The following is a 113,474-nucleotide window of genomic DNA, read 5'->3' on the forward strand; positions in this document are numbered from 1 at the left end:
ATGGAGAGGGTGAGTGCAATAGCCAGCCAGACCCTCCAGGTTCTGATCGAGAACTTCAAGATATTTGACTCCACGGGCAATGACGTTTCAAGGGATTACGCTGAAATGATGGCAAATGGGGGGAGAAAAGAGTTCACATGAATTTTTAATTTTTGAGAGGTGGATGGATATGATCTCGTGGAGTGATAAGTTTAGCGTTGGGGTTAAAACGATAGATGAGCAGCACAGGAAGCTTGTGGAGATGCTTAATGAGCTTCACGGGGCGATGAAGATTGGAAAGGGAAAGGAGGCCCTGTCGAACATTCTGGAGTCGATGTTTGACTACGCAAAGGAGCACTTTGCGACGGAGGAACGCTACATGGAGAAGTACAGTTTTCCGGGAACTGTGAAACACAAAAGCGAGCATAAGGAGTTTGTTGACGCAGCTACGGATTTCTACACCCGGTATCTGGGTGGGTCTGCAACTTCAATAGAGGTTTACAACTTTCTGCAGAAGTGGCTGGTCAACCATATACTAAATACGGACAAAAAACTGGGCAAATTTCTTTGTGAGGTGAGATGATGCAGGCGGAAGGACAGGTTTTGAAGGGTGATGAAACAGTTCAGGTGATAGTCTTCAACCTCGGAGACGAGAGGTACGGGGTGGACATCTCTCAGGTTAGGGAGATTATCAGGCCGACGCAGATAACCCGAATTCCCAATGCCCCCGATTTTGTGGAGGGTGTGATAAACCTGAGAGGGCAGATAACCACCATAATCAATCTGAGAAAGCGGTTTGGGATGGAACCGAAGCCGATAGACAACAACACTCGCATCATAGTCGTTGAGTTCGAGAATGCGGTGATCGGCATGATGGTGGATACGGTAAACGAGGTGAAGTACCTTTCTACTTCGGACATCGAGGCTCTGCCCAACATAATCACGGCCAGAGAGGAAGCAAAGTTCCTCAAGGGGGTGGGAAAGCTTCCGGACGGTCTGCTGATAATGATAGACCTGAACAAGGTGTTGAGTGAAGATGAGGTGGAGAGGCTGAGGTGAGCTTGAGGTAGCCTATGAGCGAGAATAAGGAGCTCAGGATACCGGTGGAGTATTTCGACAATGGCTGGAAAAAAGGGGAGGCGACAATCTCAAAAACTGCGATATCCTTTGCCGGACTGACAATTCCATTCAAAGAAATCCAGGATCTCGAAAAACTGAATTTTGAGGGTAAGGAGGCGATAAGGATAAAGAAGGACGGAAACTACTATCTCCATTTCGGAAACAGACAGGATCAGATTTTCAGATATCTGGCATTCAACCTGAAATCGGACAGATTTGCCGTTTATTTCCTCTCCCCCGCAACACGTGGGGGTGTGGTTGTGAGCGATAGCAAGTGGGACAAGGGGTATCTGAGCATAACCGATGAGGCGCTGTGGTTTCTGTCAACTTCAAGACAAATTCGAATTTCGATTGAAAATCTGGGCTCCGTTGGGAAGGACGTGAGAACGGTGGGTAAAAAGCAGAGGGTTGTTCTCGTCATCACGCATGTGGAGAACGGCGAGGTAATCACGAGCTTCGTTCTCTGTCCTGAAACCACCATGGACATGCTTCAGGAGTATATAAAGAACATAATCGACAGACACAAGCCGAATGAGGATCTTTCAGAAATAGAGGAGCAGATTCTGACGATGGTGTATACCGGGGTGGATTCAGTGAGTGTTGAATCCATTCTGGGAATAACCACAGAAGAACTTAACAAGCTGTACGACAGGCTCGTGAATTTGGGTCTGGCGAGGGTTGTGAAGATACGAAAGGAAATTGAGCTCACACCCAGAGGTGTGGCTCTTGTTAGCGATATTATGAAAAAAGCTGCGAGGTGAGGATGTATGCCAAAAGTGTTGATTGTGGATGATACGGCTTTTATGAGGAAACTTCTGAGAAATATACTGTTTTCCGGCGGTTTTGACATCGCCGGGGAGGCTGAAAATGGAAAACAGGCAGTGGAGATGTACAAACAGCTCAAGCCCGACATCGTCACCATGGACATCGTAATGCCTGAAATGAATGGCATCGAAGCGCTGAAGGCTATAAAGAAAATGGACCCAAATGCGAAGGTTGTGATGTGCACGGCTGTTGGGCAGGAGCAGATGGTTAAGGCAGCGATAAAACTCGGAGCGAAAGGATACATCGTCAAGCCCTTCCAGGCTCCGAAGGTTATTGAGGAGCTGAAAAAGGTATCCGGAATGAGTTAATGATTATGAGAGTGCTTGTGGTTGACGATTCGGCGCTCGTGAGAATGGCGGTCAGCGACATACTGAGTAAAGCAGGAATGGAAGTAGTTGACACGGCTAAAAATGGGAAGGAGGCTGTAGAGAAGACGCTAAAGCTAAAACCGGATGTCATAACTCTGGATATCAACATGCCCGTTATGGACGGCCTTACAGCACTTAAAATCATAATGGAGAAAAGGCCAACACCTGTGGTGATGCTGAGCTCTTTAACAAAAGAGGGTGCCAGAGAGACTCTGGAAGCTCTGAAGATCGGTGCGGTGGATTTCGTAACAAAGCCCGATGGCGCCCTGGTTGATCTTTCATCAGTTGCACAGGATCTTGTGAACAAGGTCAGTATGGCGGCGACAACCTCTCTCAACGTCCTGAGACTTCAGAATCTCAAGAAGATAAAGGGTGAGGTGGTCAGGGGTAACTGGAAGGGCAGGACCAAGGATGTGTGCGTTCTTATTGGCTCTTCAACAGGTGGACCTTCTGCGCTGGAAATGATAATTCCCAGACTACCTGCAGACATTCCTTCTCCGGTCTTCGTTGTTCAGCACATGCCTCCTGGATTCACGAAGCAGCTTGCTGAGAGGCTCAATTCCATGTCAGAGGTTGAGGTGAAAGAGGCTGAGAACAATGAGAGGGTGAAGGACGGAGTCGTCTACATAGCTCCCGGTGGATACCACATGAAGGTGAGGAGGGCTGCCAATGTGGTCCGCATAAAAATCGTCGACGGAGAGCCCGTAAATGCGGTGAAACCGTCCGTTGATGTCACGGCCGATTCCGTGGTGCAGGCTTACGGTGGAAACGTTGTTGGGGCAATACTTACCGGAATGGGGGAGGATGGGGCATATGGGATGAGGCTGATAAAGGAGAAGGGTGGACTAACTGTGGCGAGCAGTGAGGATACATGTGTTGTGTTCGGTATGCCAAAGGCCGCAATAGAGATAGGGGGCATAGTGTCGGTGAAGCCGGTTTTTGAGATAGCAGAAGAGATCGTTCGATTTTTGGAGGTGAAGCTGAATGAGTGATGATATGGACGATTACAAGCAGGAATTTATCCAGGAGGCGAGAGAGTACCTCGAAATTATGAATCAGAACTTTATAAAGGTCGAAAAAGGTGATATCGATGCCATCAACGAGATTTTCAGAATGGCGCACACGATCAAGGGGATGGCAGGATTCATGGGCTACAGGAATCTTGAGGAGCTCTGTCACAGGCTTGAAAGTGCAATGGGGAAGGTGAGAGATGGGGAAATTGAGGTAAGTGGTGAGCTCATAGACGTAATGCTCAAGGCTGTTGATGCAATTGAAGAGATGATTGACAGAATAGAGGAGGAGGATAACGATAACGTTGATGTTGAGACCATTATTGACGCTATTGGTAAGTTTCTGGAGATTAAGGAGGAAAGGTCGGATGTTGCTGTGAATCGTGGAGAGAATCTTGAGAAGGCAAATCTCAGGGTTGACGTCTATCTCAGCGAAGACTGCATAATGAAAAGCGTAAGAGCGGCGCTGGTTGTGGAATCCCTAAGTGAGATTGCCGAAGTTATCGGGACCATACCGGATGAAGGTGATATGGAAAAGGAGCAATTTGACGGTCACTTTACTGTTTTCCTCAAGGCTGCAGATTCCAAAGCCGTTGAGGATGCCGTCAGCAAAATTGCAGAGATAGACAGGTTTGAGGTCGCACCAATTGAAAGTGAAAGGGCTGATAAAGCCCGAAAAGAAGAGAAGAAGCCGGAAGTCCAGAAAGAAGAACGGGAAGAGGTCAGGATCGGGGATACAATTAAAAAGAAGAATAAAAAGCTTGAGAGCATCAGGGTGAATATTTCTCAGCTTGACACCATCATGAATCTCGTTGGTGAGCTCGTCATCAGCAAAGGCAGGCTTCTGCAGATTGCGAGTGAATACAACATTCCAGAACTGAAGGAGGCGGTTGCGATAATGGATAAGTCCATCACGAGCCTTCAGGACGAAATAATGCAGATAAGAATGGTGAAGGTTGAGAGGGTTTTCAACAAGTTTCCGAGAATGGTTAGAGATCTGGCAAGAAAGCTTGGAAAGAAAGTTGATTTTGTTATGGAAGGGCTTGATACCGAACTCGACAGGACAGTTCTTGACGAGATCAGCGATCCTCTCGTCCATCTTGTGAGAAATGCGGTCGACCACGGAATCGAGTCTCCTGAGGAGAGGAAAGCGGCAGGAAAGGACGAGGTCGGAAAAATAAAACTCTCCGCATGGAGGGAGAAAAATAACATAATTATCGAGCTTGAAGATGACGGAAGGGGACTGGATGTTGAGAAGATCAGGCAGAAGGCTGTTGAGAGGGGATTGATCACTCAGGCAGAAGCCGATGCGATGAGTGAAGATGAGCTGAAGATGCTGATATTCTCGCCGGGATTCTCGACGAAGGATGCTGCAACAGAGGTCTCTGGAAGGGGAGTCGGAATGGATGTTGTCAAGACAACTGTTGAAAGGCTTGGAGGTAGTGTCAGGATAAGCTCGCAGAAGGGGAAGGGTACAAAGGTCAGGATACACCTACCACCCACGGTTGCGATTGTAAAGTCTCTGCTGGTTAAGGTTGCAAATGAGACCTATGCAATTCCGATTTCAAGTGTTGTTGAGGCTCTGTATGTAAATGAGGATAACTGGAAGGTTATCCACGGGAATCCATTTTTGATTGTTCGTGGAAAGCTTGTACCGGCTTTCAAGCTCAGAGAGCTTTTTAATGTTGTGAACGGCAGCCCTGAAAGGGAGGTTGGAATAATTGTGGAAAAGGAGGGTGAAAAATATGCCCTGATAGCAGATACCATTGCTGAACAGCAGGAGATTGTTATAAAGCCTTTAACTGGATATCTGGCCAAAATAAAGGGGTTTAGTGGTGTAACGATCCTTGGAGACGGCAGAGTTGTGCCCATACTGGATATATCCAGCCTGTTGGGAGGTGATAGGCTTGCATAGTATTGAGGATCTTGGAGAAATGGAGCTTGATGCTCTTAAGGAGCTGGGTAATATTGGTGTTGGGAAAGCTGCAACGTCCCTCTCCCAAATGCTTGGAAGGACAATTGAGATGAGTGTGCCCGAAGCCACGATCGTCAGAATCCAGGACCTTCACAAAGTGATCAACGCTGAGGAGATGGTTGCAGGAGTGGTTACAGGACTTGAGGATATTGAAAACGGACATTCCGGATTTCTGTACATTACCTTCCCGGAGAAATCATCCAGAAAGCTCGTGGAGATACTGCTCGGAGATGTCAGCGATGAGGAGATGGTGGACTCGACCTTAATGGAGATAGGCAACATTCTGTCCTCTGCATTCTGCGATGCAACCGCTGAAATGCTGGGTGTGATGCTGATTCCAACACCACCGAGCTTTGGAAGGGACTTTGCGATTGCGGTGATAGATGCGATAGTTTCGCAGCTTGCGGATAAAAGTGACTACGTCGTGCTGTTCGAAACGAAGCTTGAGGAAAGCGAGAAGGAGATAGAAATTCTCGTTATGCTCATTCCGAATGAAAAATTCGTGAGCTACATTCTCCAGCTTCTTGGAATGGTGGAATGATGGGCAATGAGATCCTTGTTGGCATCGGCGAGTTCAGGGTTGCAAAGGGGGCAGTGCTGAAAACAGTCGGTCTTGGATCGTGTATTGGCATTGCTCTGTACGATCCGAAGCTCAGGCTGGGTTCTCTGGCCCACGTCATGCTGCCCCAGTCCAACAACGGAACAAAGAGAAGTGCAAAGTACGCAGATCATGCTGTGGAGATGATGATGGAAGCGATGGAAAGGCTGGGGAGTGATAGAAAAAGGGTTGTGGCGAAGATGGCTGGAGGTGCGCAGATATTCAAGCACATGACAATGGATATGCTGAGGATAGGTGACAGAAATGTGGACGCCATCAAAACGATCCTGAAAGACTACGGCATAAGGGTGGTATCTGAAGATATAGGAGGTAACGAGGGAAGAACTGTCTATTTTTTCACCGGCGATGGAAGAATGCTGGTCAAGTACAGCAAGGGTGGTGAGCTGTGGATCTAGCCTTCAGAACCCTCGTGGATTACGTCAGCAGAGAATCCGGAATAGACCTTCACCAGTACAGGGAGAGCTACCTGAAGAGGAGAATAGAGCTTAGGATGAAGATGCTGGGAGTGAGGGATTTTGGAGAGTATCTCAGGCTGATAAAGGCAGATGGGGAAGATGAGGTGAAAAAGCTGATCAACACGATCACGATCAACGTTACAGAGTTTATGAGAGACAGAACACCTTTTGAGTACCTCATGAAAGTCATACTGCCCGAAATAGCAAGCAGAAAGAGGAGGGTTAACAGCAACATTGTCCGATTCTGGAGTGCCGGTTGTTCGTGTGGGGAAGAGCCGTACAGTCTGGCAATATGTGCACTCGAGGCTCTTGGAGATGGCTGGATGATCTCAATCTATGCCACGGATATTGATGATGCCTGCCTTGAGATGGCGAGGGAGGGATTTTACAAACCGACCCAGCTCAAAAATCTGAGCAGGGCGCTCATCAACAAATACTTCGATAGGGAGGGTGATGGTTACAGGGTCAAGAGTTTTCTGAAAAGGTATGTCAGATTCAAAAAACACGATCTTACAACTGACGAGCCTGTATCGAGGTATCTTGATGTCGTTTTCTGCAGAAACGTGATGATTTATTTCAGCGAGAATCAGAAGGCAAAGGCTGTCAACGATTTTTACAACGCTCTGATTGCCGGAGGTTATCTTGTGATAGGCAAAAGCGAAACGCTGCCGGCGGGTTTCAAGAGCAGGTTTGAATGTGTAAATTTGAGAGAGAAGGTCTATCGAAAAATTACAGACAGTACCTGAGATAGTCTTTGACGTGAATGGCCGGATAACCACTCTTTTTTAATCTCGCTGCAACTTCCTCATCGGCTGTAACGTACATCTCTCCCATTGATATTGCGAGGACCACGCATGTTGCGGTTGACAGGTCAATTTTCAGCTTTTTTGAAATTTCTCCTGCCATAAATATCTGTTCGGTGCTGATTTTAACGGAGATGTAACCCAGAAGTTTATCCACGAGGGAGATCAGTTTCTGTAGAACCTTCTGGTCCGTTACCTCTCTGGAAATTCTCTCGAAGATCTCGTATCTGGCATTTTCAGGTATCCTCACAGTGAGTTCGCCGTTAACTGCCTTTTCCCTGAGCTTCATAGATTCAATGCTGTTGCCGAGCAACCACTCAATGAAGACAGATGAGTCGATAATCATGGTCTCACCTTCCCAGCAAAGTTCTGATCTCGTCTATCTCCGACCAGATACTCTTTATTTTCTCCTGCCTCACCTTTTCCTCGATTTTGCTCCTCAGATACTCGCTCCAGTTGGTATTTATATTTTCCATCTCAAACTTTAGCCATTCTGGAATTCTAAAAGAAACGATTGCGTTCTTTCTTTCACTTCCCATATCATAATTTTCTTTTTGTTTTTTAAAATATTTTGGCTTGTTTATTATTTTTTATATAACAGAATGTAATACGATAATGTTTACAGTCCGTTAAATTAATATGTTTCATAGTGTACTAAATAGAAATGGGTATTGAGGCAGAGCTCGATGGAAAGATCGAAGCATACAGGTCAGCCACTCATCATGGGGCATTGAAGATCATGTTCATTCTGGCCAGTGAAGAGGCAGGTTTTACGGAGATCATGTTCAGATCCAGACTGAGTCCAAGCGTGCTCAACAAACTGCTGAAGTCTCTTGTAAGATACGGAATGATCAAAAAAGATGATGGTAAGTATACCCTAACAAGAAAAGGAGAGCTGATTCTGGAGAGGCTGCTGGAAATCGTGGAGCTCCTTTAATTGCGGAAGTGTAATTGCTTTTATGAAGAAATATTTTATATATTACTTTCAATAACGAAATCTGCAATTGATATCCGAGTTCAGTAGCGGGGGTGGTGGGCGTGGGTTCAGAGGTTTTTGAAGTCGAGCAGGTGAGTAGTGAGACACGGAGTATCGAGCAGATAGAGTATGCGCTGAAGGAGCTGATTGCAGGCAACTGGACTGTGAGGCTGGAGAGAGCGGAGGATGAGAGGTACAGCCAGATCTTTGAGCTAATAAACACTCTGGCAGCAGATCTGGGATCGCTTTTTGGAGAGATGGTAAAGGCAATGAAAGAAACTGAAGAGATGGCAAAGGAGAATATGGAAGCCATCAGCCAGCTCAATGCCGGGATGCAGCAGATTTCATCAGCTTCACAGCAGATCGCAACCGGGGCAGAGAATCTCTCAAGACTTGCGAACAGTTCTCACGCTCTTGTCAGGGAAACGATGAATCTTTTTGAACTTCTAAATGACAACATAGCGGAATCCAGCAAGTATGCAAACAGCGCAATGGAGTATGCAGAACAGGCGAGAGAAAGCGGGGAGGTTGCACTTGGGAAACTGAAAGAAATGATCCACGAAATAGAGCTTGCAGGCAGCATCGTCGAGGAGCTTAACAACACCGTCAAGAACATAGGAAAGGTTACGGAGAGAATCAAATCCATTGCAGACCAGACCAATCTCCTCGCCCTTAATGCAGCAATTGAGGCTGCAAGGGCAGGAGAGCATGGCAGAGGGTTTGCCGTTGTTGCGGACGAGGTCAGAAAGCTTGCCGAGGAGAGCAGAAAGAGCACGGAGGAGATTGCAGAGATCGTGAGGAGTGTTCAGGAGGGGACCAGCAAGGTTATCGAGGCTGTCAGGAAAGCCAAAATGGAATCCGATGAGGGTGGAGACAAAATTAATGCAGCCCTCAAAATGGCCGAGGAGATAGGAAATATGGTTGGAGTGATAGGCGAAAAACTGCAAGAGGTGGCGAAGGAGTCCAGGAGGGGGGTGGAGAAGCTTGAGAGTCTGGTAAAGAACATTGAAGAGGTCGCATCAACTGCAGAAGAAGCCGCAGCAGCAAGTGAGGAATCCTCTGCGGCCATAGAGGAGCAGACCGCAGCCGTGCAGCAGATAGCCAACGGCTCCGAGAGATTGCTGCAAATTGCGCAGGACAATATGGAGGTTCTGATGCAGAGATTCAGAAATCTCACCTAAGGTGGTTCCAGTTTAAATGTCCAGGTTTTGTCAAAAGTAATGCAGCTTTCCTGCATTTTTTCAGGCATTTATACTGAGAACTCCAGTTCTTTTAAAATTTCAAAAATCATCCTTCCCTTTTCAGTCAGGCTGTACATATCCGACTTTTTTTCAACTATTGCGTACTCCATCAAAGTTTTTAAATGTCTGCTCAGAACTCCGGGATTCAACCTGGTTTCCAGCATCAGGTGGGTAAATTTAAGCGAGTTGATTTCAAGGCAGGATAGAATTTCAGTTACACCAGATCGGGCCAGGATTTTCAAGATGTCTTCTTTTTTATACACGACCCGAGGGTTGGTTACATTTTCAGCACCCACTCTCTCACCCTGATTAAGATTACCAGTACTATCATTAATTGTTAAAAAGTTTTTCGCAATACGAGAAATTAATTATCCAAATTTTGAAATGAAATATGAAAAAGGGATGACAACTTTGTATTTTTTTATCGACTTTTTTAATGAAATTCATTTCTTTCATTGATGTGCTGAAATTTTATGTTAGAAATTATATTGTATTACGAAAATTTTATACGTTTTGTATAACGTGCATTTGTTATGAGTAGCGTAGTTGAAAGCTCCGAATTTGGAATGGGGGACGAGATATTTAGGGAGCTTGCCAACGCCATTTCCAGATTAAAGGCCGGAGATTTCAACGTGAAACTACCAGCAGAGAAATACAGTGGAAAGGTAGCAGCAACGTTTGAGGAATTCAACTCCTTCATCGATGACATGAGGGCTCTATTTGCTGAGATACTCAGGGTGTCTGAAGAGGCGGCGAAGGGAAATCTGAGTGTCAGGGCAAACGTTAGGGCATACGGGGAATACGAAAAACTTGTGGAGAACATAAACAGGCTGATAGATGCTATTGTTGTACCTATAAGAGAGGGTATAGAGGTCGTCAAAAGCTATGCTGAGGGAGATTTAACGAGAAGGGTTAGAAAAGACGTGGAAATGTACGGCGAGTTTGCAGCATTTGCCGAATCTTTAAACGAGCTTGGAGAAAGTATGAACAGATTTGTAAAGGACATGAGGCAGATCGGTGAGGAAAATACGGTAGGAATGCGGGAGATCAAAGAGGCGATAAGTCAAATAAACGCTGGCATGGAACAAATAAGTGCGGCATCTCAGCAAATGGCTCAGGGAGCAGCAAATCTATCGAGAATCGCAAACGAGACAGCAGTGGAAGCGAGAAACGTGGTGGAAAACATAAAAAGACTGACTGAAAATGCTAAAATTTCGTCGGAATTTACAAAAAAAGTTGTAGAGAACATTCAATCATCCGAAAGTGAGGGTAGAGATGCGCAACGAAGCATAGAAGCGATTGTAAATGAAATCAGCAGTGTCGCTAAAATTGTAAGTGAGCTTGATGTTGCTGTTAAAAATATCGATAAAGTTACTGAAAAGATCAAATCCATTGCAGACCAGACCAATCTCCTCGCCCTTAATGCGGCAATTGAGGCTGCAAGGGCAGGAGAGCATGGCAGAGGGTTTGCCGTTGTTGCGGACGAGGTCAGAAAGCTTGCCGAGGAGAGCAGAAAGAGCACACAGGAGATTAACGAGATTGTGTCAACGGTTCTGTCTGAAACTCAGAAAGTTACAGAAGCAACGAAAAATGCCCATGAACTCTCAGAGAGCAGTTCGAGGGGTATATTGGCTGCTTTATCAAAGAATACAGAGATCAGAAAGATGGTAGAAGAAATACAGGAGAAACTGATGGAAATAGTACAGGAGGCAGATGAGGGATTCCGCAGAGTAGAGCAGATCGCAAGAAACATTGATGAAGTGGCCTCAACTGCAGAAGAGTCTGCAGCATCAGCAGAAGAGACTTCTGCGGCTATAGAGGAGCAAACTGCAGCAGTGCAGCAAATAACGGCCAGTGTCGAGCAAACATCTGCTTCTGCTGAACGGACAGTCGGGTTTATCGATGACATGTACACAACGAAGTAGGTGAAATATGAGAGAGAGCCTGAATCGTCCAGTGCAACACTACAGGTTGTAATCTTCAGCCTCGGCAACGAAAGATACGGAGTTGAGACCTCACAGGTTAAGGAGATCATCAGGGTGGAGGAAATCACATCAATACCAAACGCTCCGGACTTCATAGAGGGTGTGATAAACCTGAGAGGGCAGATAACCACCATAATCAATCTGAGAAAGCGGTTTGGAATGAAACCAAAGCCGATAGACAACGACACGAGAATAATAGTTTTCGAGCACAACGGAAGCACAATAGGAATGATGGTCGACACCGTCACAGAGGTCAGATACCTGTCAAAAGAGCACATAGATGAGCTTCCAAGCATAGTAACGGCAGGGGCCAGGTCAAAGTTCCTCAGAGGTGTGGGGAAACTGCCCGATGGACTGCTGATTCTGGTTGACCTGAACAGACTGCAGGAGGAGGAGTATGAACTTCTTTCATCTTAATTTTTTGGCCCTGGCAGGATATCTTTAACCGCTGGCGCTCCTTAATCATGGCATTCTTGATTTATCATTCATTCTTATCGTTAACACTACGGAAGAAGATGTAGTTCAGTTTACCGGAAACTAATTTGGGGAAACCTCCTGTCAAAAAATTAAAATATTCCGATACTCTCGATAAATCTCAGTCTTTTTGGAACTGGTGGGTGGGTTGATAGGAACTCCTGAATTGGGGAAACCTTCTGGTTCTTTAATCTTTCAATGTCCATTTTTGTTATGGGCTCGGCGACAGCATTTACGAAAGCATAGATGAACAGGGTTTTGAATTTGCTGTCTGCAATTGCATCCATGTATCTCGGATAGCTGTGGTAGAAGAGGTGTATCTTGGCCAGCCCCCTCTGCATCGCTTCCTTGCTGGTGGCTCTCACACCCTCAAAATCTGCGTAGTATTCTCTAAGCCTGCTGAAAGCCAGAACGAGTATCTGGACTATGAATGAAACGAGAACTGCAGCAAAGCCAACTGCAGCAAGCTGCATCCCTCTTCTGTCGTCTCTGAAAGATGCGTGGATCATTGCATATCCGAGGTAGAAAATGATTGAGGGGAGAAGTCCAAACAGCAGCATTACAAGGTTGTCCCTGTGCTTGTGATGCCCCAGCTCATGCCCGATAACGGCTTCCAGCTCATCACTGTCAAGCATACTGATAAGGGTATCGGATACAGCGACGTACTTCCCTGTCAGTACGTTTCCGTATGCAAAGGCATTTGGTGGCCCTCTAACTGCAACCGCCTTTGGCGGACTGACGTTGAGCCTCCTCGCAACGCTGTTAACAACCATTTGCAGGTTTTCGTCTCTCTTTGCGGAAAAGCTGAGGTTTATGATGAATGGTGAAATAATGTACATCAGCAGGTTAATCAGTATTAGGAACAGAATCAAGCCGTAAATGCTGACATAATAGCCTGCAAAACTCAGTATGGCATAAATTGTTACTGAGGATATCAGCAAAATCATCAGACCGAGGAGAACCATTGACGTGAACAGTGAGAATCTGCCTGAAACTCTGCCAGCAACTTTCGGTGCAATGGTGCTGGCCAGCAGCAGCATCAGTGCGTATCCGAGCATTGCCAGCAGCATGTAGACGGGATCGAAGAAGAATATCATGTCAGGTTTTTCTGTCTTTCTGTTAAAAACGGTTTCTCTTCAACAAAGCTTTTAAACAGATCGTCGAACATATGTTCGATGAAGTGGCTTGAAGGTCTGGTTGTGGTTGCAGCGATGACTGTACCTTTTATGGCAATAAGGAGTTATGATCTTACCACTTATATTTACTGGAGTCTTGTAGCAGCGTTGTATCTGATATACATAGCAATATCGAGGTGGTAGAGTTGAACGAGTTCCTCTATGCCTTCGCTCTCTATACCGTAATTGGCACAGCCATAGCTCTGCTGGCTATGAGGGGATTGAGGACGCAGGAAGAGTACTACATAGCGGGCAGGAATGTAAGCGGAGTGGTTTCCGCCCTGACGTACGCTGCAACCACGTACTCTGCCTTTATGATGGTGGGACTTGTGGGGCTGAGCTACGCAACCGGTGTTGGTGCACTCGGTTTCGAGCTGTTCTACCTTGTCGGCACACTTTTCCTGCTCTCCTACTATGCCCCGAGAGTATGGGAGATGGCAAGGGATCGGGGTTACATCACACCCGGAGACATGATTGCCGAGAGGTATGGAAAAGAAGTGGCGATGCTGATGTCCGTTTTGGTCACTGTTGCTCTCATTCCTTATATTTCCGTCCAGCTCATCGGTGTGAGTCTGATCCTTGACAAGACCGGGGCAATGAGCTTCGAGATGGGTGTTGCTGTGTCGGCGATTCTCGTCGCTCTGTGGGCCTTTCTTGGAGGTTTAAGGGGGGTTGCATGGACTGACGCCGTTCAGGGCGTTTTCATGCTTTTAATGGCCATCGCAGCCGTCTTCTGGGTTTACAGTTTTGGATTCTCCCAACATAACTTTTTCGTCGAGACTTCAAGGCTTGGAGATCTCCTCATCGTCCCAAACAAAATATGGACGCCGATAAGGTTCATATCACTGACGGTTCCCTGGTTTTTCTTTGCCCTCACGAACCCTCAGGTGTTCCAGCGCCTCTACATACCCAGAGACAGAAAGGCCCTTAGGAGGATGGTCATTCTTTTTGGATTTTTCGGTCTTGTTTACACCGTTCTGGTGACATTCTTGGGTATTGAGCTCAGAGTTCTGACCGAAACTGGAATGTTTCCCGGTGTCGGTGACAGGGATGCGGTAACTCCGACTCTCCTCAGCCATATGCCTACTCTGCTTGCAGTGGCGATTTCAATCAGCATTTTCGCAGCAGCCATCACCACGGCAAACTCCATCGTCCTGACCCTTTCTTCAATGATATCCAGAGATCTGCTTGGTAGCGAAAGAGTTGATGCGGGGAGGATTTTGATTGTGGTAATAACCGCAGCAATTTCGATCTTCGCTCTTACCAGACCCGGTTACATTGTGGAACTGTCAGTTCTCAGCTCTACCATTCTTCTCTGCCAGCTTCCACTGATTCTTGGTGTGTTTCATTTCAGCAAGGGTGGAAGAACAGCGGGGATGGCAACACTCCTTGCGGGATTCATGACGGCGACCCTGCTGAGCTATCTGAAGTTATCCCCGCTTGGAGTTCCAGTTTCGGTCTGGACTCTCCTTGTGTCGTTCCTGACATTCTTTGCCCTATCACGTCTTAGATGACTTCCACGCTCTGGGGTAAACTCCCCTCTCCATTACAACCCTTTCTATATCTGCTGCAACACCTTTTTTAAGCCTGAAAATCTCCTCAGCATTCATTAAAGCTTTGCCGATTGCCACAAGCTCGTTTTTCAGTGTAAATATTGCAACAGTTTTATCTTTTTCAACTGACTTTTCCACGAACGCCACGCCCCTCACAGACAGACTGGCACCGTGGCAGATCGCATCAACTGCGGTATCCTTAATCACGATCTTCGGTATGTCTGCCACCGCCATCTCCATCGGCTTTATGATTTCTCTCAGGTACTTTTCCTCTCCATCCTCCTTCCAGAAGACGTATGCATCAAGCAAGTCCTGAAGGGTGTAACACATATCCTCTCCAAATTTACCTGTTCTTGTCCTTCTGAGCTCCTGCATATGGGCTCCGGTACCGAGAACTTCTCCAATATCTCTGCAGAGCTTTCTTATGTAAGTTCCCGACTCGGTGACAACTCTGAAAAGTACATCTCTACCATCGATTTCCAGTATTTCGATATCGTAAACTTCCCTTATCCTTAGTGCCTTCTTTACTGCAGATTTTAGCGGGGGTTTCTGATATATCCTTCCAACAAAGAGTTTCATCACCCTTTCAATATCCGCCTTTCTTGCATCTCCGTGAAGTCTCATCAGGCAGATGTATTCCTTTCCAGACTCCTGAAGGAACTTAACAAGCTTCGTCGCAGTTTCAATGAAAACGGGAAGCACACCGGTAACTCTCGGATCGAGAGTTCCCGCATGTCCAGTTTTTTTAACCTCAAGAATTTTTCTGATCCAGACAACAACCTCGTGGCTGCTGGGACCCATGGGTTTGTCTATGCAGACAAATCCCTTCTTAATGTACTCCTCTATCGGTCTTTTTGCAGGATAGCAGCCGTACTCCTCACTCGTTACGGCATCGTCCTTGATGTAGAAGTTTTCAAGCTCTGACCTCACATTGAGTGAAGGGCAGCGGACTTTTTAACATTTTTCGATCAGGACATAAAAGCCATGTAGAGAGCTCCAATCATCTCGGCAAGCACCGCCACGATCAAAACCCTGATGTTTTTCTGGCTGAATGGTATAATGGCGATAAGAGCCAGAGCTGGGAGGAGAGTCATCCAGAACATTGCAAGCATTACATGGTCAACTCCGAGAGCATATTTTATTATAAAGAGAATGGTGATTGCTGCCAGAGAAACATAAAATCCAAATCTCACGATCTCTGCAAATATGCTGTCGTCTCTCATCCCATCAGCCCCGCAACACCCTTGTAGATGTTTGTTGCAGACGCAACGAAGAGTATGAACATAACACTCGTCCTGATCAGTCCCGGACTGACTCTCAGTGTTAGCTCTGTGCCGATTTTCGATCCCAGCGTCATGCCGAGCATTGCAGGAACGGCGATCTCGGGTATAATGGCTCCTTTGGACATGTAAACCCATGCGGCGATTGATGTGTTGAGCAGGATTATCAGCATACTTGTTGCCACTGCAACTCTTATTGGCAGGAGCATTACCAGATTCAGCACCGGTACATTTGCCCATCCTGCACCAAGCCCGAACATACCTGCTATTAACCCTACGAAGGCAAACATGACCAGAGCAAGTGATGTATTGCTTGCAGAATAGGAGATCTGCTTACCAAGACTTGGCTCGAAGCACTCCCCCCACATCGAAAAAGCTCTGCATATTCTGTCCTTCTCTCCAGGCTCTGGAAACTCCACTCTCTCTGTCAGGGCCATTATCAGCAGTATCAGGGCAAGAAGAACACCGAGCAGAAGAGTTATGTAGTATTTTCCCTCAGGAAACTCTCTTGAGATGTAAAGCCCCAAGTATCCACCCACAAACGCAGTAAGGTTGGATACAAGGATGAGAGGAAGAACCATTCTGAGGTTTGTAAAGCCTCTTTTAATTGACGTTGGCGAAGATGCCATCGCAGAGGTCAGAGCAACCATGACACCTCCACCTCTCACATAGTCAACATTGATGCCCGAGAATGCTGTGAGGAGTGGAACGAACATCACACCTCCGCCAACTCCCGAAAGTGGTGCGACAATTCCTATGATCAGCGAAAACAGGAATATCCACAGCTCCGCGCCCATGCTAATCCCTGCATATGAGCAAGTTTGATCTGGACCTTTTCAGCAGCACCTCACATGGATCCTTTCTGAAAAGTCCCGAGATCGACCTCTTCATGCCAACCACTATCAGGTCTGGATGCATCTCCTTTTCGAGAATCAGTACCCTGTCTGCGTACTTTCCAAAGGATACCTTGACATCTGAAACTGTAAAACCAGCATTCTCAAGTTCCTGCTTGTACTTTTCCAGTTTCTCCATGGTGTGAGAGATCAGCCTGTGATACGAGCTCAGCTCCTTCTCCTCCGAAACGAAGGGTGGAATCTCCATTTCACGTATGTACAGAATTGAAACCTCTCCCCTTAAACCGTCCTCTGCCAGTTCAAGCAATTTTTTAAATGCTGTTTTGCCTCTCTCTGTGTCATCCAGAATTAAGAGGATTTTTTGCATTTCCCCTCCCTCTACTGCAATCCCTCAACATACCCCATCAGCTCTTTCTCGGACATCCTGACGAATTTGTTGTATATCTCTCTAACCTTCTCAAGCGAGCTTATCTCCACCTTGTAAAAGTTTATCACTCCTATAAGATCTCCTTTTTCAATATTGCCGTCAAAAATCGGAAGAAATGCAGCCTCTCTAACCTTTCCACCCTCCTCGACCTTCCAGGGTGTCTCGCACACGAGGTCAACCATGACACCATCGGAGTGGCGCATCGTCTGCAGAGGGTAGACGATGGTGTTGGGCGGGACTTCAATCTCCCTTATTCTCACCTTGACAGTTTTGCCTGCCTTAAGATTTATGTTCTCATCTGCAACTAAAACCTCCCACCTTGCAATCGGACTCCTTTTGTATCCGTAAGGCCTGATTGCTACATCTTTCCGAACAATTTTGTCTCCTTCTCTGTAAACTATCCGGAAACTCTGATCATCCCTGTTCAACACCAGCGGTGCAAGCTTCCCGACTCCTACGTAGTACACGTTTACAACACCGATGAGGTCTCCCTTTTCAATTCTCCCATCCTCAAATGCGAGAAAAATTGCCTGGTGTATTTTCTTAGCTTCTTCAACCTTCGCTGGCTTTCCCAGATGCACAACATCAACGACTGTGCCAAATGGATTTCGAGTTATCGATAAAGGCACGACGACTGTGTTGGGGGGTAGTTCGATTTCTCTTATCTTCACCCTTAAAACGTCGCCTGCCCTGAATTCCACGTCTTCATCTGCAACTAAAACCTCCCAAACCCCGACATTTGTTCTTGTGTACCCAAAGACCTTTGTCCTTATCCTTTTTCTCCTTATCTCGCTGTTGTGCCTCCAGGTAATCTTCGCCTCGACGAACTCCTCCCGCAGTTCGACTTTTTTAGGCTTCAGGTTGAGGAGTTTTGATAGAAGTCCGGTTTTTATAAAAAAGACTTTGAGAACCCCTACAATATCTCCCTCCTCAATAACCCCGCTATCTACGGGCAGGAACAGAACCTTGTTAATGCACTTTTCGTCCTCGACCTTTGACGGCATTCCGCATTCAATCACGTCAAGAACCGTGCCAAGGGCATGCCTCATTATGTGCAGCGGACCCACCATCGTGTCTCCTGGCAGTGTGAAGGGATTTATCTCGACAATAACAGGCTTCCCGGCCTCCACCTTAATGCTTTCCCTCGCTATAAGTGTTTTCCATTGGGTAACGGGAGTCATCCTGTAGCCGAATGGCTTCAATTCCGTGTTGAATCTCTCTCTCCTTCCGCCTACTTTATCGACCCAGTAATTCATCCTGACCTTCACTGCTATCACCGTCTACTGAGTATGTCATGTTTATTAAGGTATATTTTAAAAATTTTGTGCTGGAAACTCGATTAGAAAAGAAGCGCCCTTTTCGAAACCTTCCTCAAGCCTGATGCAAGCTCCGTAAGTTTCAAGTAGTTTTCTCACAATATAAAGACCCAATCCGCTGCCCGATCCGGAAGTGACACCCCTTTCAAAAATTCCTTCTTTCATACCTTCAGGAATGCCAGTACCGTTATCTCTGACTCTTATGTATATTTTGTCATCCTCCCACACCTCTATCTGGATCTCACTGGCTCCACCGTGCTTTATGGCATTTCCAATGAGATTCTCGAAAACGCTGTAAATACCGTCATTAGCTCTGACCTCTGCGTCGCCTATCAGCTCGATTTTAATATCATGACCCTTTGCGACCTCTTCAACAACCTCACTTATTTTGTAGGTATCCGTAATACCATCACTGGCCAGTTCGAGGGCTTTTATTTTCCCGATAAGCTCTGTTCCTTTTTCTATACTCTCTCTGATTTTTGAGAGTAACTCTTTGTTGAAACTTTCCTCCAGAATCTCGGTGTACGAGTATATGCTGGTGAACACGTTAAGTATATCGTGCCTCATAACGCTGTTCAGAAATTTGAGATGGTTCAGGAGGTCATTAATTTTTTCCTGCATTTCTATTCTGTCTGAAACATCGGTAAAGATCAGAACATAGTGTTTCTCTTTGCCGCTACCTACCACGCTGAATCTGACCTCATTCCACTGATATCCATCCTTTTTAATGGCTTTAATCAGGAGCGGGTATGGTATTTTGTCAATACCTCCTTTCAGGGCTTTTTTAAAAGAATTGACTACCAGATCTTTACTGTCGGGATGAATGGCGGCGAAAGGATCTTTTTCGAAGTTATCCGGGTTAATCCCGGTTTTCTTGACTATTCTGTTGTTGATATATAAGAGCTTCCCACCAGAGTCGAAAATTGCAATTCCTGCTGGGAGATCATCAATTATCCTTTTCCAGTCTATCATTGACAATGGTGCATAACTGTGAAATAAAATGCTTGCGGAATGTTAAACCGGTGTTGTCTTTCCCCACTTTTCAAGTGCTCTTTTGAGCTCTGCGTGCTTCTCAGCGTAATCTTCCAGCGGAATGTTCTGGAATATGGCGTAGAGTGCCTGCCTGACTGCTCTGGCACCTGCCAGAGGGCCATCAGGGTGACCGAGAGTTCCGCCACCGACCTGTATCACAATATCGCCTCCAAGTGCCTCGATCACCGGTTTCAGGTTGCCCGGATGCAGTCCACCCGAGGAGACGGGCATTGCCGGTTTTATGTGGTAGAATTCCTGCCTCATATGGTAAACGTCCCCGTTTTCTGGCTCGAAAACATCCTTGCTGAAAACTCTGGCGTACTGTACAACCTCCCTCCTGCCACCTTCGAGCTTTCCTGCCCCTGCAGTACCAACATGAAGCTGGTCGATACCTATTATGCGGTAAAGCTTTGCCAGAACGAACATCGAGATCCCGTGAGATGGATTTCTGGTAAATGCAGCATGCATGGCCCTGTGACCGTGAATAGCAAGTCCGTAATCTCCGGCAAGGTCTCTGATGTACTCCAGAGCTCCCCACCCTGTAACAACGACATCAACCATCACGTACGGATTTCCGAGTTCCGCAACGAGCTTGAGTCTTCTCTCCATCTCGCGAATGTCGGATGTTATGTTTGCAAACCACACCTTCTTTTCTCCAGTCTCACTCTCCACCCTTTCTATTACTCTCATTATCCTGTTTGCCCTCTCCTCAAATCTGCAGTAGTCGGGACTGGTGAGGTTCTCGTCGTCCTTTATGTAGTCCATTCCCCCGCTCAGCAGATCATAGGCAAGTTTCTCCACCTCTTCGGGAGAGTATCCCACCTTTGGTTTTGGCACGGTTCCGACTATCGGCCTGTCCTTAACCCCGAATATTTTTCTGACCCCGTCTCTACCCATTCCCGGTCCTTTAAAACCTTTCAGGAACTTTTCCGGGAAATATAGGTCTTCCAGCCTCAGGCCGGCGACCCTCTTCATTCCGAAAACGTTTCCGGCAATTGATGCGAGCAATCCCGGCATGTTGTGCAGTTCGAACAGTTCAACGGGATAGGCAATCTTCACGATCCATGAATCACCCGTTCTGTGAAAATCGTAGGCTCTGGCGGAAAGATCTTTGACCCTCTTTTCATCATACCAGTTGTAGAGGGTTGTCCAGGTTCCGGTGCTGCTCTCGGCAGCAACAGCACCTGCCGCATCTTCAATGCTGAAACCTCCGGCGGGTTGAATTCTGAAAACCGCAATTACATTCTCTCTCAGATCGGGTTCATAGCTTCTGTCAACGTACTCCCCATACATCTCGAACATGATCAGTCTTCTTTACCAAACGTTTAAATCTTTTCCATTTTTGGAAATTTTCGGAGTTTTGGCCATCTGTTCTGTCTCCGGCAATTTAATTAAACTCTCCGGAAAGCGGAGATTATGCCGGATATCGTTCAGGTTGAGGTTTCCACAAAATGTCAGCTTAACTGCCTCATGTGTCCCCTTTCCGCCTTCAAAGATGTATGGACTGGAAAGAATATGGAAATGGACGTATTCCTGTCAATTCCATTCAAAAGGTTTCGCTATGCGCACCTTCAGGGATGGGGAGAACCCCTGCTTAATCCCTCTATCGGAGATATGATTGAGCTGGCATCGAAGTACTGCAGTGTTGGTTTGACCACCAACGGTCTGCTCATTGAAAAGCACATCGATACCCTGCTCAAAACAGACCTTGTTGCTGTTTCAGTTGGGGGTGGAAAGGCGTCAGTGCACGAAGATGTCAGGAAAAGCAGTCTTGAGAAGATCCTGAATGGGATAAAAACGCTATCGGAACAGCGAGTAAACAAAAGACCTAGAATCGTTATACCAACCCTTATGCTCAGAAACACCATCAAAAGCCTTCCCCAACTCATCGACCTCGCCCATCAGCACGGGGCAGATGAGGTCATAGCGAACAACTTTGATTACATCCCCACTCGTCATCATGCGAGGTTCAGGGTTTTCGGGACTAAGGCGAGTCCTGAAGTTGAGGAAGCAATCAGTGAGGCAGAAAAAAGGGCAGAAGAGCTTGGAATTGGTTTCACAGCCAGACCGAGAGTTATGGAAGAGGCTCTCGTCTGTGCGGAGAATCCCGTGAATAACTGTCTTGTGACGGTTGATGGTAAAATCGCCCCCTGTGTTTATCTGCATTTGCCAACTTCATCGGATTACATTTCGAGGTACTTTGAAGGCAGGGAGTTTCTGGTTCCGAAGGTGTACTTCGGTACGGTGCAGGATTTTGACAGAGTGTGGGGAAATCGAAACTACCGAACTTTCAGAAGGATGTTTGAAAGGAGGCTTTCCCTTCTGAGGCAGTTTTTCTCCTTCAGCCCCTCACCACTGCCTGACGTGTGCAAAACCTGCTACAAGGCATACTCAGTGTAAGCTGTACAGTGACAGGCTTTTGTTACTCACGGCAACCAGCCCATCCCCGAATTTCAGAGGCACACCGTCAACTTTGAGCCTTTCTTCAGTTTCACCATTCTCGGATAGAACAAGTATGGTATTCTTCGCACCGACGTACATCCTGTCCTCGCAGTGCAGACTCACTGCCGGGGCATCAAGGGTTTTTTCCCACAGGACTTCGCCATCCTTAGTTATACATCTCAGCAGATTTCCGGACGATAAAAGTACAAACTCCCTCCCAGCGCTGACATCCGGGTTGCTGGCATGGATTCTCCATATCTCCGTCACATTATTGTTCAGTTCAAATAATATCGCTTCATTCCTATTTAGCACGATCACACCATTTCCAAAAGCCACCAGTTTTTTCACCGGGATGCTGAAAGTCCATTTGGGCTCCCCTTTCCTGCTGAAAACGTACAGGTACCGATCAGTTCCAGCTATTATCCGGTCTTTGAGGAAAAGGAAGTCCTCCACCCTCCCGGCAACTCTTTTTTGAAATACTCTCTTCCTTTTGTGGGTGTAAACGTAAACGTACTCGTTCATGAATTCTGTACCGGCCGCCACAACGTCATTCCCGAGTTTTACGGCCGTTACATCTTCAGGTCTCCATCCCAGGCTTGCGGTCGTCGCAAACTGGTGTTCCCACAGCAGCTCTCCGTCGATTGTGTACAGGTAGAGCTTACCATCCATGAAGTTCGTTCCCACGGCTGCGAGTGATTGCCCAGCATCCAGTGCGGTTATGGCAACATCACCGTAGGGATCTCTGTAGAAGGTTGTGTGCATATCATGTCTCCATGAAAGCCCATCTAAATCGAAGCACAGGAGTCTGTTTCCTGAACTTACCAGAATGTGATCTTCAGCGATGGTTATACCGGATATTTCTCCTGTATTATACTTCCAGAGCCTGTACATGGTCTCAAAAGTTTAAAAAAGATTAAAAAATTTGGGGAAGTTCAGCCGCCCCAGCCTGCTGTTGACCAGTACCAGCCGAGCACGAAGATCGACATCAGGGCTCCGAGTATGACGTTCACTATTGCTCCTGAGGAGAATGCGATCCACGGATTCTTGCCCGTTGCAGCAAGCTCTCTGAATCTCGTTGTAAGACCAATGCTGAAGAACGTGAATATGAACGTCCATGTTCTCATTGTTTTTATCGGTGCGACGAGCAGAGGTTTCATCTGGCTTGTGTAGACATCCATCGGCACTCCGACTGTCAGGATGGTTATGAACAGAGATGCCACGAAGAAACCGAGGACGAACTTTGGAAATCTCCACCAGATCTCCATTGCTGACGGTTTCTGCCCGGTTTCCTCCACTTCCCACCTTGTTGTGGCAATGATCGCCATCACGAAGGCCCAGAGACCGATCCAGATATCTCTGCCTATAACCTTCATCAGTGTGAAGGTTCTGATGGCTATGTCATCAACATCAACGCCAAGAGACTTTGCATGAGCGATTGCCTGCGCAACGGTCTGTCCTGTTCCGAAAACAATGGCGTTTGGCGGTAAGTTGGCGAATATGCTGCCATACGCAGCAGCCGCAGCAAATCCTGCTGCATCTGCAAACTCAGACGTTCCGATCCACGCTCCCGCAACACCCGGATGGAGGACAAGAGCTCTGCTGATGAGCGGAAGTGCGAAGATCATGATTATGGCCCAGACGATGACCGTGGTGATACCCATTGCAGCATGCTCTTTTCTGGCCCTAACCGCAGCCGACATCGCAATTGATGCCGAAACACCACAGACAGCTCCTCCAGCTCCAAGTACCGATGCAAAGCGCCTGTCCATTCCCAGAACCTTCGTTCCTACGAGGTATATTGTCACGAATGTTGAAACCGCTATTACCGTCGCCTGTATGAAGGCCACTGGTCCGGCGTATATGATCAGGGTGAACGGCAGCGTCGCACCGAGCAGGACGATACCGGTCTTAATATAGTATTCCACTCTGAACCCCGCATCCATCCACCTCGGCAGTATGTTCATGTTGCCTATAACCAGACCCACGATCAGTGCGAACAGTGGCGCTTCCAGGTTGTAGTGGTGCGCTGTTTCGTTTGCTGAAAACACGGCTATCAATACAGAGAATATATACACGAAGATGAACGCAGGCACAAACTCGCTAGGTTTGAATCCCAGAATCGCACTGCTTATTGTGAACACCACCAGCCAGAAGATGAAGTTGGCGAAGTACCACCCTGCCTTTGCTGCAAAGTGCTGCCCCAGTATTGCATATCCCTCAGGTGTAAAGCTCCACTTGGGGGGATATACCGCCAGTGGTTTGAGTGTGCCTCCTGTGTAGTACAGTGCCGCCGCCAGTATGATTACGATGAAGGCCATCCACACTGCCCACCAGTCCTCTGTTTTCCAGAGAGTCTGCCATCCTCTTACCACTTCGACCCTGATCTCTTCCTCGAAACCGCATGCGGCGCATCTCCAGAGATCTTCGAGTTTTGCCATTGATTCTCCACATTTCGGACACTTTTTCTCATCACCCATTCTACCACCTCTCAACTACCTCGCTTCCAACCAACGAATCCCACATTCATAACTCGGATTTTAATAAATATTAGAATATCGTCAAAAAAAGCGTCAAATAGCGTCAGACCGCCCTCAACATCTCCTTTGCCTCATCTGTGACCTCCAGAGTCTTCAATCTTCCATCTTTAATAATTTTAATTAGCCCCTTATCTATAAGGTGTGTGATCCTTTTTTTGGCAGTATTTCTTGTTATGTTAAAATTGGACATCACATCCTTTATCGAGGGTCTGATCCCCATTCTGTTTTTGGAGTAGATGTATCTCAGCACATCGAAAATTTCGTTCGGCAGCTCAATGTCCTTGGCCTTGATTACAGCGCACTCCATCCTCAGAAGTTTCATTTCATTCTCACCTATCAAATCGCTGTCGGATACAACAACAAGAACACCCTTGTTCAGAACAAAGAAGACATCTTTCAGCTTTTGCAGAAGCTCGTATACTTCTTCAAAATTTCTTTTTAGCAAAAGGTAGTCGAGATCGAGCAGTACAGCGTTTTTCCAGCCGGGCATGTTGACTATCTCTCTGTAGATTTTCTCAGGATCCGGTTCAAGAGTTCTCTCTTTCCTTCTTTCTGCCAGCATGAGATGGTTGTCCTCATGAACACCAATCAGCTCAGGATATCTTCTGCTGATCACCTTTCCAGTGTACCCGCATTTTATCAGATCGTTTATCACATCAACGGCCAGATCGAAACTTTCGGCAAAGTAAACCCTGCCTTTTTCGACCTCATATTTGAGCATTCTTCTCTCTGCTTCTCTTTCGCTCTCCTTTTTAAGTGAAACATCTCGTGATATTACTGAGAAACCTGTGAGTTCTCTTTGCTCATCAAACAGCGGTGAGATCGTAACCTCAACATCAATAACTCTGCCATCTTTCCTGAGTCTGCGCGTTTCGAATCTCAAATCCTCCTCACCACTCCTCAATCTTCTGATTATGAACTCTGTTTCGCTTTTTATTTCGTCCGGAAGTAGTTCAGAAGAGTTCATTCCAATTGCCTCGCTTTTGGTCCATCCAAAAAGCTTCTCTGCAGTTCTGTTCCAGCTTGTGATCACACCGTCCATGTTTACTGAGTAAATTGCATCGTTGGAATTCTCAACAATATTGGCCAGATGCATGAGCTCTTTCTGAACCTCGAGAATTTCTCTGGTTCTTCTCTCCAGTTCTTCACAGGTATTTTTGAGATCAATTTCCGCCTTTTTCCTTCTGGTTATGTCTCTCATAATGGCCACGAACCCGACGAGCTCATTTGAGGAGTCGTAGATGCTTGTGAGGGTCTGATCCACGATGAGCGTGCTCCCGTCTTTTCTTATTCTCAGGGATTCTATGTCCTTTACGTGTCCCTCCAGAACGGCTTTCCTGAAGTTTCTCCTGCACTGCTCCCACTGCTCTCTCGGCAGCAGAAATGTTAGGGGTTTACCAATCGCCTCTTCAGCAGAGTATCCAAACATCATTTCTGCCCCTCTGTTCCATACCATTATCCTGCTGTCCGTGTCCAGAATCACAATGGCATCAACCGAATGCTCTAGAATTTCTCTGAAAAAGGCCAGTTCTCTTTCTATTCTCTTTCTGTGACTGATATTTCTGGCAAAACATCTGTATATACCGTTTGCCCTCTTTACAGTCACCTCAAAAGAATGGAGGGTGCCGTTGAGTCCCAGAAACTCAAACTCAAACTTATTTTCTTTTTCGAGCTTTTCGATTGGAAAGCTCTCAACAACGTCAGTTATCTTTCTTCCGGTGATTTCTTCATCCGAATAACCCATATAGTCTTTTACATTAGGACTTGTGTATGTGATCTCGTAATTTTCATTAAGCTCAAACAACCAGCCATCAATCTCCTCCACAACACTTCTAAATCTTTCTTCGCTCTCTTTGAGCGATTTTCTTTCCCGTTCAAGCTCTTCGACCATCCAGTTAAATGTTCTTGCCAGTTCTTCAAATTCGTCTCCCGTTTCGACCTTAACCCGGTCAAGCTCACCGGAGACAACCTTTCTGAATGCCTCATTCATCCTTTCGATCGGCTCGAGAATGCTGCCCGCCACGAACAGTGCTACTATTGCGATCACTATGGAAACATAGATGTAATGGGAAACGTCAATTCCACTTATTTCAACAACTGAAATTCCCAGTGCGAGGGATAAAGCGGAAATGAAAAGAAGCAGCAGTAAGAATTTACCGAACAGCCTCATACGACACCACTCCCCATTAGCAGTCCCAGTACCGCAACTCCAATACCCCACCCACCGTATGCGACGAGCAGAGGTCTGATTCCTACTCTCTGCACCCGTCTGAGGTTTACGGTATACCCGATGGCAGCAAGGGTTGTTGAGAAAACCACTGTTGCCACAGGCCTGAGAGTTTCGACAATCTCGCTGGGCAGGTAGGTTGTGGCAAAGAGGGCAACTCCCAGAAAGCTGACAACGTACCACGGGACATAAAACCGGCTTTCAGAGTACATTATTGACAGGATGAGTGCGACAAGGGCTATCATTGCAATTCTTATCCCCTTCACAGCCAGTGCCTCGTTCTCGACACCAAGAAACTGGGAGGAAATTTTGACAAGTCCGGTCTGGTGTAGCGTTGCTCCGGCGAGAACTGCATAATCTTCTGGGGTTATACCAGTAAAATGCGCAATCCCCGGATATATTATTGCTCCGGTTAGTCCAACAGCGGTTATGATCATAATTGCAGCCGAAAAATCTTCTTTTCTCGGTTTCAGTAGAGGGGAGATTATGGCTATTGCCGAAACACCACAGATACTGCTTCCACATGCAAGAAGGAGAGAAAACTGTTTGTTAATTCTGAGCAGCTTTGAAAGCCAGATAATTGAGATAAAAATTATTGATGCAACGAACAATGTTGCCACGACAACCTCCGGCTTGAATTCACCCAGATAGGGGATGTTGATATTAAGTCCGTAGAGCGTTATACCGACTGGCAGGAGAACCGCCAGAGATTTCTCGGCTGTCGACTTCTTTTTTTCATCATCCTGTATGTTTCCGGCTATTATTCCGAAAACAAGGGCGAGGAAAAGCGGCTCAAATGCCGGATCGTAGATGTTTATGATGTAAGCTACAACCCCACATGAAAATAGGAGCAAAATGATGAGTACATCAGTTTTGCTGACTGCCAGCTCTTTTGCAAGATCGGGCATTTTTATTGTGTCAAGCATCTAGCCAATAATCGAGGTTGACATATATAAATTTGTTTTGGGAGTATCTTTAAATACACTAACATTTAACCGAATTCGTGGACAGCGAAGAGTTAGAAGTCCTGAAAATGCTGGAAGAAAACAGCAGGATGAGCAACGAGGAAATAGCGGAAGTTCTGGCTTTGCCTGTTGAAAGGGTTGAGGAGATTGTGAGGAAGTTCGAGGATGAGAGAGTGGTGCTCAAATACAAGGCGATTGTTGACTGGGAAAAGGTTCAGGAGGATTTTGTTTATGCTTTAATAAACGTTAAGGTTTCTCTCACAAGAGAAAGAGGTTATGATGATATTGCCAAGAGAATAGCGAAGTTTCCCGAGGTTCATGCGGTGAGACTTGTGAGCGGTGAGTACGACTTTCAGGTTGTTGTCAGGGGAAAGAGTCTGAAAGATGTTGCGTTTTTTGTTGCAGAAAAGATTTCCACGATTCCTGAGGTTCGTGATACGTTCACACATTTTGTTCTGAGAACCTACAAAGAGGAGGGCGTAAATCTGTTTAGCGATGAGGAAGACAGGAGGCTTGCCTTTGTCCCGTAGAGTTGCGAAAAGGGTTGATGAGCTGAAACCGTCGGGAATACGGAGATTTTTCGACTTAGTTGTAGGAAGGGATGATATAATATCCCTTGGTGTGGGAGAACCCGATTTTCCTGTTTCATGGAGGATAAGGGAGGAGATGATCTACTCCTTGGAGAAGGGTTACACGTCCTACACTTCAAATCTCGGACTGCCTGAGTTGAGAGAGGGGATTGCCGAATACTACACAAGATTTGGTGTTAAAGCTCTTCCGGAACAGGTGCTGATAACTTCGGGTGTCAGCGAAGGTGTGGACCTTGCCATCAGGACTCTGATCGAGCCGGGAGACGTTGCCCTGATCCCCGAACCGTGTTACGTGAGTTACAAACCTCTGGTCGAGATCTGTGGAGGTGAGGCGGTAACGATTCCAACCATTCCTGAGTTCAAGCTCACGTACGAAATACTCATGGAATACGCCGATTCTAAGCCGAAAATTCTTATTCTCAACTACCCATCAAACCCGACGGGTGTCAGCTATACAAAGAAGGAGCTTGAAGAAATTGCAGATGCGGCAAATGAGTTGGATTTAATCATCCTGTCAGATGAAATCTATGCTGAGCTTACCTATACCGGAAAGCATGTGTCCCTTGCATCTCTCAACGGTATGGAGGATAGGGTTGTCATATTCAACGGTTTTTCAAAGGCTTTTGCAATGACCGGAATGAGGATCGGATACGTAATCGCACCACCTGACATATTTGCCGGAATGCTCAAGATACACCAGTATTGCATGCTATGCGCACCCATCACAGGTCAGATAGGGGCTGTTGAAGCTTTGAAAAGTCTCGATGAAGTGGATAGGGTGAGGGCGGAGTACATGAGAAGAAGAAATTTCGTTTACAAGAAACTCAGCGAAATTTTTGAGATTAAGAGACCGGATGGAACGTTTTATGCCTTTCCGAATATTTCTTCGACTGGAATGTCGAGTGAGGAGTTCGCTGAAGGCCTTCTGATGAAAAAGAACGTTGCTGTTGTACCCGGAAATGCGTTTGGAGAGTGTGGAGAGGGTTATGTAAGGCTGGCCTTTGCCGTTAAGTTCGACAAGCTGAAGGAGGCAATGGAGAGGATAAGGGAGTATGTTGATGAATATGGCAAGGGTAAAGGTTAAGCTGTTTGCCAACTTCAGAGAGGCTGCTGGAGTGAAGGAGATTGAGTTAGAGGGGGAGAGGGTAGAGGATGTACTGGACAGCCTTGTCGAGAGGTTTCCCCAACTCGGAGAAATGTTCTACGAGGGTGGAACGCTGAGGGATTATGTTCACATCATGGTAAATGGCAGGAACGTGAGAGGGGATCTCGGTTACTCACTGAATGATGGAGATGTTGTGGCAATCTTTCCGCCTGTGAGTGGGGGTTAGGATAAATTTTTTATTGTAATGACAACAATTATTATCGAATGGACAGCAAAGCAGTCTCTCCGCTGATCGGATTCGTTTTGCTTCTGGCGATTATTATGGGATTAATTGGTGTTATGCAGGCCCAGTTGGTTCCTGCATGGAACAGGGCTGTTGAGGCAAAACATATGGATGAATTGAGCTATGAAATCGCAGATTTAAGTGAAAGCATCTCCATAGCTGCTTCAACCGGGAACCCTGCGAAGGTTGTAGTGGATGCAGGAGTGAGATATCCAAATTATTACGTTTTGCTCTCCCCATCAAAGGGGTCCGGTACTGTGAGCAGCAAGGTTCTGAGTGTTAATATATCCGGTATTGGGAATTACACAACCTCTGCCATTGTTTTCAGGCCCAACTATTTTTACTCCCCTTCTCCAGAATTAGTATACGAGCATTCGGCGGTTTTCAAGATTGAGAGTTCCAGTTTTGTTGTGGACTCAGGTCAGAGCTCTTTTTCGAGAGATCGAATTGTAATATATCTGGTAAATGCCACCTTTCAGTCTTTTGCCACAACCGGTAATGTTAACCTCGTGGTTTATCCGATTTCGTACGGAGGAGTGCAGAGATATTCGGGTACGATAACGTTTGAGTGTTACAGCGAGAGGACGGCTGAATGGTGGAATTCGACTCTTGCTTCAATTTACGGTAGCAGCAATGTGTCAAGAACGGGCAATACTGTTGAGGTTAGGACCAGCAATGTGAGACTTTCGATAGTTTACCTTGAAGCTTATGCTACAGCTTCCGGGGAGGTAGAGGTGAATGAGAAGCCTCAACCTGCGAAAGTGCTGAAGCTGTCAGCCCCCTCTTATGTTGTCTATCAGGGAGTTACTGTTCCTCTCGGTGTCAGGGTTGTGGATGAATACTGGAACCCAGTTGAGGGTGCTGAAGTTACGGTGAGTGTTGATGGCAATATTGCTTTAAGGGCGAACACAAACGAGAGAGGGGAGCTGTGGTACTACTACCAGGCCTTTGAGGCCGGAACCCACACCATAGTGTTCTCCACAGGTGTCGGCAGCGTTACCTATACAGTTGAGGTGCTGGAAAAACCTACTTCGACCGGAATTTTCTCTGTAACTTGGGATGTGGGAGACAACTATACCCTGGATGCGTCGATTGAGGGGGTTAAGGAGTTCAGAGTGAGGGTGACATATTCCGGAACAGCAATAAGTAACGTTAACGTTGACATTGCAGCCGATAATACAAGCGTCATATCATTTATGCCGGATAGTGGTTTAACAGATTCCAATGGAGAACTGGCAGTTACAGTTATACCTCTGAAAAATGGAACTGTAAACCTAATAGCGTCAGCAGGTGGTAGTGTTGCAGTTCTCAAAATAACTGTCATAAATGCAGGTGCAGGCGTATGTCCTGCGGGGTGGATGTACTACAGAGATATCCAGATTCAGAATAACGTCAACAGAGATCTGTATAACTTTCAGGTTCTGATAACTCTCAACTCACAAAATCTGAATTACACACAGAGTGATTGCTCGGACATAGTTTTCTACAACGGCAGTCAGAGGCTTGACAGGTGGATTGTGGAGGGGACGTGTGGAACATCGAATCTGAAAATCTGGGTCAAGGTTCCTTACATCCCAAGTAATGGGGTAACCACCATCAGAATGTATTACGGCAGCCCGTTCTCCGTTCCGAACAGCATAAATACATTTGATGTTGTTGGCGAGGCGGGTGTTGTGTCGGTAGGCGGTGTGGAAAAAACTGTGAACCTGCAGAACGTCTACTCTGATCCGGTTGTGTTTGCCGTTCCGAAACTTGATCCGGGTGAGTACAGAAGTGGAACCACAGCGGCTCAGCATCACCTCATCACGTCCGTTTCTCAGGACTCTTTCACCATCAAGCAGGTGGAGTCACCTAGTGGGGATGGTACGATAACAGAGACGGACGTCTCCTATATTGTTCTTGAGAAGGGGGTCTACTACATCGGGTACGATTTGCTTGCAGAGGTAGGGAGCATGAACGGGAAGGGAACGTACACCACGGTCAGTCTGAACGCTCCCTTTAGTGGATCTCCAGCCGTGCTGGCAGATTTGCAGGGACCAGCAAAGCGAGGCAATACTCAGTATGAGGATGTTTATGCGAGGGTTAAAGGAGTTAGTTCGACAGGTTTCCAGGTCCAGATTGAGATGGATGACAACAGCTATCCTCCGAGCAGTCTTAGAGGTACTATTGCCTATGCCGCCATAGGGCAGGGTTATGATTCGCTTAACAGTCTTGAGGCCAGACAGACGTCAGATTCGATCACGGATAAGTTCTCTCAGATATTTTTCACACGCAGCTATTCAACAATTCCCTCTGTCGTAGCTCAGTTGGTAAGTGAAGATGGGTGGAACTCCGCGTACGCTGTAACGCGCAATGTGAATTCGAATGGATTTGAGGTCGCCGTTGAGGAACCGGCAGGCTGGGATGGACCTCATACTACAGAAAAAATTGCGTGGGTTGCAGCTCACCAGGACCTCATATATGGCAGGAAATACGTTGAAATTATGCCAACGGTGTCGGTAGGAGCGGAGAACTCATGCTGAACGATAAAGGAGTTGCACCATTGATAGCTTTCATTCTCCTTTTCGGTATAATTGTAGGTTATATCGCTCTGCTGCAGTCAAGTTTCGTGCCTGAGTGGAACAGGGAGGTGGAGATTAAACACTCACAAAGGATTGTGGATGAACTCAGGACCCTTGAGGTAATGTTGAGCAATTGCGAATCGGGGAAGGTTGTTGTGGATACGGGTGTTGTGTATCCGCAACGCCCTCTGCTGGTCAATCCGCCATCCGCCTTTACAACGGTTGAGGCCTACGAGTTAAATGTGACCATCAATGGAAAGTCGTATCCATCCATGGGTATTGCATTCAAGACAGGCTACCATTATCTATCATCAACTATTTTTTATTTGGAACATGCAGCTCTTCTAAAACTTCAGAACTCGCATGTGGTAGATTATGGTGGTATTTCATGGACGAAAGATAAAATAGAGATTTTGCTGCTAAACACAACCTTCAAATCCTTTTCTTCCAACAAACCGGTAACATTAGTCATCGATCCGATCTCGTATGGAGGTGAGAAGTTCTATCGCACGCTCAATCTGACCTTCGAATCTGCAAATGAAGAAACGGCATCTTGGTGGGAGGAAAAGCTGAAAAGTGAAGGGTTGAATGTAACGAGAGAAGGAAGAATTCTGAAAGTAAATGAAACCAACGTCACGGTCTCATTACTTTACGTCGGACTGTCCACCAGGACACCCAGCTTCCAACCACTTTTTCCATGCAGCATAGTCAATGTAACTGAAAGAGACCTCGAAGTCACTCAGGGTGATACTCTAACGCTCACGTCCAGAGTGGTGGACAGATTGGGAAATCCCGTTAGAAAATATCCGGTAGAGATTACGTTTCAGCCTGCAACGGCCGAAAATCCAAATCGGGAGGTATATACTGACAAAAATGGAGTTGTTTGGACGTACTTCAATGCCGTGGCCAGCGGACTAAACATCGTGCGCTTTTCAGGATGTGGCAACTCCACAGAATTTACAATAAACGTAAACCCTGCAACCGGTCAAACCTGTAATTTTGAACTGCAGTGGCTGGATGGTAGTAGCTACACGTGGAATACCAAGAAAAATGAGAGCAGAATTTTTGAGGTTGAGTTGAAATACAATGGAAATGCGGTGGAAAACGCCCTGCTCACGTTAAGTGTGGATAACCAGAGCGTCGTCAAAGTTTCTGGGTCAAATCCAGAAACAGACCAAAATGGGCGTGCCTGGATAAATCTTACTGCCACCGATTCCGGAAATGCGAAACTTCTGGCATATTACGGCGGATGCTCCGCAATTCTCAATCTTGTTGTGAACATTTCAACAAAATATCCAGTTGCTGCATTTACGTACAGTCCTTCGTATCCGTCTGTCGGTGAAACCATAACTTTCGATGCTTCATCGAGCTATGACCCTGATGGCAGCATAGTGAGCTATGAATGGGACCTTGATGGGGATGGCAGCTATGGTGACGCTGTTGGACAAACTGTGACCTACACCTTTTCAACTTGGGGCAGTCATACGGTTGGTTTGAGGGTTACGGATAACGACGGACTTACGAATACAACAAGGGTGATCGTTTACGTTGGGGATCTGGTTTACAATAACGATGCAATTGCCGATGATGGGCCCGACAGTCCAGTGTTCTATGATGCTGACGGAGGGGTGATATTCAGCGTAACAAACCGCTACCCGACAGAGGTCGTTATCGACAAAATCACAATAGATACGTCCTTTTCCTTCATAGACTACTTGGACGATTCGCTGGATTACGGAGCAAATAACAAGCCTAAGTATGCGGAAATATACGTTGATGCCACCATACCCAGCTATGTGGACTATTACGGCGGCGTGAGCATACCTGCAACTGTTGACCTCGGTGTTGACGGTAACGAGAACAGCGGAACCAATGCGGTAGTCGGTAGAAACTCCACTGCTACCTTCTACTTGTATGAGTTCTATTATTTTGGAGGCCTCTTCAATGCGAATATGCATGGTGAGGTGCTTAGTGTGACGGTTCAGTATGTTGTAGGGACCGAAACTAAAACGAAAACGTTTACGTTTACAGTCAGTTAACTGTCGACATAAAAGACAAGCGCCTTCAGTCTGAACCTAACAGGTTGAAAAGCTGTTTAGTGCGACAACAGCAGCCCCAAACCAAATCCGACTATGGCTCCGAAGTTCACAAATGGCAAACCGGGATGCGCACCACCCCTCTTCTCTACTATATAGAGCAGCAGCATGAGGCCGATAAAACCGCCAAGGAGTGAGAAAAGAGCTGTTAACTTTATAAACCCCAGTTCGGGAGAGTTCGAGAAAGCTTGGGCAGAAACCACCAGGATGTTCGGCATGACAACGTCTCCCACACCCATGTAGGCGTTACCATCCTTTTTTGGGATGATGAAGAGCATTGGAGCGTTTATAGCTGTGACAGACTCGGCAAGACTTATCATGTGTTTGGTTCTGTAGACCGAGATTATGTCATATACTGCGAGAACCGTAAGCAAAAGAATGACAGGTAGAGGTTCAAGGCTTATTCCGAAGATCGCAGTTATTCCGGCTGCGAGCATCAGAGCTGCCGCGTTTATCAGCAACCAGTGTGGCTTCTTTGCAAGAAAGACGACAATAGCAATTGAAATTAAAATGGAGAAGATTCCAACAAAGGGGGACAGAACATAGAAGATTGATATAAACGTGAGGAAGTATATCACGGCCTTTAAAATTACCGAGTACCGTACAGCGAGAAGTATGAATGCTGTAAAGGCTATTATGAGTCCGAAGTAGAGCATGGAGTTGGACACGTCTGATGGATTCTCAAAAACAACCATCCCTGCTTCTTCATACTTCGGCGTTGCGGCAAGTGCCAGTAGAGCGGATAGGATGAATATGACTCCGAAAAAATATCTCAACCTATCACCCTGAGCTTAATCGGCTGCCCTTTTGCGAGGGCAAGCCTTAAGCTCTTTCCACCCTCCTTATCTTTCCTTATCCTTATCCATCCCTTTCTGCTCACAAGAGCCGTGAAAAGGTACTCCTCTCCTGCATAGACGTCGACGGTTTTCCCCTCCAGTCCCTTCGCCTGGATCACATAGTGTTTCCCGGTCTCCTCAACCTCCGCATCAAACTCGCCACTCATTTCCTTTGGAACGACATCAATGGAAAGCTGCAGTTCCTCCTCAATTGTCTTGATTCTTTTCCCCTTTCTTCCAATAAGGGTGGATATAGCTCTTTCAGGCACCTTAACCACCGCTTTTCTGCCGGCAAGCTCCACCTCAAAGTCGTCGATGTATCGGCCTATCTTCTCTTCAAGAGCGGCTTTGAGCTTCTCATCTGACTCAATGGGCATCACCACAATCTGCTCCCCGTAGGTGTAAATTTCAAACTCGAGTTTTTTGGTTTCGAAGTCCCTGACTTCTATAACCGGTCTCGCCAAATCCGCCTCCAACATGCCCGTCGGAACCTTTACGGTGAAGCTCAGCTCGTAAACCTTGACGATCTTTCCGGCTTCGATGAAAACAACCGTATCAACAACCTGTGGGATCATCCCCAGCTCGACCCTGCCGATCATCCTCTGTATGGCGTCAACGGCCCTCGTTGCATGTGTTACCCCAATCATTCCCACACCAGCAAGCCTCATATCGGAAAATACCTGAAAGTCGGAGGTCCTCCTCAACTCGTCATAAATCGTGTAATCAGGCCTTACAAGAAGCAGAATATCGGATGTGAGTGACATGTCTCCTTCAAGCGGGGCATACTGTGTGATTTCATCACTCACCATCAAATCCCTCGGGCTCTCCATCGTCTTGACCACATAGCCGTTTTTAAGAAGGTAGTTCGCAACGCTCGCAGCGAAAGTGGATTTTCCGGCTCCGGGTGGGCCGGCGATGAGTATCCCCCTCTGCCTCTCCACGATCCTCCTCTTCAGTTCCTCACTAACTCCGTACTCGTCAATTGAAACTTGGGCTATCGGCCTTACAGCCGTTATCTCCATCCTGTCGGCGAACGGCCTTTCGGCGATTGCAATTCTCAGTTCCCTAAGCTGGACAACCGTTGCTCCCCTTCTTTCAATCTCAATGCTGCTGTCCTCATCCTGTCTTGCAGCCTCAAGTATCTCGCTGGCTATCTCGTTCAGTTCTTCGTAGCTCATCGGCCTGTCACCAAGCTTCACGAGTTTAAGGTCACCAATTTTTCCTCGCTTTGCGTAGGGCGGCACCCCCTCCCTCAGATGGACGCTTGCGGTGTCTGGTGTGAAAAAGGACATGATTTTTGTTTCTTCCGGCTTTATAACTTTCGGTCTGACGTAAATTGTGTTTATTCCCTTTGCCCTTGCAACCAGATGCTGAACCCTATCCGATGTGATCAGAACAGCGTCAAATTCAGCGGCAACCTCTCTTATGAGGTTGTCAATTTCGCCTCCTTTTGCAAGACGGATGTGTTCGAGCTTTGGTCTCTCACCGGCAAATATGACCTCAAAACCCCTGTCTTGAGCGAACTTTACTATCTTTTCCACCTCGCTCAGTCCCTGAAAGCCGGTCATCTTTCCAAAATTGGCCTGTGCTTCTAGTTCGGCGATTACGGCCTCAGGGATTATTATCGTTCCCTTAATCTCACCACTTTCCAGCATTCTGGATATCCTACCCGAAATCACAACACTTGTATCAACAGCGTACTTCATGATCCAACCTCCTGTAAAAGCATGAGTAGTTTCCCGTATGACAGGCATTACCTCTCTGCTCAACCAGGTAGAGCAGAGCATCACAATCACAATCGTATCTAACTTCAACAACCTTCTGAACGTTTCCGGAACTCTCACCCTTTTTCCACAGCTTTTTCCTGCTCCTGCTCCAGTAGTGAGCGTATCCGGTTTTCAGGGTTAATTCAACAGCCTCTCTGTTGGCGTAGGCCAGCATGAGGACCTCTTTTGTTTTTACATCTTGAGTGATGACAGGGATCAGACCTCTCTCATCGAATTTCAGTTCCATACCCCAGTTTCTGTGGAATTGTAAAAATAGTTTTTTAAAAAATTGGGTTGAAGCCTCCGGGATAGCTGCTGCAGAAAGTGAAAAATAGCGAGAATGCTTTCAGGTACTCGAGGTTCAGTCCCAGCAGCCGCATAATACATGAAAGATACCGGAGACTATCTGGTATTTTTGCATCAATTGAGTTTTTTCCAACCGTTCCACAGCCGACCTCTATCGCTCATTTTTTAAAGTTGAACGTGCAAGAATCTCTCATGATTGCTGACGTTTACATCGAACTCAAAGAGGGTGTTGCTGATCCCGAAGGTGAGGCGACGCTTAAAGCGCTGAGATTGCTTGGATTTAAGAGAGTTAAAAAGGTGTCAACTGTTAAGGTTTTTCGTCTGGATATAGAGGCAAGAAGCAAAGATGATGCGGAGAGAGAGATAGCAGAGATGTGCGAAAAGCTGCTTGCAAATCCGGTTATTCAAAGGTACAGAATTGAGTGGAGAGAGTGAGACCATGTACAAAAGGGTTGATGTCCCATTCGAGCTTTACGAGATCCAGATTCTGGAAGCGAGTGACGGGCAGCTTGAAAAGATAAGTGAAGAACTTGGACTGGCATTAAACGTAGACGAAATGAAGAGGATTAAAGAGTACTTCCGAAAGAAGGGGCGAAATCCATACGACATCGAACTTCAGAGCCTCGCCCAGGCGTGGAGCGAGCACTGCTGCTACAAAAGCTCGAAGTACTACCTCAGACAGTACCTGCTTGACGCTTCCAAGGCGGACTACGTAATCTCAGCCATAGAGGAGGATGCGGGAGTTGTTGAGTTTGATGACGAGTATGCCTACGTTACAGCTTTCGAAAGCCACAATCATCCCTCAGCCATCGAGCCCTACGGTGGGGCTGCAACCGGAGTTGGTGGAATTTTGAGAGACGTTCTTTGCATGGGCGCTCAACCAGTGGCGTTGATCGATCCACTATTTTTCGGTAACCTTGATGTGTCCCATGATAAACTTCCAAAAGGAGTCAAGCATCCGCAGTATCTGCTGGCGGGTGTTGTGGCGGGCATAAGAGACTACGGCAACAGGGTTGGCATCCCCACAGTTGCGGGGATGGTATTTTTCGATGACTCCTATCTCACGAACTGCCTTGTTAACGTTGGATGCGTTGGAATAGTGAGAAAGGACAGAATCATACACAGCAGGGCAGGTGGAGTGGGTGATATTTTCGTCCTTGTGGGGGGGAAGACGGGGAGAGATGGCATTCATGGCGTAACCTTTGCCTCTGCGGAGCTTGATGAAAAGAGCGAGGAAGAGGCGAGAGGTGCTGTACAGCTCGGAAATCCGATCATGAAGGAGCCCCTCATTCACGCCTGCCTTGAGGTCGTCGAAAAGGGGTTGCTGACCGGAATGAAGGATCTGGGTGGAGGTGGGTTGAGCTGCGTAATCGGGGAGATGGCTCTTGCCGCTGGCTACGGGGCTGAGGTTTACCTGGACAAGGTTCCGCTGAAGGAGGAGGGTATGGCTCCCTGGGAGATCTGGATTTCAGAGAGTCAGGAGAGGATGATGCTAACGGTAAGGCCGGAGCACATTGACGAGGTTCTTTACATCTTCCAGAAGTGGGATGTACCGGCAACAGTCGTTGGCAGGGTGATTGGGGAGAAGGTCACCAGGATCTTTTACATGGGATACAAAATCTACGAGATGGATACCGAGTTTGTTACTGCAGGACCGGAATACTGCCGCCCGTACACTTCAAAAAAGCCCGAAAAGGAGCTTCACGAAGAAATTGAACCTCCGGTGGATTATGTTAAGACCTTCTTGAAGATGCTCTCCCATCCAAACGTGGCGTTCAAAGAGTGGATCGTTAGACAGTACGACCATGAGGTGAGGGCATCTACCGTTCTTAAACCATTGCAGGGCAGAATGAACTTTGAGACTCACGGAGATGCTGCCGTGATAAAGCCGACAAGATCCTGGAAGGGGCTGGCGATAACCGCTGACGTCAATCCCTGGATGTGCAAAGTGGACCCCTACTGGGGTGCCGCAAGCTCCTTCGATGAGATGGTGAGAAATCTTGTTGCCGTCAACGCCGTTCCTCATTCCTTCAACGACTGTCTGAACTTCGGTAATCCAGAAAAGCCTGAAAGAATGGGGGAGTTTGTTGAGTGTGTCAGGGCCATTGGGTGGATGGCCAGGGGGACGGCAATTCCATGCGTTAGCGGGAATGTCAGCTTTTACAACGAGACACCTTACGGTGCTGTCGCACCCACTCCGTCACTTCTTGGCATCGGACTGGTGGAGGACACCAGAAAGACCGTAACGAGCGATTTCAAGGGAAATGGTGCGGTAATTCTTGTTGGAGAGACAGAAAAGGAGTTTGGCGGAAGCCTTTATTCTGTCGTGATGGGTCAGAAATGTCACAGGGTTCCCAGAACTTCTCCCGAAAGGCTGAGGGCTTACACTGATGCGATGCTTGAGTCATTCAGAAGATTTAGGGTTACGGCCTGCCATGATGTCGGCATGGGTGGTCTGGCAGTCTGCATAGCGGAGATGTGCTTTGGGAGGGGGATTGGCTTTGAGGCGGTCAGAAACCTGAGCTTCATAGAGCTGTTCTCGGAATCCAACACGAGGTGGATTTCCGAGGTGGATAAAGAAGAGGCAGAAGAGTACGTCGAGTTCTTCAGGTCTAAAGGGTTAAAGGCTGAGCTGATTGGTTACAGCGAGGGCTCTGCAATAAACTGCGGCACATTCAGCGTTGATCTGGAGAAGGCGGAAAATGCCTGGAGAACGGGGTTCTCAAGGTATCTGGTGTAGAACGAATTTAAATTTTTACGGGTTCTGCGAGCTGTGAACGAGTCCGCTCAGAATTCTCATAACCGTTTCGCCCTCCTCTTTCGATGAGGCAGTGGTGATGACATGAACCTGCTGAACTGAGGATCCGTCGATCAGCAGGGCCCTGAGATTGCCCTTATCATCGCTCCTGGTTAGCTTTAATTTCACACCTCCCCCTGCAGAGGTGGCGTTCCCCTCAATAACTCCCGGTACTATCTTTTTCACGTAAGGTGACTTGGCGAGTGAAAGTATAAGGTTTAACCCCTCCCGTCCTCCAATAATCGTGGAATGGCTGCCGTGAATTTTATCCTCCGGTGCCGTGTCTACAGTTTTAAGTCTGATCTTTGTTCTGAGAGTTTTTTCAAGCCTCGAGAAGAATTCCTTTTCATCACTGAACGTGTCGGTTGTTGATATGGAGAATGGATAGAGAAAGGGTCTGAGGAACTCGAGCGCCTCGTCTATAAGTTCTACCTCACTTCCGGAGATGTAGATGTCCTCAACCCTCCTGTCGTAGATTTTTTCGGCGATAACCTCGTATAAATTCCTTAAAGATACATCATCATCGTATCTTCTGAAACTCATCGTCTCGTTTCCGTACTTTCCCACAAGCAGGACTGTTGCCCTCAACCTGGAAACGTGAATTCCACAGCCCAAAGCATTTCTTTTTCCGCAAAACAGACAAAATTGGGTAGGGGAGCGCAGCTCCGCTCCGCAGTCACACCTCAGTCGTTGAAACATATCATGTGGCCCATCTTGTCCTTTTTTGCCTTCAGGTAGGGCAGGTTCACATCACAGGGTTCGATCTCAATGGGCTCTCTCACAACATCGAATCCGTATTTTCTGAGCTCCTCGATTTTCAAGGGGTTGTTGGTCAGAAGTCTGATGTTTTTGACCCCTAGATCCATCAAAATTTGGGCAGCAACGCCGTAGCTCCTCAAATCCGGTGGAAATCCAAGTTCTATGTTTGCATCGACGGTGTCTATTCCATCCTCCTGAAGTTTGTAGGCCATGAGCTTGTTTATCAGGCCTATTCCTCTTCCCTCATGCCCTCTCATGTATATGGCCACACCTTTATCCTCTCTGTCTATCATCTTAAGTGCATTCTCAAGCTGATCTCCGCAATCGCATCGTAGGGAGTGAAATACATCGCCTGTCAGACACTCGGAGTGGATTCTTACCAGAACGTTGCCCTCACTCACGTCTCCTCGCACAAGGGCCACTATTTCTCCAAGAGGGGTCTTGTATCCTACAGCCTTGAATATCCCGTAAAACTTTGTTGGTAACGTGGCTTCCACAACCCTCTCTACGATTTTCTCGGATCTTATCCTGAACTCGATCATGTCCTTAATCCTGAAAACCGGGATGTTGTTCTTCTCGGCAAACTTAAGGGCGTACTCCTCGCTCGCAACCCCACCTTCAGCCGTCATGAGGGGGGCGTAAACGGCGGAAGGTCTGAATCCGGCCATTCTTGCGAGGTCCACACAGGCTTCAGCCATTCCCGGCCTCTCGAGCACACCCATTTCTTTAGTTTCCTCGACAAAAATCCTGCCCGGATACTGAATTTCCCTGATCTTCCCGCTGACAAGGTCTCTGATAAACCCGGCCCTATCCTCAGCCGATATCTTGTCGAGCTTCGGGTCTATGGGAATGAGATTTCCATTCTGAAATCTGAATCTGTTGAGGCCGAGAGATAGAATTTTGCCCCACGGGAGGGCTAAACGAATCTCATCGCAGTTTTTCATCATGAAATTGATTAACTCTCCGGTAATCACTTCGGCAGGAATGCAAATAGCGCTTTTACGGTCAAGAATCATTACCGGCTTTCCGGCCTTTACATGTGCGGCAATTTCTTCCATAGGCTTCTTGGTTGAGAAAGGCATATAAATTTTGATTCAATCCTCCCTAACACCCTTTGGTTTCGTTCTGTCATCTTCTTTCCTTTCAAATCTCTTCTCTTCCAGCAGTTCCTTGTACTCACCCTCTGTCATTTCAAGCACAAAGCTTCCGATATATCCGCAGTTTTTGCAGTAATACTTGCCGGTGTATCCGCCGGTGTCCAGCTCCACATCCTTTGACTTGCAAACCGGGCAAACAAGAATCCTCTTCATATTACAACTACACTTAGGGGAATATAGATTTAGCGATCAAACTTTTAACCAACAGAGCCGTGTGTCAGATCAGGCAAACCTTATCGTCTCCAGATTAAGAGGTGCTCTGGTTTCAATTCTGTACGTCTTGTAAATGCTCGATGCGAGGTCTATGCACTTTGACTCATCTCCGTGCACTGTTGCGACCTTTTCTGGCTTTGATTGCAGGTACCTTATGTATCTGATAAGCTGGTTTCTGTCAGAGTGTCCTGAAAATCCATCCACGGTCTCGACCTCCATTTTAACTTCCACGACTTCTCTTCTTCCGTTGACCGGGAATGGAACCTCCTTCCAACCCTTCTGAACTTTTCTTCCCAGAGTTCCCTCCGCCTGATAACCCACAAAGACTATTGTATTCCTCTCATCCCCTGCCAGATGGCGGAAGTACTCCATCACCGGTCCGCCATTGAGCATACCGGAGGTGGCTATCACAACGCACGGAGATGGGTCGGTTATTACCTCTTCTCTCTTCGACGATGAGTCAACTCTGACGAAATTCTCGCTTATGAACGGGTTTATGCCGTGGTAGAAAATCAGATCCCTCAGGTGGGAATTCAGGTACTCAGGATATGCCGTATGAATTGCTGTCGCCTCGTATATCATACCGTCCAGGTATACATGGACCTCTCGCAGCTTCCCCTCTCTCATCGCCTCCTCCAGAACGATCATGACCTCCTGACTTCTTCCAACGGCAAACGTTGGAATGAGAACTTTCCCACCCCTGTCCAGGGTTCTGTTTATCACCTCGATGAGCTTTTCCTCCGCATCCCTCCTTGACGGCTGAACATCGTTCGAGCCTCCGTAGGTGGCCTCCATAATAAGGGCTTCAAGTCTCGGAAAGTTCGTGGCTGCTCTGTCGAAAAGTCTCGTCTTCTCGAATTTAAAATCACCCGTAAATGCTATGTTGTAGTGCCCCTCACCAATGTGAAAGTGGGCTATCGCAGAGCCCAGGATGTGTCCAGCGTTGTAGAATGTTAGCCGTATATCGGGGCTTATGTCCGTAACAACGCCGTAGTCGAGGGTTATTGTATGCTTCAAAGCCTCTCTGATGAGGTTGGAATTGTAAGGTACAGTCCCTCCCTCCCTCGCAGCGACCTCCAGGAAGTCAAGCTGGAGCAGCACCATGAGGTCTCTGGTGGGCGGGGTGAGGTAAATCGGACCCCTGTATCCGTACTTGTAGAGCAAAGGTATGAGTCCGCAATGGTCAAGATGGGCATGAGTTATCACAACCGCATCCAGAGCATCGAGCGGCTGGACTTCGGGAACGTAGAGATAGGGAGTACTGGATAAATTGCTGACATTCACACCGCAATCGATAAGAATCCTGCTCTCAGGAGTCTGCAGAAGATAGCAGCTCCTTCCGACCTCTCTGCTCCCACCCAGGAATGTCACTCTTACCCACTTGTCCTCCATGAGTATTCCGCGGTGTATCCTCTCTCCGATTCTTCTCAGAGTCTCGGCTCTCTCCTCTCTTACGCTGAGGAGATAGTTCCGTATGTTTTCTATTATCTTTGACTTAATTGGCGGGGTTCTGACGACTCTGGGACTCCATCCCACTGCCTTCATTATCTCTCTGAAGGTGGAGCCCTGCTTTCCAATTACAACTCCGGGTTTCTCAGCCTCAATAATTACCTCTCCATTCTCCTCATCAAAAAAGATGTTTGATATTCTGGCATCTTCGGGTACAATTCGCATTATTACCTCTTTTGCCTCCTCAGGAGGTTTCAGGGACTTGGGATCGGCCCTGATAATTATCCTCTTTCTCAAATCTTTGGCGAGCTTCTTGACTATGTCTACTTCTGCCAGTTCCTGAGGGTTCTCGACGTAGATAACCAGTTGAGGACCCTCAAACTCTATTGACTTTACCCTTACGCTTCTCGGGAGATACTCCTTTACCTTTTCTCTAATCTCGTCCAGATACTTCGACATTCTACTTCCTGAACTTTGCCAAGATTTCCTCTACTTCTTCTGGGGTAAGCTGGTAGTACTCAGACTCGGTAATTTTTACAACGTCAATTCCGTCTCCTGATGCAGAATCTCTCCTCATTGCTGAGTATATTGCCCTTATGGCGAGTTCCAGTGCATCATCCACACTCATTTCGGGTGTGAATCTGTCTTCCAGCACTCCGTATGCTGTGAGGCTTCCGCTCCCCGTTGCTACGATGTCCTTCTCTTCGATTGCACCGCCAATTGGATCAATTGAGTAAATTCCCATCCCCTCGGAATCCAGTCCGCCGATGAGGAGCTGTACAAGGTAGGGGAAGTAGCGGTAGGAGTTGAGCAGATTGGAGGTGAGGGTGGCAACTGCCCTTATAGTTGGCTTTCTTTCTCTTCTGATTTCATAGAGGTTGGTTTCAATCTTGATGATCCTTGCGAGGAACTGTGCATCTCCCACACTTCCCGCTGTGGTCATTGCCATCCTGTCTGCTATCTGGTATATTTTCTTGGCCCTTCTGCTGGCAATGAAGTTTCCCATTGTGGCTCTTTTTTCGGTGGCCATCACTACTCCGTCCTTACAAACCAGACCTATTGTTGTGGTTCCCTTATATATCTTCTCTTCTATCATGCTCATCACTTTCTTTTCGAGTTTTTTAAAACAGCCCTAAGGCAAGAGAATCTAGGAAAAAAGATTTTTAAATGTTTCGTTCTTTTGAATTTATGTTCGAAGAAGCGATAAAAGTTGGAAAGCTTCTCGCATCAGCAAAACTCATTGATGGTGCAAGTGGCAATATGAGTTTTAAAATTGGAGATACGATTTACATTACAAGGACTGGGGCAAATCTCGACGAACTGAAGAATGAACACTTTGTCAAGCTCAAGCCTGGCGAATTTACAAGGGAAGCCTCTGTTGACCAGCTAATTCATGTGAAAATTTACGAAAAGACTGACTACAGTGCAGTGCTTCACTGTCACGGAATTTTCAATGTTGTTATAGGAGGGAGGATGAGCAGAATAGAACCCGTGGATCTCGAAGGAAAGCTGTACTTTGGAGAGATAAGGGTTTTGGAAGGTCAGTTTGGGTCTCCTGAACTGGCCGAGCAGATTTCGGATGAGGTAAAGGAAAGGGGGGTGGCAGTTGTCAGAAATCATGGTATGTATGCCGCAGGAAAGAACCTGAGAGATGCGTACAACAAGGCGAGCTATCTCGAACATTCATGCGAAATAATTTACAGATCCAGACTACTGGACTTTCTGCACGAGCCTTAACATGGCGAAGGCTGGAAAAAGATTTGAATACTCTCCGTAAAGCTCTGACAGCAGCCTGCACTCCACGCCCATTTCGTCGCAAGCATCTTTAATTAAAAACTCCCCTATCCCGCACGCAAGAACCACATCAATTCTTCCGATTTTATCCCCGAGCACTTTTTTAAGCCTGTTTTTCATGGATTCTTTTGCCATAAAGGCCAGCTCTTTTACTTTTTCTTCACCAATCTCTTCGAGATCACAGCAGATGGTTCTTGCAAGCCTTCTCATGCACGAAACAACGTCTCTGTCTTTTCCATCGGGAGTCTCGCAAGTGTAGACATCCTCCCCTATATCGCCGGTGATTCTGAAGACGTCAGCAGTTATTGAGAAAAACTCAGGGCAGAGAGGCGTACCCTTAAACTCCTGGAGGACGTAAAAAACCGGTGTTCGCAAAATTCCAAAGTAAATCATCTCTCCCCTTGTCAGTCTCTCAAAATCCGTTTTTGAAGCATTTATTTTATCGGTAACAGGAATGATATCTGTTGTTGTGGAACCCATGTCCACAAAGAGGAAGTTCCTGTAACCCTCACTCATAAGAAAAACCGTTGAAGCAATCCAGTTACTCGCAGCGAAGTCTGACGGACTATCCACACTTTTTCTCAGGTTTCCATGTATGTCGAGGAAGTAGACTTCATCAAAAGCTCTGCAGCACGCATCTGCAATATACCTCACTCCATCCTCCTTGCTTTCAAAAACGTCGGAGAGTTCCGCAGTCATCACAACACCAGCTTTTTCTACTCTGTACTCTTTAGAAAGTTCTATCAATGTTGTTTCGAGCTTGTCGGCCATTTTCCACATTGGAAAATATATTATTCTCCCCCCTCCGTTAAATGCTACCTTCAAGTTGGCACCACCAACATCAATCCCCAAAAAACTCATCCAACCTCCCCTCTCCGAATGAGAAGCTCTGATAGTCCTCACCAACCGGATAATTTTTGGCCGCAACGTGGTGTGGTGGGTAGAAGTGACCTAGATGAGTCAGGACGACTTTTTCGGCGTTAACCCTTTTGGCCAGGCTCAATGCCTCCCTGGCGTTCATGTGCTTTTTGAATCTGCCCGTAGGGGCCAGCGCCTCAACAACGAGGAGATCCGGATTCTGCATTTCCTTCATGCTTTCTTCCGGTATGTGTACATTTGTATCTCCACTAACGACCACCTTGTATCCCTGCCACTCTATCTTGACCCCAACGGCGCTTACCGGAGGGTGATTGACGGTGAAGATCGTGAAGTCCATGCCACCAATCGTGAAGGGGGTATACGGTTCGACCTCGATGGTTTTGTATGTCAGAAATCTCATGAACCTGCCAATATCTTCGTGTATTTGAGGAGTGGAGTAAACCCTGACATTGTTCTGCACCCTGTAGAACTCTCCAAAACCTCCGAAGTGGTCGAAGTGGCAATGTGTCCAGATAACAGCGTCAACCTTCTCAACGCCATTGTCAAGCAGTTGCCTCCTCAGGTCTGGTGAGGTGTCTATCAAAACAGTTTTTCCACTGTTCTGCACCATTACCGAGAATCTTTTTCTCTCCCATCCTCTCTTTCTGGCATCCTCACATGTTCTGCAGTGGCAGTTCAGTACTGGCGTACCCGGAGAATCGCCTGTGCCGAGGAGAGTAACTATCATACTAGTACGAGGTCTTTAGTTTCAGTCTTTCCTTCACTTCCTGGATTGCCTCCACGAGATCGTGCTGAGAAAGCCTTTTTCTGCCCTCCAGCAAGGCCTTCAGAACAGCTTCTCTGACAACCAGCTTAATGTCCGCACCTGTGAATCCATCAGTCAGCTCGACAAGCTCATCGATGTTGAAATCGCCATCGATTCTGGCCAGAAATATCTGGAATATTTTCATTCTTATTTTCTCTGCCGGTTCAGGAAACTCAATTACCTTATCGAACCTTCTCCAAACGGCCGGATCGAGAAGACTCGGATGGTTTGTTGCTGCTATCAGAAGCACACCGTCCTCAACAAGGTTTATATCGTCGATCGATTTAAGCAGGGTGTTTACAGCCCTCTTGATGGCAGCATGCTCGTCGCTCGTCCTCATTTTTGCCACATAATCAAATTCATCAATGAAAAGTATGCACGGATTCATCTTTCTTGCTATTTCAAACACCTTCTCTATGTTTTTGGATGTCTCGCCCAGGTACTGGCTGGTTATCATGGAGAGCTTGACTTCAAGAAGCGGCAGGTAGAGTTTCTTACTCAAAGCCCTGGCAGTTGTGGTTTTTCCAGTTCCGGGCGGCCCTATAAAGAGTAGCTTACCAATATCTGAAAGCCCTATTTTTCTCAAAAACGCCCTTTCCTCTAAGGCGATTTCTATCTTTCTGACCTCTTCAAGCTGCTCTTCGCTGAGAGCCACGTCCTTAAAGTCTACCGGAATTTCTTCCGGAGACATCACTCTGACAAGGCTGAGCATCTCTTTGGCATCCTCACTCTTTTCCAGCTCCTCAATTACACTCCTCAGCCACTCCCTGTCTCCGTGTTTCGGTAAATTTGCCTTCTTTGCTTCCTCGTAAGAAACATCGAGCGAATCGTAGTTCTGATAGTAGTAGGCCAGAGCAGGATTCTTTTTGATCCTCTCAACGCCCCTCGATGCAAACCACTTTACAGCCAAATCGAAGGATGTCAGGATGTATTGTTTGGAGAATGCATTCAAATCTACAAAAGGTGGTTTCTGTTCGATTTTTCCAGCATATTTAATCACAACATCCTCTTTTATTGTGACGGGCCTTCTTATTCCCCCTCTGTTATAGAGCAGCTTTCTGATTTCCTTCGGTATGTCGTCTTCTGTAAGCTCCTCATACCTGTTAAAAATCTCTGCAGTTAGCAGAAGTTCGACAAGCCTGACAGCACTCATCTGAGACACTTCCTACACATCACTTCAGCGTGATTTAAATTTTTTGGGATGGTGCAGTGTTTGAGTTTTGCCTCCTTTCTGGATTTTCACAGCAGGGTAGCAAGGATAATTCATGAAAAATTGCGTCAGTTCATAAGAGTTATAAATGAACAAAGAGTAGGTACACCATGTCCGGAAATAAAAGAAAAAGGTGGATTACGGATTGGTGGCCAAACAGGTTGAATCTGAAGATTCTCAGGCAAAACTGCCCAACTTCCAACCCATATATGCCAGACTTTGATTACCTGAGGGAAGTTCGGAATCTTGACGTTGATGCGGTGATAAGGGACCTGAAGGATCTAATGAGGAGCTCGCAGGACTGGTGGCCAGCGGATTTCGGTCATTATGGCCCATTATTCGTCAGGCTCGCATGGCACAGCGCTGGAAGCTACCGTATTTACGATGGCAGAGGTGGGGCAAGGAATGGAAGCATTCGCTTCCCGCCGAGAATAAACTGGCCGGACAACATTGGTCTTGACAAAGCAATAAGGTTGCTGTGGCCGATAAAGAAGAAATACGGAAGAAGACTCTCTTGGGCGGATCTTATAATCCTCGCCGGAACCGTTGCTCTGGAGGATATGGGTGTGAAGGTCCTGGGTTTTTCCCTCGGAAGAGAAGACATCTTTGAGCCTGACGAGAGTCCGGACTGGGGTCCGGAGGAGGAAATGCTCACAGCAAGGCGTGTGAAGGAAGGAGAGCTGGAGAGGCCATTTGCTGCAACGGAGATGGGGCTGATCTACGTCAATCCTGAAGGACCGGGAGGAAACCCCTCTCCGACCGAGTCTGCGAAGGAAATAAGACTCGCATTCGCCAGAATGGGGATGAATGATGAGGAAACGGTTGCTTTGATTGCAGGGGGTCATGCGTTCGGGAAGTGCCATGGTGCTGCATCGGACAGATATCTCGGCCCCGATCCCAGTTCATCGCCGATAGAACAGCAGGGTCTGGGCTGGAAATTCGAATATGGTAGTGGAAAAGGTCCCGATACCTTTACATCCGGCTTCGAACTGGCATGGTCTCCAACACCAACCAAATTCGGAATCCAGTATCTGCACATCCTCTTCAAGTATGAGTGGGAGCTGACAAAAAGTCCTGCAGGAAGATATCAGTGGGTTGCCAGGGATGCTCCGGAGATCGTTCCTGATGCCCACGATCCGGACAAGAAGCACAAGCCGATGATGCTAACAGCCGATCTCGCCCTGAGGTTTGATCCGGAATACGCCAGGATAGCGAAGAGGTTTCTGGAGAATCCTGCAGAGTTCGAGAGGGCCTTTGCGAGAGCATGGTTCAAACTAACTCACAGAGACATGGGGCCGCCAGACTGTTATGTTGGCCCATACGTTCCTAAGGAAACGTTTGTCTGGCAGGATCCCTTGCCGGAGAGGGATTTTGAGCTAATTGATGAGGAGGACGTGAGAAGTCTTAAGGAAAGAATCCTGAAATCTGGATTGAGCATTTCTAAACTCGTCTACATTGCCTGGGCCTCGGCATCCACCTACAGGGATTCCGACAGAAGGGGAGGGGCCAATGGGGCCAGAATTCGGCTGTATCCTATGAACAAGTGGGAGATCAATCATCCGGATGAGCTCCCGGAGATCATATCTGTTTATGAGGGGATTCAAAGGGAGTTTAACGGGGAGCAGGAGAAAAATGGCACTGAGAAGAGGGTATCCATCGCCGATCTGATAGTTCTTGGGGGGTGTGCGGCGATTGAAAGGGCAGCCAGAATGGCAGGATATGAGATCGAGGTACCGTTCATACCTGGAAGGGTTGATGCTTCCCAGGATCAGGTTGAGGTTGAGTTCTACAGGGAGATAGAACCTTTTGCCGATGGGTTCCGAAACTACTTCAGATATCCGGAAAGAATTTCGGAAGATGATATCTGCACAACTCCGGAGTACTTTCTAGTCGATAAATCGCAGCTCCTGACACTTACCGTTCCGGAAATGACGGTTTTGCTGGGTGGTCTGAGAGTTCTCGGTGCCAACTACAGGTATGCAAACCACGGCGTACTCACAGAAACACCAGGAAGGCTGACAAACGACTTTTTCGTAAACCTTCTGGATATGGGGGTGGAATGGAGGAAGGCTGATGGGTACCGCTATCTTTTCAACGGCTATGACAGAAAGACGGGCAGGCTGAAATGGACCGCCACGAGAGTTGATCTGATTTTCGGGCATCATGACGAGCTCAGGGCTGTGGCTGAAGTTTATGCCTGTGATGATGCCGGAGAAAAGTTCGTCCGCGATTTTGTGGCTGCGTGGGTCAGGGTGATGAATCTGGACAGATTCGACTTGAAAATGGGATAATCTCCAATCATTTTTTCATTCTCTGGCGGATTCGAAATTTATTTGACTCTTTGAAGCAAGATGTAAACCAGCCATACACCAAGAAAGTTATATTATGTAACAATCCCAGACCTAAAGAGGTTGCTTATGAAAAATTGCCGTCAAAAGGTGAGGAGGATGAAGGCAGTGATAATAATGGGTTCAAAGTCTGATGTGGAATATTCAAAGAAAATAGCGGAAAAACTCGCTGAATTTGGAATTGAGAGTGTGTTGAGAGTGGCTTCTGCACATAAAACTCCCGAAAAAGTTCTGGAAATAATCAGGGAGTATGAGAAAGAGGATGTTATCTTTGTTACAGTTGCGGGCAGAAGTAATGCCCTGAGCGGTTTTGTCGACGCGAACACGGTAAAACCCGTTGTGGCCTCCCCACCCTACAGCGAGAAATTTGCGGGGATGGACATACTTTCCAGTATCAGAATGCCCTCTGGAGTTGCACCCCTGTTCGTAATGGAGGCGGAGAACACGGCATTAGGGGTGGCCAAGATAGCATCCCTCATGGATGAGAGTGTTGAACGTAAGGTAAGGGATTACCAGCAACGGAAGAAGGGAGAGATTTATAAATCCGATGAGGAACTGAGGTGATTGGATGGGCAGTGTTAAAGATCTGGTCGTGATTAAAGAACCCGGAGATAGCTTGGGAATCGGAAGGTTCATCTTTTCTGATCGATATTCCGTTTTTGATTATGGAGAGATGCCCGATAAAATAGAGGACAAGGGTAAAGCTCTGTGCATGGTTTCGGCATATTTTTTTGAGAAACTCGAGGAGATGGGAATCAAAACCCATTATGCCGGCCTTGTTGAGGACGGCAGGATCAGGAGATTTGACGAGGTTGAATCAGCAGTTAATGAAATGGAGATTAAGCTCGTCAGGGTTGTTAGACCTTCAAATGGGGATTACACAGTCTTTAAACGTCTTGGTGGCAATTTTCTAATTCCACTTGAAGTAATTTACCGGAACAGTGTTCCAGAAGGTTCATCCCTGCTCAGAAGAATTGAGAATGGAGAAGTTAGTCCGGAGGATTTTGGGCTGAGCAGAATAAAGCCTGGAGAGAAGCTTGAAAAGCCTGTTGTTGATTTCAGCACCAAACTTGAGGATGTGGACAGATATCTGAATCATAGAGAAGCGATGGAGGTATCTGGACTGGAAAGGTGGGAATTTGAAAACCTGAAAGAACTCGTTATTCGGGTTGACGAGTTGATCACGAGAGAAGTTGCCAAGGCAGGGCTTGAAAATGAGGATGGTAAGATAGAGGTTGCGTTTGATGAGAACAGACGGCTGATGATTGTAGATGCTGTTGGCACTCCGGATGAGTGCAGGTTCAGCATGGGTAAATTTGAGGTCAGCAAGGAGCTTTTAAGAAGATATTACAGGAAGACTGACTGGTATGCGAGGGTACAGGCTTGTAAAGGTAAAAAGGGCTGGAGAGAGTTGGTGGGCAGACCGCCAAATCTACCGGAAAACGTAAAAAGGGGAATTTCAGACCTTTACAGGGCGTTCTGCAATGAGGTTACCGGCAGAAAACTCTTCGATGTTCCAAAACTTAAGGAGGTTGTTGCCGGACTTGAAGAGGTGTTCGAATGAAGGCGGCACTGGCTCTTGAAGATGGGACATATGTTGAGGGAAGAGCTTTTGGTGCTGAGAGGGAGGGATTGGGGGAGATTGTTTTCTGCACCAGCATGACCGGATATGTTGAGGCCCTAACCGATCCCAGCTATAAGGGGCAAATCCTGATGATGACGTATCCGCTGATAGGGAACTACGGAGTTAGCAGAGAAGATTTTGAGAGCGATGGTGTGAAGGTTGAAGGTTTTGTTGTCAAGGAGCTATGCAAAAAACCCAGCAACTGGAGGAGCGAGAAGAGTGTGGATGAACTTCTGAAGGAGTACAATGTGCCGGGCATCGAAGGCGTTGATACCAGAATGCTGACAAGGAAAATAAGAATTTACGGCTCCATGAAAGCTGCGATTGGTGTGGGTGATGTCGAAAAAGAGGATCTAATCAGAAAGGCTGTTGAACAGCCGTTCATCGGTGATGTCGATCTCGTTGATAAGGTGTGTGTGAGAGAAGTTAAGAGAATGGAATCTGGTGGAGATCTCGAGGTTGTGCTTGTTGACTGCGGAATAAAGATGAGCATTGCGAGGCAGCTCCTGAAAAGGGGCGTCAACCTGACAATTGTCCCCTACAACTATCCAGCAAAGAAAATAATGGAAATGAATCCTGACGGTGTTTTCATATCCAATGGTCCGGGAGATCCGGCAAGGGTTAAGTCCACCATAGAGACGATAAGGAAACTGGCTGGACAGATTCCAATGGCCGGGATATGTCTTGGACATCAGCTCACTGCCCTGGCCCTTGGAGCAAAGACATTCAAGCTGAAGTTCGGGCATCACGGCAGCAATCAGCCCGTCAAGGATTTTGAAACAGGCAGGGTTTTCATATCGAGCCAGAATCACAACTTTGCAGTTGACGAAAAAACACTCCCAGCCAATGTTGAGGTCACCCAGATCAATCTGAACGACCATACGGTCGAGGGAATAATTCATAAGGATTTTCCGCTTATAACGGTTCAGTACCATCCGGAAGCCGGGCCCGGACCGCATGACACCTACTTCTTTTTTGACAGGTTTATTGACATGGTTAAAGAGTACAGGTGATACCAGATGCCGAAAAGGGAGGATTTGAAGAAGATTATGGTGATCGGCAGCGGACCAATTGTAATCGGCCAGGCTGCGGAGTTTGACTACTCCGGGAGTCAGGCGTGCAAGGCTCTGAGAGAAGAGGGCTATGAGGTCATCCTCGTAAATTCCAACCCCGCTACTATAATGACCGATCCCGATATGGCGGATAGGGTTTACATCGAACCCCTCGATGCGGAAATCGTTGCGAAAATCGTTGAGAGGGAAACTCCGGATGCCATCCTACCCACCCTCGGGGGTCAGACGGCCCTCAACCTTGCGGTGCAACTCTCTGATATGGGAGTTCTAGACAGATATGGGGTTGAGCTTATAGGTGCGAAGATAGATGCTATAAAGAAAGCAGAGGACAGGGAGCTTTTTAAAGAATCGATGAAAAGGATAGGCCTCGAAGTGCCTAGAAGTGGTGTGGCGAGTGATGTCGGTGAAGCTCTTGAAATTGCCGATGAAATTGGCTATCCTGTGGTTGTGAGGCCTGCTTTTACCCTTGGAGGCACGGGAGGAGGAATAGCCTACAACAGAGAGGAACTAAAGGAAATTGCATCTCACGGCCTTAAGATGTCGTTGATAAACCAGGTACTCATAGAAGAGGGTGTTTTGGGATGGAAGGAGTTCGAACTTGAGGTTATGAGGGACTTTGCGGACAACGTCGTAATAATATGCTCTATTGAGAACTTTGATCCGATGGGTGTGCATACCGGGGACAGCATTACCGTGGCACCTGCCCAGACTCTGACCGATGTCGAGTATCAGTATCTGAGAGATGCAGCCATCAAGATAATCAGAGAGATTGGTGTTGAGACAGGTGGGAGCAACATTCAGTTTGCCGTTCATCCGGAAAATGGAAGGGTTGTGGCAATTGAGATGAACCCGAGAGTCAGCAGATCCTCGGCTCTGGCTTCAAAGGCAACCGGCTATCCAATAGCCAAAATTGCAGCAAAACTTGCAGTCGGCTACACGCTTGATGAAATTCCAAATGACATAACGAAAGAAACTCCTGCGAGCTTTGAGCCGACCATTGACTATGTGGTTGTTAAAATCCCCAGATTTGCCTTCGACAAGTTTCCCACCGCTGACAGCATACTGGGGAGCCAGATGAAGAGTGTTGGAGAGGTAATGGCCATAGGCAGAACTTTCGAAGAGGCTCTTCAAAAGGCAATAAGGAGTCTGGAAATCGGGAGGTATGGCCTCGGATGCGACGGGAGGGACAGGGAAGTTACGCTGGATGAGATAAAGGAAAAGCTGAGAAATCCGAATGCCGGAAGGGTGTTTTACATTCGATATGCCCTGCAGAGGGGTATGACAGTTGATGAGATTTACAGGCTTACGAATATCGATCCGTGGTTCATTGAGAAAATAAAGAATCTTGTTGAGTTCGAAGAGGAGCTGAAGCAATGGGCGGAGAGATGTTCGCTTGAGGACGTTCCGGATGATGTTCTGAAAAAGGCCAAAAAACTCGGATATTCTGATAGGCAGCTGGCAACAATTTTCAACACCACTGAAAGAGAGGTAAGGAGGGTAAGGAAGAAAAGAGCGGTCAGGGCTGTTTACAAGATGGTTGATACCTGTGCTGCTGAATTTGAGGCCAAAACACCATACTACTACTCCTCGTACGAGGATGAGAATGAGGCAGTAAGAACTGACAGGCGGAAGGTCATGATTCTTGGAGCCGGACCGAACAGAATAGGCCAGGGTATTGAATTTGATTACTGCTGCGTTCATGCGGTGTTCAGTCTGAAGGAAGATGGTTATGAGACTATAATGGTCAACTGCAATCCGGAGACAGTTTCAACGGACTATGACACATCTGACAGACTTTATTTTGAACCCATAACCCATGAAGACGTGATGAACATTTACGAAAATGAAAAGCCGGAGGGCGTCATCGTTCAGTTCGGAGGTCAAACACCTCTGAACATAGCGAGAGACCTTGAAATGAGCGGTGCAAAGATCTTGGGCACTTCAGTTGACTCCATAGACATTGCAGAGGACAGGGAAAGATTTTCGGAATTGCTGGAAAGACTGGGGATTCCACAACCGGAGAATGGCATTGCCTTCAGCATCGATGAAGCGAAGAGGATTGCAGGCAGAATAGGATTTCCGGTTCTCGTGAGGCCGAGCTATGTTCTTGGTGGTAGAGCGATGGAGATAATCTACGATATGGAAACGCTTGAAAGATACATAAATGAGGCTCTGGAAGTGAGCCCGGAGAAACCGATTCTGATCGATAAATTCCTGGAGGATGCAATTGAGGTTGAGGTGGATGCACTCTGTGATGGTGAGGAAGTGGTTATTGGGGGGATAATGGAGCACATCGAGGAGGCTGGAGTTCACAGCGGAGACTCAGCATGCGTTCTTCCACCTGTTTCGCTGGATGAAAAAACGATCGATACGATTGTGGACTATACCAGAAAGCTGGCGCTGAGTCTTAATGTTGTTGGGCTGATAAACATACAGTATGCGGTTAAGGATGGGGTTGTTTACGTTCTCGAGGCAAATCCGAGGGCAAGCAGGACTGTACCATTTGTCAGCAAGGCAACGGGATTACCACTGGCCAAAATAGCTGCGAAGCTAATGATGGGGAAAAAGCTGAGGGAGCTTGGAGTGAGGGAAAATCTCAGGCTGAAGCATGTGGCTGTTAAGGAAGCGGTCTTTCCGTTCATTAAGTTGCCAGGCGTTGATCCTGTGCTTAGCCCTGAGATGAAGTCCACCGGAGAGGTTATGGGGATAGACTATGATTTTGGTCTGGCCTACTACAAGGCGGAACTTGGTGCCGGGATGAGACTCCCGCTGGAAGGAACAGTCTTCATAAGTGTGAGGGAAAGGGACAAAAACGAAAAAACCGTGGAGCTTGCGAGGAAATTCAAGAAACTCGGTTTTAGGATCATTGCGACCAAAGGAACCAGGGACTTTTTGAGAGAGCATGGTATAGACGTCGAGCTGATAGCGAAAGTCAGTCAGGGAAGACCGAACATACTTGATGCCATTGTGAACAGGCAGGTGGATCTTATAATAAACACTCCCAGTGGCAAGAGGGGCAGAACTGAGGGGTACATGATAAGAAGGGCCGCAGTGGACTATGGAGTGACACATATAACAACTCTGGCTGGTGCATACGCTGCGGTGAGGGCAATAGAGGCTGTGAAAAATAGAAAAATGGTTGTGAAGTCAATCCAGGAGTACCATGAGGAAAACAGATAGTTTTGAAGAGCTGGTAAAACTGGATCTGGAGAGATACGAGAGGGCGGGGAAGCCGGAGGCGGTGTATGCTGAGGGGAAGAGTGTAGAGGATATACTGGCTATAGCCCATAAGGTGATTAGCGAGGGCAAGTCTACATTGATAACGAGACTTACCAGAGATCAGATGGAGGCATTGAAATTTCTGGATAAGGTTGAGGTCAATGAGAGAGGAAGAATCGCTGTTGTTGGTGAAAAAAGGCAGGAAAAGATTGGAAAGGTCGCAGTGCTTTGTGCGGGCACTTCCGACACACCGGTTGCAGAGGAGGCGGTGGTTACAGCGGAGTATCTTGGCCTTGAGGCTATAAAATTTTATGATGTTGGTGTGGCTGGTTTGCACAGAATAATTGAGCCGATCAGAAGAATAAGGGAGGAGAATGTGGATAGTGTGATAGTAATAGCGGGGATGGAGGGAGCACTGCCCTCGGTCATTGCTGGAATTGTTGATGTTCCGGTAATAGCTGTACCCACATCTGTTGGGTACGGAGTAAATCTGGGAGGTATTTCGACACTCTTCGCGATGCTTCAGAGCTGCTCTTCTGGGGTTGCCGTGGTAAACATAGATAACGGCTTTGGTGCAGCAGTTTTTGCCTCCTTGATATCAAGGGTTAAGATGAAAACTTCCGGAAAACACTAATCTGCCATAGGAATATACGTTCACCTCTAAATCGGAGCAGTTCATCTCAAGTTTTATTATACTGCTGTGGAAGGTCTGGGTTTTTCCGCAACCGAAAAGATGGACTTCCGGGTTGTCGATTCCGGCCAGAATTAGCCTGTCTCCATCCACATATACTTTTCTGGGGTTCGAGTTCAAATGCAGTGCCACAATGTGGTAAGACAGTAAACCGATGGCAACAATTATGATCACTGCAATCAACACTCGCATCATTCAGGTTTTCAAACAGGTCAAAGATAAATTTTACTATTGAGGTTTGGCAATAAGACAAACGAAGTCATTTTCCGAATGCACGAGAAAGGTTTTTCTGATCTCCATAACTTTAAAACCAGCTCTTCTCAGCATTGAAATGGCTTCATCCTCAGTGTAGAAGATTGCAATTCTGTAGAAAGGGCTTTCTCTGAACGAGTACTCTTTCCCAAGACCTGAATTCTTTGGGATTATGCACACCACCATAAACCCGTCTTTTCTCAGCACCCTCTTTGCTTCGGCGAGAACCTCAGTTGGCGAGTCCAAAAAGCATAGCGTGAATATGAGGTAAACGGATTTGAAGATGTTGTTCCTGAAAGGCAGCTTTCTTCCATCAGCCAGCAGACTCTCCACATTTCTGCTTTTGGCTATTTTCAGCATTGCAAGAGATATGTCAACACCCACATCTATCCCCAGTGCAGATGCGAATCTTCCAGTACCAACACCAATTTCGAGTGATGGACTTGATGGTTTTGGAATTGTAAATAGCTCTCTCTCATATATCTCCCTGTTCCTGTCATACCATTCGTCATATCTCCGGGCATGTGATTCGAAAACGTTCACATCTTCACATCATTTCAGTTTTATTTCAGCTTTTCTCAGCGAGGTACGATAAACTAAAATAGAATTGTACGAATTGCTGATCATGAGGCTTTCCGAAGTCTGTGAGTTTCTTGACGGGTATTTGAAGATAGAGCTTTATCAGGATGTTTCAAACAATGGATTGCAGGTTGAAGGGAGGGATGAAGTCAGGAAGGTGGCGTTTGCAGTCGATGCATGCATGGAGACCTTTAGAGCAGCAAAGAAGTCTGGTGCGGACATGCTGGTGGTTCATCACGGCCTCATCTGGGGCGGAATCGACAGCCTGAGAGGTGTGATGAAAAGGAGGGTCAGTTATCTTCTGGAAAATGAAATATCTCTCTACGCCGTTCATCTTCCCCTTGATGCCCACAGAGAGGTGGGGAACAATGCGGTTTTGCTTAGAAAAATTGGAGCTGAACCGGAAAGTGAGTTCGGAGAATACAGGGGTGTTAAAATAGGGTATTCGGCGGAGTTGAGCGATGCTACCACTCCCTCCAACATTGCTGCCAGATTTCCTTCAGCCATGCTGCTCCCGTTTGGTAAGGAGAGGGTGAGGAGGGTGGCTGTGGTCTCGGGGAGAGGGGGATTTGCGATAAAAGAGGCAATAGAGTGCGGGATTGAACTCTTCATCACCGGAGAGGCTGAACATGAGGTGTACCACATCGCAAAAGAGGGTGGTGTAAACGTGATATTCCTCGGACATTACGAGAGTGAAAGATACGGGGTTGAGAGTTTGATGAATGTTGTTGGGGAAAAGCTGAAAGTTGAAACGGCATTCATCGACGTTCCAACGAACCTCTAAATGCTTTAACAGCGTCAGTAAGTCCGCTGGAAATCAGATACTGTTTCAAATCCTTTTTTAAAATCTCAACCTTTCCCGTTTTTGCCGAAACGGGATATATGATGTGTTTCCAGTTGTGCCAGGGTGGCAGCATACCCAGTTTTTCGGCGATTTTATCCAAAATACCGGCATCGGCAACTTTATCCATTTTGTTCGCTGCCAGAAACACTCTTGGTGTTACCTCATCGAGGAACTCGAACATTTCAATTTCAACCGGAATGTGTCCTCTCCTCTCCCATCTCTCAGCTATTTCGACGAATGAACTGGCATCAATAACCTCAACAGCGGCTACTATTCTATCCGAGTTGTTCTCGATGTACTGCACGACAAAATCCTTGATTTTTTCATTGAAATCTTTTCCTACCCCTCTGACGTATCCGAATCCTGGTAGGTCTGTGAAGAGAACGCTTCCTACCTGAAAGGTGTTCGGCTTCAATGTTGTTCCGGGCTTTTTTCCCCGCCTCACCCTGGTCTTCAAAAGGGCTGAAAAAAGAGTTGATTTACCGACATTCGACCTGCCGGCAAAGACGACTTCTTTAAGGCCAGAGGCCATAGTATGCATTGAGGATTATTACCAGAACGCCTGTTACGATTCCCGCAGCCAGAACAGTCTTTGGACTAACCTTAATACTGGTTTTCTCCTCTTCGAAGTACCTCATTATGCCTGCCGATGACATCAGGGGAGGAGTTTTGGATTTACCCTTCGACGCCTTTGCCATGGTAAGAGTTATGTGCGTGAATATTTAACTCTTCCCATGTTCAGAGGGATCCTGATTACCCCGGAGTACGAGAAGTTCGGTGAGCTGATTCCTGAAGAGATGATTTTTGAGGAGACCAGAACCGACAAAGCCAGCTACATCATAACGCCCACATTTTTTAATGCTCACACCCATCTCGGCGATGCGGCATTGAGGGAAACTCCGAGAAAACCTCTTGAGGAGATTGTTGGACCTGGTGGTTACAAGCACAGAATGCTGGAAGGAACTGACGTAGAGAAGCTGAGGGAACATGCAGTTCTTGAAGTTGAGGCAAGCAGAAAAGCTGGAACCTCCCATTTTCTGGATTTCAGAGAGGGGGGGGTGAGGGGGCTGGATGTGACAAGAGGTCTGGACGGTGTTTTAACCCTGGCCAGGCCATCAAGTGTTGAAGAGGCTGAAAGTATTGGCGCCTTTGGCTTCGCCTACAGCAGCACCAGAGATCATGATGCGAAGCTGGTGGAGGAAGTTAGAGAGGTTGCACGAAGAAAAAAGATGGTTTTCGGCATTCACGCAGGCGAAAGGGATTGTGAGGATGTCGATTCTGCAATAGCACTTGACCCGGACTTTGTGGTACACATGAACATGTGTCCTGAGAGAATTCAAAGTCTCATTGATGCAGAAATTCCGATTGTAAGCTGCCTTCGCAGTAATGCCTTTTTCGGATTGCTCAATACAAGAAGTTATGAAATTCTGCAGGATTACGACGGCTGGATGCTCGGCACGGATAATGCAATGACATCAACATCCTCAATCTTGGATGAAATGCACTTTGCAGCGTATATTTTAGAAAATGATAAATCTATTTTTCGAGCTGCAGTCAGAGGATATGAGCTGTTTGGGGTTGAGAGTGGATACATCATTTTTAACAGAAGGTACAGCTTTAAGAGAACGTCTAACTTTATTTCAACTCTGGTCAGGAGGGCTGGTATTTACGATATAGAAACAGTTTTAATAAAAAAATAAATTATTCCTCACCGTATGCGGATTCAAAGACCAGTTCTACTATATCCTTCACGACGAGCTGTTTGTCCAGCTTTTCAGTTTTTACACCATCTTCAAGCATTAGCAGGCAGAATGGACATGCGACCGCAAGCACCTCTGCACCGGTTTCAGCAGCCTCCTGTGCCCTAACTCTGGCCGGCTGTATCTCACCCGGATAATCTCCCACTATGTTCCCTGCACCGCCACCGCAGCACAGAGACATCCTTCTGTTACTCCTCATCTCAACAAGCTCCACACCCGGTATCATTTTCAGAATCTCTCTTGGAAGGTCGTAGATTCCGTTATATCTTCCGAGATAGCAGGAGTCATGGTATGTAACCTTCACGTCAAGTGAGTTCTTCAACTGAAGCTTTCCGCTTTTTATCGCATCCCTCAGAACCTCCAGGAAGAGTTTTACCTCGTAACCCTTGTACCAGTTCTTGAATGCGTTAAAGCAATGTGGAGAGTGGGTGAACAGCTTTTGCACCCCGTATTTATCGAATGTCTTTACGTTCTCCTCAGCAAGAAGTTCGAAAAGCCCCTCCTCACCTGCTCTTCTCACATCGTTGCCGCAGCACCCCTCTTCTCTTCCAAGCGTAGCAAAATTCACGCCAAGATCGTTCAAAATTCTGGCCATCTTAAGTGTTACACTGATGTTCCTGTTTTCAAAGCTATGTGCGCAACCGACAAACCACAGCCATTCAAATTCCGGGTTATCTTTGACTTTTGGCACCTCCACGTCGCTTTTTTTGATCCATTCTTCCCTCTTGAATTTTCCGATTCCCCAGGGGTTCTTCTGCTTCGTTATGTTCTGGAAGAAATCTCTGATGTAAGGTGGTGTTTTGCCGTTTTCCACGAGAACCCTCTTGATTGCCAGCATGGTTTCGCTAGGCTGCACATCTCTTGGACAGAACTCCGTGCAGAGATTGCAGGAAAGACAGAGCCACGCCTCCTCGAAGTTTTCAATGACCTCCCCGACTCCAAATCTCGAAAGCAGAACCGGTTTTCTGGGAAAGCTGGCATCTGTTGTTGAGACGGGGCAGATACCGGTACATGTACCGCATTGGTAGCATCTCACCACTCTCTCGGCACCGAACTCTTTTAAAATTTCAAAATACTCAGGGTCAATCGTAATCATTTTATCGTCCTCCTTTTGGTTAGAGATGCTCTCAATGGTGATTTAAAAGCATTTCTAAAAATGTTGAACGAAAAAAAAGTTAGGTCTTTTTCAGTTCCTCATCTCTCAAAACTCTGCGCAGGATCTTGCCCACGGCAGACTTGGGTAGCTCATCTCTGAATTCGACAATTTTCGGAACCTTGTAGGCCGCAAGCCGTTCCTTGCAGAACTTTATTATGTCCTCCTCTGTCACCTTGTCCGCATACTCGGGTTTAAGCACGACAAAGGCCTTGACGGTTTCACCTCTGTAGGGATCGGGAACCCCAACAACGGCAGCCTCCATTACTGCAGGATGTTCGTACAGAACCTCTTCGACCTCTCTCGGGTAGATGTTGTAACCTCCCGCTATTATCATATCTTTCTTCCTGTCAACAATGTAGAAGTAGCCGTCCTCGTCCATTTTGGCCATATCTCCGGTAAGCAACCAGCCATTGACCAGAACTTTTTTTGTCTCCTCTTCCATTTTCCAGTAACCCTTCATAACCTGAGGTCCCTTTATTGCGAGCTCTCCCACCTCGCCAACGGGCAGAATTCTACCCTCATCGTCCACGACAACTGAGTACGTATCGGGGAAGGGTATTCCAATACTTCCTTCTTTGTTTACCCCGTAGATCGGATTTGCATGTGTAACAGGCGAGGTTTCACTGAGGCCGTATCCCTCAACGAGCTTACCCCCCGTCACCCTCTCGAACTCCCTTTTGACCTCAACCGGCAGGGGGGCTGCACCGCTGATACATGCTTTGATTGAGCTGAGATCGTATTTGTCAAGATCGGGATGATTGAGAATTGCGTTGTACATCGTGGGAACGCCGCAGAATATGCTTACTCTGTATTTCTGAATGCTCTCAAGAATCCTCTTTATATCTCGTGGATCCGGAACGAGAATGATGGTGGATCCAAATGCAATGGGTGCGTTCAATGAGGTTGTCATCCCGTAGCTGTGGAAATATGGCAGAACACCTATGAACACATCATTTTCGACATCTTTTTCCGGCAGCCATTCAAGAACCTGGTAGGCGTTGGCGACAAGATTGTAGTGGGTGGACATTACGGCCTTGGGCACGCCGGTAGTCCCTCCAGTGTACAGAAATATTGCCACATCCTCCTTCGGGTTGATTTCGGCCCTCTTTCTGGATGGCGGAGATTTCATCACGTCCTTCCAGTAGACAATTTCATCTCTTCTGTCAATGTTTACCTTCTCCTTCTTCAGCGGGTACAGGAAGTTAAGCGGGAAGGGCAGAAAATCCTCAATTTTACAGATTACAGCCTTTTTTATTTTGCCATCTTTTATCAAATTTTTGATTCTCGGATAAACCATCTCAACGAAAAAGCCGTATTCAGCTTCGCTATTTTCGAGGATATATCTGATTTCTCTTTCGGTGTAGAGCGGATTGCACTGTACAACCGTCGCACCTGTTTTGAGTATTCCATAGTAAGCTGCAACGTAGTGGGGTGTGTTGGGTAGATCAACAACAACCTTGCTGCCCTTTCCAACACCCAGCTCGGAGAGATAACCGGCCACCCTGTCACTCATCTCATCAAGCTGCCTGTATGTTATCTTTTTTCCGAAGAAGACAAGTGCTACCTTATCCGGGTGCTTCTTGGCAGATTCCTGCAGTAGCTCATAAAGCGGCACTTCAGGGTAGTCTATATGATCCCTCACACCCTCGTCGTAGAACTTGGTCCAGATTCTGTTGATCTCCTTCTCGTCCACTTCCATTATTGTTTTTCCTTCAACACCAAGCATATACATTCTTTGGATTAAGGATATTTTAATTTTATTAAGATAAAACAGAGAAAAAAACTTATTAAAAATTTATAATTTCTTTATTCTACTAACCGCCTCTTTAACCTCTTCAACTGATGCCTCCTCCTCGAGTGTGGACAGGTCGCCAAGTTCCTGACCCAGGATCAACCTCTTCATGACCCTCCTCATTATCTTTCCACTTCTGGTCTTCGGAAGGACGTTAACGAATTGAATGTCTTTGAAGACGACTATTGGCCCAAGCGTCTTCCTGACGTGATCGATCAGCTCCTTCTTTAGCTGGTCACCTGGGCTGTATCCGGGTTTGAGGACAACGAAAGCCGCTGCAACCTCTCCTCGAATGTCATCAGGAACGCCACAAACACCCGCTTCTGCCACTGCCGGGTGGGAGATCAGAGCGTTCTCGACTTCTATGGTGCCTATCCTGTGTCCTGCAATCTTCATCACTTCATCTGCCCTTCCCGTAAACCACACGTATCCATCCTCATCCATGTAGGCAGCATCACCGGTACAGTAGTAGCCTCTTCCGGCTCCGACCTCCCAGTAGGAGTTCACGTACCTCTCAAAGCTATCCCAGAGTGTTGGAGTAAGTCCCGGAAACGGTCTTTTCAGATATAAGATCCCTTTTTCTCTTGTTCCGAGCTCTTTTCCTGTAAGCTCATCGAGCACGACTGGCACGACTCCCGGCATTGGGAGACCTGCAGAGCCAGGTTTGATGTGATCCTTTATCTTTTCCCCACCGAGACCGTATGGGTAGCCGAATATTGCTCCTGTCGTTTCAGTCTGCCACATATGGTCTATTATCGGTAGTTTTCCATCAAATACCTCTCTGTAAAGCCAGTGCCAGACTTCGGGATTCAGAACTTCTCCTGCACAGACAACCCTCTCCACTGATGATAGATCATACTCTTTCGCCTTTTCCGATCCGAGCTTTCTGAGAATTCTGGCTCCAGTAGGTGATGTCCAGATCAGTGTTGCCCTGTTTCTCTCGATAACCTCGTACCATATTCCCGGTTCCGGATAGTCTGGTGTACCGTCGAGGAGTATGCATGTGGCACCGGCAAGAAGGGGACCAAAAATCATGTAGCTCTGCCCGACTATCCATCCAATGTCCGAGGTGTTGAATATGATGTCCTCCGGCTTCAGCCCGTAAACCCATTTGGCAGTCCAGTAGTTCCAGATCTGGTATCCTCCCTGAACGTGAACCACTGGCTTGGGTTTTCCGGTTGTTCCGGAAGTTGGCATGATGAAAATCGGGTCGCTGGCCTGCATTTCAACGTAATCGTGGCTCTCGCCTCTGCCCAGCTTCAGAAATTCCCTGAGCAGCAGGTCTCTGTCGTTCATCTGGACCTCCTGTTCGGGCATCATCCTCCTGACCACAACATATTTGACGTTTTTGGAAACCTCCTCAGGAACGATCCTCAGTGCCGTATCTATGTTTTCCTTGAGCTTTACGAGGTTGCCCCTCCTCAGGTTGAAATCCTGGGTAAGGATCAGCTTTGGAGTCGTGAGCTCGATTCTATCCGCAACAGCCCCGGGAGAGAATCCGGCGAACACCGTAACGGAAATTGCTCCTATCCTCGCACATGCCAGAAGCATCGCTGCAGCTTCGATGGAGTTGGGGAGATAAAGAAGAACTCTGTCTCCTTTCTCAACCCCCGCCCCTCTGAGAGCAGATGCGTACTTCTTCACCATGCTGTAAAGCTGGTTGTACGTAACGGAATAGCTCAGGTCAAATTCGGGCGCCTCGTAGATGTATGCGGGCTTTGATCCATATCTCTTCAGCTTGTAATCCGTGCAGTTGTAGCTAATGTTGGTTTTTCCCCCACTGAACCAGCTAAACCTTGGATATTCCCACTCAAATGCCTTTTCCCATTTTTTAAACCAGTAAATGTCTTCAAAAGCGTCCTCCGCTTTTTTACTCCAGAATTCTTCCGGATTTTCATAGGCTCTTTTCCACAGTTCTTTAAACTCCCCTATCGGATTTGCCATTCTATCCCCCCTTCATCAGGATGTTTGGTAACCATTAATATTTAAAAAGTTTTTTAAGGAACCTTGGGATAAACCAGTTTTTTGAGACAAGAAATGTCATGTATTGATCACTGTGGCAAAAAATTTTATTTTCTTTTCCACCTTCCTATACTGGTGGATGCGAAAACTCTGTCTGGAATGATACTGGTGAAAAAGGCAGCCGTGTTCGGAGAAAAGACTTCGGTGCTTGGAATAGATCCAGACTCAGCTAAAGAGATAAAAGAGATTATTGACGTTCTGGTTCCTGCTGAGAGATATGATGGATACATTAAAATTAATGACGAATATGTGATTTTCAGAAAGGATGAAAAAATGACGGTTCTGGCATTCGTGGAGGAAGAAAGAACGAGATGGTGTCTTAAAAGATTGAGGGAGGTGCTTGATGCAAGCTGAGTATGCATATATCGTTGATGGGAAGGTCAGGGGTAACTCCAGAATAGCGGGATTGTATCTGATGGCGGTAAAGGAATTTGTCGAGAAATGTGATCTCGAAGAGCTTGCATTTTCAACTGACGAATATTCGGCTGTTCTGGTGAGAAAGCCAGTATTGCTGTTTGTTAAGGTCGGCGGGGATATTTCCGAGGCGAAGGTTCAGTTGAGAAAAATACTCAGAAAGGAGGGATTCATCAGGAATGATTCGCTTGAAGATGCCTTCAGACTTGCCGAGGAAATCGAAAGCTTGCCAATAGAAGAAGTTTTGAGACGGGTTAAAAGGTAAATTTATCTGTCCCACAGCGTTTTTACCATCCTGAAACTTCTTGCGATTTCGCTTCTCTTGGAAAGCAAAATCGGTATTGATAGGGCTATGTAGACCATCGATATCAGGTATCTGATTTCAACTCCCGGCAGGACGAGCTGAACTAAAAAGAGAAACAGGAGAGCAAAAGCTTCTTTCCGGTTAATTTTTAAATCGGCCAGTATTGCAACCCCAAAGAGTGATTGGGCTGCGGTAAGCATAATTTCCTCGCTCTGTCTTTGATCAAGGGGCAAACTCTGAAGCTTTAAGGCTGAGATGCTGTAAATCAAGGCAATTGTACCGATGAGAAGAGTCCACTGATTAACTTTTGATGAGATCAGGGCGTTCATGGCTGCGGTAACTCTGAGTTTTCTGACGAAGTAAATCGCCACAATCAGTTCCGGCGACTCGCTTGCGAGAGGAGCTATCCACTGAACGGCAAGGAATTCATCTATGCCAAACTCTCTCGCCGTTCCGAGAAGCCCTTCTGAGAAAGCTTCAACACTTAGCAGGATAACTGCTCCGGAAAAGAGGAACAGCAGAATTACGGTTGATCGCCTCACACTCTCCTTAAGACTGCACAGGTATGCAGGAACCCCCACCATTACAGTCTCCTCTCTCTCAGCCTTTGTTGAGAGGAAGATGTAGGTGATGTACATGGAGACGAATACAACCACATCGACAATCCCAATGCTTCCTTTCAGAGGAAGGGTGAAGGCGTAAAGAGTTGCCATCAGCAAAAAGAAGTTTTCAAGTCTTATACCCTCGTCAAGATGAACCTCACTCTTTCGTGAGGTGGCAAATGCAATGAAAGCAACAAGGCTCCAGCCCACTCCTATCAGAAGTCTGTTGGCTCCCGTCATGTTGGCTGTTGCGTAATGTACGTAACTGCCACCAACAGTTCCAGCTTTGTAGGCGAAGTAACCGTCGACCGCATATTCTGGCAAAACTGCCAGCAATGCAACCATTGCCAGACTAAATGACCTTGGAACGTCCATCTCCGCCGTTTCGGCCGCCCATGAGATGAGAAAGGATGCTGCAACAACCGCCAGGCCTGAAAGCATGGCCTGAGTTGAAGGAGAGTAGTGGATGTTTAGGAGTAGAGAAACGAGCCAAGGGAAAGTTAGGGATGAAATTAGAAGAATCTGAATTTTTTCTTTGGTGAAGTTCATGGTGAGAGGTAAATCTTCGGTATTTAAAGGTACGGCGGAAATTGTTATTTACTCATCTGTCCAGAACCAACCATGAGAAGGAGACTTCTTGAAATTCTTGAATGTCCGATCTGCAAGTCCGATTTGGAAGTTGAAGTATACGAAGAGGATGAGGAGGAAATTATTTCGGGTAAGGTGAGATGTAAACAGTGCAAAGCCGAGTTTCCCATTGAGAATAAAATACTTAACATGTTACCTGAGGAGTTGAGAAAATGAAGTATATTGTGGTTACCGGCGGAGTTATGAGCGGACTTGGTAAGGGCATCACCGCAGCCTCGATCGGTAGGCTTCTGGTGGATATGGGTTACAAGGTGGTACCAATAAAAATTGACCCCTATATAAACATAGATGCAGGCACAATGAATCCATTTCAGCACGGGGAGGTTTACGTTTTGAAGGATGGAACTGAGGTCGATCTGGATCTCGGACATTACGAGCGTTTTATTGGAGAGGAGCTAACCGGGGATCATAACATAACCACCGGAAAAATCTACAGGTGCGTGATTGATAAAGAGAGAAAGGGGGACTACCTAGGTCAGACCGTTCAGATAATACCACATGTGACTGATGAAATAAAGAGATGGATAAGGAGAGTTGCAAATAACAGCGGAGCGGACATCTGCCTTGTTGAGATTGGTGGCACTGTTGGAGACATCGAGGGGATGCCATTTCTGGAGGCTGTAAGGCAGATGCACAATGAGGAGAGAGAAGAGGATTTTGCTCTCGTGCACGTCACTCTTGTTCCTCTCGATGCGGGCGGTGAGCAGAAGACGAAACCGACACAGCACAGTGTAAAGGAATTGAGAGAACTCGGACTGCATCCGGATGTGATTGTAGGAAGATGCAAGGAAAGGCTGAAGGATGGAACGAAAAGGAAAATCTCGCTGTTCTGTGATGTGCCTGTTGAAGCCGTGATCAGCAATGAGGATGCTGGAGATATCTACGAGGTGCCGTTAATTTTCAAACGAGAGAAGCTTGATGAGTATCTGCTCAACAAATTAAAGCTGGAGGTCAGGGAAAAATCGGGTAAATGGGATGGAATTGTTGAAAAGCTCAGATCTCTGGAGGAGGAAGTGACAATAGCAATCGTTGGAAAGTATGTTGACGTGAGAGACGCATATTTGAGCATAAAAGAGGCTCTAAAACATGGTGGAATTTATGCAGGGTGCAGAGTAAACTATGTGTGGGTTGATAGCGAGGATTTGGAGAGCGTCAGTGATTTTGAGTTCGAAGCAGATGGAATCCTGGTTCCAGGCGGTTTTGGGTTGAGAGGGGCAGAAGGCAAAATAAGGGCCATAGAGTATGCGAGAGAAAACAACATTCCGTTTCTTGGAATATGCTTTGGATTCCAGCTTGCTGTAATAGAGTTTGCAAGGCATGTCGTTGGACTGGAGGGTGCAACGAGTTCCGAGCTTGTTGAGGATAGTGGTGAGAGTGTGCACAGGGTTATAGATCTGCTGCCGGAGCAGAGGCAAATTGAGGAAAAGGGGGGAACAATGAGGCTGGGAGATATAGAGGTTACAATCAAGCCCGATACTATGGCCTACCGGCTCTATGGTAGGGAGAAAATCTACGAGAGGCACAGACACAGATACGAGGTTAATCCGGAGTACATTCCGGTTATCGAGGAAAATGGTCTTGTATTCAGTGCGTACTCTGATGGGGGTAGAAGAATGGAAATCGCCGAGTTGCCGGAGCACAGATTCTTTTTTGCTACCCAGTTCCATCCTGAGTTCAAGTCTCGTCCCTATAACCCTTCTCCGCCTTTTGTGGGTTTTGTGAGTGCAGCGTTGAGGTACAAGAGGGATTGCGATGGATGTTGAGAAGTTTGTTGAAAATGCAATTAAGGAGATAAAAGAAAAGGTTGGGGTCGGAAAGGCAATAATAGCGCTTTCGGGTGGAGTTGACAGTTCTGTATGCACAGTGCTCGCTCACAGGGCCATCGGCGATAAGCTGATACCGGTTTTTGTGGACACGGGTCTGATGAGAGAGGGGGAGCCAGAGAGAATAAGGGAGATTTTCGGTCACATGGGGCTTGTGTTCATAGATGCAAAAGATGAGTTTTTCGCAGCACTGAAAGGGGTAACTGATCCGGAGGAGAAGAGAAAGGTTGTTGGAGAGCTATTCGTCAGGATCTTCGAGAGGGTCGCGGAAGAACACGGGGCAGAGTATCTTATTCAGGGAACGATTTATCCGGACATAATCGAGAGCCAGGGTGGAATAAAAAGCCATCACAATGTGGGTGGCTTTCCAACATCTTACAGATTCAAGGATGTCATAGAGCCGTTGAGGGAGCTTTACAAAGATGAGGTCAGAGAGGTGGCGAGATATCTCGGCCTGCCAAAAGAGATTTCGGAGAGAATGCCATTTCCGGGGCCAGGACTGGCAGTGAGAATCGTTGGCGAGGTCACACCGGAGAAGGTTGAGGTCGTGAGGAAGGCGAACAAAATAGTTGAGGAGGAGCTTGAGGATTATGATAAATGGCAGTGTTTTGCAGCTTTGATTGGAAAAGCAACCGGTGTGAAAGGAGATATCAGGGTGTGGGGTTATGTTATCGCCGTAAGAGCTGTGGGTTCGAGAGACGGGATGACGGCCGACCCGCTCAACATCGACTATGAAAGGCTGAGAAGAATTGCTCTGAGGATAACCGGAGAAATAGACAAAGTCTCAAGGGTTGTTTACGACATCACTCCCAAGCCTCCTGCAACCATAGAGTATGAGTAGCCCCACTTCTCACTTTTTCACCAATAGTTGTTATGTTGGTGAGTCGAAACACTTATAAACCTGTAGTATTGCTACCTATATTCAACGGTGAGATAATGCACGCCATAGAAATTGAGGGTGTGACGAAGTGTTATGGTGAGTTCAAAGCTCTTGACGATCTTACACTCCATGTTGAGATGGGAGACGTTTTTGGTTTTCTCGGGCCAAATGGCGCCGGAAAAACGACGACAATTAACGCTGCACTTGGTTTGATCAGACCAGATTCCGGAAATATAAGAATCCTGGGAATAGATGTGGAGGAAAAGCCGGTTGAGGTGAAAAAAGTTTGCGGATACCTCCCGGAAAATTACGGCTTTTACGACAATCTTTCAGCAATGCAGAATCTGACCTACTACGCTGAGTTCTATGGGATCAGGTCCAGAGATTACCTGCAGGAACTTCTTGCCATGGTTGGACTCGAAAATGCTGCTGAAAAGAAGCTGAAGGAGTTCAGCAGAGGGATGAGGCAGAGGCTTGCTCTCGCACAGGCCCTGATAAACGACCCGGAAGTGGTTTTCCTCGATGAACCCACAAACGGGCTTGACCCCTCAGGCATAGCCGACTTCAGGAGAATAATTCGGAACCTCAACAGAGATGGAAAAACGATCTTCTTTTCCTCTCACATACTTGCTGAGGTCAGGGAGGTTTGCAGGAGTATTGGCATTATCAGCAAAGGGAGGCTTTTGAAAACGGGCAGGATTGATAAGCTGAACAGCAAAATGTCCATAATAGTTCAGACAGAGCCTCAGGCGGATGAATCACTGCTCAGGGAGTTTGGAGACGTCAGCTTTGATGAACAGCAGGATGCATTCGTAATTGATGTGGAGAGGGACTGCAGGGTTGAAATTTCAAAACGCCTCTTCGAGAGCGGGTATATTGTGAAAGAACTGCATCTCAGAGAACCTACTCTGGAGGAGGTTTATTTCAGCATTGTGGGGTGAAACCTTGAAGGCCATTATTGTAGCAAAAAAGGAATTTGCAGATATGATAACGAGCAAGAGATTCATAATTTTGCTTGCTGCAATGATTCTGCTCTATCTCCTGTTCACGACTCAGATGGGATCGTTAACTGTCGTGTCTACAGGGGGAATTATCGGTTATTTCGGCACCTCATCTATTTCGCTTGTTGGGGGAATCTTTGGACTTGCATTGGGATTTGATGCAATTTCAAGGGAAAAAGAGAATGGAACGCTACGCACCTTACTCACTCATCCGGTTTTCAGGGATGAGATTGTTCTGGGAAAGGCAATTGCCGCATTGCTAACCATCTGCATCATAGTCTTCATAACGGTTCTTGTCATGGTGGGGACGGCAGCCTTCTACGGGTACATTCCGGACTTTAACGATGTGGTTGTCCTTGCGAAGTTTTCGCTGACCACGGTGGCTTACCTCTTCACATTCTTCTCAATTGCATTCTTTTTCTCTGCGATACTCAAAAGCTCTTCCAACGCCATGACAGCCTCATTTGCCGTATTCATTCTTCTTGTGATAATTCTGCCTGTATTCAGCTTTTTCATTGCACAGGCAATTGTCGGCCCTCCTCCTCAGCCGCCGGATATAGATTACACCGTGAATGACCCGTCCTACTATGAGAATATTCACGAAAGCCCTGAGTGGAAGAAGTATGAAAAGGAGAGCAGGGAGTACTATCAAAGACAGGAGGAAATAATGTCCACACTCATGCTGTTCTCTCCTCAGGAAAGCTACATGGCGCTTGTTTCTTCCTTTGCTGCTGAAAAGTCCACGATATTTGGAACTGTTGATACAACAAAAAGTGCGCTCAGCTTTGTAATTGTACCTCTTGCTCTCTTCACAGCAACATACGTCAGATTCACGAGGGAAGAGTTATGAGGTGGATATTTTTTCTGGTGGCTGCTTTACTGTTGACAGGATCTGTGGAGTGTATAATCTCCGAAATTCAGGTTTCCCCAGGGGAGAAGGTGACATTGCCTCTCACCGTAAAAAATGAGGATAACGAGGAGAAAACAATACGCCTTTCTTACTATTTCTCCGGTGGAGAAAGCATCGATGGATATTTTTACTATGATAACAAGAGAGTTAGTTCGATAAGGTTAAATTCGAGCGAGTCTGTAGATGTGTATTTCTCTTTCGTAGCTCCCGAAAAAGAGGGGAGGTACTTTCTCACGCTTTACGGGGATGGCAGTACCAGTGTCCGGTTGAAGGTAGCGTATCCCGCCAAACCGCTTGAGGTAACCTCGGACATCAGGGGCCTGAAGATGGAGGCCGGTGATGTGGCCGAACTGGATGTGAGTGTCGAAAATACCCTCAGTGCACCTTACGGAGTAAACCTAAGCTGCAAAGCACCAAAAAACTGGGAATGCAGCTTTTATGAGGGGGATAGTGAAGTTTACAAAATTGTGTTAGATAAGAATGAGCGAAGAGAGCTGAAGTTCAGGATCGATACGGATTCTTCGACAGATGTTGGAGTGTACAGGGTTTCGATGATGTTTAACAACCAGGTTGAGACTCTGGAGGTGTACATAACACAGTCTCACGCTGGAGAAAAAGGAGAGGTGAGATTGAAAGTGGTGGATAAAGATGGAACAGGAGTTGCAGCAGCAAGAGTAATCGTTGGAAACGAGACGTTTTTCACGTCAGGTGATGGTGAGGCAATATTCGAGATCTCACCCGGAAATTATGATATCAGGATAGAAAAGGGCGGGTACTACGAAAAGACTTTGCGAGATGTGAAGGTCAAAGGGGGGAGAACGAATGATCTGGGGACTGTTTTTCTTGAAAAAAAGGCTTATTACGCCGAACTCTCTGTCGGCAGTTCGAAAGTTTCGGCGACGATTGGAGATGTTACGACCATCAGCATCAGACTCGAAAATCGGGGATATGCTGAGGACAGCTATGTGCTGAGTGTGGAGGGTTTGCCGGCCAACTATAAGTTCACGTTCAAGGAGGGAAATCTTGCAGTTTCGGAGGTTTTTGTTGATCCTGGGGAATCAAAAGACCTTACCTTGGAACTGTACGTGCCACCGAACGCAGAGCCAGGGGAAATACAGGCAGAAATAGTGGCTAAAGGCAGGTATGAGGCCACGCAGAAAATAACTCTTACGGTTGTGGGGGAGTTCAGAATTTATTTCAGTCTGGAGGGTGGGCAGTATTCTCTTACAGCCTCGCAGGGAGATGAGATTGAGGCAACTGGACACGTCACAAACGCTGGAAGAGGGGCCAAGCTGACAAATGTCAAGGTTAACCTGGAATTGCCCGAAGGGTGGGAGGGTAAGGTGGAACCCGAGCTAATCCCGGTGTTGGGTCCGGGGGACGATGGTATTGTGAATCTGAAGATAAAAGTTCCTGCTAATGCAAAACCAAGTGAGTACAGAGTTACGGTTAAGGTCTTATCCGACCAGATCGACACCACAGATAGAATATCGGTGATAGTGAGGGAAAGGAGTTATGCGACATATGTGGGTCTGGGGATAATAGCTGTGGCACTGATCTCGCTGATTTTGCTGATAAAAAAGGTGGGAAGGCGGTGAAACCGTGAATTAAAAAGTGAAGAATTATCTAACACCGAGCAGATTTCTCGCAATAATCAGCTTCTCGACTTCCTTGGCGCCCTCGTATATCTCCGTTATTTTTGCGTCTCTGTAGAATTGATTTATCGGATACTCATCTATATAACCGTAACCACCGTGGAACTGGAGAGCCCAGTTGCACGTCTCAACAGCGACCTCTCCTGCGTACCACTTAGCCATTGCAGAAAGTGCGTTGTCTGGCTTACCCTGTTCGACCTGCACGGCTGCCGCTCTGTATACGAGAGTTCTTGCTGCCTCAACCTTCGTTGCAAGCTCTGCCAGTCTGAACTGGATGTACTGGAATGCTGCGAGTGGAACATTGAAGGCCTTTCTCTGTTTCACGTAATCAACGACAAGCTTGAGTGCACCCCTGGCTATCCCCACTGCCTGAGCAGCAACCCAGACTCTGCTTATGTCGAAGAACTCCATCATGTAGTAGAAGCCCTTTCCCTCCTCACCAACAAGGTTCTCATTCGGAACTCTGACGTTATTGAAGCTCACCTCTGCCGTATCACTTGCACGAATACCCATTTTCCCTGTTATCTTGGTTGCCTTGTACCCTTCTCTGTCGGTCTCGACAATGAAGTAAGATATCCCTCTGTGCTTAGCCTTTGGATCCATTTCTCTCGTTCTTGCAGTCACAAGCAGGAAGTTTGCGATGGTTCCGTTGCTTATGAACTGCTTTGTTCCGTTTATAACCCACTCATCTCCTTCTCTGACTGCCCTCGTCTTGATGTTTGCCGCATCGCTTCCTGCGTCGGGTTCGGTGTTGGCCATTCCCATTATTACATCTCCCCTCGCAAGTTTCGGGAGCCACTTCTCCTTCTGTTCTTCACTGCCATGCAGGTTCAGGATCTCAAAGCCAAATGTTGGGATGAGGCAGGCAAGCCCCAATCCGGGATTTACGGCTGAAAACTCCTCCATTACTATCATTTTCTCTATTGGACCGTAACCTCCTCCACCGTACTCTTCTGGTATGTCCACTGCATGAAAACCCAGCTTTGCACACTTTCTCCAGAGTTCGAATGGGAACTTCTCATTTCTGTCGCACTCTATCGCCAGTTCGGGTGTAAACTCCTTTTCCGCAAACTCTCTGGCAGCTCTCCTTATATCTTCCTGCTCCTCGGTAAAAGTAAAACCGATTGCCATATCAAAAGTTGGAGGGGGGTATATAAATTCTTACTGGCCTTCGGGAGCTTTTATGTTCGGGAAAATTTCGTATCTTGCAGCCATCAGATCGGAAGGCGTGTCGATTTCTATCCACGGCAGTCCCCTTGTAAACTCGCAGTACACTTCATGACCGGAATCCATCATCGACTGAAACGCCTCCTCATAGAATACCTTTCTCCCCTTTTTATCCATGACCTTCGTAACATGCTCCTTCAGGTCGTCAACAGTGTTTCTGTGAACCTTTGCGATGCCTATATACTCTCCATCTGCTTTGTTCGGTGGAATTTGCTTGCTGATTCTTTTCACGACTCCATCGCTGATCTGTACCTTCATCTCTTCCTCTCCAAGCTTCTTGACGTTGTCAACCGATAAAACCAGGCTGTCGTCCTCGTTTTGGTGGATGTAAGTGAATATTTCTGGATGGAAAAGCACATCAGAGTTTAGAATGTAAAATCCGCTACTAACGTGGTCCATTGCGAGATATAGGCTGTATATGTTGTTTGTTCTTTTGTACAGACTGTTGTGCACAAACTTGAAATTCATGTCGAAACCGGAAAGATAGTCCTTGAGCACGTACCCCTTATGTCCTGTCACTATGATTACATCTTCAATTCCGTTTTTCATCAGTGTGTTGATGGTGTAATATATTAATGGTTTTTTTCCTATTTTGAGGAGAGCTTTTGGGATTTCACGGGTGTGATGACCCAGTCTTGAGCCAAAACCCGCTGCAAGTATTACTGCCTCCATGAAAAATGTTAAAAGGGGAGTTATTTAAAATTACCCATAAGGAGGTGATTTAAATTAAATGGGAGTATTTGCTGACAGAACTGGTCTATCGGAGGTTTTCTAAGCCTCTTGCAAAAATACTTTCAAAAACCGGCGTTTCTCCGAATGCCGTTACCATAATGGCCACCCTCGTCGGAATCGGGGCAGCAGCAGTCATAGCATCGGGTGAAATATACTGGGGTGTGCTCACACTCTTCATATCACAAATCCTTGACTGTACGGATGGCGATCTGGCAAGATTAACGGGAAGGGTTACGAGGGTCGGGGCATACCTTGACAGGGTTTTTGACAGGTTCGTTGATGCGGCCATAGTCATAGGGGTGGTGTATCTGGCTCCTTCGGAACTGTGGCTCGCCGGATTCATGGCTGTGGTGGGTTCATTCGGCGTAAGCATAACCAGAGCTATGGCTGAGGCGGAAGGGGCTGAATGCAAGGTTGGAATTGGTGGAAGGGACACGAGACTGGCAATCATCATGGCCGGACTTCTGCTTGGTTTTGCAACGGGGAAAGATGTTTCCCTCTACAGCCTGACTCTGTGGATTGTGGCGGTACTGGGGTTCATCACCACCATCCACAGAATGATCCACACGATGAAGCAACTTTAGTTTAATTTTTCTATGTGATGACAGGGCGGAAACTGGCATACTCACTGCAGCGCGAACAAGGCTGCGCCAACAGCCCCGATTATTTGAGGTTCAGGAGGAACCTTGATTTCCAGACCAAGCTCCTTTTCCAGAGCCATCTTCATCGCCCTGTTTTTCGCCACACCCCCGGTAAGAACTACGTCCGGCTCAACCCTCACCCTCCGTGCCATTGCGGCTATTCTGGATGCTATTGCCTCGTGAATTCCTGCCACAATATCCTCAACTTTTTCTCCGGAGGCGAGATGGCTGATAACTTCTGATTCTGCAAACACCGTGCATGTTGAGGAGATTTTCGTAGCTTTTTTTGCCCTTCTGGCCACATCTCCCAGTTCCTCTATTTTCAGGTTCAGAGCGGAAGCCATAACCTCGAAGAACCTGCCAGTACCTGCAGCACACTTGTCGTTCATGACGAACTCCGCAACCCTGCCATTTGCTATTGCGATAACCTTGCTGTCCTGTCCCCCTATATCTATGACGGTCCTTGCGGTGGGTATGAAAAACAGCGCTCCTTTTGCGTGACAGCTTATTTCTGTAATCTTTCTATCGGCGAATCTGACCTTGTTTCGTCCGTAACCAGTGGCGACGATTCTCTCGACATCATCCTTCACGACTCCTGCAAGCTTCAGGGTGTCATGAAACACCCTCTCTGCTGTCTCCTCGAGATTAGGGGTGACCTTTATAATTCTGTAGGCCACTAGCTCTTCGTCATTAACTATGGCACATTTTGCGGTCAAAGACCCAACGTCTATCCCTGCAGCAATCATGAAATCACTTCACCATCTCGAGGAATGCTTCTAGCCTCGTTTCAACCTGAGCCTCGCTGAATGCCCTTGAATCCACCATGTCCGCTTCGATCACAACCGAAGGTACATCAATCATTTTCTGCAGCTCATACTGTCCGAAAGAGTAGGGTTTACAGCTTCTGTTTGAGTGAATAACCACACCGTCAACATCGTAGAAGTCGATCAGCCTGTTTATAGCATCCGCCATGTGCTCAAGTCCGATGTTGAGGTAGATGTAGGTGTAGGTTTCGGCCATGCTCCAGAAAATGTCGCTCCTGTCAATCGAAATAAAACCCGTCCAGGCGTTGGTGTATGTATCGGCGACAAGACATGCGTTCCTCTCCGCAAAAAACTCGGCCAGCCACTTGAGCCTGTACCAGATGGGTATGTTGTCCCAGAGAAGCCTTACCTCTTCGTTTTCGACTGCTCCCTCTCCCCTCTTTACTCTCTCCTCAAGCTCGTTCCTCATCTCTGCGTAGAATTCGATAGGGTAGTCCGTTCCTCTAAGGCAGACTATCGGGGCCATATTGATGAAGGCATCGAAGCAGGTTAATGGAGATGGCCTGTTCTTTGCCATTTTCAGCACCTCAGAGTAGGCGTTAACACCCTTAGCCGACCTGTCCAGCGTCTTCCTGAGCTTTAAATCGCTCATCTCTCTGCCAGTGGTTTTTTCCATGAAGTCCACGAACTCGTAAAGCTGGTCGTGAACGTACCTGACATAACTCTCTTTTATCTCCTTTCTCACGAAAGGGGTGTCGAGGATGAAAATGGGGACCTTGAAGATTCTGCTCAGAACCTCATACCACTTAACAACCGTATTACAGATGTTGTTACAGGCAAACAGGAAGGTGGGTTCTGGCAACCCGCCTATGGGGCTCGTCCCTGCATAAACACAACCCACGTCGCATCTGGCGTAGGAGCACAGGTCTCTCGAAAATCCTTTTTTCTCTGCAAAATCGCTGAAATAAGGACCCTGTTTTGCTGCGCCTATTAAAGCTCCGTGGTTCTCAGGATAGACGGGGTATATGTCCATCGCATAGAGCAGCTCAACGGGAGCACCGCTGGTTATCCAGGCGTTAACCTCTGCCTGCTTGCCCATCATATAGTAGCCACCCATTATCTGTTTCATTCTCTCAGCGGATTTGAGCTTCTTCAGTGTCATGCTATCACCTCGTAGAACGCCTCAATCCTGGTCCTTAGCTGTTCGTATGATGCTATGGGAAACTCCAGTTCCAGCAGCATGACACTCTTGCCCATCTTCTCAAGCTCTTCCCTGAGCTGCGGATAGTCGTAGAACTGGGGCTCGCAGAACTTAAGAAGCAGGAAAACAACACCGTCGCAGTCTTTCGCCATCTCAAGGACGTAGTTAAATCTTTCGTCGCTGGGAAAGTGTTTCGTTGGACAGGGGGCTTTATTGAAGTACTTTTCCACCAGAAACCTCAAACCATCCTCGATGCTTTCAATTTCCCTCAGAGGTGTGTTGAAGGTGAAGAACCTCGTTCCCGTGCAGATGTCATCTTTTAAAGCAAAACCTGCATCTTCAAAAAGCCTGTAAACCTCTACAAAGGGACAGACACTGCCAATAATCAGAACTCTGGGTCTCCCGGCAGATTTTTCCGCCACCTTTAACCTCTCATCAACAAGTTTTATGGCATCTCTGACGTTCATTTCCTGAACTCTTCTCACCACCTCGTAATCAGGTTTGATCTCGAACAGCCTTTTTAGCTTTTCCTCAAGCTCAGAGTAAAGCTTTAAACTGTCATTCAGACTGTCAGTTGTGACCTCTCCACCCCAGTTTTTTAAAACTTCCACCAGGTCGTGTAGCTCCCTGAAATAGTACTCCTTGCTCATGCTATCAATCCTTGTTGGAAATTCAAGGTTGTAGACCTTCATTTCTGTGTTTCTCTCCCATATGTCTGCCAGCCTCATGAGGGTGTCGCAGCACCTCGTAAACACCACTGCCTGTATGTCCAGCTCCCCTCTCAGTGCTCTTTCAAAACTCCCTCTTGCCTGAGAACAGGCGTAACTCTGAATGTGGGCGGAAGCAAGACTGATCTGCTCGCCACCGGCAAAAATTCTTACGGGAGTAAAGCCAGCAGCATCAATCAGCTCCTTAGGTGTGTAAGTGCAGAGATATCCAACGTTCATGAAGGGTTTAACAAGCTAAAAAATTAAAAATTTTTCCAGAAGAAGGTTTACTTTGCAAGGACAATCTCAATTGTGGAGACGTTCGATCTTCTGCCCTGCTCAGATTCGAGCTCTTCCGTGTCTATCTTAATCTCCTTTACCTGAACTCCAGGCATGAATCTGTTCCTGACGATCTCTGCTACATCAACAGCCCTGCTGATAGCTCTACCTCTCGCCTTGATCACGACCTCTGTGGCGCCCTCGTTCAACTGGGTCAGTGTTGCGAGCACGTAGTTCATTACGGGTTTGTTTCCGACATAGACTACCTGTTCAGCCATGTTTTTCACCTCAGTCCTTCTTTGCTGGGCGAGGGAATTTAAATTTATTGAAAAATAATTAATCATTTTATTTCTTTGATGCTGGAAAAGTCCTCAACCATCCCAGATCAGGCAGATACAGTCTTCTGAGATCTTTCAGACCTATTTTAAGCATGGCCAGCCTTCCTATACCCAAACCCCATGCAAGAACCTTCCCCCTTATCCCGAGAGGTTCTGTAACTTCCTTCCTGAAAATTCCTGCACCGCCGAGCTCAACCCATCCAAGCCCCTCAACATAAACTTCCGGCTCCACGCTGGGCTCTGTGTACGGGAAGTATCCCGGCCTGAATCGGACATCTTCAAACCCCATCTTTGTGAAGAATTCTTTAAGCAATCCGAGCAGATGCCTGAATCCCACGTCTCTGTCTAGAACGACCCCTTCGAGCTGGTCGAATTCAGGAAGGTGGGTGGCGTCAATGGTCTCTCTTCTGTAAACTCTATCGATGCAGAATGCCTTCTGGGGCGGATCGGGATTCTCTGCCAGATAATGAATGGTTATCGCCGTGGTGTGAGTTCTCAGGACGAGCTGTCTGGCCTTTTCAAGACTCCACTCTCCACCCCAGCCAGTTGATCCTGTGGTCCAGCCATTTTCATGCGTCTGCCTGACTTTTTCGACGATATCTCCTTCAAGATCGACATAGCGATCGAGGTAAAATGTGTCCTGCATGTCTCTTGCGGGATGATCCTGAGGCTGGAAGAGGGCGTCGAAATTCCAGAAAGCCGGCTGGACGTAGTGGCCTTTAATTTCTTTGAAACCCATTTCAAGAAAGACCTTCCTGCACTCTTCAATTATTCTCTCGTATGGGTGAATCTTTCCCCCGTAAATTTCCTTCGACGGGATTGAAACGTCATATTTCAAGAATTCCTTGCCTTTCCAGCTACCATTCAGAAGCATTTCCGGTGTTAGGTCGGTTATTATATCCAGAAGCTCTATTTCCGGTTTTTTAACTATCTCAATTAAAACCTTTTTCAGCTCATCTCTACCAACAAGCTTTCTTCTCTCCAGAGGCTTAACGACATCAGTTTTAAGGGCTCTGCCTTCTTTTATCATCTTCAGAATTTCCTTTTCTTCAAAAGCAGGCTCCTTTACCAGTTTTATTTTGCCCTTCTCAATCTTGACCAAACCTTTTTTTCTCAGCCATCCCAGTCCTATCTGAAATTCTCTTCCCAGTTTTTCTCTAAGCTCGTCAATACTTTCAACACCCTCTTTAATGAGTGAAGCCAGCTTTTCCTCTGGCAGACCCTCTCTGCAGTATTTTTCACCCTCATCGGTCACTTTAAATCTGACTTCAGATTTTTCAGTTATCCTTACATAACCCTTATCCTGAAGAAGATATGCGGCCTTCAATACAGCATCCCTGCTCATTCCTGCTATTTCAGCAGCCTCTTCGGGTGTGTATATTTTCCCCGTATCCAGCGACTTAAGAAGCATGATTTCGATTTTTGAAAGCATGGGGAGTGGTATCAGAAATGTTTTAAAAGTGTTTTCTGATTAAAATTACACAATTAATTTTGGGGTGGTGCTGTGGAAAGTGCAGTTGAGATGGTGGATAGGCTGAGGAGTGGTGAACTAAAGCCAGTGGACATTCTCGAAGAGTGTCTGGCGAAAATAGAGGAACTCAATCCTAAAATCAATGCGTTTGTGACTCTGAATGAAAAGGCAAGGGAGGATGCAAAGAGTGTTGATACGACTCTCCCACTTGCCGGATTGCCTGTTGCGATTAAAGACAACGTTGAAACCAAGGGTTTGAGGACAACTTACTGCTCGAAACTTTACGAAAACTATGTGCCTGAAGAGGATGCTGTGCTTGTGGAGAGGCTTAAGAAGGCTGGGGCGGTGATTGTCGGCAAGACCAACCTGCCAGAGTTTGGACTGATTGCTTACACCGACAATCCCATGTTTGGTCCTACAAAAAACCCGTGGGATCTGTCCAGGACGGTGGGAGGAAGCAGTGGTGGTAGTGCTGCTGCTGTGGCGGCAGGAATGGTTCCAGTTGCGAGTGGGAATGATGGAGGAGGAAGTATAAGGATTCCAGCTTCGTTCTGTGGTCTGTATGGTCTTAAACCCAGTTATGGAAGAGTGCCGTGCTATCCGGCCCTGCCGATTTTCGTTGGCCTGCATTCTGAAGGATTTCTGACCAGATATGTGGAGGACACAGCTTTGATGCTCGATGTTGTGAAGGGGAGGGACAGCAGAGACATGCAGTCTTTACCTGATGACGGAGTAAGTTATCTTGAGGCGATAAAAGAACCTCCAGATAACGTAAAAATTGCCTACTCTCCTGATTTGGGTTATGCAACCGTTGATCCTGAGGTTGAGGAAATTGTGAGGAAGGCGGCGTTCAAACTTGAAAAATTCGGGGAGGTTGAGGAGGTAAAAGTCTCTGCACCCAGTCTCGAGCCAGACCTGGTTACAAAGGTTGTTTTAGAGGTCACCACATTTCTGGGAGAGAGAATGGAGGAGTGGAAGAAAATAACGTTTCCACCCTATCTGGGCTTTTTCGCCCTTGCAGACTCTTTAACTTACAGAGAGTACATCAAAATTGAAGAGAAGAAAATGGAGCTCTGGAGATCTCTCAGGAAGGTGTTTGATGAATACGATTTTCTCATAACACCCACAGTTGCAGTTAAGCCTTTTGAGATAGGCAAGCTTGGCCCAGATGAGATTGCAGGAAAGCCCACCACGCCAATAGGCTGGATGCCCTTCACGTATCCGTTCAACTTCACCAAACAGCCAGCAGCATCAATACCTGCGGGATTCAGCAAAGATGGCCTGCCGATTGGGATGCAGATCGTTGGAAGACATTACGACGATGTAGGGGTGCTGAGAATATCCAAGGCGTTTCAGGATATCAGCCCATGGCAGGATAAGGTTCCGAGCCTGTAATTTTTAATTTTTTTGTGTTAGAATGTCGGGACAAGGTGTTCCGTTCCACACCAGCGGCATAGTTAAGAAAAAAGTGAACCGAACTAATCGAGTTCAACGATCTCACCGGTTCTGTCGTAAACTTTCAGCCCTTCCACTTCCTGAAGTTTTTCCGCAAATTCCTCTGACTTCAAAATCTCAAGAAATACCCCAACGGCCTTCTTATTCAGTCTGTCTTTTCTGATTAAAAAGTCGTACTCCTCGCTCCTGAGCGGGATGAAATCCAGGCCGTACTGTACTGCAACTGTTTTAATACCCACTCCCACATCCGCTTTTCCGCATGCAACGGCAATCGCAACCGATGTGTGGGTCTTTGCCTCAACGGCGTACCCATCAATTTCACTTACAATCTCCACGAAATCAGCTCCTTTCTCTCTGGCAAGCTCTTTCAAATACATGTCCGTCAAGATTCTTGTCCCGCTACCTCTGTTTCTGTTGATGAATGTCACGTCATTTCTCAGCAAGTCTCCAAAGCCCTTGATTCCTTTAGGATTGCCCTTCGCCACAATCAGCCCCTGCTCTCTCAGATATCCCTTTACAAGCACAGCATTCCTGACCCCATACTTCTTTATCAACGGCTCATTGTAAACACCGCTCTCATCAAGCAGGTGTGTTCCGGCAATATCGGCTTCTCCACGCTTAATTGCCATTATCCCTCCGGTGGAGCCAGCATTGATGACCTTGGTCGTGAAAGTTTGCCTTTCCCTCATGAGTTCGAGGAGTTTTTCCACACCAATGCAGTGACTCCCTATGATCATCAGATCGGCCGGTTTCAACTCGCTGTACAGCCTTACATCAACCTCTTCCTCCTCGTCAAGCATAACAACGTTTTCGGGAACCTCAACAAAGCCATCGGTAAAGGCAAAGGCAGTGACGGCACCGCTGTATGAACCACTGACAGGATAAGCAGAGTAACCTGCAGAACCCCTTACAACGTTGACGGGCAGGTATTCCCTCCGTCCCTCAGCCGAAAACACTTTTACAGCAAGCCTGGCTCTGATTGTTTTTCCACTGTTATCGGCAATTCCTGCCATTTCTCGTAGCAATGGAGCGACGACGACCTCGAAGATTGTCAGCGCTGAAGTTGGATAGCCTGGTAGACCGAAAACAGGCTTTCCATTGGCGATAGCAATTATTGCCGGCTTTCCCGGCTTTATTGCGATTCCGTGAGCCAGCACTCCCGGTTCCCACCTGTCCAGTATTCTGTACATTACATCCCCCGCTCCAGCAGATGTACTCCCGCTTGTTATGACTATATCTGCCTCCCTCAAAGCCTTTTCCACGATCTCACGCATCTCCTCTTCCCTGTCCCTTACAATTCCCATCAAAACAGCTTCTCCACCGTTCTCCACCACCGCCGCTGCTATGCTGTATGAGTTTACGTCATAGATCTTGGCATCCTCAAGGTTCTCTCCTGGATTTGTCAGCTCGTTTCCGGTCGAGATTATCGCCACTTTCGGTTTTCCGTACACTGCGACCTCTTTTAGTCCACAGGCTGCCATAACCCCTATTTCCCTGTGGGTCAGTCTCGTACCGGCCCTCACGATTAACTCTCCTGCCATAACATCACTGCCCGCAAACATCACGTTCTCTCCAGGTGAGACCGGCCGGAAAACTTCAATGGAATCGCCCCTCTTTCTGGTGTATTCAACCATAACCACAGCGTTAGCTCCTGCTGGCATCATTGCTCCCGTTGCAATTTCTGCAGCTTCTCCTTCTTTTATCTCAACGTCAGGCTTTATTCCGGCCTCAATCGTTCCGACAACTCTCAATGAAACAGGGTTATCTTCCTCGGCTTCAAAGGTATCCTCTGCTCTCACAGCGTAGCCATCCATCGTCGCTCTGTCGAATGGTGGAACATCGGTTTGGGAGTAGACATCCTCTGCAATTATCCTCCCAACCGCTTTTTGGATAGGAAGATGCTCGACTTTCCTTTCGGGTTTGAAGTGGCTGTAGAGTCTGCTGATAGCTTCATCGATCGTTACAATCTCTCTGAAAACCTTCCTCATTCAAACACCTCTGTTATATCTCTCAGGAGAGTTATCTCAACTTCGTCCCCTTCTTCGTAACCCTCTCTGTCTTCTGGAACTATGAGGAGGGCGTTGGATCTTACGAAGGAGCTTAAAATCCCAGAACCGGAAATTCTGATTGGATATACTTTTCCATCGTCCCACAAAACCCTGACGTTGCTTCTTACCCCGATCTCGGATGGCACTCTTCCCTGCAGAATTCCCCTCTGCCTGCTCCACTTTCTGGCTACGATTCTGACGTTCATGAGTTTGTAGAGGGCGGGGATGACGAAGGTGTAAAAACCGAGCAGAGCTGCTGCAGGTGAGCCGGGAAGCATGAATATGGGCTTGTTTTCAGCAACTGCTGCGGCAGTCGGCATACCCGGCTTCATCGAAACGCCGTGAAATACGATTTCACCAAATTCGGAAACGACTTCCGGAACAACATCTTTTGGTCCGACTGAAGTTCCTCCGGTGATAACAACTGCATCGTACTTCAGGGCACTTTCCAGTTTTTCTCTTATCTCGTTTTTGCTGTCTCTGGCAATGCCAAGGCTAATGGCCTCAAACCTGTGCTCAAGCAGGGCGTTGCAGAGCATCGGATTGTTTGAGTTGTATATCTTCGCACCGTCTGACCTCTCTCCAAGCTCAACAAGCTCGTTGCCGGTGGTGATAACCGCAACTCTTGGTCTGCGGTAAACCTTAACCTTTTCAATTCCGAGTGAAGCCAGAACTCCGGCATCCTGCGGTTGCAGAATTTCTCCTTTTTTCAAAATCACTTCTCCATGCTTTACGTCCTCTCCTTTTCTTGACACGTTCTTCATTGGAGTTACAGACTTCAAAATCTCAACGAAGTTTCCATTCAGCCTTGTGTACTCAAGCATAACCACAGCGTTAGCTCCTGCTGGCATCATTGCTCCCGTTACAATTTTTACGGCCTTTCCTGGCTCAATGGAAATGTTGGGAACCTCGCCAATTTCAACACTTCCTGATAGCTCGAGCAGAATGGGGTTGCTGATTGAAGCTCCGAATGTGTCCTCTGCCCTCACAGCGTAGCCATCCATAGCTGCTCTATCGAATGGTGGAACCTCAAACGGGGCTTTAACGTCTTCGGCAAGTACGTGACCGTAACAGGAGTAAACACCAACTTCTACAATGTCAAGAGCCTTAAGTCTGCTTATGAGCTTTTCAAGGGCAGAATTAACGCTTTCTCTCTCTCTAAACCCAACTTCCCTAATCATTATGTTTGAGTATGCACATCGGTTATTTATCTCTTATCCAGTCCGAAGAGAGAATTCCGTGAAATCTACCCTTTTGCAGGAGCTCCAGACCTCTACATCTCTGTCGGCTACCACCACAACGCCGTGTGTTGCAAGCTCTTTGATCAGATCTGCAGCTTTACGAAAGCTTTTCCTCTCTATCCCGACCAGCGGATCGTCCAGCAGATTCACCCTGCGCTTTAGAACGTAGGGGAGGGTTAACTGCACCATCCTTTTTTGACCCTGTGAGAGTGTGGAGAAAGGCCAGTCGGCAAGATCATCAATTCCGAAAAACATTAACCCATCCTCCAGCCTTCTTAACGCTTCGCGCCTGTCAACACCGTAAAGGGAGCAGAACACGAGCACGTAATCTCTTGGTGTAATGTACTCCGGAACGTCTATTTTTTCGGTCAGGTAGAACACTTCCCTGGCCGGCACGCACCTCACAACTCTACCGCTCACCGGTCGCAGCATTCCGGCGAGGGTCTTGAGAAAGGTACTCTTCCCGACACCGTTCGGGCCGTAAATGAGCGTTGGAACTTCAAACTCCATGCTGATCTCCCTCGTTATTGCTGTCCCACCGTATCCGCAAACGAGATTTTCAACCTTCAGCATCCCAATCACCCAATAAGTTTGCCAGATCGAGCGGAATTAGAAATAGGTGCAGAAGGAAAGGTAAAGAAAGCCAGAAATTTCCGGAGATGCTGTATACCGCAACTCCCACAAGCGAGACCACAAGCGGAGATAGAGAGGAGAGTAGTGCCCTGTGGACGGGCAGCTTGGACGTTACAACCAGAACCCGGAGAGGTGTTACCTCCACACTCTCAACCCTGTCTCCTGCTGCAGCGACGTGTAAAACTTCGTGAAGGAAAATTGAAAGGTAGATCGCGAGCAGACAGGCTTCAGCATTGAGCCAGAAACTGAACCAGCACAAAGCTGGAAGAAAGGCAACTTGCAGCAGCCAGAATACTCTGTTTTTAAAAATACCCCCGGCGAGCTTGAGGAAGAAATTCACCCAACCACCTCGCGATTTTTACGTCGAGATCGTAGAGGCAGAGGAGTATTGGTAGAAGAAGGGCAGTGGCTGGAAAGGACAGACCAAAAACTATGATAAGATACAGAACCAGAGAGAGCAGCGAGCGGGACGATCTGTCGGGATCTGCCGGGATAATGAGGCATGCAAAGGCTGCGGCTAAGGAGAGGTGTGTAAGTGTGATCAAATCTGTCTGCAGTATGTCAGAGAGTAAGGTGGAAATTGAGAACATTGCGATCAGGGATAAAGCAAATGCGGAGAATACAGCCGTAATTCTACGCTTTAACGGTGTTCTGACGACAAGTCTGAGTTCGTCAACTCTCACATCAATGCTTCTGGCGAAGACCAGCAGTGTGAATGGAAGCAGGCGGATTGCCTGAGAAAGTTCAGGTCTGAAGTGCAGTTTGAAGACTTTTGCCGCATTGAAGTTGTGGAGAATCATCGCGAAAATCGGTGTTAGGATGGCAAGGATCAGACTGATGGAATACCCGTAAATTTCACCGGGCAACGTGTGCAGTTGAAAGGAGATATAAAACAAGAAGGGCGATGCTGTCACCAGACCCAGACGTCGTGAATTAAAATTTTGAAATAAATTCTGACTATTTGCATACACACCTGATCTGGACCTCAAACAGGTTTTTCCATACTATCCCGCACTCTTTCACGCTCCAGTTGCAGGCAAATGCCGCACAAACTCCGCATGCTCCACCGTAGAGTGCAAGGGCGGCAACGGCCACAACGAGTATAACAACAACTATCCCGTAGTAGTAGTACCTGCCACCCCTCTTTTCCACTATCCTGTCTACCAGAAGTGTGTACACTGCGGCGGAAAACGCGGAGAATAACAGCGCCACTGCCATGTCAATGCGGTAGGTAGTAAGACCACCGGTGCTGACCTCGTAAACCCACGGAAGGTTCACACCCTTCGAGGCGAGTAGGTGCTTAGAAATACAAAACTCGGCAACATCAAAGCTGCCACGATTACCATGTATATCAGCTTCGTGTACTTTCTCGAACTCGGCACCTCCTTCACCTCCCAAAGTTTTTAACATTTTGGTATCACATGTCAAATATTTAAATTTTTCTGTATTATAAAAACGTAAACACGAGATTTATTCGAAAAGAGCGTAGATTACAGAGTTCAAATGATGTTGACACGGTAAATTTTCTGTTTACTGATTTCGAAACGTACTTTAACATCTGATAACTATCAGCAAATTTTCTATGCCTAACTCCGACTCTCCACAGTGGACATCCTATCCAGGAACAGATGTAAGATGTTGAAAATTCTGGCTCGAAGAGAGAAAAGAACATCCGAACTCGTGTCGGATTTGGGAATCAGCAAAACTGCCGTTTCCCGGCACATAACCCGGCTTAAAGAAGACGGACTGATAACCAAAGACGATGGCAGGTTCAGGTTAACCGGAAAGGGAAAATTGCTTGAGCGAGGAAACTCGAAGAAACGATTGAGTTTGTGGAAAGGTATCCGGACTTCTGGACGTCGCACGACACAGAACAGATACCGGAATCCATGAAACTCAGAATTTGGAAAATCGGTGATTACACTGTATTAAGAGGAGATCGGACGAATTTTCTCGGCAATTCTTCGATCCTTGCATCTGCGCTAAAAAATGTGAAATTGGTGAGGGCCGTTTTCAGCGTCGTGCTCCCCGAATTCTTGACGACACTCGCTGAAATTTCCAAACATGCGGACGTTTCAATCGTCGTAACAGAAGATGTGGTTAAATTTTTTTGAATGAAAAAATCACCCGGAATGCCGGCGTTTTCATTAACAATTCAGCGAGGCTTCTTTGCCTAACTACAGACAGGAAACTCTGTTTGGCCCCCTATTATTTAAATGGGGAGTTCGACATTTCGTCGATTTTGCTCAGCGACACCCCTTCGGCCATAAACTGGGGTCTGGAGCTTTTTGAATGCTTTGAGAGATCTTCAAAACTGCTTCAACCTTAGGTATTGGCCAGTTATTTTCCGTCGGGAAAACCATCCGATCAGGCAACCGCAAAATTCATATGACATTAACTGATAGACTACCCAGAGGGCTCGTGGTCTAGGGGTTATGACGTCGCCTTGACGAGGCGAAGGTCCCCGGTTCGAATCCGGGCGAGCCCACTCACTTTTTAGAAAGTATCCGGGTTGGAATGGCGTGAAGATTGCTGTGAGAAAACCGGGTAAAATTATACATACTGCGACTATTTCTGTGTATTGATGACCCACATCAGGATCGCTCTTGCTCAGATAAACCCTGTGGTTGGAGACCTTGAGGGCAATGCAAGAAAGGTTGTTGAGTGGGCTGAGAAGGCGAAAAAACTTTCTGCTGACATTGTTGTTTTTCCCGAAATGGTTATAACAGGCTATCCTCCTGAGGATCTGCTCCTAAAGCCCGATTTCGTAGAGGACAACGTGAGATGGGCAACGTGGGTTGCACGGAATATCGACGGTATCGTGGCGATTTTCGGTTTTGTGGAGCAGTGTGATGACAATTACAACGCCGCTGCGGTTGCCAGCGGAGGTAAAATCGTTGCAACTCACAGAAAGATGTATCTGCCGAACTATGGAGTTTTCGATGAGCAGAGGTATTTTAAAGCTGGAGATGAACCTCTTGTTGTTGAAATTGACGGTGTGAGGGTGGGACTGGGAATATGTGAGGATATATGGTACCCTGATGTAGTCCAGATGGAGGCTCTTTCAGGAGATGCGGAAATAGTTGTGAACATCAATGCTTCTCCCTATCACGTCGGGAAATGGAGGTTGAGGGAGAAGATGCTCGCAACGAGGGCAAGCGATAACACGGTTTTCGTTGCATATCTCAACATGGTTGGTGGGCAGGATGAGCTGGTTTTCGACGGCCATAGCATGGTATTCGGCCCTGACGGCGAGCTGGTCGCTAGGGGAAAGCAGTTTGAGGAAGACCTCATAATTGTGGATCTTGACAGCAGAGAGGTCCTTCGCAAACGTCTCCATGATCCAAGGAGAAGGCAGGAAAAAGAGAAGGTGGGGGCAGGGGTGAATTTCGTAAGAGTGAAGCACGAGAGAAATGACAACAAACCTGAAATACCGGAAAGAAACGTTCTTCCTCCCCATCCTGTCGGTGAGATTTACAATGCTCTTGTGCTTGGTGTGAGGGACTATGTAAGGAAAAACGGGTTTAGGAAGGTCGTTATCGGACTATCCGGCGGGATAGACTCCAGTATAGTTGCTACGATCGCTGTTGACGCTTTAGGCTCTGATAACGTTATCGGCGTGAGGATGCCCTCTCCATACACCTCAAAAGAGAGTCTCGAGGATGCTGAGCAGCTTGCTGAAAATCTTGGAATCGAGCTGATAACACTGCCCATAGCCGGGATATTCGAGGCATACAGAAAAACACTTGCTCCTGTCTTTGCAGGACTCGGTGAGGATGTTACAGAGGAAAACATCCAGGCGAGGATACGCGGGAATCTGCTGATGGCTTTGTCGAACAAGTTCGGATGGCTTGTTTTAACAACAGGAAACAAGAGCGAGATGAGTGTTGGATACGCAACGCTTTACGGGGATATGGCCGGGGGATTTGCTGTGATAAAGGATGTGCCCAAAACCTTGGTTTATGAGCTGGCGAAATACAGAAATAAAATGGAGGATTCCCCAATTCCAGAGAGAGTTTTCTTGAAACCGCCATCAGCAGAGTTGAGACCGGGACAGAGGGATGAGGATGAACTTCCGCCCTATCGCATTCTCGATCCCATACTGAGGGCTTACGTCGAGGAGGACAGGAGCTGTGAAGAGATAGTGGCGATGGGGTTCGATGCCGAAATCGTGAGAAAAGTAATAAAGATGGTGGAGAGGAACGAATACAAACGCAGACAGGCACCACCGGGGATAAAGATCACACCAAGAGCTTTTGGCAAGGACTGGCGGTTTCCGATAACGAATCACTATCTGGAGTGCAGTCGGAGAAACCATCGAGCAGCAGACAGGACATCGAGCCAGTGGGGAAGTAACGCAGCTCAGGGGTAGGCAAATTATGGTACACCAAAGAACTTCTCAACATTCGCAAAAGATATCTGCAATCGGATTTATGTCGGAAGAGTAAGGAGGAGATAACTTCTCAGCCTTGTTTCTTTCAGGACGCTATACAATAAAAATCCTGCGATGTCGATACCAATTTCAGCTCCATCTAAGTTTCGCACGTTTTTCGCATGTGCGTTTTCCGTTAGCTTTGCTGGCCTCCCCCAAACTCCGGGATTTTTTAACCATGCGTAGCCTGTTGCTTTAGTGCCCCCATTAAGTCTGCTGTAACGCTCATATGTTGCTGTTTTCAGTAAGATTCTGGGTTTGAGAGGAAAAGATTGCTGGTGATGGGTTGCTGCGTGCCACGGAGTGTATGTGCCACAAAATGATTGGGGAAGGTTTGTTCAGAGACCATTGAGCAGAAAAAGCATTTATCTTGAACGTGTTTCCGGCAATCTACCGGTTCTTCATCTTCCTTTCCGATCTTTCCCATAAACTGTCTAGAGTTCTGATAATTTCCGTAATTCTGTCAACCTGTTCAATTATTTTCTGTCTGGAGTCGCTATTCTCAATTAATAATTCTGCAAAAGCTCTCAGAGCAGCGAGAGGATTTCTTATTCTGTCAACAAGATACATTATGATTAGAATATTTTCATAAAGCATATTGTATAGCTCATTTTTTATTTTCTCGTCTTCCAGTGATTTAAAGGCTAAGGCCAGGTCTTCCGAGAGTCTTTCAAACAAAATTTTTTCCTCTCTGTTAACTCTCTCCACGCATAGGTAGCCGAAATTATCTCCGCCATAGGTGATGGGAAAGTAGATGTCTTCAGGTTTCTCAGAGATTCTGGCGGAGTAGTCTGAAAGAATTTCCTCGACTTTTTTAATAAGCTCTTCTCTATTTCTGATTCTTGCTATTGCCTTGTTTACTTCGGCAACATTCTTCAACAGCTTGTTCAGGATTACGAGTTCTGTTATGTCCTTTGCTATAACCAGGCAGTGTCTTTTTCCGCCTATTTCTATGGGGACATAATGGTTGATGAAATGTTTGCCCTCTCGTTCATCCTGAAATGTTATGCCCTCATTTGTATCAATAACTTTTTTTGCAAAGCTCAACCTCCTTTCCGCCACCTCCCCTCCAATAATCTCAGAGGTAGACTTGCCAATGGGGTTCGTGCCCAGACTTTTAACCATCGAAGGATTTGCCTCCACGAATACACCCTCTTCCGTCAGGATAGCGATAAGATTTGGTGAGTTATTTACTATTTTCCAGTATTTCTCGGCACTTTCTCTCAACTGCTTGCGCCTCTTCACCTTCTCCGTCACATCTCGGAGTATAAGCAGCACGGCTTTTTCGTTCCTGAATCGTACCAGACTAGGTTTGGTTTCAAAATGTATTTCCCTTCCGTCTGGCAGAACAAATACTTCCTCTTTTGGTTCCACCTCTTCTCCGCTTAACACCTTCTTCATCCTTTCTATTGCTATTGGCCGATACTTGGGGTGAATAAATTCAACAACATCTCTTTTAAGGTCCTCCGCTCTGATGTATTCCAACACTTTTGGATTTGCGAATAGTATTTTTTTCCCCGTTGTGGATGACAATCGGGTCAGAACTTCTTTCAACAATAGTACAAAAGACTTCAAAATCGAGAAGTCTTTCAATAACATCATCGGAGGGATTTTCTCCGGGGAGCAGGATAAATCCGGCAAATTTTTTGACCTCATCCTGTAATTTTACGTCGCTCAAAATTGCTATATCACACTCCTCGATGTCGTTTTCGTCTTTAATTATAATTATCTTCATTGGAGCAATTTTGCTCAGAATCTTAAAAAATTTTCCAAATTTATTGTAGTTCCAGTTCTGATATTTTAACCTGCTTCCACCAATTTTTGTTTCGGATGCAGCCAGGATCAGGCTTTAGATAATCCCCAAAATAGTTGTAAGCCCTTGCTCTGCAGCCGCCACAGTAATACCTGTATCTGCATGTTCCACAACCCTCTATAATATCCTTATCTCGAAGATCCTCAAAGACGTGATTGTGGAGCCAGAGGTCTTCCAGACTCCTGTGATCTAGCTCCCTTATGTTTCCTACCTTCAGGGGAAAGAAAACACAGGGCTGGATGTCACCATTTGCCCTCATCGATATGTAAAATCTCCCCGCACCGCAACCCCCGATAAACCCGGCCAGCTCCCTCAGCCTGTCCCCCGCAGTTATATTGTAGAAATGGGTTGGCACCATGTTTCCCTCGCACTGAAGAGCAACTCTTGCAAATTGCGGTGCGGTGGACAGTAGCTGGATGCTTGAGGTGTGGTTCCTCTGATACAAGAACTTCAGCAGTTCCTCTCTTTGCTCAGGGCTGATATCTGCCTCAACAATTTCTCTCCCTCTTCCAGTGGGAATAAAGTTGTAATGCATGAACCAGTTAACGCCCAGTGTCTCGCAGAGACCTATAACTCCCTCAACATCCCTGTAGTTGTATTTCGTGACAGTCATGGAAACGTTGACAAACAGTCCTGCCTTAAGAGCATTCTTTATCCCTTCGACCGTTCTGTCGAATGAGCCGGATATTCCTCTGAACCGGTCGTGCGTCTGTTTAAGACCGTCCAAACTGATCTGCAGGTACCCAACTCCGCTCTCTTTTAGTTTTCTTGCAACATCTTCGGTGATAAGAGTTCCGTTAGTGGCAATTGCAACGTAGATTCCTTTATCAGCAGCATATTTTGTCAGATCAAATATATCTCTCCTTACGAGTGGCTCTCCACCGGAAAACGCTATTATGGTAACTCCAAGCCTGTCAAATTTGTCTATTGCATCGAAGGCTTCTTCAGTTGTTAGTTCGTCCTCCAAAGGCTTTCCGGCAGTCGCATAGCAGTGCCTGCAGCGGAGATTGCATGCGTAGGTTACATCCCAGACCACCTGAAAAGGTGCACCCGGAACAAAAGGTTTCTGCATTCCAAAATTAGCCAGACCCTTGATAACATTCGCTAAACCTCTTCTCCAGTAGGCATCCTTGAATTTCTCCTTCAGTTCCCCGTAGGTTACATTGAAAGCCTTTGCCCCCCTCTCCAGAACGGGTTTGACAACCTTCGAGGCCAATCTGCACTTCCAGCAGGCCTTGTCTCTGTAACCCAACGCAAGTTCGAGGGCGACCTCAAGCCTGTTTTTCTGACAGAGGTGACAGTAACCTGAGAGTGATTTTATTGCCGTCTTTGCTACAGGATTATCCACAACTTCAGCAAAAAACCTGATTCTGTCCATTTTACCCACCCTGCATAAGTATGTATTTCTGTATAAATGCATTGCGTAAAATTTATTCCCATGTAGGAACAAATTTGTTCATAGGATAGTTAAATATCAGGAATGGGAAAGGGGGATATGGGTATGAATCCGCTCCATGAGATCTCAGATGTGATAGAGAATATGAAGTTCAAACCATCAGACATCAGAATATACTCACTTCTTCTGGAGAAAGGGGAGATGAGGGTGAGTGAGATTGCAAGAGAGCTTGGTCTTTCTGTCAGATTTGTCAGGGACAGGTTGAAAGTGCTGGTTAAGAGGGGAATCGTCAAAAAAGAGCTAATTGAAAGGGGATGGGTGGGCTACATTTACAAAGCTGAAAAACCCGTAAAAGTTCTGGAGAAGATAAAATCAGGGCTAATTCTGGAGTTTGAAAGAATTGAAAAGAGCCTCACGGATTGAATTTTACATGCACCGCAAATCCCCCTCCAATTTTCTTAATTCTCTCGATGCTACAACCCACGATTTCTGACCTCCCGTCACATATTGTTGGAGAACTGCTGCCGCCTATGAACATTGGGGCATAGTAGATTCTCATCTCATCAACCAGCTTCTCCGAAATAAGGGACGAAATCAGAGTTCCCCCACCCTCAACCATAACCTTCCTTATTCCTGTCTTGTACAGGTATTCAAGCAGCAACTTTAAATCGACCTTCCTCCCTCCGAACACGGCAACCTCAGCAACCTCAGCAACCATCTTCATTTTTTCCCTGTTCGCCGATTTTGAGACTGCAACAATCGTCTTTGCCTCATCGTTCAGAACTCTCGCGTCAAGGGGCACTCTGCATTTGCTGTCAACAATCACTCTCACTGGGTTGGGGCTTTTTCCCTGGCCGACCCTCATCGCCCTGAGTTCAGCACTTTTCACAGTCAGTCTCGGATCATCAGCCAGAACCGTGCCTATTCCCACCATAATTGCATCCGAGTTTGCTCTCAATTCGTCCACGATCTTTAAGTCTTCTGCGCATGAGATTTTAAGCTGTTTTCTTGTTTCATCACTGATTTTACCGTCCAGACTTGCGGCAACGTTGATGAAGACGTACGGTCTCATGGTTCACCTTTGAAGTATGGCTCCCTTTTCCTGACAGTTGCTATTATTTCGTTTATCAGCTCATCGTCGTGTTTTCCATTGATGCTTATGGTGGTATCTCTTAGAAGACACGGTTTTAACTTACCGTCAGAGGTGACCCTCATCCTGTTACAGTGCATGCAGAAGGCAGAGTTGTCAAGGGGCTTTACGAACTCAATCACGCCCAGAGGAGTGAAATACTGCATCCTTCTGTGCATGGCCCTAATTCTTGTCTGGAATGCAATTTCAGAATATTTTTTTTCTAAAGAGGAGATGTCAAAAAAGTACTTTTCCAGACCGGGGAGAGGTAACAGCTCGATTAACTGCAGAATCGCTCTCACTTCACTGCTATTGAATGAATTCGTAAACTCCAGCAGATTTTCCACCTCATCATCATTTATACCCTTCAGCACAAGCATGTTAACCTTTACGGGGGTTAACCCAACCTCGCATGCCCGGGATATCCCACTCACGACCTTTTCGACATCACCAACTTTTGTGATGAACCTGTATTTCTCCGCATTGAGCGTATCGAGACTTACATTCACCCTGCTCAATCCGCACTCTCTGAGTTCCTCTGCATACTTTTCCAGCAAAATTCCGTTAGTGGTCATTGAAATCTCATCAAACTCGGGCATTTCCTGAATAATATCCAAAATGTCCTTTCTGAGCAGTGGCTCTCCTCCCGTAATTTTGAGTTTTTTCACACCGAGCTTGTGGAAGGCCTTTGCTATCTCGACTATCCTGTCCGGTGACATCTCCTTTCCCGGGTTTCTCTCCCCTTCCTTATGGCAGTAAAAGCATTCGAGATTGCATCTGTTGGTAACAGCAATTCTTAAGTTCGTCACAACCCTTCCAAACCCATCTCTGAGCATATCTCTTCAGCCCTCTTCAAATCCTCCTCTGTGTTGATGTTGAGGAATGAGAGCAAATCTTTATCAAACTTTCTCAGGTTTTCTGCAGGATAGTAAATAACATTGAGATTTCTCAAGGGGAACAGTATCTTCCTTATTCCGGATTTAATCGCCTTTTCGATCTCTCCTATCGATCCTCTGGAGTAGTAAGCAAGCAGTGGCTCGGGATATTCATGTTTGGGTACCAGTGCATCGCAGCCCGTCTCAACACCCTTCTCGTATATGTGTTCGACAAGTTTTTTTCTAACAAAAGGCATATCCACTGCAGCGACAACGCAATTTTCAAAGAAATTCAGAGCAGCATGAATACCGGCTATTGACCCCACGTCCCTGTAAAAGTCGCATGTAATCTTAATATCGTACCTCTCGGAAAGAAATTTTGCCTGCTTCTCATCTCTGCAGACAAAAACTGTATCGTATTCCGAGTACTTCTCTATGGCTATTTCAATCAGTCTTTTCCCGCAAAGTTCGACCTCTGTTTTTTCCATCCCTATTCTGCGCCCTACACCACCCACAAGTACAGCCATCCTCACTGCGGAAAGTTTAGTTAGCTATTTATTACACTTTTCCGAGATGGGTTCATGGACATCACCGATGAACTGAGGGCGTACAGAGAAAAGGACATTCCGTACTCTCGGGTACTCAGCTCTATGTGCACAATTCCGCATCCGATTGCTCTTGAGGCCCACAGTATGTTCATAGAGACGAATTTGGGAGACCCGGGGATATTCAGAGGCACCCTTGAGCTGGAGAAGAAGTTGATGGAGATGCTTGGAAAAATTCTACACTGTGATAATCCTGCAGGGTATATCTGCTCCGGTGGTACTGAAGCAAACATTCAGGGAATAAGAGCCGCAAGAAATATTCAGAGATCGAAAAATAAACCGAACATCGTCATTCCTGAAACTGCTCATTTCTCGTTTGAGAAGATAGGCGACATTCTGGGCGTGGAGATCCGAAGGGCTGGGATAGATGAGGAATACCGGGTTGAGGTGGGCATGGTGGAAAGACTGATCGATGATTCCACAGTTGCCATTGTTGGCATTGCCGGAACAACCGAGCTAGGACAGATTGATCCAATTGTGGAGCTTTCAAAGCTTGCAGAGGAGAGAGGTATAGAGCTCCATGTCGATGCAGCTTTTGGTGGTCTCGTGATCCCCTTCATGGATGATCCTTACCCCTTTGATTTCCAGAACAAAGGTGTATCCTCGATTACAATAGATCCGCACAAAATGGGTATGGCCACGATTCCCGCCGGAGGTATAGTTTTCAGAAGTGAAAAGTACCTGAGAGCTCTTGAGGTCGAGACTCCTTACTTGACATCGAAGGCCCAATTCACCCTCACAGGAACTAGACCGGGAACTGGCGTAGCTTCGGCCTATGCCGTGTTAAAGCACCTGGGATTTGATGGTATGAAAGAGGTCGTGAACAAATGCCTGGATAACACAAGATTGCTGGTTGAGGAGATGATGTCGCTGGGATTTGAACCTGTTATCGAGCCAATAATGAACGTTGTTGCCTTTCCGGCAGATGATGCTGAAAGACTGAAAGAGGAACTGTACCGGAGAAATTGGGTGATATCCACAATAAGAAATCCGAGAGCAATAAGGTTTGTTATTATGCCCCATGTCACGGAAGAGGTTATTAAGTCATTTATATCAGATTTTAGAAAGATTGTTGGAAGGTGAGAAAATGGAGGTAAGGCTTGTGGTTGATGGTGAGGATATCGAGATGAATGAGTTTGTAACCAGGGTTTTTGGTAAGGTTATAGAGGCTCTGGTTTCAACGCTCAGGGGAGTTGATGAGAACTGGGATATAGTGAAAATTGAAGTGGTCAGATAGCCGGTGAGTTGTTTGTTGCGGGACTGCATAGAACTCACACAGTATGTTCCGGGAAAGAGTATCGAGGAAGTTAGAAAAAAGTATGGACTTAAGAGGATTGTAAAGCTGGCCTCAAACGAAAATCCCTATGGTCCGAGTCCTAAGGCCATAAATGCTCTTCGCAGTTTTTTGGACCTGCACATTTACCCCGATCCCAGCTACAGTGAGTTGAGGGAAAGGTTGTCGGAGTACACAGGGTGGGAAGAGGATAGAATTGTGGTCTCCACAGGAATCGATGGAATTCTTGAAACAATTTTTTCGCTCCTGATTGATAAAGGTGACGAAGTTCTAATTCCAGTACCCACTTTTCCTTACTATCACATTCTGACGAGGTTGAGATGCGGGAGAGAGGTTCTTGTAAAGAGAGGGAGGAACTTTAGGATTGACGAGTCCGTACTGAACTTCATAACAAAAAAGACGAAAATCGTTATAGTTTGCAGCCCCAACAATCCCACCGGCAATACTGAGTCGGAGGAGGTTGTTAGGGCAATAGCCGAAAGCACAGACGGTCTTGTGTTTGTTGATGAAGCCTACATCGAGTTTTCAGATTCGAAAATGGACATTGACGCTGAAAATGTTGTCATTGCACGTACTTTTTCTAAGGCCTTTGGTCTTGCAAATCTGCGGATTGGATATGCCAGACTTCCGGACTGGTTACTCGAACCCTTCAGGGCAGCTTCAACGCCATTTCCGGTATCCACTCCTGCTGAAAGAGCAGCTATTGCCGCTCTGGACGATGTGAAATGGATGCAGGAATGTGTTGAAAGGATAAGGTTTGAGAGGGAGAGAGTTTATCGGGAACTGAAAGGAATGGTTGAGGTACACCCATCGCAGGCCAACTTCCTGTTTTTCAGATCTCCGCTGGATAATCTTGCCGAGGAGCTTCTGAAAAAGGGTGTAATCGTGAGGGACTGCAGGAATTTTGTGGGGTGTGACAGACACATCAGGGTTACTGTGGGTAAACCGGAGGATAACGACATGTTTCTTGAAGCGGTTAAGGAGGTGCTTGGTGTTGATAGCACTGACAGGCACCCCGGGAACGGGGAAAACAGCAGTAGCTGAGAAGCTTAAAAAGAGAGGGCTGAGAGTTGAATCTGTAATTGAGCTGGCAAGGAAGAACGATAGCATCATCGATGAAGAAGGGGATGAGGTGGTGATTGATGTTGAAAGGCTTTCGAAAACGAGGTTTGACGGGATTGTGGAGGGACATTTATCTCATCTTCTTTCTCCAGATCTGACGGTGGTGCTGAGGTGCAATCCTCTTGTGCTGAAGAAACGACTTGAGGAGAGGGGATGGAGCGAGGAGAAAGTGATGGAAAATGTTGAGGCTGAACTTCTTGATGTCATCCTTGTAGAGGCTCTTGAAAGCTGTCCGGAGGTTTATGAAGTGGATACAACCAATTTGAAGGTGGATGATGTGGCTGACATTGTTGAGGGCATCGTTAGAGGAGATGCAGGGTTAAGAAGAAACTATAAACCGGGAAAAATTGACTGGTTATCTGAGCTGGAGGAGAGGTTGGATGAGGTGGTAAGGAAGTAAAGTGGTTGCTATGAAGGAGGGATTTGCGAAAATCGGATGGGCAGAAACGCACATGAAGGTTCTGGAGAAGGTGAGGGAGGAATTCAGAAAGGAGAAGCCACTTGAAGGATTTACTGTTGGAATGGCTCTTCACGTTGAGGCCAAAACTGCTGTGCTGGTCAAAACTCTTGTTGAAGGTGGGGCAGAGGTTGTAATCACAGGATGCAATCCCATGAGCACTCAGGACGATGTGGCAGAGGCTTTGAGAGAGATGGGGATTGCCTGCTATGCAAAGAGGGGTATGTGTGTTGACGAATACTATGAAGCCTTGAAGAATGTTATACTGGCTGAGCCTGATATTGTAATCGATGATGGGGCCGATTTGATCTTTTTGCTGCACGGGGAAATGGAAGGGTATGCGGAGAAGATTAAGGGAGCGAGCGAGGAAACGACAACAGGAGTTGTCAGGTTAAGGGCTATGGAAAGAGATGGAATCCTCAAGTTTCCCGTAATCGCCGTGAACGATGCCTACACAAAGTATCTATTTGACAATCGCTATGGGACAGGTCAATCTGCAATCGATGGTGTTTTGAGGTCCACCAACATGTTAATCGCCGGTAAAAATGTGGTTGTTGCAGGATACGGGTGGTGTGGCAGGGGAATAGCGATTCGGGCCAGAGGTCTGGGGGCCAACGTCACGGTGACTGAGGTAGATGAGGTCAGGGCACTTGAGGCTGTTATGGATGGGTTCAGGGTTACTACTATGGATAGGGCGGCCGAATACGGTGACATCTTCATTACAGCCACGGGCAACAGAGATGTAATCCGGGAGGAACACATTGAAAAGATGAAGGACGGGGCAATACTGGCAAATGCAGGGCACTTCAACGTGGAGATTGATCTGAACGCTCTTGAAAGAATGGCGAAGAATGTGAGAGAAGTAAGGAAGTACGTAACGGAATATGACCTGGGCAATAAAAGAGTGTACCTCCTGGCAGAGGGAAGGCTGGTAAATCTTGTAGCTGCTGATGGTCATCCGATAGAGGTTATGGACATGAGCTTTGCAAATCAAGCTCTGGCTGCGAGATACATTGCAGAGAGCTGGGAAAAGCTTGAGAATAAAGTTTACAGAATGCCCGATGAACTAGACAGAAAGGTCGCACGGATAAAACTTGAGACAATGGGCATTGAAATAGACAGGATGAGTGAAGAACAGATAAGGTATCTGTCAGACTGGAGGTGTGGAACTTGATCTGGACTTACAGAGCCTTGAACAATCCGGCATCCAGAAAAAAATGGATCATTTTTGTTTTTGTTATTATTCTGGCAGGGTTTGGGTATACCGGCTACAAGATTCTGAGTGGTGGAGAAATCGGGAAATCCCTAATAGTTGCGGCCATTTTTGCCCTGTTTGTCAGTCTGTACGCAATTATTACGCTTGGAAAGCCGAGACATTACTACATCGAGGGAGACTATGTTTACTACAGACCATTCAAAACAAACCTGAGGGAAATAGAGGATTTTGAGGTTTGTGAGGAAAAAAAGTTGATAAAACTGAAGGGTGCAGGCATTCTGTCTGTCAGAACTCTCTATTTTGAAAATCAAGATGATATGAAGCAGGTGGTCAGGAAACTGAATAAAATTTTGGGGAAAATATAAAAAATATATTCGTTAGAATTTTATTTGGGGCAGGTAACAGCAATTATGGTTTCTTTATCCGTGTGCATGCAGTGTGCTGTTTGCAGCTCCTCATGCAGCATGCGGTATACTATGAATGTAAGAAAGCTGATCGCTCATCACATCGGAAATAGCGATAAGTTCTGGAGCGAAGAGCTGTGGAACTGCACGACCTGTCATGTTTGCCAGGACAGGTGCCCGAGAGGAATACCTATTACTGAGCTTATAATTAAGGCCAGAAGCGAGACGATAGAAGCTGGGAAGATTCCGGGAGATTTGAGAGAGATGCTGGAAAGCGTTCTGAAATTTGGCAACCCGTTTGGGGTGGGAAAGGCGAAAAAAAAGGGTTGGCATGGAAACAGATTCAGGTTTGTCGACGAGGGGGACTTCGAATATCTCTACTTTGCCGGTTGCAGCGTTGTCGACGACAGGATTGCCAAAGTAGCGAGAAAAACTGGAGAACTTCTTGAAGCAGCGGGAATCAATTTTGCAATTTTAAGGGAGGAGGGGTGCTGTGGAAACGATGTAAAGGCTGTTGGAGAAGAAGGGCTTTTTGAGTTGCTGGTCGAGGAAAATAAAGCGGTTTTTGAGGAATACGGTGTGAAGAAAGTGATTGTGTCTTCTCCCCACTGTTACAACGCATTTAAGAACTATTACGATGTGGAAGTTTATCACGTCTCCGAGATATTCCTCAGGGCAATTAATGAGGCAAGTCTGAGATTCAGAAGTGTGATTGAAAAGAGGGTTACGTATCATGATCCGTGCTATCTCGGCAGGTACAACGGCATTTATGACGCCCCAAGAGAAGTTCTGAAGGCAATTCCGGGGATAGATCTAGTGGAGATGCCTAGAAACAGAGAGAATTCACTGTGCTGTGGTGCCGGAGGAGGGAACATAGTTAGGGATGTAGAGTACCGCCCATCGCTGAGCAGAATCGATGAAGCGTCTCTCACTGCTGCCGATGTGCTTGCAGTTTCCTGCCCGTTTTGCCATATGATGCTGGAGGACGCTGCAAAGGTCAGGAAGGTGGATATGGGAATTCTGGATGTTGTAGAGCTGCTATACGAGTCAGTTTTTGGTGATCTGCCTGAGGGGTAGATTCCGGAGGTAAAAAACTCAGGCAGTTAGAAAAACCAGGCAACAATCTGGTAAGCGGAACTTTAACTGCAAATTAAATATTTATTTTGAAAAAATATTTGTGTTGAGAGAATCAAGCCTCCTCCTCTGACGCCTCATCCTGTTCGTCTTTCAGCTCCTCACCGAGTTTCAGCATTTCGTGCTCACGCTCGAATCTCTCGACAATTTCAATTTCCTTTACATCCGTATGCTCGAAAATCTCTTTGACAACTCTGTACCTCCCTATAAGGAATAGCTGATTGAGGTAGGCGTCACTAGACACGGCAATTATTGCCTTCTCGCCCTCGATCTTCACGTCCCTGACGTCTATTCCCGTGTGGATTACAAATAGCGCTTTAATTTTGTCTTCAGGTTTTTCAAGTTTCTCTTTGATTTCGTAGTCGAAAATAATCTTCTTTCCGGCGAGAGGGTGGTTGAAGTCAACTATTACTCTTCTGCCCACTATTCTCTCAACCGTTCCTACTCTGTCACCGATTCTCACTCTCTGTCCTATTTCTGGTCTTTCCTTGAATCTGTTTATGCTGAAAGTGTCCTTGTAATCGGGGTTGTATTCACCGAATGCTTTTTCCGGAGGAACTTCTACTGTACCCTTGTAACCAACTTCCTTGCCCTTTACGTCTTCTTCAAGTCCAGGAAGGATGTGTCCTTCTCCTATGACAGCATAAATATCCCCATACCTGGCGTTCTCGTTGTAGATTCCATGCTCCTTTGCAACTTCCTCGTCTGTAGTGTCTACTACCGTACCGTCCTCAAGTTTTGCAGTGTAACTTAGTCTGACAAAGTCACCATCCGATATCATAACACCACCTTTTTAAGCCCCACTGGGCGGATATAAAAAGATTGAGATGGAAGTGGAGATTAAGTTCAGGTACAGGGAAGGGGTTGAAGAGAAAGTAAGTGAAATGGCAGAATTTGTGATTGAGAAATATGAATACGACGTGTATTTCAACCATCCGTGCAGGGATTTCAGGGAAACGGACGAGGCTGTCAGGATAAGGAAGGATGTTGAGGGGATAAATATTACTTACAAAGGGCCAAAGATCGATTCTGAAACCAAAAGCAGGGAGGAAATAAAGCTAAAGGTTGAAGATTTTGATATGGCGTTTAAGCTGCTGGAAAAGCTGGGATTTACCAGAGTTATGGAGGTAAAAAAGCTGAGAAAAATCTACAGGCTGGGGGATGCGATAATATGCATTGATGATGTGGAGGGTCTGGGCAGGTTTGTTGAATTTGAGCTGGAATCGGACAACATTATGGAAAAGCAAAAGTTGTTTAGCATTGCCGAGAGTCTGGGATACAGGAGAGGAGATGCAATAAGGGAGTCGTATCTCGAGTTGATTTTACAGGAAAAATCAGGATAAGCAAACGTCATGCCATCCAAAAGTCTTAAATATCGTATGAGTTCCAACTAATTTCACAACACAGGCTCGTGAGACAGAAAGGCTTGAGCAAAAGCCTTATAAACATAGAAACCTAAAAAGATGTTGCCAATACGGGCTTGAAACCGTGGGTCCGGCAAGTGCCCCGATGGGGCGTAAGCCCAGAATGAGGGGAAGCCTTCCTACCCACGGTATATGTAGGGAGGACCGCAGAATTTGCGGTCTGATGTGGGCTTGTCAGCAGAGCAAACCGGCAGGCGAGGGACGTATTCACCCGCTTTACACTCCCCGCCAATTCTGGTTGATCCTGCCAGAGGCCGCTGCTATCCGGCTGGGACTAAGCCATGCGAGTCCAGGGGCTTGTATCCCCTCGGGGATGCAAGCACCGGCGGACGGCTCAGTAACACGTGGACAACCTGCCCTCGGGTGGGGGATAACCCCGGGAAACTGGGGCTAATACCCCATAGGGGATGGGTACTGGAATGTCCCATCTCCGAAAGCGTTCAGCGCCCGAGGATGGGTCTGCGGCGGATTAGGTAGTTGGCGGGGTAACGGCCCGCCAAGCCGAAGATCCGTACGGGCCATGAGAGTGGGAGCCCGGAGATGGACCCTGAGACACGGGTCCAGGCCCTACGGGGCGCAGCAGGCGCGAAACCTCCGCAATGCGGGAAACCGCGACGGGGTCAGCCGGAGTGCTCGCGCATTGCGCGGGCTGTCGGGGTGCCTAAAAAGCACCCCATAGCAAGGGCCGGGCAAGGCCGGTGGCAGCCGCCGCGGTAATACCGGCGGCCCGAGTGGCGGCCACTTTTATTGGGCCTAAAGCGTCCGTAGCCGGGCTGGTAAGTCCCCCGGGAAATCTGGCGGCTCAACCGTCAGACTGCCGGAGGATACTGCCAGCCTAGGGACCGGGAGAGGCCGGGGGTATTCCCGGGGTAGGGGTGAAATCCTGTAATCCCGGGAGGACCACCTGTGGCGAAGGCGCCCGGCTGGAACGGGTCCGACGGTGAGGGACGAAGGCCAGGGGAGCGAACCGGATTAGATACCCGGGTAGTCCTGGCTGTAAACGATGCGGACTAGGTGTCACCGAAGCTACGAGCTTCGGTGGTGCCGGAGGGAAGCCGTTAAGTCCGCCGCCTGGGGAGTACGGCCGCAAGGCTGAAACTTAAAGGAATTGGCGGGGGAGCACTACAACGGGTGGAGCCTGCGGTTTAATTGGATTCAACGCCGGGAAGCTTACCGGGGGAGACAGCGGGATGAAGGTCGGGCTGAAGACCTTACCAGACTAGCTGAGAGGTGGTGCATGGCCGCCGTCAGTTCGTACTGTGAAGCATCCTGTTAAGTCAGGCAACGAGCGAGACCCGCGCCCCCAGTTGCCAGCGGATCCCTTCGGGGATGCCGGGCACACTGGGGGGACTGCCGGCGCTAAGCCGGAGGAAGGTGCGGGCAACGGCAGGTCCGTATGCCCCGAATCCCCCGGGCTACACGCGGGCTACAATGGCCGGGACAATGGGTACCGACCCCGAAAGGGGTAGGTAATCCCCTAAACCCGGTCTAACCTGGGATCGAGGGCTGCAACTCGCCCTCGTGAACCTGGAATCCGTAGTAATCGCGCCTCAAAATGGCGCGGTGAATACGTCCCTGCTCCTTGCACACACCGCCCGTCAAGCCACCCGAGTGGGCCAGGGGCGAGGGGGTGGTCTCTGGCCACTCTCGAGCCCAGGGTCCGCGAGGGGGGCTAAGTCGTAACAAGGTAGCCGTAGGGGAATCTGCGGCTGGATCACCTCCTAAAGGTGCATTCCAGTCTACTCGCCTGCCGGGCTCATATGCTGACAAGCCCATGGGCTCGTAGCTCAGCGGGAGAGCGCCGCCTTTGCGAGGCGGAGGCCGCGGGTTCAAATCCCGCCGAGTCCATTATTTCGTGCACCCGGCGATGAAAGTCGTCGGGGAAGGGTTGATGCCCTCATGGGCAGGTGAAGCCGTGCAGAGGTTCGTCCCCAGATGCAATCTGGGACCGGCTCTACCGGCGATTATCCCGGCCGGTGGATGGCTCGGCTCGGGCGCCGACGAAGGGCGTGCCAAGCTGCGAAAAGCCCGGGGGAGGCGCATGGAGCCTTAGAACCCGGGATTCCCGAATGGGCAATCCTGTCCCTTCGGGGACGCTCCCTCATGGGAGCGGGAACGCGGGGAAAGGAAACATCTGTGTACCCGCAGGAAAAGAAAGCAAACGCGATGCCGTGAGTAGGGGCGACCGAAAGCGGCACAGCCCAAACCGAACATCCCGTGGTAACACGGGATGGATGTGGTGTAGCAGGACCCTGCCTAATGCCGTGGAGCGAAGCCGAAGTGGTCTGGAACGGCCCGCCGTAGAGGGTGAGAGCCCCGTAGGCGTAAGTTCCACGGTTACAAGGTGGGGTCTCCTGAGTACCGTGGGTTGGAATTCTCGCGGGAAGCTGGGGGTCATCAACCCCCAAGGCTAAATACGTCCCGAGTCCGATAGCGCAGTAGTAGGGTGACCGAAAGCTGAAAAGAACCCCAAGAAGGGGAGTGAAAAGAGCCTGAAATCGGCCGGGGATAGTGAGCAGTGGCTCGAAAGGTAATCCCGGCGAAGGAAAGCACCGAGAGGTGCGAGTACGAGCCGGGACATGCCGGAGTCACTGCGTACGTTTTGAAGAACGGGCCAGGGAGTGTACGGCAGAGGCGAGGCTAAGGAGTGAAACTCCGAAGCCGGAGGGAAACCGACAGCCCGCAGCTTCTGCGAGGGGCGGGGTGTGCTCGCCCGTAGTCTCTGCCGTACGACCCGAAGCCGGGCGATCTAGGCGGGGGCAGGGTGAAGCGGTGCGAAAGCGCCGTGGAGGCCCGAAGGGGTGTTGATGTGCAAATCGCTCCTCTGACCCCCGTCTAGGGGTGAAAGTCCAATCGAGCCCGGGGATAGCTGGTTCCCCCCGAGACATACCGCAGTATGACCCGTCCGGAGGTTGGCGGTGGGGTAGAGCACTGATAGGAGGATCCGGGGGGTGACACCCTCGCCCTCCTGTCAAACTCCGAATCCACCGCCGCCGTAGATGGGCGGAGTCAGGGCATGGGGGTAAGCTCCATGTCCGAGAGGGAGACAACCCAGACCGGGGTTAAGGCCCCTAAGTGCCGGCTAAGTGTAAACGATAAAGGAGGTCCCGGGTCGAAGACAGCGGGGAGGTAGGCTTAGAAGCAGCCACCCTTTAAAGAGTGCGTAACAGCTCACCCGCCGAGACTCGGGGCGCCGAAAATGGACGGGGCTCAAGCCGGCCGCCGATACCCCGGGGCGCCGAAAGGCGATCCGGTAGGGGGGCGTGCCGATGGCGCAGAAGCCTGAGGCGTGAGCTCGGGTGGAGCCGTCGGTAACGAATATCCTGGCGGTAGTAGCAGCATAGTCGGGTGAGAATCCCGACCGCCGGAAGGGCAAGGGTTCCACGGCAATGTTCGTCAGCCGTGGGTTAGTCGGTCCTAACCCCGCTCGTAACTCGACGCGGGGGAAAAGGGAAGCGGGTTAATATTCCCGCACCGCTGCCCGTTGCCGTTAAGGCACCCGACGCCTCGGGATAGGCCGGGCACCTTTGCCAGGGTGTCCAAGCGCTGAAGCCCCCGGAGATCCGTAATGGAGAGAAGGGGGTGAAGGCGTGATGGCGTAAGCCGGCCGACTCCTGGGGCCCGTGAAAAGGGGGGCAGTGGACCGTACCGAGAACCGACACAGGTGCCCTGGGTTAACAGCCTAAGGCGTGGCGGAACACTCCGGCCGAGGGAATTCGGCAAATTGGCCCCGTATCTTCGGTAGAAGGGGTGCCTGCGGTGGTGCAAGCTGCCGCAGGTCGCAGTGACAGGGGGGGAGCGACTGTTTACTAAAAACACAGGGGGCTGCAACCCCGTAAGGGTTAGTACAGCCCCTGAGTCCTGCCCAGTGCGGGTACCTGAAACCCGGGTACAACCGGGCGAAGGGCCCGTAAACGGCGGGGGTAACTATGACCCTCTTAAGGTAGCGTAATACCTTGCCGCTTAATTGGCGGCTTGCATGAACGGATTAACGACTCCCCCACTGTCCCCGGCCGGAAGCCGGCGAACCCGACATCCCAGTGAAGAGTCTGGGGACCCCCGTTGGGAAGCGAAGACCCTGTGGAGCTTTACTGCAGCCTGCCGTTGCTTCACAGCTGGGGGTGCGCAGGGTAGGCGGGAGGCTTCGAAGCGGCCTCTCCGGGGGCCGTGGAGCCGTCGATGAGACACCGCCCACTTCCAGCTGTGGAGCTAACCGGCTATGCCGGGACATCGGTAGGTGGGCAGTTTGGGTGGGGCGCCACTCCCCCGAAAAGGTATCGGGGGAGCCCAAAGGTCGGCTCAGGCGGGTCAGAAATCCGCCGTAGAGTGCAAGGGCAAAAGCCGGCCTGACGTGAACCCGCACAATAAGGGTTCACGAGCCGAAAGGCGGGCCTAGCGAACCACCCTGGCCTTTTGGTGAGGCCGGGTGACGACAGAAAAGCTACCCCAGGGATAACAGTGTTGTCCCCGGCGAGAGTACATATCGACCCGGGGGCTTGCTACCTCGATGTCGGCTCTCCCCATCCTGGCCGTGCAGCAGCGGCCAAGGGTGAGGTTGTTCGCCTATTAAAGGGGATCGTGAGCTGGGTTTAGACCGTCGTGAGACAGGTCGGTTGCTATCTAACGGGGGTGTCCGGGCGGCTGAGGGGAAGGAGGCTCTAGTACGAGAGGAACGAGCCTCCGGCGCCACTGGTTGACCGGTTGTCCGGCAGGGCACTGCCGGGCAGCTACGCGCCATGCGGTTAAAGGCTGAAAGCATCTAAGCCTGAAACCGCCCCCGAAAAGAGCCGCCCTTTAAGGGCTCCGGTAAAAGACCGGGTTGATAGGGCCGGGGTGTAAGCGGCGAGCTTCGGCGAGCCGTTCAGCCCGCGGTCACTAATCGCCCGCGCCGATTGTGCCGGTCTCAGGCATAGACTGGGGATGAACCTTTGCATGGCTTTGAAGCTATTTTTACAAAGAAATTTGTTTGTACTAAGCCTGCTGCTCTATAAGAGAAAATTTTTTAAACAACAAAAGTTTCTTAGCGCTATGGCAAGTGTCGTGCATGTCATAACTGTAGAATCCAAGGCGGGTGATATTGTAGATAGTGTGAAAATGAGCGGGTATCCGATTCACAAAGCTTACTTGGTTTTTGACAAAGAAGAGGCTAAGAAGACTGTAGATGAGGTGAAAACAACCCTGAGTTCCCTCGTGGATGTTGGCGAGGTGAAACTTGAAGATGACGGGGTTTACAGCGCAGTTGAGGTTATACTGAAGACAGTAAGAAGCGAAGTAGATAAGGGTAACACTGTTCTCTTCAACATTACTGACAGTGACAAGTTGATGTGCCTCGCTTGCTTCATCTCAGCTCAGATTTCTTCAAGTGATATCTACATGAAATCCGGATCAGAGATAACCCGGATTGAAACTCCGCCCATAAAGCAGATTAATGAAGACAAACTTGAAATTCTCAGAGCTTTGGATAAGGAGGGTGGATCGGTAGATTCGATAAACAGACTTATTGAGCTCGTAGAAGGTAAACTTGAGGAGCAGAAGAGGTACATGGCTCAAAGAGCCAGAATGAGCTATCATCTTAACGGTCTGGAAGAAGACGGTCTTGTTGTGACTGAGAGGAAGGGCAAAAACCTCAGCATATATCTGACTGAACTTGGAAAAGCATTTGTAGCGATGTTTGGATGATACTCCATGCTCTCAGTACTTATAGTTGCAGAGGATGCCGAGTGGTATAGATACAAGGAACTTGAAGAATGTCTTATAAACGACTATCACGTGGAGTATGCGGACAGCGTTGGCAGATCCATTGCTGAGCTGAGCAGAATTGAATTCTCGTATGAGATAATTTTTTTCCTTAAACCACTGGAAATAGCGGAAATTCCGTCAGTATCGAGGCTCGCAAAGAGCAAAATAATGGTCTTTCACGTCAGAAATGAAAACGTACCTGTTAACTTTTCCGAGCGCCTGATGTTTGTTGGGGATATCTTGGATCTTAACGCATCGGCAATGAGGGGCAGGCTTGAATATTTCAGGGGAGTTGATGTAATAAGGCTGCTGGATGCATACCATATGGAGCTTAATGAGGATTGCGAGATAATTTTAAACGGAAACCGGAACACAAAAGTTCTTCTTGGTGATATAACATTCAGAACGGGGAAAAATGTTGTTTTCGGTGTAAGGAAAGACAACATTGCCCTGTTCTCCACAGACATTTTCTCCAATGAGGCAATGATCAACTCCCATAACTGCAGGTTTATCAAAAACCTTTTGAACGAACTGGTTGGTAAGGCTGAGGTTTACTGAGTTTTAAAAATTGGAAAGATTTATTTTTTGATCCACGGCATCATTTCTCTGAGTTCTTTGCCAACTTTCTCTATCGGATGGTTTTTCTCCATCTCTAGCAGCTTGTTATAGACTGGCCTGCCAGCCATATTCTCAAGAATCCACTCCCGTGCGAACTCCCCGCTCTGAATCTCTCTCAGTATTCTTCGCATCTCTTCCCTCGTCTGCTCTGTAAATATCCTCTTTCCTCTGGTCATACCCCCGTATTTCGCAGTTTCGCTTACCGCACTCCACATATTGTATATTCCACCCTCATAGATGAGGTCGACAATTAGCTTCAGCTCGTGCAGGACCTCGAAGTAGGCTATTTCGGGTTGGTATCCAGCCTCAACAAGGGTTTCGAATGACATCTTTATCATCTCAGCCACTCCACCGCACAGATCAACTTGCTCACCGAAGAGATCGGTTTCGGTCTCCTCCTTGAAGGTTGTTTCAATAACTCCCGCTCTTGTCGCTCCGATTCCCTTGGCGTATGCCAGAGCAACCTTCAGTGCTTTTCCCGTGTAGTCCTGATACACTGCGACGAGAGAGGGGACACCTTTCCCTTCAACGTACATTCTTCTGACCAGAGGACCGGGACCCTTGGGAGCCACCATCGCAACATCGACATATTCGGGAGGTACTATCTGGTTGTAATGGATGTTGAATCCGTGAGCAAACATCAGAAGGCTACCCTCCTTTAATTTATCGGCAATGTGCTCTCTGTAGACTTTAGGCTGAACCATATCCGGAATTAGCATTGCAACAACGTCAGCACCTTCTGCAGCCTCTTCAACTCTTTTTATCACCATCCCATCCTTCTCTGCCTTTTTCCAGCTTGTCTTGTCCCACGTTGGAAGTCCCACGACCACGTCAACACCCGAGTCCTTGAGGTTCAGTGCATGGGCATGTCCCTGACTGCCATATCCGATTATACAAACAGTTTTGCCATCAAGCTCTTTTAAATCCGCATCTGCGTCACGATAAATTCTGGCCATGCTTTCTGGTGTCTCAGGCGATAGATATATATTGCGTAGGAAGATTGTTTATTGTGCGAACAAGGTTCGGTTTAAGAACAGAAGCACTTTTCAGAACACTTTATGCAGCTTTGGAGGAGGGTATATCAGTTGTAGGTCCAACCCAAATAGCAGAATCGCTTGGAGTTTCCAAATCTACCGCCTACAAGCTGTTAAATGAGTTATCTCAGGCCGGATATGGGCAGTATGTCCCAAAAAAAGGTTTAATTTTGAATGAAGAAGGCAGAAAGGAGGCAAAAATGGCAGTGAGGATGCACAGACTGATCGAGTGCATGCTTGATGATATTGGGGTCGAGGAGTTTTGTGGGGAGGCAGAGAGAATAGAAATGGTGGCAGGTAAGAGTTTCATTGAGGCCATTGAAGCGAAGTACGGAGATAGGAAGATCTGTCCATGTGGCAAGAAAATCCCAGAGGTGAATAAGTGAGGAGCACGATCTTTGTATTTGTAATTTTTTTATTTCTGATCCACCCGGCTGGAGCGTCGACAATAGTGGTTACCGTATCTGACTTCAAGCCAATCGTTGAGGCTGTAGCCGGGGATGGGTTTGAGGTTGTGAGCCTTCTTCCTCCCGGTTCCGATCCTCATGGTTTCAGCCTGTCGATTGAGGATGTGGAAATGCTGAAAAATGCAGATCTGATAGTTCTGGCGAACTCAAGATTTTTTGATTTTGAAGCCAAAATTTCAAAAGAATTCACCAACACTCTTGACTTTGACGATTATAATGTGAAACTCTATGATTTCCCGGGTTTCAGGAAGAATCCGCACGGTTACTGGATGCTTCCGGAAAACGCAATAGGGATAGCCAGGGCCGTGAAAAAAAGGCTCTCTGAACTGTATCCGGATAAAAAAATGCTGTTTGATGAAAATTATAGAATATTTGTCAGCCGGGTTGAAGAGGCGAAAAGGGAAGCTCGGAAGATTGCTGAGAGTGAGAGAGGGAAAATGTATGTAGCGATGGTCCCCGGTGTTTGCTATATAGCCAGAGCTCTTGATATAAACATTGCAGCAGTTTTGATGTCTGAAGGATCGGCTGCGGCAAGTGCAAGGGAGATCACGGACTTGAGGGCAGGATTTCGAAGCGGTAAGTACGCAGGAATAATTGTTCCGGAGTTTATGAAGGGTGGAAAAGGAGAGGAGCTTGCTGAAGAGCTTGTTGATGGGACGAATGCCAAGATTGTGTGGGTAAAATTTTCCCAGGGAGATGCAGCGTATGATACGGTACTCATTTCAAATGCTGCCAGAATTGCATACACCCAGAACTGCGGAGAATGCGGAGAAAACAGTTTCTGGATATATATTCTTGCAGTACTGTGTGTTTTTGAGGCCTTACTTGTTGCTGTGGTGAGGTTGAGAGTATGAAGGCCATTGAGTTTCATGAAGTCTCGTTCTCCTATAGCACAAGGGTTCTTGAAAACCTGAACCTCAGGATAGATGGGGGCGAGTTTGTGGCCATTCTTGGGCCAAATGGTGCCGGGAAGAGTACGATGTTAAAGCTTGTTCTGGGACTGCTCAAGCCTGAGAAGGGCTGGGTTGAGGTTCTTGGCTTTGATGCGTACAGAGAACGGAGCAGGTTCATTGACCGGATCAGCTACCTCCCGCAGAGAGAAGAGCTTGTAATGGATATTCCTCTTACGGTATCACAGGTTATGAAACTTCCGGCCCTGTCCAGAGGGAGAAAGGTAAGTGATGAAACCGTAAAGAGGATCCTCTCAACGGTTGGAATGGAGGGCATGGCAGACAGGGTCTTCAACGAGCTGAGCGGAGGACAGCAGCAGAGAATTATGCTAGCAAGAGCTCTGATAACGAATCCTGAGATAATACTGCTTGACGAACCCTTCAACGGTGTGGATGTACCTTCACAGGAGAAAATCGTGCAGGTGTTGGGGAATATGCGATCGGAAGGAAAAACCGTGATCGTGGTGGTTCACAACATTAATCCCATACTGCACGACGTTGACAGAGTTGTTCTGCTTAACAGGAGAATAGTCGCCGTAGGAAAGCCCAATGAAGTCTTTTCAGAGAAAAACATTGTCAGGGCCTATGGCACTTCAATTCCACTTGTGATCTGTGAGGAAGGATACACACATCCTCTTTACGGTGATTATCATGGATGAGCTGATTTTAAGAGCAATAATTGCCGCAGTTCTGATATCCATTAATGCTGCAGTAGCCGGGTCTCTGACAGTTTTCAGAAGGGCCTCCTTCCTTGTTGCGGGGTCGGCACACTCGGCACTTGCCGGGGT

The 113,474-nt window shown here is 47.4% G+C and carries 115 protein-coding genes, 2 tRNA genes and 2 rRNA genes (1 of these 119 running past the window's edge); 65 read left to right on the forward strand and 54 right to left on the reverse strand.

From position 1 onward, the window contains the following. Window positions 1-169: 169 nt before the first annotated feature. The 9 genes from JFQ59_RS07790 to JFQ59_RS07830 are packed head-to-tail and all read left to right on the forward strand — an operon-like array spanning window position 170 to window position 7,096. Window positions 170-562: a bacteriohemerythrin gene (locus JFQ59_RS07790; protein WP_202319866.1), complete on the forward strand. Its 393-nt coding sequence runs from the start codon at window positions 170-172 to the stop codon at window positions 560-562. Continuing rightward, on the forward strand, window positions 562-1,038 hold the full coding sequence (locus tag JFQ59_RS07795; RefSeq protein ID WP_202319980.1) for a chemotaxis protein CheW: 477 nt from the start codon (window positions 562-564) through the stop codon (window positions 1,036-1,038). Before JFQ59_RS07790 ends, JFQ59_RS07795 begins: the two co-directional genes overlap by 1 nt. A gap of 14 nt (window positions 1,039-1,052) precedes the next feature. Further along, complete coding sequence (locus JFQ59_RS07800) at window positions 1,053-1,859, forward strand: CheF family chemotaxis protein (RefSeq protein WP_202319867.1); 807 nt, start codon at window positions 1,053-1,055, stop codon at window positions 1,857-1,859. A gap of 6 nt (window positions 1,860-1,865) precedes the next feature. Beyond that, window positions 1,866-2,231 (forward strand): response regulator, encoded by a 366-nt coding sequence (locus JFQ59_RS07805; RefSeq protein WP_202319868.1) that lies wholly within the window; start codon window positions 1,866-1,868, stop codon window positions 2,229-2,231. Window positions 2,232-2,236: 5 nt separating this feature from the next. Beyond that, complete coding sequence (locus JFQ59_RS07810) at window positions 2,237-3,283, forward strand: protein-glutamate methylesterase/protein-glutamine glutaminase (RefSeq protein WP_202319981.1); 1,047 nt, start codon at window positions 2,237-2,239, stop codon at window positions 3,281-3,283. Beyond that, window positions 3,276-5,216, forward strand: coding sequence for a chemotaxis protein CheA (locus tag JFQ59_RS07815; RefSeq protein ID WP_202319869.1), 1,941 nt, complete (start codon window positions 3,276-3,278; stop codon window positions 5,214-5,216). Before JFQ59_RS07810 ends, JFQ59_RS07815 begins: the two co-directional genes overlap by 8 nt. Further along, window positions 5,200-5,817, forward strand: coding sequence for a chemotaxis protein CheC (locus JFQ59_RS07820; protein WP_202319870.1), 618 nt, complete (start codon window positions 5,200-5,202; stop codon window positions 5,815-5,817). Before JFQ59_RS07815 ends, JFQ59_RS07820 begins: the two co-directional genes overlap by 17 nt. After that, window positions 5,814-6,290, forward strand: a complete 477-nt coding sequence (locus tag JFQ59_RS07825) for a chemotaxis protein CheD (protein ID WP_230972392.1) — start codon at window positions 5,814-5,816, stop codon at window positions 6,288-6,290. The genes JFQ59_RS07820 and JFQ59_RS07825 overlap by 4 nt, the downstream gene beginning before the upstream one ends. Further along, complete coding sequence (locus JFQ59_RS07830) at window positions 6,281-7,096, forward strand: CheR family methyltransferase (protein WP_202319871.1); 816 nt, start codon at window positions 6,281-6,283, stop codon at window positions 7,094-7,096. Before JFQ59_RS07825 ends, JFQ59_RS07830 begins: the two co-directional genes overlap by 10 nt. Here the strand turns inward: JFQ59_RS07830 and JFQ59_RS07835 are convergent. Continuing rightward, window positions 7,080-7,499 carry a PIN domain-containing protein gene (locus tag JFQ59_RS07835; RefSeq protein WP_202319872.1) on the reverse strand — a complete coding sequence of 140 codons (420 nt, stop codon included), beginning with the start codon at window positions 7,497-7,499 and terminating at the stop codon, window positions 7,080-7,082. The genes JFQ59_RS07830 and JFQ59_RS07835 overlap by 17 nt on opposite strands. Before the next feature lie 4 nt (window positions 7,500-7,503). Then, window positions 7,504-7,692, reverse strand: coding sequence for a hypothetical protein (locus tag JFQ59_RS07840; protein ID WP_202319873.1), 189 nt, complete (start codon window positions 7,690-7,692; stop codon window positions 7,504-7,506). Between the two features lie 125 nt (window positions 7,693-7,817). Between JFQ59_RS07840 and JFQ59_RS07845 the strand changes: the two genes are divergently transcribed. Both JFQ59_RS07845 and JFQ59_RS12685 read left to right on the forward strand, forming a co-directional pair. Then, window positions 7,818-8,090, forward strand: coding sequence for a winged helix-turn-helix domain-containing protein (locus JFQ59_RS07845; RefSeq protein WP_202319874.1), 273 nt, complete (start codon window positions 7,818-7,820; stop codon window positions 8,088-8,090). 101 nt (window positions 8,091-8,191) lie between these two features. Continuing rightward, entirely contained in the window at window positions 8,192-9,310 is a 1,119-nt protein-coding gene (locus JFQ59_RS12685) for a methyl-accepting chemotaxis protein (RefSeq protein ID WP_202319875.1), read from the forward strand. 68 nt (window positions 9,311-9,378) lie between these two features. On the opposite strand, the gene JFQ59_RS07855 is transcribed toward JFQ59_RS12685, so the two are convergent. Continuing rightward, window positions 9,379-9,666, reverse strand: coding sequence for a winged helix-turn-helix domain-containing protein (locus tag JFQ59_RS07855; RefSeq protein WP_202319876.1), 288 nt, complete (start codon window positions 9,664-9,666; stop codon window positions 9,379-9,381). Window positions 9,667-9,903: 237 nt separating this feature from the next. On the opposite strand from JFQ59_RS07855, the gene JFQ59_RS07860 reads away from it, so the two are divergent. Together JFQ59_RS07860 and JFQ59_RS07865 are read left to right on the forward strand one after the other, a co-directional pair. Next, window positions 9,904-11,295 (forward strand): methyl-accepting chemotaxis protein, encoded by a 1,392-nt coding sequence (locus JFQ59_RS07860; protein ID WP_202319877.1) that lies wholly within the window; start codon window positions 9,904-9,906, stop codon window positions 11,293-11,295. Then, window positions 11,296-11,772, forward strand: a complete 477-nt coding sequence (locus JFQ59_RS07865) for a chemotaxis protein CheW (RefSeq protein ID WP_202319878.1) — start codon at window positions 11,296-11,298, stop codon at window positions 11,770-11,772. A gap of 149 nt (window positions 11,773-11,921) precedes the next feature. Here JFQ59_RS07865 and JFQ59_RS07870 read toward each other — a convergent pair whose 3' ends face one another. Beyond that, window positions 11,922-12,926 carry a zinc metalloprotease HtpX gene (locus JFQ59_RS07870; protein WP_202319879.1) on the reverse strand — a complete coding sequence of 335 codons (1,005 nt, stop codon included), beginning with the start codon at window positions 12,924-12,926 and terminating at the stop codon, window positions 11,922-11,924. A gap of 78 nt (window positions 12,927-13,004) precedes the next feature. Between JFQ59_RS07870 and JFQ59_RS07875 the strand changes: the two genes are divergently transcribed. Both JFQ59_RS07875 and JFQ59_RS07880 read left to right on the forward strand, forming a co-directional pair. Continuing rightward, a complete protein-coding gene (locus JFQ59_RS07875; protein WP_202319880.1) occupies window positions 13,005-13,148 on the forward strand; it encodes a hypothetical protein in 144 nt (47 codons plus the stop codon). Continuing rightward, the gene (locus tag JFQ59_RS07880; RefSeq protein ID WP_330999863.1) at window positions 13,142-14,518 is read left to right on the forward strand and encodes a sodium:solute symporter family protein; all 1,377 of its coding nucleotides are present in this window, start codon (window positions 13,142-13,144) and stop codon (window positions 14,516-14,518) included. Before JFQ59_RS07875 ends, JFQ59_RS07880 begins: the two co-directional genes overlap by 7 nt. Here JFQ59_RS07880 and JFQ59_RS07885 read toward each other — a convergent pair. Genes JFQ59_RS07885 through rbcL form a run of 7 tightly spaced genes read right to left on the reverse strand, consistent with a single transcriptional unit; the run spans window position 14,504 to window position 20,768 of the window. Next, window positions 14,504-15,487 (reverse strand): RNA-guided pseudouridylation complex pseudouridine synthase subunit Cbf5, encoded by a 984-nt coding sequence (locus tag JFQ59_RS07885; protein WP_202319881.1) that lies wholly within the window; start codon window positions 15,485-15,487, stop codon window positions 14,504-14,506. The genes JFQ59_RS07880 and JFQ59_RS07885 overlap by 15 nt on opposite strands. 38 nt (window positions 15,488-15,525) lie before the next feature. After that, window positions 15,526-15,780 carry a hypothetical protein gene (locus JFQ59_RS07890; protein ID WP_202319882.1) on the reverse strand — a complete coding sequence of 85 codons (255 nt, stop codon included), beginning with the start codon at window positions 15,778-15,780 and terminating at the stop codon, window positions 15,526-15,528. After that, on the reverse strand, window positions 15,777-16,634 hold the full coding sequence (locus JFQ59_RS07895; protein ID WP_202319883.1) for a sulfite exporter TauE/SafE family protein: 858 nt from the start codon (window positions 16,632-16,634) through the stop codon (window positions 15,777-15,779). Before JFQ59_RS07895 ends, JFQ59_RS07890 begins: the two co-directional genes overlap by 4 nt. A 1-nt stretch (window position 16,635) precedes the next feature. Beyond that, the gene (locus JFQ59_RS07900) at window positions 16,636-17,058 is read right to left on the reverse strand and encodes a universal stress protein (RefSeq protein ID WP_202319884.1); all 423 of its coding nucleotides are present in this window, start codon (window positions 17,056-17,058) and stop codon (window positions 16,636-16,638) included. Window positions 17,059-17,069: 11 nt separating this feature from the next. Further along, a complete protein-coding gene (locus tag JFQ59_RS07905; protein WP_330999864.1) occupies window positions 17,070-18,395 on the reverse strand; it encodes a DUF22 domain-containing protein in 1,326 nt (441 codons plus the stop codon). Window positions 18,396-18,431: 36 nt separating this feature from the next. Next, a complete protein-coding gene (locus JFQ59_RS07910) occupies window positions 18,432-19,406 on the reverse strand; it encodes a PAS domain-containing sensor histidine kinase (protein ID WP_202319885.1) in 975 nt (324 codons plus the stop codon). A 42-nt stretch (window positions 19,407-19,448) separates the two neighbouring features. After that, on the reverse strand, window positions 19,449-20,768 hold the full coding sequence (gene rbcL, locus JFQ59_RS07915) for a type III ribulose-bisphosphate carboxylase (protein WP_202319886.1): 1,320 nt from the start codon (window positions 20,766-20,768) through the stop codon (window positions 19,449-19,451). A 114-nt stretch (window positions 20,769-20,882) separates the two neighbouring features. Between rbcL and JFQ59_RS07920 the strand changes: the two genes are divergently transcribed. Then, the gene (locus JFQ59_RS07920) at window positions 20,883-21,866 is read left to right on the forward strand and encodes a radical SAM/SPASM domain-containing protein (RefSeq protein ID WP_202319887.1); all 984 of its coding nucleotides are present in this window, start codon (window positions 20,883-20,885) and stop codon (window positions 21,864-21,866) included. On the opposite strand, the gene JFQ59_RS07925 is transcribed toward JFQ59_RS07920, so the two are convergent. The 4 genes from JFQ59_RS07925 to JFQ59_RS12470 all read right to left on the reverse strand — a co-directional run bounded on the left by JFQ59_RS07925 (window position 21,858) and on the right by JFQ59_RS12470 (window position 27,598). Next, on the reverse strand, window positions 21,858-22,799 hold the full coding sequence (locus JFQ59_RS07925; protein ID WP_202319888.1) for a PQQ-binding-like beta-propeller repeat protein: 942 nt from the start codon (window positions 22,797-22,799) through the stop codon (window positions 21,858-21,860). The genes JFQ59_RS07920 and JFQ59_RS07925 overlap by 9 nt on opposite strands. Window positions 22,800-22,840: 41 nt before the next feature. Next, the gene (locus JFQ59_RS07930; protein ID WP_230972394.1) at window positions 22,841-24,385 is read right to left on the reverse strand and encodes a putative sulfate exporter family transporter; all 1,545 of its coding nucleotides are present in this window, start codon (window positions 24,383-24,385) and stop codon (window positions 22,841-22,843) included. 103 nt (window positions 24,386-24,488) lie between these two features. After that, complete coding sequence (locus JFQ59_RS07935) at window positions 24,489-26,615, reverse strand: PAS domain S-box protein (RefSeq protein WP_230972395.1); 2,127 nt, start codon at window positions 26,613-26,615, stop codon at window positions 24,489-24,491. Beyond that, window positions 26,612-27,598 carry a YeiH family putative sulfate export transporter gene (locus tag JFQ59_RS12470; RefSeq protein WP_230972396.1) on the reverse strand — a complete coding sequence of 329 codons (987 nt, stop codon included), beginning with the start codon at window positions 27,596-27,598 and terminating at the stop codon, window positions 26,612-26,614. The genes JFQ59_RS07935 and JFQ59_RS12470 overlap by 4 nt, the downstream gene beginning before the upstream one ends. A gap of 77 nt (window positions 27,599-27,675) precedes the next feature. Here JFQ59_RS12470 and JFQ59_RS07940 point away from each other — a divergent pair, with 77 nt between their 5' ends. The 5 genes from JFQ59_RS07940 to JFQ59_RS07960 are packed head-to-tail and all read left to right on the forward strand — an operon-like array spanning window position 27,676 to window position 34,215. Beyond that, window positions 27,676-28,167 carry an Lrp/AsnC family transcriptional regulator gene (locus JFQ59_RS07940; RefSeq protein ID WP_202319890.1) on the forward strand — a complete coding sequence of 164 codons (492 nt, stop codon included), beginning with the start codon at window positions 27,676-27,678 and terminating at the stop codon, window positions 28,165-28,167. Then, window positions 28,133-29,311, forward strand: coding sequence for a pyridoxal phosphate-dependent aminotransferase (locus tag JFQ59_RS07945; protein ID WP_202319891.1), 1,179 nt, complete (start codon window positions 28,133-28,135; stop codon window positions 29,309-29,311). The genes JFQ59_RS07940 and JFQ59_RS07945 overlap by 35 nt, the downstream gene beginning before the upstream one ends. Then, entirely contained in the window at window positions 29,286-29,558 is a 273-nt protein-coding gene (locus JFQ59_RS07950; RefSeq protein WP_230972397.1) for a ubiquitin-like small modifier protein 1, read from the forward strand. The genes JFQ59_RS07945 and JFQ59_RS07950 overlap by 26 nt, the downstream gene beginning before the upstream one ends. A gap of 38 nt (window positions 29,559-29,596) precedes the next feature. After that, window positions 29,597-32,137 carry a DUF2341 domain-containing protein gene (locus JFQ59_RS07955; RefSeq protein ID WP_202319892.1) on the forward strand — a complete coding sequence of 847 codons (2,541 nt, stop codon included), beginning with the start codon at window positions 29,597-29,599 and terminating at the stop codon, window positions 32,135-32,137. After that, on the forward strand, window positions 32,131-34,215 hold the full coding sequence (locus JFQ59_RS07960; protein ID WP_202319893.1) for a PKD domain-containing protein: 2,085 nt from the start codon (window positions 32,131-32,133) through the stop codon (window positions 34,213-34,215). Before JFQ59_RS07955 ends, JFQ59_RS07960 begins: the two co-directional genes overlap by 7 nt. A 56-nt stretch (window positions 34,216-34,271) precedes the next feature. Here JFQ59_RS07960 and JFQ59_RS07965 read toward each other — a convergent pair whose 3' ends face one another. From JFQ59_RS07965 to hisI, 3 genes are read right to left on the reverse strand one after another with little or no spacing between them, the layout of a single operon-like run. Continuing rightward, a complete protein-coding gene (locus tag JFQ59_RS07965; protein WP_202319894.1) occupies window positions 34,272-35,048 on the reverse strand; it encodes a presenilin family intramembrane aspartyl protease PSH in 777 nt (258 codons plus the stop codon). Next, window positions 35,045-36,814: a PINc/VapC family ATPase gene (locus tag JFQ59_RS07970; RefSeq protein ID WP_202319895.1), complete on the reverse strand. Its 1,770-nt coding sequence runs from the start codon at window positions 36,812-36,814 to the stop codon at window positions 35,045-35,047. The genes JFQ59_RS07965 and JFQ59_RS07970 overlap by 4 nt, the downstream gene beginning before the upstream one ends. Continuing rightward, the gene (gene hisI, locus JFQ59_RS07975; RefSeq protein ID WP_202319896.1) at window positions 36,798-37,121 is read right to left on the reverse strand and encodes a phosphoribosyl-AMP cyclohydrolase; all 324 of its coding nucleotides are present in this window, start codon (window positions 37,119-37,121) and stop codon (window positions 36,798-36,800) included. Before hisI ends, JFQ59_RS07970 begins: the two co-directional genes overlap by 17 nt. Window positions 37,122-37,372: 251 nt before the next feature. Here hisI and purS point away from each other — a divergent pair, with 251 nt between their 5' ends. Both purS and purL read left to right on the forward strand, forming a co-directional pair. After that, on the forward strand, window positions 37,373-37,615 hold the full coding sequence (gene purS / locus JFQ59_RS07980) for a phosphoribosylformylglycinamidine synthase subunit PurS (RefSeq protein WP_202319897.1): 243 nt from the start codon (window positions 37,373-37,375) through the stop codon (window positions 37,613-37,615). Window positions 37,616-37,619: 4 nt separating this feature from the next. Next, window positions 37,620-39,920: a phosphoribosylformylglycinamidine synthase subunit PurL gene (gene purL, locus JFQ59_RS07985; protein WP_202319898.1), complete on the forward strand. Its 2,301-nt coding sequence runs from the start codon at window positions 37,620-37,622 to the stop codon at window positions 39,918-39,920. A gap of 15 nt (window positions 39,921-39,935) precedes the next feature. Here the strand turns inward: purL and JFQ59_RS07990 are convergent, their stop codons facing one another. The 5 genes from JFQ59_RS07990 to psmB all read right to left on the reverse strand — a co-directional run bounded on the left by JFQ59_RS07990 (window position 39,936) and on the right by psmB (window position 44,651). Further along, entirely contained in the window at window positions 39,936-40,592 is a 657-nt protein-coding gene (locus tag JFQ59_RS07990; protein WP_230972398.1) for a DUF2103 domain-containing protein, read from the reverse strand. 68 nt (window positions 40,593-40,660) lie between these two features. Next, window positions 40,661-41,794, reverse strand: a complete 1,134-nt coding sequence (gene ribA, locus JFQ59_RS07995; RefSeq protein ID WP_202319899.1) for a GTP cyclohydrolase II — start codon at window positions 41,792-41,794, stop codon at window positions 40,661-40,663. Between the two features lie 36 nt (window positions 41,795-41,830). Beyond that, the gene (locus JFQ59_RS08000) at window positions 41,831-42,046 is read right to left on the reverse strand and encodes a TFIIB-type zinc ribbon-containing protein (RefSeq protein WP_202319900.1); all 216 of its coding nucleotides are present in this window, start codon (window positions 42,044-42,046) and stop codon (window positions 41,831-41,833) included. Between the two features lie 69 nt (window positions 42,047-42,115). Next, window positions 42,116-44,014: a beta-CASP ribonuclease aCPSF1 gene (locus tag JFQ59_RS08005; RefSeq protein ID WP_202319901.1), complete on the reverse strand. Its 1,899-nt coding sequence runs from the start codon at window positions 44,012-44,014 to the stop codon at window positions 42,116-42,118. Window position 44,015: 1 nt separating this feature from the next. Next, window positions 44,016-44,651: an archaeal proteasome endopeptidase complex subunit beta gene (psmB, locus tag JFQ59_RS08010; protein ID WP_230972399.1), complete on the reverse strand. Its 636-nt coding sequence runs from the start codon at window positions 44,649-44,651 to the stop codon at window positions 44,016-44,018. A 92-nt stretch (window positions 44,652-44,743) separates the two neighbouring features. On the opposite strand from psmB, the gene JFQ59_RS08015 reads away from it, so the two are divergent. Then, a complete protein-coding gene (locus tag JFQ59_RS08015; RefSeq protein WP_230972400.1) occupies window positions 44,744-45,292 on the forward strand; it encodes a class II aldolase/adducin family protein in 549 nt (182 codons plus the stop codon). On the opposite strand, the gene JFQ59_RS08020 is transcribed toward JFQ59_RS08015, so the two are convergent. The 3 genes from JFQ59_RS08020 to JFQ59_RS08030 are packed head-to-tail and all read right to left on the reverse strand — an operon-like array spanning window position 45,266 to window position 48,186. Continuing rightward, entirely contained in the window at window positions 45,266-46,210 is a 945-nt protein-coding gene (locus JFQ59_RS08020; RefSeq protein ID WP_202319904.1) for a hydantoinase/oxoprolinase family protein, read from the reverse strand. The genes JFQ59_RS08015 and JFQ59_RS08020 overlap by 27 nt on opposite strands. Further along, window positions 46,191-46,955, reverse strand: a complete 765-nt coding sequence (locus tag JFQ59_RS08025) for an MBL fold metallo-hydrolase (protein ID WP_202319905.1) — start codon at window positions 46,953-46,955, stop codon at window positions 46,191-46,193. The genes JFQ59_RS08020 and JFQ59_RS08025 overlap by 20 nt, the downstream gene beginning before the upstream one ends. Window position 46,956: 1 nt before the next feature. After that, entirely contained in the window at window positions 46,957-48,186 is a 1,230-nt protein-coding gene (locus tag JFQ59_RS08030; protein ID WP_202319906.1) for an ATP-binding protein, read from the reverse strand. 167 nt (window positions 48,187-48,353) lie between these two features. Between JFQ59_RS08030 and katG the strand changes: the two genes are divergently transcribed. The 6 genes from katG (at window position 48,354) to larB (ending at window position 57,141) form a co-directional block, all read left to right on the forward strand. Then, a complete protein-coding gene (gene katG, locus JFQ59_RS08035; protein WP_202319907.1) occupies window positions 48,354-50,534 on the forward strand; it encodes a catalase/peroxidase HPI in 2,181 nt (726 codons plus the stop codon). A 156-nt stretch (window positions 50,535-50,690) separates the two neighbouring features. Next, window positions 50,691-51,155 (forward strand): AIR carboxylase family protein, encoded by a 465-nt coding sequence (locus JFQ59_RS08040; protein ID WP_202319908.1) that lies wholly within the window; start codon window positions 50,691-50,693, stop codon window positions 51,153-51,155. Window positions 51,156-51,159: 4 nt separating this feature from the next. Next, entirely contained in the window at window positions 51,160-52,155 is a 996-nt protein-coding gene (gene purC, locus JFQ59_RS08045; RefSeq protein WP_202319909.1) for a phosphoribosylaminoimidazolesuccinocarboxamide synthase, read from the forward strand. Then, window positions 52,152-53,228 (forward strand): glutamine-hydrolyzing carbamoyl-phosphate synthase small subunit, encoded by a 1,077-nt coding sequence (gene carA / locus JFQ59_RS08050; protein ID WP_202319910.1) that lies wholly within the window; start codon window positions 52,152-52,154, stop codon window positions 53,226-53,228. The genes purC and carA overlap by 4 nt, the downstream gene beginning before the upstream one ends. A gap of 6 nt (window positions 53,229-53,234) precedes the next feature. Beyond that, on the forward strand, window positions 53,235-56,468 hold the full coding sequence (carB, locus tag JFQ59_RS08055; RefSeq protein ID WP_202319911.1) for a carbamoyl-phosphate synthase large subunit: 3,234 nt from the start codon (window positions 53,235-53,237) through the stop codon (window positions 56,466-56,468). Further along, complete coding sequence (larB, locus tag JFQ59_RS08060; RefSeq protein WP_202319912.1) at window positions 56,452-57,141, forward strand: nickel pincer cofactor biosynthesis protein LarB; 690 nt, start codon at window positions 56,452-56,454, stop codon at window positions 57,139-57,141. The genes carB and larB overlap by 17 nt, the downstream gene beginning before the upstream one ends. Here the strand turns inward: larB and JFQ59_RS08065 are convergent. After that, complete coding sequence (locus tag JFQ59_RS08065; RefSeq protein WP_202319913.1) at window positions 57,106-57,393, reverse strand: hypothetical protein; 288 nt, start codon at window positions 57,391-57,393, stop codon at window positions 57,106-57,108. The two genes, larB and JFQ59_RS08065, sit on opposite strands and share 36 nt — an antisense overlap. 33 nt (window positions 57,394-57,426) lie before the next feature. After that, window positions 57,427-57,993 (reverse strand): class I SAM-dependent methyltransferase, encoded by a 567-nt coding sequence (locus JFQ59_RS08070; protein WP_202319914.1) that lies wholly within the window; start codon window positions 57,991-57,993, stop codon window positions 57,427-57,429. Between the two features lie 82 nt (window positions 57,994-58,075). On the opposite strand from JFQ59_RS08070, the gene JFQ59_RS08075 reads away from it, so the two are divergent. After that, complete coding sequence (locus tag JFQ59_RS08075; protein WP_202319915.1) at window positions 58,076-58,813, forward strand: Nif3-like dinuclear metal center hexameric protein; 738 nt, start codon at window positions 58,076-58,078, stop codon at window positions 58,811-58,813. Here JFQ59_RS08075 and engB read toward each other — a convergent pair. Continuing rightward, window positions 58,788-59,405 (reverse strand): GTP-binding protein EngB, encoded by a 618-nt coding sequence (gene engB / locus JFQ59_RS08080; RefSeq protein WP_202319916.1) that lies wholly within the window; start codon window positions 59,403-59,405, stop codon window positions 58,788-58,790. The two genes, JFQ59_RS08075 and engB, sit on opposite strands and share 26 nt — an antisense overlap. Then, window positions 59,389-59,571 (reverse strand): preprotein translocase subunit Sec61beta, encoded by a 183-nt coding sequence (locus JFQ59_RS08085; RefSeq protein ID WP_202319917.1) that lies wholly within the window; start codon window positions 59,569-59,571, stop codon window positions 59,389-59,391. Before JFQ59_RS08085 ends, engB begins: the two co-directional genes overlap by 17 nt. Before the next feature lie 36 nt (window positions 59,572-59,607). On the opposite strand from JFQ59_RS08085, the gene JFQ59_RS08090 reads away from it, so the two are divergent. After that, on the forward strand, window positions 59,608-60,573 hold the full coding sequence (locus tag JFQ59_RS08090) for an amidohydrolase family protein (RefSeq protein ID WP_202319918.1): 966 nt from the start codon (window positions 59,608-59,610) through the stop codon (window positions 60,571-60,573). A gap of 1 nt (window position 60,574) precedes the next feature. On the opposite strand, the gene JFQ59_RS08095 is transcribed toward JFQ59_RS08090, so the two are convergent. The 3 genes from JFQ59_RS08095 to JFQ59_RS08105 form a co-directional block, all read right to left on the reverse strand. Next, on the reverse strand, window positions 60,575-61,729 hold the full coding sequence (locus JFQ59_RS08095; RefSeq protein WP_202319919.1) for a (Fe-S)-binding protein: 1,155 nt from the start codon (window positions 61,727-61,729) through the stop codon (window positions 60,575-60,577). A 79-nt stretch (window positions 61,730-61,808) separates the two neighbouring features. Beyond that, entirely contained in the window at window positions 61,809-63,515 is a 1,707-nt protein-coding gene (locus JFQ59_RS08100; RefSeq protein WP_202319920.1) for a long-chain-fatty-acid--CoA ligase, read from the reverse strand. Between the two features lie 69 nt (window positions 63,516-63,584). Then, window positions 63,585-65,525, reverse strand: coding sequence for an acetate--CoA ligase (locus JFQ59_RS08105; protein ID WP_230972401.1), 1,941 nt, complete (start codon window positions 65,523-65,525; stop codon window positions 63,585-63,587). A gap of 153 nt (window positions 65,526-65,678) precedes the next feature. Here JFQ59_RS08105 and JFQ59_RS08110 point away from each other — a divergent pair, with 153 nt between their 5' ends. Both JFQ59_RS08110 and JFQ59_RS08115 read left to right on the forward strand, forming a co-directional pair. Beyond that, on the forward strand, window positions 65,679-65,957 hold the full coding sequence (locus JFQ59_RS08110; protein ID WP_202319921.1) for a hypothetical protein: 279 nt from the start codon (window positions 65,679-65,681) through the stop codon (window positions 65,955-65,957). Continuing rightward, window positions 65,947-66,282: a hypothetical protein gene (locus tag JFQ59_RS08115; protein WP_202319922.1), complete on the forward strand. Its 336-nt coding sequence runs from the start codon at window positions 65,947-65,949 to the stop codon at window positions 66,280-66,282. The genes JFQ59_RS08110 and JFQ59_RS08115 overlap by 11 nt, the downstream gene beginning before the upstream one ends. A gap of 2 nt (window positions 66,283-66,284) precedes the next feature. Here JFQ59_RS08115 and JFQ59_RS08120 read toward each other — a convergent pair whose 3' ends face one another. Beyond that, window positions 66,285-67,472 carry a sodium:calcium antiporter gene (locus tag JFQ59_RS08120; protein WP_202319923.1) on the reverse strand — a complete coding sequence of 396 codons (1,188 nt, stop codon included), beginning with the start codon at window positions 67,470-67,472 and terminating at the stop codon, window positions 66,285-66,287. Between the two features lie 72 nt (window positions 67,473-67,544). Here JFQ59_RS08120 and JFQ59_RS08125 point away from each other — a divergent pair, with 72 nt between their 5' ends. The 6 genes from JFQ59_RS08125 (at window position 67,545) to JFQ59_RS08150 (ending at window position 73,783) form a co-directional block, all read left to right on the forward strand. After that, window positions 67,545-67,727, forward strand: coding sequence for a methytransferase partner Trm112 (locus JFQ59_RS08125; protein WP_202319924.1), 183 nt, complete (start codon window positions 67,545-67,547; stop codon window positions 67,725-67,727). Further along, on the forward strand, window positions 67,724-69,334 hold the full coding sequence (gene pyrG / locus JFQ59_RS08130; RefSeq protein WP_202319925.1) for a glutamine hydrolyzing CTP synthase: 1,611 nt from the start codon (window positions 67,724-67,726) through the stop codon (window positions 69,332-69,334). The genes JFQ59_RS08125 and pyrG overlap by 4 nt, the downstream gene beginning before the upstream one ends. After that, complete coding sequence (gene guaA, locus JFQ59_RS08135) at window positions 69,324-70,235, forward strand: glutamine-hydrolyzing GMP synthase (protein ID WP_202319926.1); 912 nt, start codon at window positions 69,324-69,326, stop codon at window positions 70,233-70,235. Before pyrG ends, guaA begins: the two co-directional genes overlap by 11 nt. 95 nt (window positions 70,236-70,330) lie before the next feature. Further along, on the forward strand, window positions 70,331-71,215 hold the full coding sequence (locus JFQ59_RS08140; RefSeq protein WP_202319927.1) for an ABC transporter ATP-binding protein: 885 nt from the start codon (window positions 70,331-70,333) through the stop codon (window positions 71,213-71,215). A gap of 4 nt (window positions 71,216-71,219) precedes the next feature. Then, window positions 71,220-72,125, forward strand: coding sequence for an ABC transporter permease (locus tag JFQ59_RS08145; RefSeq protein ID WP_202319928.1), 906 nt, complete (start codon window positions 71,220-71,222; stop codon window positions 72,123-72,125). Beyond that, entirely contained in the window at window positions 72,122-73,783 is a 1,662-nt protein-coding gene (locus JFQ59_RS08150) for a COG1470 family protein (RefSeq protein ID WP_202319929.1), read from the forward strand. Before JFQ59_RS08145 ends, JFQ59_RS08150 begins: the two co-directional genes overlap by 4 nt. A gap of 24 nt (window positions 73,784-73,807) precedes the next feature. On the opposite strand, the gene JFQ59_RS08155 is transcribed toward JFQ59_RS08150, so the two are convergent. Both JFQ59_RS08155 and JFQ59_RS08160 read right to left on the reverse strand, forming a co-directional pair. After that, window positions 73,808-74,971, reverse strand: coding sequence for an acyl-CoA dehydrogenase family protein (locus JFQ59_RS08155; RefSeq protein WP_202319930.1), 1,164 nt, complete (start codon window positions 74,969-74,971; stop codon window positions 73,808-73,810). A gap of 30 nt (window positions 74,972-75,001) precedes the next feature. Then, window positions 75,002-75,739, reverse strand: a complete 738-nt coding sequence (locus JFQ59_RS08160) for a phosphocholine cytidylyltransferase family protein (protein WP_202319931.1) — start codon at window positions 75,737-75,739, stop codon at window positions 75,002-75,004. Between the two features lie 68 nt (window positions 75,740-75,807). Between JFQ59_RS08160 and JFQ59_RS08165 the strand changes: the two genes are divergently transcribed. Then, a complete protein-coding gene (locus tag JFQ59_RS08165) occupies window positions 75,808-76,383 on the forward strand; it encodes a CDP-alcohol phosphatidyltransferase family protein (protein WP_230972402.1) in 576 nt (191 codons plus the stop codon). A gap of 41 nt (window positions 76,384-76,424) precedes the next feature. Here the strand turns inward: JFQ59_RS08165 and JFQ59_RS08170 are convergent, their stop codons facing one another. The 5 genes from JFQ59_RS08170 to pheS form a co-directional block, all read right to left on the reverse strand. Further along, window positions 76,425-77,186, reverse strand: a complete 762-nt coding sequence (locus tag JFQ59_RS08170) for an acyl-CoA dehydratase activase (RefSeq protein ID WP_202319932.1) — start codon at window positions 77,184-77,186, stop codon at window positions 76,425-76,427. 4 nt (window positions 77,187-77,190) lie between these two features. Further along, the gene (locus tag JFQ59_RS08175) at window positions 77,191-78,366 is read right to left on the reverse strand and encodes a 2-hydroxyacyl-CoA dehydratase subunit D (protein WP_202319933.1); all 1,176 of its coding nucleotides are present in this window, start codon (window positions 78,364-78,366) and stop codon (window positions 77,191-77,193) included. Further along, a complete protein-coding gene (locus JFQ59_RS08180; protein ID WP_202319934.1) occupies window positions 78,363-79,352 on the reverse strand; it encodes a 2-hydroxyacyl-CoA dehydratase subunit D in 990 nt (329 codons plus the stop codon). Before JFQ59_RS08180 ends, JFQ59_RS08175 begins: the two co-directional genes overlap by 4 nt. 47 nt (window positions 79,353-79,399) lie before the next feature. Next, window positions 79,400-79,669, reverse strand: coding sequence for a DNA-binding protein Alba (gene albA, locus JFQ59_RS08185; protein ID WP_202319935.1), 270 nt, complete (start codon window positions 79,667-79,669; stop codon window positions 79,400-79,402). Window positions 79,670-79,736: 67 nt separating this feature from the next. Further along, the gene (gene pheS, locus JFQ59_RS08190; RefSeq protein WP_202319936.1) at window positions 79,737-81,161 is read right to left on the reverse strand and encodes a phenylalanine--tRNA ligase subunit alpha; all 1,425 of its coding nucleotides are present in this window, start codon (window positions 81,159-81,161) and stop codon (window positions 79,737-79,739) included. 72 nt (window positions 81,162-81,233) lie between these two features. Here pheS and JFQ59_RS08195 point away from each other — a divergent pair, with 72 nt between their 5' ends. After that, complete coding sequence (locus tag JFQ59_RS08195) at window positions 81,234-82,595, forward strand: amidase (RefSeq protein WP_202319937.1); 1,362 nt, start codon at window positions 81,234-81,236, stop codon at window positions 82,593-82,595. Window positions 82,596-82,678: 83 nt separating this feature from the next. Here the strand turns inward: JFQ59_RS08195 and JFQ59_RS08200 are convergent, their stop codons facing one another. The 4 genes from JFQ59_RS08200 to JFQ59_RS08215 are packed head-to-tail and all read right to left on the reverse strand — an operon-like array spanning window position 82,679 to window position 86,917. After that, window positions 82,679-84,643, reverse strand: a complete 1,965-nt coding sequence (locus JFQ59_RS08200; protein ID WP_202319938.1) for a molybdopterin biosynthesis protein — start codon at window positions 84,641-84,643, stop codon at window positions 82,679-82,681. After that, entirely contained in the window at window positions 84,640-85,884 is a 1,245-nt protein-coding gene (locus JFQ59_RS08205) for a molybdopterin molybdotransferase MoeA (RefSeq protein WP_202319939.1), read from the reverse strand. The genes JFQ59_RS08200 and JFQ59_RS08205 overlap by 4 nt, the downstream gene beginning before the upstream one ends. A gap of 33 nt (window positions 85,885-85,917) precedes the next feature. Further along, complete coding sequence (locus JFQ59_RS08210; protein WP_202319940.1) at window positions 85,918-86,517, reverse strand: ABC transporter ATP-binding protein; 600 nt, start codon at window positions 86,515-86,517, stop codon at window positions 85,918-85,920. Next, the gene (locus tag JFQ59_RS08215; protein WP_202319941.1) at window positions 86,504-86,917 is read right to left on the reverse strand and encodes a hypothetical protein; all 414 of its coding nucleotides are present in this window, start codon (window positions 86,915-86,917) and stop codon (window positions 86,504-86,506) included. Before JFQ59_RS08215 ends, JFQ59_RS08210 begins: the two co-directional genes overlap by 14 nt. A 65-nt stretch (window positions 86,918-86,982) precedes the next feature. On the opposite strand from JFQ59_RS08215, the gene JFQ59_RS08220 reads away from it, so the two are divergent. Next, window positions 86,983-87,315 carry a hypothetical protein gene (locus tag JFQ59_RS08220; protein WP_202319942.1) on the forward strand — a complete coding sequence of 111 codons (333 nt, stop codon included), beginning with the start codon at window positions 86,983-86,985 and terminating at the stop codon, window positions 87,313-87,315. A 219-nt stretch (window positions 87,316-87,534) separates the two neighbouring features. On the opposite strand, the gene JFQ59_RS08225 is transcribed toward JFQ59_RS08220, so the two are convergent. Then, complete coding sequence (locus JFQ59_RS08225) at window positions 87,535-87,987, reverse strand: hypothetical protein (RefSeq protein WP_202319943.1); 453 nt, start codon at window positions 87,985-87,987, stop codon at window positions 87,535-87,537. 195 nt (window positions 87,988-88,182) lie between these two features. On the opposite strand from JFQ59_RS08225, the gene JFQ59_RS08230 reads away from it, so the two are divergent. The 4 genes from JFQ59_RS08230 to JFQ59_RS08245 all read left to right on the forward strand — a co-directional run bounded on the left by JFQ59_RS08230 (window position 88,183) and on the right by JFQ59_RS08245 (window position 90,949). Continuing rightward, window positions 88,183-88,470, forward strand: coding sequence for an ArsR family transcriptional regulator (locus JFQ59_RS08230; RefSeq protein WP_330999865.1), 288 nt, complete (start codon window positions 88,183-88,185; stop codon window positions 88,468-88,470). Window positions 88,471-88,568: 98 nt separating this feature from the next. Next, complete coding sequence (locus JFQ59_RS12585) at window positions 88,569-88,691, forward strand: hypothetical protein (RefSeq protein ID WP_269140573.1); 123 nt, start codon at window positions 88,569-88,571, stop codon at window positions 88,689-88,691. Between the two features lie 301 nt (window positions 88,692-88,992). Beyond that, a tRNA-Val gene (locus JFQ59_RS08240) sits at window positions 88,993-89,065 on the forward strand. Window positions 89,066-89,161: 96 nt separating this feature from the next. Further along, complete coding sequence (locus JFQ59_RS08245; protein WP_202319946.1) at window positions 89,162-90,949, forward strand: NAD+ synthase; 1,788 nt, start codon at window positions 89,162-89,164, stop codon at window positions 90,947-90,949. A gap of 450 nt (window positions 90,950-91,399) precedes the next feature. Here JFQ59_RS08245 and JFQ59_RS08250 read toward each other — a convergent pair whose 3' ends face one another. Genes JFQ59_RS08250 through JFQ59_RS08260 form a run of 3 tightly spaced genes read right to left on the reverse strand, consistent with a single transcriptional unit; the run spans window position 91,400 to window position 94,200 of the window. Beyond that, a complete protein-coding gene (locus JFQ59_RS08250) occupies window positions 91,400-92,497 on the reverse strand; it encodes a PAS domain S-box protein (protein ID WP_330999866.1) in 1,098 nt (365 codons plus the stop codon). Next, a complete protein-coding gene (locus JFQ59_RS08255) occupies window positions 92,466-92,744 on the reverse strand; it encodes a hypothetical protein (protein ID WP_202319948.1) in 279 nt (92 codons plus the stop codon). The genes JFQ59_RS08250 and JFQ59_RS08255 overlap by 32 nt, the downstream gene beginning before the upstream one ends. Window positions 92,745-92,784: 40 nt before the next feature. Continuing rightward, window positions 92,785-94,200 (reverse strand): radical SAM/SPASM domain-containing protein, encoded by a 1,416-nt coding sequence (locus JFQ59_RS08260; protein ID WP_202319949.1) that lies wholly within the window; start codon window positions 94,198-94,200, stop codon window positions 92,785-92,787. Window positions 94,201-94,302: 102 nt separating this feature from the next. Between JFQ59_RS08260 and JFQ59_RS08265 the strand changes: the two genes are divergently transcribed. After that, window positions 94,303-94,641, forward strand: coding sequence for a transcriptional regulator (locus JFQ59_RS08265; protein WP_230972403.1), 339 nt, complete (start codon window positions 94,303-94,305; stop codon window positions 94,639-94,641). On the opposite strand, the gene JFQ59_RS08270 is transcribed toward JFQ59_RS08265, so the two are convergent. Genes JFQ59_RS08270 through JFQ59_RS08280 form a run of 3 tightly spaced genes read right to left on the reverse strand, consistent with a single transcriptional unit; the run spans window position 94,631 to window position 96,749 of the window. After that, window positions 94,631-95,290 carry a 2,5-diamino-6-(ribosylamino)-4(3H)-pyrimidinone 5'-phosphate reductase gene (locus JFQ59_RS08270; RefSeq protein ID WP_202319950.1) on the reverse strand — a complete coding sequence of 220 codons (660 nt, stop codon included), beginning with the start codon at window positions 95,288-95,290 and terminating at the stop codon, window positions 94,631-94,633. The genes JFQ59_RS08265 and JFQ59_RS08270 overlap by 11 nt on opposite strands. Then, complete coding sequence (gene moaA, locus JFQ59_RS08275) at window positions 95,287-96,183, reverse strand: GTP 3',8-cyclase MoaA (protein ID WP_202319951.1); 897 nt, start codon at window positions 96,181-96,183, stop codon at window positions 95,287-95,289. The genes JFQ59_RS08270 and moaA overlap by 4 nt, the downstream gene beginning before the upstream one ends. Continuing rightward, entirely contained in the window at window positions 96,153-96,749 is a 597-nt protein-coding gene (locus JFQ59_RS08280; protein ID WP_230972412.1) for a molybdenum cofactor guanylyltransferase, read from the reverse strand. The genes moaA and JFQ59_RS08280 overlap by 31 nt, the downstream gene beginning before the upstream one ends. 54 nt (window positions 96,750-96,803) lie before the next feature. Between JFQ59_RS08280 and mfnA the strand changes: the two genes are divergently transcribed. The 7 genes from mfnA to JFQ59_RS08315 are packed head-to-tail and all read left to right on the forward strand — an operon-like array spanning window position 96,804 to window position 102,397. Continuing rightward, on the forward strand, window positions 96,804-97,910 hold the full coding sequence (gene mfnA, locus JFQ59_RS08285; protein WP_202319953.1) for a tyrosine decarboxylase MfnA: 1,107 nt from the start codon (window positions 96,804-96,806) through the stop codon (window positions 97,908-97,910). Window positions 97,911-97,914: 4 nt separating this feature from the next. Next, window positions 97,915-98,064 (forward strand): hypothetical protein, encoded by a 150-nt coding sequence (locus tag JFQ59_RS08290; RefSeq protein WP_202319954.1) that lies wholly within the window; start codon window positions 97,915-97,917, stop codon window positions 98,062-98,064. Between the two features lie 12 nt (window positions 98,065-98,076). Further along, window positions 98,077-99,165 (forward strand): histidinol-phosphate transaminase, encoded by a 1,089-nt coding sequence (gene hisC, locus JFQ59_RS08295; RefSeq protein WP_202319955.1) that lies wholly within the window; start codon window positions 98,077-98,079, stop codon window positions 99,163-99,165. Then, window positions 99,113-99,643 (forward strand): adenylate kinase family protein, encoded by a 531-nt coding sequence (locus tag JFQ59_RS08300; protein ID WP_202319956.1) that lies wholly within the window; start codon window positions 99,113-99,115, stop codon window positions 99,641-99,643. The genes hisC and JFQ59_RS08300 overlap by 53 nt, the downstream gene beginning before the upstream one ends. 10 nt (window positions 99,644-99,653) lie before the next feature. Further along, the gene (ahcY, locus tag JFQ59_RS08305; protein ID WP_202319957.1) at window positions 99,654-100,874 is read left to right on the forward strand and encodes an adenosylhomocysteinase; all 1,221 of its coding nucleotides are present in this window, start codon (window positions 99,654-99,656) and stop codon (window positions 100,872-100,874) included. After that, window positions 100,871-101,281, forward strand: a complete 411-nt coding sequence (locus JFQ59_RS08310; RefSeq protein ID WP_202319958.1) for a hypothetical protein — start codon at window positions 100,871-100,873, stop codon at window positions 101,279-101,281. Before ahcY ends, JFQ59_RS08310 begins: the two co-directional genes overlap by 4 nt. A 24-nt stretch (window positions 101,282-101,305) precedes the next feature. After that, complete coding sequence (locus JFQ59_RS08315; RefSeq protein WP_202319959.1) at window positions 101,306-102,397, forward strand: (Fe-S)-binding protein; 1,092 nt, start codon at window positions 101,306-101,308, stop codon at window positions 102,395-102,397. Window positions 102,398-102,509: 112 nt separating this feature from the next. Here the strand turns inward: JFQ59_RS08315 and JFQ59_RS08320 are convergent, their stop codons facing one another. Next, window positions 102,510-103,235 carry an FKBP-type peptidyl-prolyl cis-trans isomerase gene (locus JFQ59_RS08320; RefSeq protein ID WP_202319960.1) on the reverse strand — a complete coding sequence of 242 codons (726 nt, stop codon included), beginning with the start codon at window positions 103,233-103,235 and terminating at the stop codon, window positions 102,510-102,512. Between the two features lie 46 nt (window positions 103,236-103,281). Between JFQ59_RS08320 and cyaB the strand changes: the two genes are divergently transcribed. From cyaB to JFQ59_RS08350, 6 genes are all read left to right on the forward strand, one after another. Next, entirely contained in the window at window positions 103,282-103,797 is a 516-nt protein-coding gene (gene cyaB, locus JFQ59_RS08325; RefSeq protein WP_202319961.1) for a class IV adenylate cyclase, read from the forward strand. 312 nt (window positions 103,798-104,109) lie between these two features. Next, window positions 104,110-105,601: ribosomal RNA gene (locus JFQ59_RS08330) — 16S ribosomal RNA — on the forward strand. Between the two features lie 53 nt (window positions 105,602-105,654). Further along, a tRNA-Ala gene (locus tag JFQ59_RS08335) sits at window positions 105,655-105,726 on the forward strand. A gap of 105 nt (window positions 105,727-105,831) precedes the next feature. Further along, window positions 105,832-108,774: ribosomal RNA gene (locus tag JFQ59_RS08340) — 23S ribosomal RNA — on the forward strand. Together the 16S and 23S rRNA genes with 1 tRNA gene alongside form the textbook arrangement of a ribosomal RNA operon. A 132-nt stretch (window positions 108,775-108,906) precedes the next feature. Further along, entirely contained in the window at window positions 108,907-109,557 is a 651-nt protein-coding gene (locus tag JFQ59_RS08345; protein WP_202319962.1) for an HFX_2341 family transcriptional regulator domain-containing protein, read from the forward strand. A gap of 6 nt (window positions 109,558-109,563) precedes the next feature. Then, window positions 109,564-110,175 (forward strand): hypothetical protein, encoded by a 612-nt coding sequence (locus JFQ59_RS08350; RefSeq protein ID WP_202319963.1) that lies wholly within the window; start codon window positions 109,564-109,566, stop codon window positions 110,173-110,175. 20 nt (window positions 110,176-110,195) lie between these two features. On the opposite strand, the gene ilvC is transcribed toward JFQ59_RS08350, so the two are convergent. Beyond that, entirely contained in the window at window positions 110,196-111,191 is a 996-nt protein-coding gene (ilvC, locus tag JFQ59_RS08355; RefSeq protein ID WP_202319964.1) for a ketol-acid reductoisomerase, read from the reverse strand. A gap of 53 nt (window positions 111,192-111,244) precedes the next feature. Between ilvC and JFQ59_RS08360 the strand changes: the two genes are divergently transcribed. The 4 genes in view from JFQ59_RS08360 to JFQ59_RS08375 are tightly spaced (each overlapping or abutting the next) and all read left to right on the forward strand, a layout consistent with a single transcriptional unit that may run on beyond the window. Beyond that, window positions 111,245-111,655: a metal-dependent transcriptional regulator gene (locus JFQ59_RS08360; RefSeq protein ID WP_330999867.1), complete on the forward strand. Its 411-nt coding sequence runs from the start codon at window positions 111,245-111,247 to the stop codon at window positions 111,653-111,655. Further along, complete coding sequence (locus JFQ59_RS08365) at window positions 111,652-112,590, forward strand: metal ABC transporter solute-binding protein, Zn/Mn family (protein WP_202319966.1); 939 nt, start codon at window positions 111,652-111,654, stop codon at window positions 112,588-112,590. The genes JFQ59_RS08360 and JFQ59_RS08365 overlap by 4 nt, the downstream gene beginning before the upstream one ends. Next, window positions 112,587-113,345, forward strand: a complete 759-nt coding sequence (locus JFQ59_RS08370; RefSeq protein WP_202319967.1) for a metal ABC transporter ATP-binding protein — start codon at window positions 112,587-112,589, stop codon at window positions 113,343-113,345. Before JFQ59_RS08365 ends, JFQ59_RS08370 begins: the two co-directional genes overlap by 4 nt. Further along, on the forward strand, window positions 113,338-113,474 hold the 5' portion of the coding sequence (locus JFQ59_RS08375; protein ID WP_202319968.1) for a metal ABC transporter permease. Its footprint extends 649 nt past the window's final position; the window shows 137 of its 786 coding nt (coding positions 1-137); its start codon is at window positions 113,338-113,340; the stop codon falls past the right edge of the window. Before JFQ59_RS08370 ends, JFQ59_RS08375 begins: the two co-directional genes overlap by 8 nt.

The sequence above is a fragment of the Archaeoglobus neptunius genome (assembly GCF_016757965.1).
Classification (GTDB): Archaea; Halobacteriota; Archaeoglobi; order Archaeoglobales; family Archaeoglobaceae; genus Archaeoglobus; species Archaeoglobus neptunius.

Bases quoted from the DNA above. Each gene is read 5' to 3' on its own strand.
- JFQ59_RS07790 (WP_202319866.1), top strand. From the start codon at position 170: ATGATCTCGTGGAGTGATAAGTTTAGCGTTGGGGTTAAAACGATAGAT.
- JFQ59_RS07795 (WP_202319980.1), top strand. From the start codon at position 562: ATGCAGGCGGAAGGACAGGTTTTGAAGGGTGATGAAACAGTTCAGGTG.
- JFQ59_RS07800 (WP_202319867.1), top strand. From the start codon at position 1,053: ATGAGCGAGAATAAGGAGCTCAGGATACCGGTGGAGTATTTCGACAAT.
- JFQ59_RS07805 (WP_202319868.1), top strand. From the start codon at position 1,866: ATGCCAAAAGTGTTGATTGTGGATGATACGGCTTTTATGAGGAAACTT.
- JFQ59_RS07810 (WP_202319981.1), top strand. From the start codon at position 2,237: ATGAGAGTGCTTGTGGTTGACGATTCGGCGCTCGTGAGAATGGCGGTC.
- JFQ59_RS07815 (WP_202319869.1), top strand. From the start codon at position 3,276: ATGAGTGATGATATGGACGATTACAAGCAGGAATTTATCCAGGAGGCG.
- JFQ59_RS07825 (WP_230972392.1), top strand. From the start codon at position 5,814: ATGATGGGCAATGAGATCCTTGTTGGCATCGGCGAGTTCAGGGTTGCA.
- JFQ59_RS07835 (WP_202319872.1), bottom strand. From the start codon at position 7,499: ATGATTATCGACTCATCTGTCTTCATTGAGTGGTTGCTCGGCAACAGC.
- JFQ59_RS07840 (WP_202319873.1), bottom strand. From the start codon at position 7,692: ATGGGAAGTGAAAGAAAGAACGCAATCGTTTCTTTTAGAATTCCAGAA.
- JFQ59_RS07845 (WP_202319874.1), top strand. From the start codon at position 7,818: ATGGGTATTGAGGCAGAGCTCGATGGAAAGATCGAAGCATACAGGTCA.
- JFQ59_RS07860 (WP_202319877.1), top strand. From the start codon at position 9,904: ATGAGTAGCGTAGTTGAAAGCTCCGAATTTGGAATGGGGGACGAGATA.
- JFQ59_RS07870 (WP_202319879.1), bottom strand. From the start codon at position 12,926: ATGATATTCTTCTTCGATCCCGTCTACATGCTGCTGGCAATGCTCGGA.
- JFQ59_RS07875 (WP_202319880.1), top strand. From the start codon at position 13,005: ATGAAGTGGCTTGAAGGTCTGGTTGTGGTTGCAGCGATGACTGTACCT.
- JFQ59_RS07890 (WP_202319882.1), bottom strand. From the start codon at position 15,780: ATGAGAGACGACAGCATATTTGCAGAGATCGTGAGATTTGGATTTTAT.
- JFQ59_RS07895 (WP_202319883.1), bottom strand. From the start codon at position 16,634: ATGGGCGCGGAGCTGTGGATATTCCTGTTTTCGCTGATCATAGGAATT.
- JFQ59_RS07900 (WP_202319884.1), bottom strand. From the start codon at position 17,058: ATGCAAAAAATCCTCTTAATTCTGGATGACACAGAGAGAGGCAAAACA.
- JFQ59_RS07910 (WP_202319885.1), bottom strand. From the start codon at position 19,406: ATGATAGACTGGAAAAGGATAATTGATGATCTCCCAGCAGGAATTGCA.
- rbcL (WP_202319886.1), bottom strand. From the start codon at position 20,768: ATGTTCGAGATGTATGGGGAGTACGTTGACAGAAGCTATGAACCCGAT.
- JFQ59_RS07920 (WP_202319887.1), top strand. From the start codon at position 20,883: ATGCCGGATATCGTTCAGGTTGAGGTTTCCACAAAATGTCAGCTTAAC.
- JFQ59_RS07925 (WP_202319888.1), bottom strand. From the start codon at position 22,799: ATGTACAGGCTCTGGAAGTATAATACAGGAGAAATATCCGGTATAACC.
- JFQ59_RS07930 (WP_230972394.1), bottom strand. From the start codon at position 24,385: ATGGGTGATGAGAAAAAGTGTCCGAAATGTGGAGAATCAATGGCAAAA.
- JFQ59_RS07935 (WP_230972395.1), bottom strand. From the start codon at position 26,615: ATGAGGCTGTTCGGTAAATTCTTACTGCTGCTTCTTTTCATTTCCGCT.
- JFQ59_RS12470 (WP_230972396.1), bottom strand. From the start codon at position 27,598: ATGCTTGACACAATAAAAATGCCCGATCTTGCAAAAGAGCTGGCAGTC.
- JFQ59_RS07945 (WP_202319891.1), top strand. From the start codon at position 28,133: ATGAGGAAGACAGGAGGCTTGCCTTTGTCCCGTAGAGTTGCGAAAAGG.
- JFQ59_RS07950 (WP_230972397.1), top strand. From the start codon at position 29,286: ATGAATATGGCAAGGGTAAAGGTTAAGCTGTTTGCCAACTTCAGAGAG.
- JFQ59_RS07955 (WP_202319892.1), top strand. From the start codon at position 29,597: ATGGACAGCAAAGCAGTCTCTCCGCTGATCGGATTCGTTTTGCTTCTG.
- JFQ59_RS07960 (WP_202319893.1), top strand. From the start codon at position 32,131: ATGCTGAACGATAAAGGAGTTGCACCATTGATAGCTTTCATTCTCCTT.
- JFQ59_RS07970 (WP_202319895.1), bottom strand. From the start codon at position 36,814: ATGAAGTACGCTGTTGATACAAGTGTTGTGATTTCGGGTAGGATATCC.
- hisI (WP_202319896.1), bottom strand. From the start codon at position 37,121: ATGGAACTGAAATTCGATGAGAGAGGTCTGATCCCTGTCATCACTCAA.
- purS (WP_202319897.1), top strand. From the start codon at position 37,373: ATGATTGCTGACGTTTACATCGAACTCAAAGAGGGTGTTGCTGATCCC.
- purL (WP_202319898.1), top strand. From the start codon at position 37,620: ATGTACAAAAGGGTTGATGTCCCATTCGAGCTTTACGAGATCCAGATT.
- ribA (WP_202319899.1), bottom strand. From the start codon at position 41,794: ATGGAAGAAATTGCCGCACATGTAAAGGCCGGAAAGCCGGTAATGATT.
- JFQ59_RS08000 (WP_202319900.1), bottom strand. From the start codon at position 42,046: ATGAAGAGGATTCTTGTTTGCCCGGTTTGCAAGTCAAAGGATGTGGAG.
- JFQ59_RS08005 (WP_202319901.1), bottom strand. From the start codon at position 44,014: ATGTCGAAGTATCTGGACGAGATTAGAGAAAAGGTAAAGGAGTATCTC.
- psmB (WP_230972399.1), bottom strand. From the start codon at position 44,651: ATGATAGAAGAGAAGATATATAAGGGAACCACAACAATAGGTCTGGTT.
- JFQ59_RS08015 (WP_230972400.1), top strand. From the start codon at position 44,744: ATGTTCGAAGAAGCGATAAAAGTTGGAAAGCTTCTCGCATCAGCAAAA.
- JFQ59_RS08020 (WP_202319904.1), bottom strand. From the start codon at position 46,210: ATGAGTTTTTTGGGGATTGATGTTGGTGGTGCCAACTTGAAGGTAGCA.
- JFQ59_RS08025 (WP_202319905.1), bottom strand. From the start codon at position 46,955: ATGATAGTTACTCTCCTCGGCACAGGCGATTCTCCGGGTACGCCAGTA.
- JFQ59_RS08030 (WP_202319906.1), bottom strand. From the start codon at position 48,186: ATGAGTGCTGTCAGGCTTGTCGAACTTCTGCTAACTGCAGAGATTTTT.
- katG (WP_202319907.1), top strand. From the start codon at position 48,354: ATGTCCGGAAATAAAAGAAAAAGGTGGATTACGGATTGGTGGCCAAAC.
- JFQ59_RS08040 (WP_202319908.1), top strand. From the start codon at position 50,691: ATGAAGGCAGTGATAATAATGGGTTCAAAGTCTGATGTGGAATATTCA.
- purC (WP_202319909.1), top strand. From the start codon at position 51,160: ATGGGCAGTGTTAAAGATCTGGTCGTGATTAAAGAACCCGGAGATAGC.
- carA (WP_202319910.1), top strand. From the start codon at position 52,152: ATGAAGGCGGCACTGGCTCTTGAAGATGGGACATATGTTGAGGGAAGA.
- carB (WP_202319911.1), top strand. From the start codon at position 53,235: ATGCCGAAAAGGGAGGATTTGAAGAAGATTATGGTGATCGGCAGCGGA.
- larB (WP_202319912.1), top strand. From the start codon at position 56,452: ATGAGGAAAACAGATAGTTTTGAAGAGCTGGTAAAACTGGATCTGGAG.
- JFQ59_RS08065 (WP_202319913.1), bottom strand. From the start codon at position 57,393: ATGATGCGAGTGTTGATTGCAGTGATCATAATTGTTGCCATCGGTTTA.
- JFQ59_RS08075 (WP_202319915.1), top strand. From the start codon at position 58,076: ATGAGGCTTTCCGAAGTCTGTGAGTTTCTTGACGGGTATTTGAAGATA.
- engB (WP_202319916.1), bottom strand. From the start codon at position 59,405: ATGGCCTCTGGCCTTAAAGAAGTCGTCTTTGCCGGCAGGTCGAATGTC.
- JFQ59_RS08085 (WP_202319917.1), bottom strand. From the start codon at position 59,571: ATGGCAAAGGCGTCGAAGGGTAAATCCAAAACTCCTCCCCTGATGTCA.
- JFQ59_RS08090 (WP_202319918.1), top strand. From the start codon at position 59,608: ATGTTCAGAGGGATCCTGATTACCCCGGAGTACGAGAAGTTCGGTGAG.
- JFQ59_RS08095 (WP_202319919.1), bottom strand. From the start codon at position 61,729: ATGATTACGATTGACCCTGAGTATTTTGAAATTTTAAAAGAGTTCGGT.
- JFQ59_RS08100 (WP_202319920.1), bottom strand. From the start codon at position 63,515: ATGCTTGGTGTTGAAGGAAAAACAATAATGGAAGTGGACGAGAAGGAG.
- JFQ59_RS08105 (WP_230972401.1), bottom strand. From the start codon at position 65,525: ATGGCAAATCCGATAGGGGAGTTTAAAGAACTGTGGAAAAGAGCCTAT.
- JFQ59_RS08115 (WP_202319922.1), top strand. From the start codon at position 65,947: ATGCAAGCTGAGTATGCATATATCGTTGATGGGAAGGTCAGGGGTAAC.
- JFQ59_RS08120 (WP_202319923.1), bottom strand. From the start codon at position 67,472: ATGAACTTCACCAAAGAAAAAATTCAGATTCTTCTAATTTCATCCCTA.
- JFQ59_RS08125 (WP_202319924.1), top strand. From the start codon at position 67,545: ATGAGAAGGAGACTTCTTGAAATTCTTGAATGTCCGATCTGCAAGTCC.
- pyrG (WP_202319925.1), top strand. From the start codon at position 67,724: ATGAAGTATATTGTGGTTACCGGCGGAGTTATGAGCGGACTTGGTAAG.
- guaA (WP_202319926.1), top strand. From the start codon at position 69,324: ATGGATGTTGAGAAGTTTGTTGAAAATGCAATTAAGGAGATAAAAGAA.
- JFQ59_RS08140 (WP_202319927.1), top strand. From the start codon at position 70,331: ATGCACGCCATAGAAATTGAGGGTGTGACGAAGTGTTATGGTGAGTTC.
- JFQ59_RS08150 (WP_202319929.1), top strand. From the start codon at position 72,122: ATGAGGTGGATATTTTTTCTGGTGGCTGCTTTACTGTTGACAGGATCT.
- JFQ59_RS08155 (WP_202319930.1), bottom strand. From the start codon at position 74,971: ATGGCAATCGGTTTTACTTTTACCGAGGAGCAGGAAGATATAAGGAGA.
- JFQ59_RS08160 (WP_202319931.1), bottom strand. From the start codon at position 75,739: ATGGAGGCAGTAATACTTGCAGCGGGTTTTGGCTCAAGACTGGGTCAT.
- JFQ59_RS08170 (WP_202319932.1), bottom strand. From the start codon at position 77,186: ATGATTGCTGCAGGGATAGACGTTGGGTCTTTGACCGCAAAATGTGCC.
- JFQ59_RS08175 (WP_202319933.1), bottom strand. From the start codon at position 78,366: ATGACACTGAAGAAGCTCAAATCCGCTGAGAGAATGAAACAGATAATG.
- JFQ59_RS08180 (WP_202319934.1), bottom strand. From the start codon at position 79,352: ATGAACGTTGGATATCTCTGCACTTACACACCTAAGGAGCTGATTGAT.
- albA (WP_202319935.1), bottom strand. From the start codon at position 79,669: ATGGCTGAACAGGTAGTCTATGTCGGAAACAAACCCGTAATGAACTAC.
- pheS (WP_202319936.1), bottom strand. From the start codon at position 81,161: ATGCTTTCAAAAATCGAAATCATGCTTCTTAAGTCGCTGGATACGGGG.
- JFQ59_RS08200 (WP_202319938.1), bottom strand. From the start codon at position 84,643: ATGAGGAAGGTTTTCAGAGAGATTGTAACGATCGATGAAGCTATCAGC.
- JFQ59_RS08205 (WP_202319939.1), bottom strand. From the start codon at position 85,884: ATGATTAGGGAAGTTGGGTTTAGAGAGAGAGAAAGCGTTAATTCTGCC.
- JFQ59_RS08210 (WP_202319940.1), bottom strand. From the start codon at position 86,517: ATGCTGAAGGTTGAAAATCTCGTTTGCGGATACGGTGGGACAGCAATA.
- JFQ59_RS08225 (WP_202319943.1), bottom strand. From the start codon at position 87,987: ATGTTAAAAACTTTGGGAGGTGAAGGAGGTGCCGAGTTCGAGAAAGTA.
- JFQ59_RS08245 (WP_202319946.1), top strand. From the start codon at position 89,162: ATGACCCACATCAGGATCGCTCTTGCTCAGATAAACCCTGTGGTTGGA.
- JFQ59_RS08255 (WP_202319948.1), bottom strand. From the start codon at position 92,744: ATGAAGATAATTATAATTAAAGACGAAAACGACATCGAGGAGTGTGAT.
- JFQ59_RS08260 (WP_202319949.1), bottom strand. From the start codon at position 94,200: ATGGACAGAATCAGGTTTTTTGCTGAAGTTGTGGATAATCCTGTAGCA.
- JFQ59_RS08265 (WP_230972403.1), top strand. From the start codon at position 94,303: ATGGGAAAGGGGGATATGGGTATGAATCCGCTCCATGAGATCTCAGAT.
- JFQ59_RS08270 (WP_202319950.1), bottom strand. From the start codon at position 95,290: ATGAGACCGTACGTCTTCATCAACGTTGCCGCAAGTCTGGACGGTAAA.
- moaA (WP_202319951.1), bottom strand. From the start codon at position 96,183: ATGCTCAGAGATGGGTTTGGAAGGGTTGTGACGAACTTAAGAATTGCT.
- JFQ59_RS08280 (WP_230972412.1), bottom strand. From the start codon at position 96,749: ATGGCTGTACTTGTGGGTGGTGTAGGGCGCAGAATAGGGATGGAAAAA.
- mfnA (WP_202319953.1), top strand. From the start codon at position 96,804: ATGGACATCACCGATGAACTGAGGGCGTACAGAGAAAAGGACATTCCG.
- JFQ59_RS08290 (WP_202319954.1), top strand. From the start codon at position 97,915: ATGGAGGTAAGGCTTGTGGTTGATGGTGAGGATATCGAGATGAATGAG.
- ahcY (WP_202319957.1), top strand. From the start codon at position 99,654: ATGAAGGAGGGATTTGCGAAAATCGGATGGGCAGAAACGCACATGAAG.
- JFQ59_RS08320 (WP_202319960.1), bottom strand. From the start codon at position 103,235: ATGATATCGGATGGTGACTTTGTCAGACTAAGTTACACTGCAAAACTT.
- cyaB (WP_202319961.1), top strand. From the start codon at position 103,282: ATGGAAGTGGAGATTAAGTTCAGGTACAGGGAAGGGGTTGAAGAGAAA.
- JFQ59_RS08345 (WP_202319962.1), top strand. From the start codon at position 108,907: ATGGCAAGTGTCGTGCATGTCATAACTGTAGAATCCAAGGCGGGTGAT.
- JFQ59_RS08350 (WP_202319963.1), top strand. From the start codon at position 109,564: ATGCTCTCAGTACTTATAGTTGCAGAGGATGCCGAGTGGTATAGATAC.
- ilvC (WP_202319964.1), bottom strand. From the start codon at position 111,191: ATGGCCAGAATTTATCGTGACGCAGATGCGGATTTAAAAGAGCTTGAT.
- JFQ59_RS08370 (WP_202319967.1), top strand. From the start codon at position 112,587: ATGAAGGCCATTGAGTTTCATGAAGTCTCGTTCTCCTATAGCACAAGG.